114 protein-coding genes, 1 tRNA gene and 1 pseudogene (1 of these 116 running past the window's edge) are annotated in these 111,782 nt (G+C 74.9%); 61 read left to right on the forward strand and 55 right to left on the reverse strand.

Annotated elements, in window-relative coordinates:
- The first annotated feature begins 340 nt into the window (after window positions 1–340).
- The 3 genes from ACR9E3_RS11650 to ACR9E3_RS11660 are packed head-to-tail and all read left to right on the forward strand — an operon-like array spanning window position 341 to window position 3,781.
- Window positions 341–1,645, forward strand: a complete 1,305-nt coding sequence (locus tag ACR9E3_RS11650; protein ID WP_460380429.1) for an MFS transporter — start codon at window positions 341–343, stop codon at window positions 1,643–1,645.
- A gap of 16 nt (window positions 1,646–1,661) precedes the next feature.
- Window positions 1,662–3,023: an LLM class flavin-dependent oxidoreductase gene (locus ACR9E3_RS11655; protein ID WP_460380431.1), complete on the forward strand. Its 1,362-nt coding sequence runs from the start codon at window positions 1,662–1,664 to the stop codon at window positions 3,021–3,023.
- A gap of 41 nt (window positions 3,024–3,064) precedes the next feature.
- Complete coding sequence (locus ACR9E3_RS11660; protein WP_460380432.1) at window positions 3,065–3,781, forward strand: 2OG-Fe(II) oxygenase; 717 nt, start codon at window positions 3,065–3,067, stop codon at window positions 3,779–3,781.
- On the opposite strand, the gene ACR9E3_RS11665 is transcribed toward ACR9E3_RS11660, so the two are convergent.
- Entirely contained in the window at window positions 3,691–5,082 is a 1,392-nt protein-coding gene (locus ACR9E3_RS11665) for an MFS transporter (RefSeq protein ID WP_460380433.1), read from the reverse strand. The two genes, ACR9E3_RS11660 and ACR9E3_RS11665, sit on opposite strands and share 91 nt — an antisense overlap.
- Window positions 5,083–5,154: 72 nt before the next feature.
- Here ACR9E3_RS11665 and ACR9E3_RS11670 point away from each other — a divergent pair, with 72 nt between their 5' ends.
- Both ACR9E3_RS11670 and ACR9E3_RS11675 read left to right on the forward strand, forming a co-directional pair.
- On the forward strand, window positions 5,155–6,057 hold the full coding sequence (locus tag ACR9E3_RS11670; protein WP_460380435.1) for a LysR family transcriptional regulator: 903 nt from the start codon (window positions 5,155–5,157) through the stop codon (window positions 6,055–6,057).
- 41 nt (window positions 6,058–6,098) lie between these two features.
- The gene (locus ACR9E3_RS11675; protein ID WP_460380437.1) at window positions 6,099–7,211 is read left to right on the forward strand and encodes a mandelate racemase/muconate lactonizing enzyme family protein; all 1,113 of its coding nucleotides are present in this window, start codon (window positions 6,099–6,101) and stop codon (window positions 7,209–7,211) included.
- A 5-nt stretch (window positions 7,212–7,216) separates the two neighbouring features.
- Here the strand turns inward: ACR9E3_RS11675 and ACR9E3_RS11680 are convergent, their stop codons facing one another.
- A complete protein-coding gene (locus tag ACR9E3_RS11680) occupies window positions 7,217–7,543 on the reverse strand; it encodes a hypothetical protein (protein WP_460380439.1) in 327 nt (108 codons plus the stop codon).
- A gap of 70 nt (window positions 7,544–7,613) precedes the next feature.
- Here ACR9E3_RS11680 and ACR9E3_RS11685 point away from each other — a divergent pair, with 70 nt between their 5' ends.
- Window positions 7,614–9,764, forward strand: coding sequence for an HNH endonuclease signature motif containing protein (locus tag ACR9E3_RS11685; protein ID WP_460380441.1), 2,151 nt, complete (start codon window positions 7,614–7,616; stop codon window positions 9,762–9,764).
- Between the two features lie 87 nt (window positions 9,765–9,851).
- Here ACR9E3_RS11685 and ACR9E3_RS11690 read toward each other — a convergent pair whose 3' ends face one another.
- Entirely contained in the window at window positions 9,852–10,778 is a 927-nt protein-coding gene (locus ACR9E3_RS11690; protein ID WP_460380442.1) for a LysR family transcriptional regulator, read from the reverse strand.
- Window positions 10,779–10,966: 188 nt separating this feature from the next.
- On the opposite strand from ACR9E3_RS11690, the gene solA reads away from it, so the two are divergent.
- The 8 genes from solA (at window position 10,967) to ACR9E3_RS11730 (ending at window position 20,829) form a co-directional block, all read left to right on the forward strand.
- Entirely contained in the window at window positions 10,967–12,160 is a 1,194-nt protein-coding gene (solA, locus tag ACR9E3_RS11695; RefSeq protein WP_460380444.1) for an N-methyl-L-tryptophan oxidase, read from the forward strand.
- A complete protein-coding gene (locus tag ACR9E3_RS11700) occupies window positions 12,153–13,451 on the forward strand; it encodes an aromatic ring-hydroxylating oxygenase subunit alpha (RefSeq protein WP_460380445.1) in 1,299 nt (432 codons plus the stop codon). The genes solA and ACR9E3_RS11700 overlap by 8 nt, the downstream gene beginning before the upstream one ends.
- Window positions 13,448–14,872 (forward strand): aldehyde dehydrogenase family protein, encoded by a 1,425-nt coding sequence (locus tag ACR9E3_RS11705; RefSeq protein WP_460380447.1) that lies wholly within the window; start codon window positions 13,448–13,450, stop codon window positions 14,870–14,872. The genes ACR9E3_RS11700 and ACR9E3_RS11705 overlap by 4 nt, the downstream gene beginning before the upstream one ends.
- Window positions 14,863–15,798, forward strand: coding sequence for a PDR/VanB family oxidoreductase (locus ACR9E3_RS11710; RefSeq protein WP_460380448.1), 936 nt, complete (start codon window positions 14,863–14,865; stop codon window positions 15,796–15,798). Before ACR9E3_RS11705 ends, ACR9E3_RS11710 begins: the two co-directional genes overlap by 10 nt.
- Complete coding sequence (locus tag ACR9E3_RS11715; protein ID WP_460380450.1) at window positions 15,795–16,976, forward strand: M24 family metallopeptidase; 1,182 nt, start codon at window positions 15,795–15,797, stop codon at window positions 16,974–16,976. Before ACR9E3_RS11710 ends, ACR9E3_RS11715 begins: the two co-directional genes overlap by 4 nt.
- A gap of 156 nt (window positions 16,977–17,132) precedes the next feature.
- On the forward strand, window positions 17,133–18,110 hold the full coding sequence (locus ACR9E3_RS11720) for an NAD-dependent epimerase/dehydratase family protein (RefSeq protein WP_460380451.1): 978 nt from the start codon (window positions 17,133–17,135) through the stop codon (window positions 18,108–18,110).
- Window positions 18,111–18,147: 37 nt separating this feature from the next.
- Window positions 18,148–20,391, forward strand: coding sequence for a maltose alpha-D-glucosyltransferase (gene treS, locus ACR9E3_RS11725; protein ID WP_460380453.1), 2,244 nt, complete (start codon window positions 18,148–18,150; stop codon window positions 20,389–20,391).
- Window positions 20,392–20,433: 42 nt separating this feature from the next.
- Entirely contained in the window at window positions 20,434–20,829 is a 396-nt protein-coding gene (locus tag ACR9E3_RS11730) for a VOC family protein (protein ID WP_460380455.1), read from the forward strand.
- Here ACR9E3_RS11730 and ACR9E3_RS11735 read toward each other — a convergent pair.
- Genes ACR9E3_RS11735 through ACR9E3_RS11745 form a run of 3 tightly spaced genes read right to left on the reverse strand, consistent with a single transcriptional unit; the run spans window position 20,826 to window position 23,907 of the window.
- Window positions 20,826–22,172 carry an alkaline phosphatase family protein gene (locus ACR9E3_RS11735; RefSeq protein WP_460380457.1) on the reverse strand — a complete coding sequence of 449 codons (1,347 nt, stop codon included), beginning with the start codon at window positions 22,170–22,172 and terminating at the stop codon, window positions 20,826–20,828. The two genes, ACR9E3_RS11730 and ACR9E3_RS11735, sit on opposite strands and share 4 nt — an antisense overlap.
- Window positions 22,169–22,684: an adenylyltransferase/cytidyltransferase family protein gene (locus ACR9E3_RS11740; protein ID WP_460380459.1), complete on the reverse strand. Its 516-nt coding sequence runs from the start codon at window positions 22,682–22,684 to the stop codon at window positions 22,169–22,171. The genes ACR9E3_RS11735 and ACR9E3_RS11740 overlap by 4 nt, the downstream gene beginning before the upstream one ends.
- Window positions 22,681–23,907 (reverse strand): acyl-CoA dehydrogenase family protein, encoded by a 1,227-nt coding sequence (locus tag ACR9E3_RS11745; RefSeq protein WP_460380460.1) that lies wholly within the window; start codon window positions 23,905–23,907, stop codon window positions 22,681–22,683. The genes ACR9E3_RS11740 and ACR9E3_RS11745 overlap by 4 nt, the downstream gene beginning before the upstream one ends.
- A 64-nt stretch (window positions 23,908–23,971) precedes the next feature.
- On the opposite strand from ACR9E3_RS11745, the gene ACR9E3_RS11750 reads away from it, so the two are divergent.
- The 3 genes from ACR9E3_RS11750 to ACR9E3_RS11760 are packed head-to-tail and all read left to right on the forward strand — an operon-like array spanning window position 23,972 to window position 25,356.
- On the forward strand, window positions 23,972–24,487 hold the full coding sequence (locus ACR9E3_RS11750) for an isochorismatase family protein (protein WP_460380462.1): 516 nt from the start codon (window positions 23,972–23,974) through the stop codon (window positions 24,485–24,487).
- A gap of 52 nt (window positions 24,488–24,539) precedes the next feature.
- Window positions 24,540–24,887, forward strand: coding sequence for an ArsR/SmtB family transcription factor (locus ACR9E3_RS11755; RefSeq protein ID WP_460380464.1), 348 nt, complete (start codon window positions 24,540–24,542; stop codon window positions 24,885–24,887).
- Window positions 24,862–25,356, forward strand: coding sequence for an SRPBCC domain-containing protein (locus tag ACR9E3_RS11760; RefSeq protein ID WP_460380466.1), 495 nt, complete (start codon window positions 24,862–24,864; stop codon window positions 25,354–25,356). The genes ACR9E3_RS11755 and ACR9E3_RS11760 overlap by 26 nt, the downstream gene beginning before the upstream one ends.
- On the opposite strand, the gene dmpG is transcribed toward ACR9E3_RS11760, so the two are convergent.
- From dmpG to ACR9E3_RS11780, 4 genes are all read right to left on the reverse strand, one after another.
- On the reverse strand, window positions 25,357–26,382 hold the full coding sequence (dmpG, locus tag ACR9E3_RS11765) for a 4-hydroxy-2-oxovalerate aldolase (protein ID WP_460380468.1): 1,026 nt from the start codon (window positions 26,380–26,382) through the stop codon (window positions 25,357–25,359).
- Window positions 26,379–27,341, reverse strand: coding sequence for an acetaldehyde dehydrogenase (acetylating) (locus ACR9E3_RS11770; protein WP_460380470.1), 963 nt, complete (start codon window positions 27,339–27,341; stop codon window positions 26,379–26,381). The genes dmpG and ACR9E3_RS11770 overlap by 4 nt, the downstream gene beginning before the upstream one ends.
- Complete coding sequence (locus ACR9E3_RS11775) at window positions 27,338–28,135, reverse strand: 2-keto-4-pentenoate hydratase (protein WP_460380472.1); 798 nt, start codon at window positions 28,133–28,135, stop codon at window positions 27,338–27,340. The genes ACR9E3_RS11770 and ACR9E3_RS11775 overlap by 4 nt, the downstream gene beginning before the upstream one ends.
- Before the next feature lie 116 nt (window positions 28,136–28,251).
- Window positions 28,252–29,025, reverse strand: coding sequence for an IclR family transcriptional regulator (locus tag ACR9E3_RS11780; RefSeq protein ID WP_460380474.1), 774 nt, complete (start codon window positions 29,023–29,025; stop codon window positions 28,252–28,254).
- A gap of 77 nt (window positions 29,026–29,102) precedes the next feature.
- Here ACR9E3_RS11780 and ACR9E3_RS11785 point away from each other — a divergent pair, with 77 nt between their 5' ends.
- On the forward strand, window positions 29,103–29,834 hold the full coding sequence (locus tag ACR9E3_RS11785) for a TetR/AcrR family transcriptional regulator (protein WP_460380476.1): 732 nt from the start codon (window positions 29,103–29,105) through the stop codon (window positions 29,832–29,834).
- Between the two features lie 66 nt (window positions 29,835–29,900).
- Here ACR9E3_RS11785 and ACR9E3_RS11790 read toward each other — a convergent pair whose 3' ends face one another.
- On the reverse strand, window positions 29,901–31,244 hold the full coding sequence (locus tag ACR9E3_RS11790) for an MFS transporter (protein ID WP_460380477.1): 1,344 nt from the start codon (window positions 31,242–31,244) through the stop codon (window positions 29,901–29,903).
- Between the two features lie 270 nt (window positions 31,245–31,514).
- Here ACR9E3_RS11790 and ACR9E3_RS11795 point away from each other — a divergent pair, with 270 nt between their 5' ends.
- The 14 genes from ACR9E3_RS11795 to ACR9E3_RS11860 all read left to right on the forward strand — a co-directional run bounded on the left by ACR9E3_RS11795 (window position 31,515) and on the right by ACR9E3_RS11860 (window position 47,250).
- Window positions 31,515–32,495 (forward strand): PDR/VanB family oxidoreductase, encoded by a 981-nt coding sequence (locus ACR9E3_RS11795; protein WP_460380478.1) that lies wholly within the window; start codon window positions 31,515–31,517, stop codon window positions 32,493–32,495.
- Window positions 32,496–32,522: 27 nt separating this feature from the next.
- Complete coding sequence (locus tag ACR9E3_RS11800) at window positions 32,523–33,749, forward strand: Rieske 2Fe-2S domain-containing protein (protein WP_460380479.1); 1,227 nt, start codon at window positions 32,523–32,525, stop codon at window positions 33,747–33,749.
- Window positions 33,739–34,539, forward strand: coding sequence for an alpha/beta fold hydrolase (locus ACR9E3_RS11805; RefSeq protein ID WP_460380480.1), 801 nt, complete (start codon window positions 33,739–33,741; stop codon window positions 34,537–34,539). The genes ACR9E3_RS11800 and ACR9E3_RS11805 overlap by 11 nt, the downstream gene beginning before the upstream one ends.
- Entirely contained in the window at window positions 34,536–34,658 is a 123-nt protein-coding gene (locus ACR9E3_RS11810; protein WP_460380481.1) for a hypothetical protein, read from the forward strand. The genes ACR9E3_RS11805 and ACR9E3_RS11810 overlap by 4 nt, the downstream gene beginning before the upstream one ends.
- On the forward strand, window positions 34,655–35,989 hold the full coding sequence (locus ACR9E3_RS11815) for a peptidase dimerization domain-containing protein (protein ID WP_460380482.1): 1,335 nt from the start codon (window positions 34,655–34,657) through the stop codon (window positions 35,987–35,989). The genes ACR9E3_RS11810 and ACR9E3_RS11815 overlap by 4 nt, the downstream gene beginning before the upstream one ends.
- Complete coding sequence (locus ACR9E3_RS11820; protein ID WP_460380483.1) at window positions 35,986–36,978, forward strand: DODA-type extradiol aromatic ring-opening family dioxygenase; 993 nt, start codon at window positions 35,986–35,988, stop codon at window positions 36,976–36,978. The genes ACR9E3_RS11815 and ACR9E3_RS11820 overlap by 4 nt, the downstream gene beginning before the upstream one ends.
- Window positions 36,975–37,817 (forward strand): alpha/beta fold hydrolase, encoded by an 843-nt coding sequence (locus tag ACR9E3_RS11825; RefSeq protein ID WP_460380484.1) that lies wholly within the window; start codon window positions 36,975–36,977, stop codon window positions 37,815–37,817. The genes ACR9E3_RS11820 and ACR9E3_RS11825 overlap by 4 nt, the downstream gene beginning before the upstream one ends.
- A complete protein-coding gene (locus tag ACR9E3_RS11830; RefSeq protein WP_460380731.1) occupies window positions 37,817–38,824 on the forward strand; it encodes an LLM class flavin-dependent oxidoreductase in 1,008 nt (335 codons plus the stop codon). Before ACR9E3_RS11825 ends, ACR9E3_RS11830 begins: the two co-directional genes overlap by 1 nt.
- Window positions 38,821–40,080: an MmgE/PrpD family protein gene (locus tag ACR9E3_RS11835; RefSeq protein ID WP_460380485.1), complete on the forward strand. Its 1,260-nt coding sequence runs from the start codon at window positions 38,821–38,823 to the stop codon at window positions 40,078–40,080. Before ACR9E3_RS11830 ends, ACR9E3_RS11835 begins: the two co-directional genes overlap by 4 nt.
- 67 nt (window positions 40,081–40,147) lie before the next feature.
- A complete protein-coding gene (locus tag ACR9E3_RS11840) occupies window positions 40,148–41,623 on the forward strand; it encodes a GMC family oxidoreductase (RefSeq protein ID WP_460380486.1) in 1,476 nt (491 codons plus the stop codon).
- 65 nt (window positions 41,624–41,688) lie between these two features.
- Complete coding sequence (locus ACR9E3_RS11845; protein WP_460380487.1) at window positions 41,689–42,147, forward strand: (2Fe-2S)-binding protein; 459 nt, start codon at window positions 41,689–41,691, stop codon at window positions 42,145–42,147.
- Entirely contained in the window at window positions 42,144–45,578 is a 3,435-nt protein-coding gene (locus ACR9E3_RS11850) for a molybdopterin cofactor-binding domain-containing protein (protein ID WP_460380488.1), read from the forward strand. The genes ACR9E3_RS11845 and ACR9E3_RS11850 overlap by 4 nt, the downstream gene beginning before the upstream one ends.
- A 105-nt stretch (window positions 45,579–45,683) precedes the next feature.
- Window positions 45,684–46,463, forward strand: coding sequence for a hypothetical protein (locus ACR9E3_RS11855; RefSeq protein ID WP_460380489.1), 780 nt, complete (start codon window positions 45,684–45,686; stop codon window positions 46,461–46,463).
- A 16-nt stretch (window positions 46,464–46,479) separates the two neighbouring features.
- The gene (locus tag ACR9E3_RS11860) at window positions 46,480–47,250 is read left to right on the forward strand and encodes a crotonase/enoyl-CoA hydratase family protein (RefSeq protein ID WP_460380490.1); all 771 of its coding nucleotides are present in this window, start codon (window positions 46,480–46,482) and stop codon (window positions 47,248–47,250) included.
- A 169-nt stretch (window positions 47,251–47,419) separates the two neighbouring features.
- Here the strand turns inward: ACR9E3_RS11860 and ACR9E3_RS11865 are convergent.
- Window positions 47,420–47,854, reverse strand: a pseudogene (locus tag ACR9E3_RS11865) (SAM-dependent methyltransferase); the annotation flags it as partial.
- 50 nt (window positions 47,855–47,904) lie between these two features.
- On the opposite strand from ACR9E3_RS11865, the gene ACR9E3_RS11870 reads away from it, so the two are divergent.
- The 5 genes from ACR9E3_RS11870 (at window position 47,905) to ACR9E3_RS11890 (ending at window position 50,849) form a co-directional block, all read left to right on the forward strand.
- Window positions 47,905–48,366: a DUF1707 SHOCT-like domain-containing protein gene (locus ACR9E3_RS11870; protein WP_460380491.1), complete on the forward strand. Its 462-nt coding sequence runs from the start codon at window positions 47,905–47,907 to the stop codon at window positions 48,364–48,366.
- A 113-nt stretch (window positions 48,367–48,479) separates the two neighbouring features.
- Window positions 48,480–48,953, forward strand: coding sequence for a hypothetical protein (locus ACR9E3_RS11875; protein ID WP_460380492.1), 474 nt, complete (start codon window positions 48,480–48,482; stop codon window positions 48,951–48,953).
- Window positions 48,954–48,981: 28 nt separating this feature from the next.
- Entirely contained in the window at window positions 48,982–49,641 is a 660-nt protein-coding gene (locus ACR9E3_RS11880; RefSeq protein WP_460380493.1) for a Dph6-related ATP pyrophosphatase, read from the forward strand.
- Between the two features lie 27 nt (window positions 49,642–49,668).
- Window positions 49,669–50,340 (forward strand): MBL fold metallo-hydrolase, encoded by a 672-nt coding sequence (locus tag ACR9E3_RS11885; RefSeq protein WP_460380494.1) that lies wholly within the window; start codon window positions 49,669–49,671, stop codon window positions 50,338–50,340.
- A gap of 38 nt (window positions 50,341–50,378) precedes the next feature.
- Entirely contained in the window at window positions 50,379–50,849 is a 471-nt protein-coding gene (locus ACR9E3_RS11890; protein WP_460380495.1) for a hypothetical protein, read from the forward strand.
- 22 nt (window positions 50,850–50,871) lie between these two features.
- Here the strand turns inward: ACR9E3_RS11890 and ACR9E3_RS11895 are convergent, their stop codons facing one another.
- The 6 genes from ACR9E3_RS11895 to ACR9E3_RS11920 form a co-directional block, all read right to left on the reverse strand.
- Complete coding sequence (locus ACR9E3_RS11895) at window positions 50,872–51,324, reverse strand: VOC family protein (RefSeq protein WP_460380496.1); 453 nt, start codon at window positions 51,322–51,324, stop codon at window positions 50,872–50,874.
- Window positions 51,317–52,879 (reverse strand): CoA-acylating methylmalonate-semialdehyde dehydrogenase, encoded by a 1,563-nt coding sequence (locus ACR9E3_RS11900; RefSeq protein WP_460380497.1) that lies wholly within the window; start codon window positions 52,877–52,879, stop codon window positions 51,317–51,319. The genes ACR9E3_RS11895 and ACR9E3_RS11900 overlap by 8 nt, the downstream gene beginning before the upstream one ends.
- Window positions 52,880–52,896: 17 nt before the next feature.
- Window positions 52,897–53,682, reverse strand: coding sequence for a hypothetical protein (locus ACR9E3_RS11905; RefSeq protein WP_460380498.1), 786 nt, complete (start codon window positions 53,680–53,682; stop codon window positions 52,897–52,899).
- A 156-nt stretch (window positions 53,683–53,838) separates the two neighbouring features.
- Window positions 53,839–54,036, reverse strand: coding sequence for a hypothetical protein (locus ACR9E3_RS11910; RefSeq protein WP_285655413.1), 198 nt, complete (start codon window positions 54,034–54,036; stop codon window positions 53,839–53,841).
- Between the two features lie 79 nt (window positions 54,037–54,115).
- The gene (locus tag ACR9E3_RS11915) at window positions 54,116–54,655 is read right to left on the reverse strand and encodes a TetR/AcrR family transcriptional regulator (protein WP_460380499.1); all 540 of its coding nucleotides are present in this window, start codon (window positions 54,653–54,655) and stop codon (window positions 54,116–54,118) included.
- A 23-nt stretch (window positions 54,656–54,678) separates the two neighbouring features.
- Window positions 54,679–55,005: a DMT family transporter gene (locus tag ACR9E3_RS11920; protein ID WP_460380500.1), complete on the reverse strand. Its 327-nt coding sequence runs from the start codon at window positions 55,003–55,005 to the stop codon at window positions 54,679–54,681.
- Between the two features lie 145 nt (window positions 55,006–55,150).
- On the opposite strand from ACR9E3_RS11920, the gene ACR9E3_RS11925 reads away from it, so the two are divergent.
- On the forward strand, window positions 55,151–56,128 hold the full coding sequence (locus tag ACR9E3_RS11925; RefSeq protein WP_460380501.1) for a helix-turn-helix domain-containing protein: 978 nt from the start codon (window positions 55,151–55,153) through the stop codon (window positions 56,126–56,128).
- A gap of 11 nt (window positions 56,129–56,139) precedes the next feature.
- Here the strand turns inward: ACR9E3_RS11925 and ACR9E3_RS11930 are convergent, their stop codons facing one another.
- The 3 genes from ACR9E3_RS11930 to ACR9E3_RS11940 all read right to left on the reverse strand — a co-directional run bounded on the left by ACR9E3_RS11930 (window position 56,140) and on the right by ACR9E3_RS11940 (window position 58,858).
- Window positions 56,140–56,955, reverse strand: coding sequence for an adenylate/guanylate cyclase domain-containing protein (locus tag ACR9E3_RS11930; protein ID WP_460380502.1), 816 nt, complete (start codon window positions 56,953–56,955; stop codon window positions 56,140–56,142).
- Window positions 56,956–56,979: 24 nt separating this feature from the next.
- Entirely contained in the window at window positions 56,980–57,834 is an 855-nt protein-coding gene (locus tag ACR9E3_RS11935; RefSeq protein WP_460380503.1) for a GAF and ANTAR domain-containing protein, read from the reverse strand.
- A gap of 97 nt (window positions 57,835–57,931) precedes the next feature.
- Window positions 57,932–58,858: a pseudouridine-5'-phosphate glycosidase gene (locus tag ACR9E3_RS11940; RefSeq protein ID WP_460380504.1), complete on the reverse strand. Its 927-nt coding sequence runs from the start codon at window positions 58,856–58,858 to the stop codon at window positions 57,932–57,934.
- A 19-nt stretch (window positions 58,859–58,877) separates the two neighbouring features.
- On the opposite strand from ACR9E3_RS11940, the gene ACR9E3_RS11945 reads away from it, so the two are divergent.
- Entirely contained in the window at window positions 58,878–60,566 is a 1,689-nt protein-coding gene (locus tag ACR9E3_RS11945; protein WP_460380505.1) for an alpha-keto acid decarboxylase family protein, read from the forward strand.
- Here the strand turns inward: ACR9E3_RS11945 and ACR9E3_RS11950 are convergent.
- The 3 genes from ACR9E3_RS11950 to ACR9E3_RS11960 are packed head-to-tail and all read right to left on the reverse strand — an operon-like array spanning window position 60,532 to window position 62,295.
- Window positions 60,532–61,320 (reverse strand): cytochrome c oxidase assembly protein, encoded by a 789-nt coding sequence (locus ACR9E3_RS11950; RefSeq protein WP_460380506.1) that lies wholly within the window; start codon window positions 61,318–61,320, stop codon window positions 60,532–60,534. The genes ACR9E3_RS11945 and ACR9E3_RS11950 overlap by 35 nt on opposite strands.
- 5 nt (window positions 61,321–61,325) lie before the next feature.
- The gene (locus ACR9E3_RS11955; RefSeq protein ID WP_460380507.1) at window positions 61,326–61,778 is read right to left on the reverse strand and encodes a DUF2243 domain-containing protein; all 453 of its coding nucleotides are present in this window, start codon (window positions 61,776–61,778) and stop codon (window positions 61,326–61,328) included.
- Between the two features lie 37 nt (window positions 61,779–61,815).
- Window positions 61,816–62,295 (reverse strand): MarR family winged helix-turn-helix transcriptional regulator, encoded by a 480-nt coding sequence (locus ACR9E3_RS11960; RefSeq protein ID WP_460380508.1) that lies wholly within the window; start codon window positions 62,293–62,295, stop codon window positions 61,816–61,818.
- An 86-nt stretch (window positions 62,296–62,381) separates the two neighbouring features.
- Here ACR9E3_RS11960 and ACR9E3_RS11965 point away from each other — a divergent pair, with 86 nt between their 5' ends.
- The gene (locus ACR9E3_RS11965; protein WP_460380509.1) at window positions 62,382–63,329 is read left to right on the forward strand and encodes a hypothetical protein; all 948 of its coding nucleotides are present in this window, start codon (window positions 62,382–62,384) and stop codon (window positions 63,327–63,329) included.
- Window positions 63,330–63,383: 54 nt separating this feature from the next.
- Here the strand turns inward: ACR9E3_RS11965 and ACR9E3_RS11970 are convergent, their stop codons facing one another.
- From ACR9E3_RS11970 to ACR9E3_RS11980, 3 genes are all read right to left on the reverse strand, one after another.
- Window positions 63,384–64,922 carry a flavin-containing monooxygenase gene (locus ACR9E3_RS11970; protein WP_460380510.1) on the reverse strand — a complete coding sequence of 513 codons (1,539 nt, stop codon included), beginning with the start codon at window positions 64,920–64,922 and terminating at the stop codon, window positions 63,384–63,386.
- Window positions 64,919–65,407 carry a cupin domain-containing protein gene (locus ACR9E3_RS11975; protein ID WP_460380511.1) on the reverse strand — a complete coding sequence of 163 codons (489 nt, stop codon included), beginning with the start codon at window positions 65,405–65,407 and terminating at the stop codon, window positions 64,919–64,921. The genes ACR9E3_RS11970 and ACR9E3_RS11975 overlap by 4 nt, the downstream gene beginning before the upstream one ends.
- Window positions 65,408–65,492: 85 nt before the next feature.
- The gene (locus ACR9E3_RS11980; protein ID WP_460380512.1) at window positions 65,493–66,290 is read right to left on the reverse strand and encodes an IclR family transcriptional regulator; all 798 of its coding nucleotides are present in this window, start codon (window positions 66,288–66,290) and stop codon (window positions 65,493–65,495) included.
- 80 nt (window positions 66,291–66,370) lie between these two features.
- On the opposite strand from ACR9E3_RS11980, the gene ACR9E3_RS11985 reads away from it, so the two are divergent.
- The 4 genes from ACR9E3_RS11985 to ACR9E3_RS12000 are packed head-to-tail and all read left to right on the forward strand — an operon-like array spanning window position 66,371 to window position 69,430.
- A complete protein-coding gene (locus tag ACR9E3_RS11985; protein ID WP_460380732.1) occupies window positions 66,371–67,132 on the forward strand; it encodes an SDR family oxidoreductase in 762 nt (253 codons plus the stop codon).
- A complete protein-coding gene (locus tag ACR9E3_RS11990) occupies window positions 67,129–67,635 on the forward strand; it encodes a cupin domain-containing protein (protein WP_460380513.1) in 507 nt (168 codons plus the stop codon). The genes ACR9E3_RS11985 and ACR9E3_RS11990 overlap by 4 nt, the downstream gene beginning before the upstream one ends.
- A complete protein-coding gene (locus tag ACR9E3_RS11995) occupies window positions 67,632–68,501 on the forward strand; it encodes an alpha/beta fold hydrolase (RefSeq protein ID WP_460380514.1) in 870 nt (289 codons plus the stop codon). The genes ACR9E3_RS11990 and ACR9E3_RS11995 overlap by 4 nt, the downstream gene beginning before the upstream one ends.
- Window positions 68,498–69,430 (forward strand): DODA-type extradiol aromatic ring-opening family dioxygenase, encoded by a 933-nt coding sequence (locus ACR9E3_RS12000; RefSeq protein ID WP_460380515.1) that lies wholly within the window; start codon window positions 68,498–68,500, stop codon window positions 69,428–69,430. The genes ACR9E3_RS11995 and ACR9E3_RS12000 overlap by 4 nt, the downstream gene beginning before the upstream one ends.
- On the opposite strand, the gene ACR9E3_RS12005 is transcribed toward ACR9E3_RS12000, so the two are convergent.
- Window positions 69,423–70,370 carry an endonuclease/exonuclease/phosphatase family protein gene (locus tag ACR9E3_RS12005; RefSeq protein ID WP_460380516.1) on the reverse strand — a complete coding sequence of 316 codons (948 nt, stop codon included), beginning with the start codon at window positions 70,368–70,370 and terminating at the stop codon, window positions 69,423–69,425. The genes ACR9E3_RS12000 and ACR9E3_RS12005 overlap by 8 nt on opposite strands.
- A gap of 96 nt (window positions 70,371–70,466) precedes the next feature.
- Between ACR9E3_RS12005 and ACR9E3_RS12010 the strand changes: the two genes are divergently transcribed.
- Window positions 70,467–70,874 (forward strand): SRPBCC family protein, encoded by a 408-nt coding sequence (locus tag ACR9E3_RS12010; protein ID WP_460380517.1) that lies wholly within the window; start codon window positions 70,467–70,469, stop codon window positions 70,872–70,874.
- A 56-nt stretch (window positions 70,875–70,930) separates the two neighbouring features.
- Window positions 70,931–72,430: a glucose-6-phosphate dehydrogenase gene (zwf, locus tag ACR9E3_RS12015; protein WP_460380518.1), complete on the forward strand. Its 1,500-nt coding sequence runs from the start codon at window positions 70,931–70,933 to the stop codon at window positions 72,428–72,430.
- Window positions 72,431–72,433: 3 nt separating this feature from the next.
- Here zwf and ACR9E3_RS12020 read toward each other — a convergent pair whose 3' ends face one another.
- The gene (locus ACR9E3_RS12020; protein WP_460380519.1) at window positions 72,434–72,964 is read right to left on the reverse strand and encodes a VOC family protein; all 531 of its coding nucleotides are present in this window, start codon (window positions 72,962–72,964) and stop codon (window positions 72,434–72,436) included.
- A gap of 41 nt (window positions 72,965–73,005) precedes the next feature.
- On the reverse strand, window positions 73,006–74,217 hold the full coding sequence (gene dinB, locus ACR9E3_RS12025; RefSeq protein WP_460380520.1) for a DNA polymerase IV: 1,212 nt from the start codon (window positions 74,215–74,217) through the stop codon (window positions 73,006–73,008).
- Between the two features lie 131 nt (window positions 74,218–74,348).
- On the opposite strand from dinB, the gene ACR9E3_RS12030 reads away from it, so the two are divergent.
- Window positions 74,349–74,807, forward strand: coding sequence for an Hsp20/alpha crystallin family protein (locus tag ACR9E3_RS12030; protein ID WP_460380521.1), 459 nt, complete (start codon window positions 74,349–74,351; stop codon window positions 74,805–74,807).
- A 112-nt stretch (window positions 74,808–74,919) separates the two neighbouring features.
- Window positions 74,920–75,303, forward strand: coding sequence for a MerR family transcriptional regulator (locus tag ACR9E3_RS12035; protein WP_460380522.1), 384 nt, complete (start codon window positions 74,920–74,922; stop codon window positions 75,301–75,303).
- Between the two features lie 7 nt (window positions 75,304–75,310).
- Here ACR9E3_RS12035 and ACR9E3_RS12040 read toward each other — a convergent pair whose 3' ends face one another.
- On the reverse strand, window positions 75,311–75,724 hold the full coding sequence (locus ACR9E3_RS12040) for a PPOX class F420-dependent oxidoreductase (protein ID WP_460380523.1): 414 nt from the start codon (window positions 75,722–75,724) through the stop codon (window positions 75,311–75,313).
- Between the two features lie 14 nt (window positions 75,725–75,738).
- Here ACR9E3_RS12040 and ACR9E3_RS12045 point away from each other — a divergent pair, with 14 nt between their 5' ends.
- On the forward strand, window positions 75,739–76,827 hold the full coding sequence (locus ACR9E3_RS12045) for a patatin-like phospholipase family protein (protein ID WP_460380524.1): 1,089 nt from the start codon (window positions 75,739–75,741) through the stop codon (window positions 76,825–76,827).
- Here the strand turns inward: ACR9E3_RS12045 and ACR9E3_RS12050 are convergent.
- A complete protein-coding gene (locus ACR9E3_RS12050) occupies window positions 76,811–77,557 on the reverse strand; it encodes a M24 family metallopeptidase (protein WP_460380525.1) in 747 nt (248 codons plus the stop codon). The two genes, ACR9E3_RS12045 and ACR9E3_RS12050, sit on opposite strands and share 17 nt — an antisense overlap.
- Window positions 77,558–77,595: 38 nt before the next feature.
- Here ACR9E3_RS12050 and ACR9E3_RS12055 point away from each other — a divergent pair, with 38 nt between their 5' ends.
- The 3 genes from ACR9E3_RS12055 (at window position 77,596) to ACR9E3_RS12065 (ending at window position 80,125) form a co-directional block, all read left to right on the forward strand.
- Window positions 77,596–79,191 carry an IucA/IucC family protein gene (locus tag ACR9E3_RS12055; protein ID WP_460380526.1) on the forward strand — a complete coding sequence of 532 codons (1,596 nt, stop codon included), beginning with the start codon at window positions 77,596–77,598 and terminating at the stop codon, window positions 79,189–79,191.
- On the forward strand, window positions 79,188–79,631 hold the full coding sequence (locus tag ACR9E3_RS12060; protein ID WP_460380527.1) for a universal stress protein: 444 nt from the start codon (window positions 79,188–79,190) through the stop codon (window positions 79,629–79,631). Before ACR9E3_RS12055 ends, ACR9E3_RS12060 begins: the two co-directional genes overlap by 4 nt.
- Before the next feature lie 83 nt (window positions 79,632–79,714).
- Complete coding sequence (locus ACR9E3_RS12065) at window positions 79,715–80,125, forward strand: hypothetical protein (protein WP_460380528.1); 411 nt, start codon at window positions 79,715–79,717, stop codon at window positions 80,123–80,125.
- Between the two features lie 60 nt (window positions 80,126–80,185).
- Here the strand turns inward: ACR9E3_RS12065 and budC are convergent, their stop codons facing one another.
- Complete coding sequence (gene budC, locus ACR9E3_RS12070; RefSeq protein ID WP_460380529.1) at window positions 80,186–80,959, reverse strand: meso-2,3-butanediol dehydrogenase; 774 nt, start codon at window positions 80,957–80,959, stop codon at window positions 80,186–80,188.
- 124 nt (window positions 80,960–81,083) lie between these two features.
- Between budC and ACR9E3_RS12075 the strand changes: the two genes are divergently transcribed.
- Complete coding sequence (locus ACR9E3_RS12075; protein ID WP_460380530.1) at window positions 81,084–81,647, forward strand: PadR family transcriptional regulator; 564 nt, start codon at window positions 81,084–81,086, stop codon at window positions 81,645–81,647.
- The gene (locus ACR9E3_RS12080) at window positions 81,644–82,885 is read left to right on the forward strand and encodes a cytochrome P450 (protein WP_460380531.1); all 1,242 of its coding nucleotides are present in this window, start codon (window positions 81,644–81,646) and stop codon (window positions 82,883–82,885) included. Before ACR9E3_RS12075 ends, ACR9E3_RS12080 begins: the two co-directional genes overlap by 4 nt.
- 5 nt (window positions 82,886–82,890) lie before the next feature.
- On the opposite strand, the gene ACR9E3_RS12085 is transcribed toward ACR9E3_RS12080, so the two are convergent.
- The 4 genes from ACR9E3_RS12085 to ACR9E3_RS12100 form a co-directional block, all read right to left on the reverse strand.
- The gene (locus tag ACR9E3_RS12085) at window positions 82,891–83,646 is read right to left on the reverse strand and encodes an ANTAR domain-containing protein (protein WP_460380532.1); all 756 of its coding nucleotides are present in this window, start codon (window positions 83,644–83,646) and stop codon (window positions 82,891–82,893) included.
- Between the two features lie 102 nt (window positions 83,647–83,748).
- On the reverse strand, window positions 83,749–85,410 hold the full coding sequence (locus ACR9E3_RS12090; RefSeq protein WP_460380533.1) for an acetolactate synthase large subunit: 1,662 nt from the start codon (window positions 85,408–85,410) through the stop codon (window positions 83,749–83,751).
- Window positions 85,411–85,492: 82 nt separating this feature from the next.
- Window positions 85,493–89,014 (reverse strand): GH12 family glycosyl hydrolase domain-containing protein, encoded by a 3,522-nt coding sequence (locus ACR9E3_RS12095; protein WP_460380534.1) that lies wholly within the window; start codon window positions 89,012–89,014, stop codon window positions 85,493–85,495.
- 200 nt (window positions 89,015–89,214) lie between these two features.
- A complete protein-coding gene (locus tag ACR9E3_RS12100) occupies window positions 89,215–91,317 on the reverse strand; it encodes a prolyl oligopeptidase family serine peptidase (RefSeq protein WP_460380535.1) in 2,103 nt (700 codons plus the stop codon).
- 70 nt (window positions 91,318–91,387) lie between these two features.
- Between ACR9E3_RS12100 and ACR9E3_RS12105 the strand changes: the two genes are divergently transcribed.
- Window positions 91,388–92,416, forward strand: a complete 1,029-nt coding sequence (locus tag ACR9E3_RS12105) for a tryptophan--tRNA ligase (RefSeq protein ID WP_460380536.1) — start codon at window positions 91,388–91,390, stop codon at window positions 92,414–92,416.
- Between the two features lie 9 nt (window positions 92,417–92,425).
- Here ACR9E3_RS12105 and ACR9E3_RS12110 read toward each other — a convergent pair whose 3' ends face one another.
- Both ACR9E3_RS12110 and ACR9E3_RS12115 read right to left on the reverse strand, forming a co-directional pair.
- Window positions 92,426–92,725, reverse strand: a complete 300-nt coding sequence (locus tag ACR9E3_RS12110) for a hypothetical protein (RefSeq protein WP_460380537.1) — start codon at window positions 92,723–92,725, stop codon at window positions 92,426–92,428.
- Between the two features lie 220 nt (window positions 92,726–92,945).
- Window positions 92,946–93,392 (reverse strand): HIT family protein, encoded by a 447-nt coding sequence (locus ACR9E3_RS12115; RefSeq protein WP_460380538.1) that lies wholly within the window; start codon window positions 93,390–93,392, stop codon window positions 92,946–92,948.
- An 80-nt stretch (window positions 93,393–93,472) separates the two neighbouring features.
- Here ACR9E3_RS12115 and ACR9E3_RS12120 point away from each other — a divergent pair, with 80 nt between their 5' ends.
- Window positions 93,473–94,180 (forward strand): type 1 glutamine amidotransferase, encoded by a 708-nt coding sequence (locus ACR9E3_RS12120; protein WP_460380539.1) that lies wholly within the window; start codon window positions 93,473–93,475, stop codon window positions 94,178–94,180.
- On the forward strand, window positions 94,180–95,097 hold the full coding sequence (locus ACR9E3_RS12125; protein ID WP_460380540.1) for a TIGR03854 family LLM class F420-dependent oxidoreductase: 918 nt from the start codon (window positions 94,180–94,182) through the stop codon (window positions 95,095–95,097). Before ACR9E3_RS12120 ends, ACR9E3_RS12125 begins: the two co-directional genes overlap by 1 nt.
- On the opposite strand, the gene ACR9E3_RS12130 is transcribed toward ACR9E3_RS12125, so the two are convergent.
- Window positions 95,094–95,522, reverse strand: coding sequence for a pyridoxamine 5'-phosphate oxidase family protein (locus tag ACR9E3_RS12130; protein WP_460380541.1), 429 nt, complete (start codon window positions 95,520–95,522; stop codon window positions 95,094–95,096). The two genes, ACR9E3_RS12125 and ACR9E3_RS12130, sit on opposite strands and share 4 nt — an antisense overlap.
- Window positions 95,523–95,556: 34 nt before the next feature.
- On the reverse strand, window positions 95,557–97,578 hold the full coding sequence (locus ACR9E3_RS12135; RefSeq protein WP_460380542.1) for a hypothetical protein: 2,022 nt from the start codon (window positions 97,576–97,578) through the stop codon (window positions 95,557–95,559).
- Between the two features lie 221 nt (window positions 97,579–97,799).
- Here ACR9E3_RS12135 and ACR9E3_RS12140 point away from each other — a divergent pair, with 221 nt between their 5' ends.
- Complete coding sequence (locus tag ACR9E3_RS12140; protein ID WP_460380543.1) at window positions 97,800–98,954, forward strand: type III PLP-dependent enzyme; 1,155 nt, start codon at window positions 97,800–97,802, stop codon at window positions 98,952–98,954.
- Window positions 98,951–100,210 (forward strand): adenosylmethionine decarboxylase, encoded by a 1,260-nt coding sequence (speD, locus tag ACR9E3_RS12145; protein WP_460380544.1) that lies wholly within the window; start codon window positions 98,951–98,953, stop codon window positions 100,208–100,210. Before ACR9E3_RS12140 ends, speD begins: the two co-directional genes overlap by 4 nt.
- Window positions 100,211–100,265: 55 nt before the next feature.
- Here the strand turns inward: speD and ACR9E3_RS12150 are convergent, their stop codons facing one another.
- The 3 genes from ACR9E3_RS12150 to ACR9E3_RS12160 form a co-directional block, all read right to left on the reverse strand.
- Window positions 100,266–100,679, reverse strand: a complete 414-nt coding sequence (locus tag ACR9E3_RS12150; protein ID WP_460380545.1) for an acyl-CoA thioesterase — start codon at window positions 100,677–100,679, stop codon at window positions 100,266–100,268.
- Entirely contained in the window at window positions 100,676–102,397 is a 1,722-nt protein-coding gene (locus ACR9E3_RS12155) for an AMP-binding protein (protein WP_460380546.1), read from the reverse strand. The genes ACR9E3_RS12150 and ACR9E3_RS12155 overlap by 4 nt, the downstream gene beginning before the upstream one ends.
- Window positions 102,398–102,479: 82 nt before the next feature.
- Entirely contained in the window at window positions 102,480–102,701 is a 222-nt protein-coding gene (locus tag ACR9E3_RS12160) for a DUF3618 domain-containing protein (RefSeq protein ID WP_285655286.1), read from the reverse strand.
- 85 nt (window positions 102,702–102,786) lie between these two features.
- Here ACR9E3_RS12160 and bcp point away from each other — a divergent pair, with 85 nt between their 5' ends.
- On the forward strand, window positions 102,787–103,260 hold the full coding sequence (bcp, locus tag ACR9E3_RS12165) for a thioredoxin-dependent thiol peroxidase (RefSeq protein WP_460380547.1): 474 nt from the start codon (window positions 102,787–102,789) through the stop codon (window positions 103,258–103,260).
- 4 nt (window positions 103,261–103,264) lie between these two features.
- On the opposite strand, the gene ACR9E3_RS12170 is transcribed toward bcp, so the two are convergent.
- The 5 genes from ACR9E3_RS12170 to rph form a co-directional block, all read right to left on the reverse strand.
- Window positions 103,265–103,338, reverse strand: a tRNA-Leu gene (locus tag ACR9E3_RS12170).
- A gap of 94 nt (window positions 103,339–103,432) precedes the next feature.
- Window positions 103,433–104,263 carry an alpha/beta fold hydrolase gene (locus ACR9E3_RS12175; protein ID WP_460380548.1) on the reverse strand — a complete coding sequence of 277 codons (831 nt, stop codon included), beginning with the start codon at window positions 104,261–104,263 and terminating at the stop codon, window positions 103,433–103,435.
- Complete coding sequence (locus ACR9E3_RS12180; RefSeq protein ID WP_460380549.1) at window positions 104,260–104,844, reverse strand: class I SAM-dependent methyltransferase; 585 nt, start codon at window positions 104,842–104,844, stop codon at window positions 104,260–104,262. Before ACR9E3_RS12180 ends, ACR9E3_RS12175 begins: the two co-directional genes overlap by 4 nt.
- The gene (gene rdgB, locus ACR9E3_RS12185; protein WP_460380550.1) at window positions 104,841–105,470 is read right to left on the reverse strand and encodes an RdgB/HAM1 family non-canonical purine NTP pyrophosphatase; all 630 of its coding nucleotides are present in this window, start codon (window positions 105,468–105,470) and stop codon (window positions 104,841–104,843) included. Before rdgB ends, ACR9E3_RS12180 begins: the two co-directional genes overlap by 4 nt.
- A complete protein-coding gene (rph, locus tag ACR9E3_RS12190; RefSeq protein WP_460380551.1) occupies window positions 105,470–106,213 on the reverse strand; it encodes a ribonuclease PH in 744 nt (247 codons plus the stop codon). Before rph ends, rdgB begins: the two co-directional genes overlap by 1 nt.
- 26 nt (window positions 106,214–106,239) lie before the next feature.
- Between rph and ACR9E3_RS12195 the strand changes: the two genes are divergently transcribed.
- Window positions 106,240–107,658: a DHA2 family efflux MFS transporter permease subunit gene (locus ACR9E3_RS12195; RefSeq protein WP_460380552.1), complete on the forward strand. Its 1,419-nt coding sequence runs from the start codon at window positions 106,240–106,242 to the stop codon at window positions 107,656–107,658.
- A 6-nt stretch (window positions 107,659–107,664) separates the two neighbouring features.
- On the opposite strand, the gene ACR9E3_RS12200 is transcribed toward ACR9E3_RS12195, so the two are convergent.
- From ACR9E3_RS12200 to ACR9E3_RS12225, 6 genes are all read right to left on the reverse strand, one after another.
- A complete protein-coding gene (locus ACR9E3_RS12200; RefSeq protein ID WP_460380553.1) occupies window positions 107,665–108,654 on the reverse strand; it encodes a hypothetical protein in 990 nt (329 codons plus the stop codon).
- Between the two features lie 82 nt (window positions 108,655–108,736).
- Window positions 108,737–109,495, reverse strand: coding sequence for an MBL fold metallo-hydrolase (locus ACR9E3_RS12205; protein WP_460380554.1), 759 nt, complete (start codon window positions 109,493–109,495; stop codon window positions 108,737–108,739).
- A gap of 90 nt (window positions 109,496–109,585) precedes the next feature.
- Window positions 109,586–110,230 carry a rhomboid family intramembrane serine protease gene (locus tag ACR9E3_RS12210; RefSeq protein ID WP_460380555.1) on the reverse strand — a complete coding sequence of 215 codons (645 nt, stop codon included), beginning with the start codon at window positions 110,228–110,230 and terminating at the stop codon, window positions 109,586–109,588.
- A 68-nt stretch (window positions 110,231–110,298) separates the two neighbouring features.
- On the reverse strand, window positions 110,299–111,249 hold the full coding sequence (locus ACR9E3_RS12215; protein WP_460380556.1) for a PLP-dependent cysteine synthase family protein: 951 nt from the start codon (window positions 111,247–111,249) through the stop codon (window positions 110,299–110,301).
- Window positions 111,250–111,259: 10 nt separating this feature from the next.
- A complete protein-coding gene (locus ACR9E3_RS12220; protein ID WP_285655258.1) occupies window positions 111,260–111,535 on the reverse strand; it encodes a MoaD/ThiS family protein in 276 nt (91 codons plus the stop codon).
- Window positions 111,536–111,633: 98 nt separating this feature from the next.
- Window positions 111,634–111,782, reverse strand: partial view of a M67 family metallopeptidase gene (locus ACR9E3_RS12225; protein WP_460380557.1) — the 3' portion only. The gene runs 358 nt beyond the window's last position; only the last 149 of its 507 coding nucleotides appear in the window; its start codon lies off the right edge, out of view; its stop codon occupies window positions 111,634–111,636.

Raw genomic sequence — 111,782 nt, forward strand, 5'->3', positions numbered from 1 at the left:
GTTCGACCCCGGGCAGCGCGTCGACCAGCTCGGCGCTCGTCATGGCGGACGAGCGCGCGTCGACCTCGATGCCCCGGGCACGCAGGTTCTCCGCGGCGACCGGGTGGATGTTCTCCAGGAGCAGCGCCTTCACGCATCGAGGGTAGGCCCGCGGCGACCGGACGTGACGCGTCCCCCGAGCGGTTGACTCCTTCGTCACGGCGCACGAGGGTTCCCGCTCATGGGTGTGCGGAGGGTGCTGACGTGGCGACGCCACGTCGATCTGCTGCGCACGGCGAGCAGCGGCTGTCGCTGACGTCACACGTCAGCACCGTCCCGTCCGCCTCCCCGGGGAGCCCGCGTGTCCAGCACGTCCGAGATCACCACCGAGACCGTCCACACCCCGCGCCGCGTCGCCCTCGCCAGTGCCGTCGGCACGACGATCGAGTGGTACGACTTCTACCTCTACGCCACCGCCACGGCGCTGGTGTTCAACCAGCTGTTCTTCCCGTCCGTCGACCCCACGACGGGCACGCTCGCGGCGTTCGCCACCTACGCGGCGGGCTTCGGCGCCCGCCCGATCGGCGCGGTGATCTCCGGACACCTCGGCGACCGGCTCGGGCGCAAGGTCGTGCTGGTCGCCGCCCTCGTGATCATGGGTCTGGCCACGACCGCGATCGGCCTGCTGCCCACCTACGCCTCGATCGGCGTCGGGGCACCGATCCTGCTGGTGGTGCTGCGCATCGTGCAGGGCCTCGCGGTCGGCGGCGAGTGGGCCGGCGCCGCGATCCTCGGCGTCGAGCACGCCCCGGCCCGGCGGCGCGGCTTCTTCGGCAGCTTCACCCAGCTCGGGTCGCCCGCGGGCATGCTGCTGGCCACCGGCTCCCTGTTCCTGGTGCGCGTGATCGCCGGCAACGAGGCGTTCCTGGCGTGGGCGTGGCGCCTGCCGTTCCTCGGGAGCGTGGTGCTGGTCGGCGTCGGGCTGTTCATCCGGCTGCGCATCTCCGACGCGGCGGCGTTCCGGACCCTGCGCGAGGCCGGCGAGGTGGCGCGGCTGCCGATCGTCGAGGTGTTCCGCGAGGCCCCGCGCAACGTCCTGCTCACCACCGCCCTGCGGCTCTCGCAGATCGCGCTGTTCGTGCTGCTCACCACCTATGGGCTGACCTACATCGCCGGTGAGCTCGGGAAGGCGAACAGCGCGGGGCTCCTCGCCGTGGTGATCACCTCGGCGCTCGGGCTCGCGACGACACCGCTGTGGGCGATGCTCTCCGACCGCATCGGGCGGCGGACGCCGTACCTCGTCGGCTCGGTGGGCGGGACGATCGCGCTGGCGCTGTTCTTCCTCGCCGTCGGCACCGGGTCGACGGTGCTGATCGTCATCGCGATGATCATCGGCATCAACGTCACCCACGACGCGATGTACGGCCCGCAGGCCGCGTGGTTCGCCGAGCTGTTCTCGACGCGCCTGCGCTACAGCGGCGCCTCGCTCGGCTACGGCATCGGCTCGGTGGTCGCGGGCGGGTTCGCGCCGCTGGTCGCGGCCGCGCTCGTCGGCGGCACCGGGTCGTTCTGGCCCGTGGTGGCGTTCACCGCGGTGCTCTCGGTGCTGACCACGGTGGCCGCGGTGGCCGCCCGCGAGACCGCTTTCGACCCGCTCGCGGCCTGAGGGGAATCCTGTCGTCGTGTCACGCCGCATCCACCTCAACGCCTTCGCGATGAACTGCGCGGGCCACCAGTCCGCCGGGCTGTGGCGCCACCCGAGCGACGAGGGCTTCCGCTACACCGACGTCGAGCACTGGGTCGACCTGGCGCGCGTGCTCGAGGACGCGGGGTTCGACGCGCTGTTCCTCGCCGACGTCCTCGGGATCTACGACGTCTACGGCGGCTCCCGCGACGCCGCCCTGCGCGCGGGGACGCAGGTGCCGCTCGGGGACCCGATGCTGCCGGTGCCGGCGATGGCCGCGGCCACCTCGCGGCTCGGGTTCGGCATCACGGTCTCGGTGAGCTACGAGCACCCGTACGCGCTGGCCCGCCGGTTCACGACGCTCGACCACCTGACCAAGGGCCGGGTCGGCTGGAACGTCGTCACCGGCTACCTGGCCAGCGCCGCGGCGAACCTCGGGTTGGGCGACCAGCTGCCCCACGATCAGCGCTACGCGATGGCCGAGGAGTACCTCGAGGTCTGCTACAAGCTCTGGGAGGGCTCCTGGGAGGACGACGCGGTGGTGCGCGACGCCGAGCGCGGCGTCTACACCGACCCGGCCAAGGTGCACGACGTCGCCCACCACGGCACATGGTTCGACGTCCCCGGGCCCTTCCTGTGCGAGCCCTCCCCGCAGCGCACGCCGACGATCTTCCAGGCCGGGGCGTCCGCACGCGGACAGGCGTTCGCCGGGCGCCACGCCGAGGCGGTGTTCGTCTCCGGCCCGTCGACGACGGTGGTCGCGAAGTCGGTGGCGGGCATCCGCGCCGCGGCCGCCGAGGCCGGCCGCGACCCGGAGTCGGTGACGATCTTCGTGCAGCTGGCGCCGGTGGTGGCCCCGACGGCCGCCGAGGCGCGGGAGCGCTACGACGAGTACCTGGCCGTGGCGTCGCAGGAGGGCGCGCTCGCGCTGTTCGGCGGCTGGACTGGGCTGGATCTCAGTGGCGTTCCCGCGGACGAGCCCCTGCGGCACGTCGAGACCGACGCCGGGCGCTCGGCGCTCGCGTCGTTCACCACCGACGACCCCGACCGGGAGTGGACGCTCGCCGAGGTCACCGCCCACCTCGCCGTCGGCGGACGCGGGCCGGTCGCCGTCGGCTCCCCCACCGAGGTCGCCGACGCGATGGAGCACTGGGTCGACGAGACCGGCGCCGACGGCTTCAACCTCTCCTACGCCGTCACGCCCGGCACGTTCGTCGACGTCGCCCGGCTCGTCGTCCCCGAGCTGCGCCGGCGGGGTCGGATGCCGGCGACCCCGCCGGCCGGGACGTTGCGGGAGGTGCTGGGCGGGGCGGGCCCGCGCGTCGCGAAGGACCACCCCGCGGCGGCGTTCCGGCGTTGAGGCCCTGCCACGCGCCGGCCGGCACGGGTGTTCTCCCGGGCATGACGACGACGGCCGCCCTGGTGCCCGCCCTCGACGACCTGCGCTGGGAGGAGATCGGCGCGCGGCTCGACCGCGACGGCTTCGCGATGACCGGGCCGATCCTCGACCCCGAGCAGTGCCGGCAGATGATCGACGTGTTCGACGACGACGGGGCCTTCCGCTCCACCGTCGACATGGCCCGGCTCTCGTTCGGCGAGGGCCGCTACCGGTACTTCGCCGACCCGCTCCCGCCGTTGGTGACCGAACTGCGCACCCGGCTCTACCCGTCCATGGCGCAGATCGCGAACCGGTGGGCCGGGCTGCTGGGTGAGGAGCCGTTCCCGGAGACGCACGAGGGCCTCGTGGAGGCCTGCGCCGCCGCCGGGCAGCGCAAGCCCACGCCGCTGGTGCTGCGCTACGGACCCACGGGCTACAACTGCCTGCACCAGGACGTCTACGGCGACCTGACCTTCCCGCTGCAGGTGCTGATCATGCTCAACACCCCCGACGTCGACTTCACGGGCGGCGAGAGCGTGTTCGTCGAGCAGCGCCCGCGCCAGCAGTCCCGGCCCATGGTCGCGCGCCCCGGCCTCGGCCAGGCCGTGATCTTCCCCGTGCGGCACCGTCCGAAGCAGGGCGCCCGGGGTCACCACCGGGTGCAGATGCGCCACGGCGTGTCGGCCGTGCACACCGGGGACCGCCACGTGCTGGGCGTGATCTTCCACAATGCCCGCTGACCGCCGAAGCGACGACCCGCCCCGCTCCTCCGTCGCGGACCGGCCAGATCGCCGGCGGAGGGCGCGGTGACCACGTCGTTCGGCCGCTCGAGCCGTGCGGTCGGGGCGAGGACGGCCACGCCCAGGGCGAGGGCCAGGGCGGCGACGACCGACACCGTCGTCGTCAGCGGGACGAGCGCCGTCGCGACGCCGGCCACGAGCGTCGGCAGGCCGACCCCGACGTTGCAGGCGACGTGCACCGCGGCGGTGATGCCGCTGGCCCGGGCGGGCGGGGCGACCGCGGCCACCGTCGCGACGGCGCCTCCGTAGAGCAGTCCGTGGGCGAGGCCCGCGACGACGGCGGCCACGAGGACGACGGTCAGGGACCCCGCGCCGGCGGCCAGGATCGCGAGCGGGACGACGACGGCGACGAGCCCGACCACCTGGCTGCGCCGCGCGCCGAGGCGGCGCAGGACCGGCGGGGTCACCAGCGAGACCGCGACGACGCCGCCTGCCACCGCACCCGTGACGGCCGGGTCGCCCACCCCGAGCACGCGGTCCAGCATCGTGGGCACGAGCCCGAGGAAGAGCCCGACGACCGTCCACCCGAGGAAGCCGTTGGCGGTCGCGACGAGCACGGCGCGACGGGCCGCGGGCGACATCCGGGGCCGCCGGTCCCGGGTCGGCGTGTCGCGGGTCGTGTCGGGCTCCTGGGGTGGCTGGTGGACGGTGCGGAGTCCGACGAGCACGGCGGCGAGCAGGACGAGGTGCAGGGCGAACGGCAGGACCGTCGGCCACGGCGCGAACCGGGCGAGCAGGCCCGTCGCCGACGGGCCGACGGCCGAGCCCAGGAGGAACGCGAGCGCCCCGCTCGCCGCGCCGCGGCCGGGCCGCCCGGTGCGGGCGGCCAGCGCGACGCCCACCCCGGTGACCGCGCCGAGGGCGATCCCGTAGGCGACGCGGCCCGCGACCAGCCACCCGGTGCTCGTGGCCAGGGCGAGGCAGAGCGAGCCCGCCGCGGCGGCGAGCACCCCGCCGCGCAGGACCCAGCGCGGCGGGAGCCGGTCGCCGAGCGGCCCGATCAGCAGGAGCGCCGGCACCGTGACCAGCGCGTACACGGCGTAGACGGCCGTCAGCGTGAGGTCGTCGAAGCCGAACTGCTGCTGGTAGACGGGATAGAGCGGGCTGGGCATGTTGGCGCCGGCGGCGAGCAGGGTCAGCGTGGCGAGCAGCCACCGGTGTGCGGCGCGGGACGGCTCGGAGGGTGCGGCGGGGGTCGTCGGGGTGGGCACGGTCGTCGGGGTGAGCACGGACGTGGGCACACCGGCGACGGTGCCGCCATCGACCTTTCAGGACCAGCTCACGTTGCTGCAACTCGCGTGTAGCGTCGCTACATGATCGACCATCGGCTGCGCACGCTGCAGCTCGTCGCCCACCACGGGTCGGTGACGGCGGCCGCCGAGGTGCTGCACTTCACGCCGTCCGCGGTCTCCCAGCAGCTGCGCGGGCTGTCCGAGGAGCTCGGGGTCGCGCTCGTGACCCAGGTCGGACGCCGCATGGAGCCGACCGCCGCGGGCCGGATCCTGCTGCGGCACGCGGACGCGCTGCACGCCCGCGCGGAGAACGCGCGGGCCGAGGTCGCGGCCGTCGGCGAGGCGGCGGGACGCATCGGGCTGTGCGGCTTCTCCACCGCCATGACGCTGCTCGCCCCGACGGCCGCCGCGCTGCGCGCGAGCTTCCCGGACCTGGAGATCCAGATCCGTGAGGCCGAGCCGGCCCGGTGCGTCGACCTCCTGCTCTCCGGCGACGGCGACCTCGCGCTGCTCGTGGTGGACGACCGGGTGCCGCCGCTCACCGACACCCGCTTCGACCAACGCCCCCTGTTCGACGACCGCATCGACCTCGCCGTGCCCGCCGGCCACCGCCTGACCACGCGGTCACGGGTGAGCCTGCGGGACGCGGCGACGGAGTCGTGGATCGTCTCCACGCCCGAGAGCCCCTACTACCGCCTGCTCCTGAGCGCGTGCCAGGCGGCGGGCTTCCGCCCGGCGGTCGCGCACTACTCGGCGGAGTGGGACACGGGCGCCGCGCTCGTCGCCCACGGACTCGGGGTCTACCTGCTCCCCCGCCTCGCGCCGCTGCACCGCGACGACGTCGTCCGCATCCCGCTGACCGGGCCGTCGGCGCCGGTGCGGCACATCGCCGCGCTGACCCGGGCCGGCGCGGCCGCGCAGCCGACGATCGGCCACGCGCTGGCGACCATCGACGGTCTCGTCGCGGAGATCGTGTCGAGCTGAGCCTGGTGGACCGCGGGTGGCGGCGCCGAGACTCTCGCGGCGTGAGGATCACGCGCATCGCGCTGTACGACGTCGAGCTGCCCTACGCCGGCGGCGTCTACCACCTCTCGGGGGGACGGACCTACGCGTCCTTCGAGGCGTCGATCGTGCGCGTCACCTGTGACGACGGCACCGAGGGCTGGGGCGAGAGCACGCCGTTCGGGTCGACCTACATCGCGGCCCACCCGGCCGGGACCCGCGCCGCCCTCGGGCTGCTCGCCCCCGCCCTGCTGGGCGCCGACCCGCGGCGTACCGAGCGCATCGGCGACCTCATGGACCAGACCCTCACCGGCCACCAGGACGCCCGGACCGCGCTGGACGTCGCCTGCTGGGACGCGTTCGGCCGGTCGGTCGGCCTGCCGGTGTGCGAGCTGCTCGGCGGGTCCACCGACACCGCCCTACCGATGATGTCGTCGCTCGGCGCCGGGGACCCGGAGGCGATGCGCGCGCAGGTCGCCGCGTACCGCGCTCGGGGCTACCGCGCGCACTCGGTGAAGATCGGGGCGTCCGAGGCCGAGGGTGGCCCGGCGCTCGACGCGGAGCGAATCGCCGCGAGCCTCGCCGATCGACAGCCCGGCGAGTTCTTCCTCGTCGACGCCAACGGCGGGCTGGTCGTCGAGTCGGCGCTGCGCATGCTCGGGCTCCTGCCGCCCGGGCTCGACTTCGCGCTGGAGGCGCCGTGTGCGACGTGGCGCGAGACGGCCTCGCTGCGTCGGCGCTGCTCGTACCCGATCGTGGTCGACGAGCTCGCCGCGCTCGACGTTGACGTCGCCGACGCCGCCGACCGGGGCGCCGACGGGATCAACCTGAAGATCTCGAAAGCCGGTGGACTGACGCCGGGACGCCGCCACCGCGACCTCTGCCGGGCCTCCGGACTGACGATCACCGTTCAGGACACGGTCGGCTCGTCGCTGGCCCTGGCCGCGATCCTGCACCTCGGCGCGACGGTTCCCGCCCGCCTCCTGCGCGGGGTGCTGAACTGCGAGGACATGGTCACGCGCCGCGTGGCCGCCCTCGACACGATCCGCACGGACGACGGCATCCGGCTCGGCCCGGCCCCCGGACTCGGCGCGACGGTCGACGAGGACGTGCTCGGCGAGCCGGTGGCGGTCTAGGGTGACTAGCTCCGCGTGAGACGCCGGCGGTTGCCGACCACCGTGCGGTGCACGGGGGCGACGGCCGCACCGACGGCGACCGCCGTGTCCTTCGGCGGGGTGGTCACCGCGGCGACGGCCGCGCGACCGAAGGCGTCGGCCTTCTCCGTGACCATCCGGACCAGCTCGCGGCGCTCCCGGGCGGGCGGCGGCCAGCCGCCGAGCACGAGCCGCGTCGTGCGGTAGCCGATGACGACGGGCGCGGACACCGCGATCTCGGCGAGCTGCAGCCAGGGCCGCACCCACCCCGCGCCGGGGATCGACGGCCCACTGCCCGCGCTCGTCGTGGCCATCCCGTCGACGCTACGCGGGCCCTTTCTTGATCGACATCGGTTGTCGGGGGTCGGGTCTAGCGTCGGGTTCGTGAGCATCGACCAGGGTGTGCGGGTCGGCCGGGAGGCCGAGCCCGACGCGACGCTGGTCGCGGCCCTGGAGGACGTCTCGCCGGCGGCGCTGGCCGGGGAGGCTCTCGGGGCGTACGTGCGGGACTGCTGGCGGGCCCACAACCGGGCCACCGCGGTGCTGTTCGACGCGCTGCACCATCTCGGGCGTGCCGAGGCCGACACGTGTACGCGGCGTCCCGAGCTCGACGAGTTCTCCCGCGACGAGGTCTCGGCGCTGCTGGGCTGGTCGCCGACCATGGCCGCGCGGCGTCTGAACCTGGCCGACGACCTGCTCGTGCGCCTGCCCGAGGTCGGCGAGGCGCTGCACGCCGGCTGGTTGGACGAGACCAAGGCCCGCACCGTGAGCGAGTGGACCGCCGACCTCACCGATGACCACGCCCACGAGGTGTGCTCCGTGGTGCTGCCCGAGGCGCCGGAGCTGCCGGTGCGGGCCCTGCAGGAGCGCATCGAGTCGGTGATCGCGGCGCTGGACCCGGACTGGGCCGAGCGCCGCCGCAAGCGCGCCGAGTCCCGCGCGCAGGTGCTGCTCTCGGCGAACCCGTCGGGCACGGCGACGTTGTCGTTCGTCGACGCGCCTGCCCCGGAGGGGATCGCTTCGCAGGCGCGGATCGACGCGCTGGCCGCCGCGGTGCGCGCGCTCGGGGTGCTCACCCCGATCAGGCAGCTGCGCCTGCAGGTGGGGATGCGGCTGCTCGACGGGTCCACCGCCGGCGTGGACGACCGCGGCATCGCGATCCAGATGGCCGCCGAGTACCACGCCGCCAACAACCCCGACGACCCCGACGGCAGTCCCGACGACCCCGACGGCGGTGGACCCGGCGACGGCGGTTCCGGCGACGGCCGACCCGACATCGAGGACGAGTCCGAGGAAGAGCCCAGGGACGAGCCCGAGGACGAGCCCGAGGAAGAGCCAAGGGACGAGTCCGAGGACGAGTCCAGCGCGTCCGGCGACCCGGTCGATGCGGTCGACCCGGACAGCGATCTGGTCGACGATCCGACCCCGGCTCCGGCTCCGGACCCGACGGAGCGGGGTGGCAGCGGACCCTGCGAGGGCGGGATGGCCGGGCTGGTGGTCCCCGGGCCACGGACGGCCGCCGAGCAGGGCGTGCTCGATCTCCTCGGCCTACCGCCCCGACCCGGCTCGGAGCACCAACTGCTCGACCCGCCCGAGCCATCGGACCGCAGACCGGGACGGCTGCGGCAGGGCTCCGTCGAGCTCCGCATCCGGCTCAGCACCGCCCTCGGGCTCGACCAGCGCCCCGCCATCGTCCCCGGCTACGGCACCGTGCTGCCCCACGACGCCCTCGCCGTGCTCCACGCCCACCGCCACGGTGAATGGCGTGTCGTCCTCACCGATCACGACGGTCGGCTCGCACACGTCCTGCTCGCCCGCCGCCGCCCGCCGCCACCATCGACACGACATCCCCGCCCCCGCGGCCAGCACCGGGCGCGGGGGACACAGCGATCAGCCGGCATCGTCGAGCTCCAGGTCCCGACGACGCTGCTCGCTGCCCTCGACCCCGACCGACACCCCGGCTGGGCACCGCTGATCCGCGAGCTCCAGACCCGCGCCCACGACCTCGCCGCCACGTCCAGACCCGGGCGGCCACCCGACGCCGACGACGACCTCGACCAGTGGACGCGGCGGCGCCCGGGCGCCGAACTCGACCGCTGGATCCGCGTGCGCGACCGTTGCTGCGTCGTCCCGGGCTGTCGCCGTCCCGCCCACCGTGCCGAGATCGATCACACCCGCGACCACGCCTACGGTGGGCCCACCGCCTCGTGGAACCTGGGTGCCTGGTGCACCCATCACCACCGCGCCAAGCACCGCGCCGGCTGGTGCGTCACCCAACCCGCCGCCGGGCGCTTCGTCATCCGCACGCGCGCCGGCGTCACGCATGCCACCGCGCCGAAGCGGGTCACCGACCCCCTGCCCGACCCTCGGCCCGCTACCCGGCCGCGACCTCTCCCGCACGACGGCTGGCCCGACGACCTCACGGACGACGAGGACGACCAGCTCCACGGGGTCCCTGCCGCACGGCGCCGCACGACACCACCGCCGCCGGCGTCACCGACGCCGTCCCGCTACGACGGCCCGCCGCCCTTCTGAGAGACGGAGGCCGCACGACGGCACCGGCCGACCGACACCGGGCCCCGGCGTCCCGGCGTCCCGGCGTCCCGGCGTCCGGGCGTCCGGCTAGTCCTGTTCGAGGGCCGGCAGGTCGGTCGCCGCGACCCGCCGGAGGGCGTCGAGGCCCGCCGCGATCGTGGGCTGGAGACCGGAGCCCGCCCGCACGGCGGCGATGACGCGGCGCGTGGGCACGGGGTCGGTGGTGATCCGGAGGCGCCGGGTGTCGTGGTGGGCTGGAAGGTCGGCGAGCCGCGGCACGAGCGCGACCCCGAAGCCGCGCGCCACGAGGGCCGCGCCCGTGTCCCACTCGTCGGCGTAGTGCGCGATGTCGGGGGCGAAGCCGGCCGTGGTGCAGGCGAGCGTCACCAGCTGGTGGTACGCGCGCCCGGTGTTGCCGCAGATCCACGGCTCGGCCGCGAGATCGCCGAGGCCGACGACGTCGCGCCCCACCAGCGGGTGGTCGGGGCCGACGAGGATGTCGAGGGGCTCGTCGACGAGCTGGTGCTGGTCGAACGCGGCATCGGAGGCGGGCGGGATGCTCGGCGTCGCGACCACGACGGCGATGTCGGTGTCGTCGGCCGCGAGCAGGTCGAACGAGCGCGCCGGCTCGCTCTCGCGCAGGTGCACGCGCAGCGCGGGGTACTCGTCGCGGAGCAGGTCGAGGGCCCGCGGCACCACCACCGCAGCCGCGCTGGAGAACCCTGCGAAGCGCAGCGTGCCGCCGACGTCGCCGCTGCGGTGGGCGGCGAGGTCGGCCCGCGCGTGCTCCCACTGCGCGGTCAGCGTCTCCGCGTGGGAGATCAGGGTGTGGGCCGCCGGGGTGAGCCGGACCGTGCGCCCGACGGGCTCGAGCAGCACCACGTCGAGCTCGCGCGCGAGGGCCTGCATCTGGTGCGAGACCGCCGACGGCGTCAGACGGCAGACCTCCGCGGCGGCGGTCACGGTGCCGTGCCGCGCGATCGCCTGGAGGACCTGCAGACGCCGGTCGATCATGTACCGATCGTACAAGATCATAGGTCCGACGTTTCGATGGACGTGGACGATCCCGGGCGCTGACACTGCGTGGGCAGCACCACCCCAGCACCACCCTCAGCACCACCCGCACCACGGGCACCGTCGCCACCGGGTGCGCCCACCACCGTCCGCCGGGGCGATCCCCCGGCCGTCGCAGGAGTCAGTTGATGGCGGCTCACCGCGCAATCGTCGTCGGCCTCGGGGGCCTGGGCTCGGCAGCCCTCTACCGTCTCGCCGCCGAGATCGGGGCCGGCGACGGCTCCGTCCTGGGCCTCGAGCAGTTCGAGCTCGGGCACGTCCGCGGCGCGTCCCAGGACCACTCACGGATCATCCGGCTCGCCCAGCACCAGGAGGAGTACGCCGCCCTCGCGGGCCCGGCCTACAAGGCGTGGGACGAGGTCGAGGCCGAGTCCCGCCAGCAGATCGTCACCCGCACCGGCGGGCTGGTCATCGAGGACCGCGCGGCCCGCGCAGGGATCGCCACGGGCAACCGCAACATCGAGGGCTACACCGCGATGTTCGACCGCTACGGCGTGGGCTACGAGCGCCTCGACGCCGACGAGCTCGCCGCCCGCTGGCCCCAGTTCCGCGTCGGCGGCAGCGAGCAGGCGCTCTACCAGCCCGACTCGGGCATCGTCGACGCCGGGCGGGCCAACGCCGTGCACCGCGCCCTGGCCCGGGCGCACGGTGCCGAGATCCGCGCGAACACCCCGGTGCGCGGGATCCGGCCGGACGGCGAGGGCGTCGCCGTCGTGACCGACACCGAGACCCTGTCCGCCGACCGCGTCGTCGTCACGGCCGACGCCTGGACCAACCAGGTGCTCGCCGAGACCGGGCCGCAGCTGCCCCTGACCGTCCTGCGCGAGCAGGTCACCTACTACGCGACGCCGCACCTGGCGGAGTTCGCGCCGTCGCGCTTCCCGGTCTTCATGTGGCACGGCCACCACAACTTCTACGGCTTCCCGGTGTACGGGGAGGTCGCCACCAAGCTCGGCCAGCACATGGGCGGCGAGGAGACCACCGCCGACACCCGCACCTTCGAGCCGGACCCGGTACGCCGCGCGCGCTACGCCGACTTCCTGGAGCACCACGTCCCCCGCTTCGGCGGACCGGAGCTCTACTCGAAGACCTGCCTCTACACCGTCCCGCCGGACCAGAACTTCATCCTCGACACCCTGCCGGACCACCCGCAGATCACGGTCGCGAACGGCGCCGGTCACGCCTTCAAGTTCGCCGCCCTCATCGGGCGTCTGCTCGCCGACCTCGCCCTCGGACACGAGCCCTCGCACCCGATCGACGCCTTCTCGATCACCCGGCCCGCCCTGACCGACCCGAGCTTTCCGCGGAGCTTCCATGTCTGAGACGCGTGTGGACCCGTACACCACCCTGCCGGCGCGCCCCGTCGACCCGGCCCTCTTCACGCTGGAGAGCACCTACCGCAGTACGCGGCAGCCGGTGGAGCTCGCCTCGACGCTGCTGCCCGACGCCTACACCAGCCCGGAGTTCTTCGCCCTCGAGCAGGACCGGCTGTTCGCCGACAGCTGGGTCGCGGTCGGCATCACCAGCGACGTCGCGAAGCCCGGCGCCTGCATCGTCGTCGAGGTCGCCGGCCGGTCGATCTTCGTGACCCGCAACCGGCACGGGCAGCTGCGCGCCTTCCACAACCTGTGCCGCCACCGCGCGACGAAGCTGCTGGCCAACGACGCCCGCGAGGTCGGGCACCGCGGGCGCATCCGCTGCCCGTACCACAACTGGACCTACGACACCGACGGCACGTGCCTCGGCACCCCGCTCTTCGAGGACTCCGACGTCCCCGCCGGCGAGGAGGCCATCTTCGACACCTCGGTGGCGAAGAACTTCGACCGCGCGGACTACGGCCTCCTCGACGTCGCCGTCGAGAGCTGGGGCCTGTTCGTGTTCGTCAACCTCTCGCCCACCCCGCGGCCGCTGGCCGAGCAGCTCGGTGACCTGCCCGAGCGCTTCGCCGACTACCGCCTCGACGAGTGGGTCACCCAGCGCCGCCGGACCTACGACGTCGCCGCGAACTACAAGCTCATCGGCGAGAACTTCATGGAGTACTACCACCTGCCCTGGGTGCACCCGGAGCTCAACCTCGTCTCGAAGTTCTCCGACCACTACCGGTGGCAGGGCCCCGGCATGTACACGGGCATGTGCACCACCCCGGTGTCGCGCAACACCGACGCCGGCGGCTGGGACGGCCTCGCGGCCCTGAGCTCGCTCGGCCCCGAGGACGCGGACAGCGGACGCTTCGTGTGGTTCTTCCCCGGCACCGCGCTGGTGGTGCTGCCCAACCACGCCTTCGTGCTGTTCAACAAGCCGGTCGCCCCGAACCGCACCGTCGAGACCGCGGTCCTCCTGGCCCACCCCGAGTCGCTCGAGGGTCCGGACGCCGAGGAGGGCATCGAGCAGCTCGTGAAGTTCTGGGACCTCGTCAACACCCAGGACCTCGAGATCGTCGAGCGCGTGCAGGAGGGGCTCGAGAACCCCGCCTACCGCGGCGGGCGCATGTGCTTCCGGTTCGAGGAGCCGCTGCACCGCTTCCAGAACATGGTGATCGACAAGATGGTCGGCGTCGAGCGCGTCCCCGGGGGCGACGAGGACACCATGACGCGGATGTTCCCGGACCCGTGACCGCCACCCTGGTCGGTGCCGACACCCTCGCCGTCGAGGACCCCTCCACGGCGCGGACGATCACCCACGTCGCCCGCGGCGGCACCGCCGAGGTCGACGACGCCGTGGCGCGGGCGCGGACGACGGCCCGCCGGGTCCGGTGCACGACACCGGCCGACCGCGGGCGGCTGCTGCGGGCGCTCGCGGCCGCCGTCGACGCCGAGCGCGAGGAGCTCGCCCGGCTCGAGACGCTCGACACCGGCAAGCCGCTCTCGCTCGCGCGGTCCGAGGTGGCGGGCTGCGTCGCCTACCTCGACTACTACGCGGGCGCCGCCGACAAGCTGCACGGCGAGACCATCCCGCTCGGGCCCGGCTCGCTGGCCTGGACCGTGCGGGAGCCGGTCGGCGTCACCGCCCACATCGTGCCGTGGAACGCGCCGCTGTCGATGCTGTGCCGCAGCGTCGCGCCGGCGCTGGCCGCCGGGAACACCGCGGTGGTCAAGCCCGCGGAGCAGACGCCGCTGACCGCCCTGCGGTTCGCCGAGCTCGTCGACGATGCCGGCTACCCGGCCGGCACCGTCACCGTGGTCACCGGCCTCGGCGCGGAGGCCGGCCACGCCCTGGCCGCCCACCCGGGCGTCGGCTCGCTGACGTTCACCGGTTCGGTGACCACGGGGCGGGCGGTGCTGCGGGCGGCCGCCGAGCACATCACGCCGGTGGTCACCGAGCTCGGGGGCAAGTCCCCGCAGATCGTGTTCGCGGACGCCGACCTCGACGACGTCGCACGCCAGGTCGTCACCGGCTTCACCGCCAACACCGGCCAGTACTGCGACGCCGGCACGCGCCTGCTGGTGCAGCGCGCCGTGCAGGACGAGCTCGTCGCCCGGATCACCGAGCGCGCCGCGGCGCTGACCATCGGGCCGGGCGTCGACGACCCCGACCTCGGCCCGCTGGTCTCCGCCGAGCACCGCGCGCGCGTCACCGGCTACGTCGACCTCGGCGTCCGCGAGGGGGCAGCCATGGTCGGCAGCCCCGCCGCGCTGCCCGACGCGGGCCACTTCGTCGCCCCCGTCGTGTTCACCGACGTCACCCCGACCATGCGGATCGCCCAGGAGGAGATCTTCGGACCGGTCCTGGTCGTGCTGCCGTTCGACGGCGAGGAGGAGGCCCTCGAGCTCGCCGACGGCACCGACTACGGCCTGGGCACCGGGATCCACACGCGCGACCTCGACCGGGCCCTGCGCGTGGCCGACCGGGTCGACGCGGGCTACGTGATGATCAACGAGTACTTCGCCGGCAGCGTGGCGGTGCCCTTCGGCGGCACCAAGTTCAGCGGCACCGGCCGCGAGCGCGGGCTGATCGCGCTCGACAGCTACCTCCAGCAGAAGACCGTCGTCGCACGCGTCGGCCCCGGCCAGGAAGGACCCGCACCATGCGCATGATCGTCCACGAGCGCCGCGACGAGGCCGAGGGCGTCGTGTCCCTCACGCTGGGACGGGCCGACGGCGGCGAGCTGCCGGCCTGGGCCCCCGGGGCCCACGTCGACGTGCACCTCGCGGGAGGGCTCGTCCGCCAGTACTCGCTGTGCTCCGAGCCCGCCGACCGCGACCGCTGGCGGCTGGGCGTCCTGCGGGAACCGATGGGCCGCGGGGGCTCGGAGCACGTCCACGACAAGGTGCACGGCGGCGACATCGTCGAGGTCGGCGAGCCCCGCAACCACTTCGGGCTCGAGCCCGCGGCGCGCTACGTCTTCGTCGCCGGCGGCATCGGGATCACCCCGATCCTGCCCATGATCGCCGCCGCCGAGAGCGCCGGCGCCGCGTGGACGCTGCTCTACGGGGGCCGCACCCGCACCTCGATGGCGTTCCGCGACGAGCTCGTGAGCCACGGCGAGCGCGTCACCGTCGCCCCGCAGGACGAGGTCGGACTGCTCGACCTCACCGGCCTGCTCGCCATCCCGCAGCCGGGCACGCTCGTGTACGCCTGCGGTCCCGCGCCGATGCTCGACGCCGTCGAGGCACTGATGAGCGCCTGGCCCACGGGCAGCCTGCGCGTCGAGCGCTTCACGCCGAAGGAGCGCGAGGACACCGGCTCCGAGAGCTTCGACGTCGCGTTCACCGCCACCGGCATCACGGCCACGGTGGCGCCGGACCAGAGCATCCTCACCGTCGCCGAGGAGGCGGGGATCCCCGCGCTCTGGTCCTGCCGTGAGGGCACCTGCGGCACGTGCGAGACGCCCCTGCTCGCCGGGCGCGCCGAGCACCGCGACTCGCTGCTGACCGACGAGGAGAAGCAGGACCAGAACACGATCTTCATCTGCGTGTCCCGCGCCGAGCGGGGCTGCCCGCGCCTGGAGCTCGACCTGTGAGTGTCGAGGTGGGCCCCGACGTCCGGGCGCTCGGCGCCGGACGGCTCGCGCGGGCGCGCGCGGCCCTGCGGGACCAGGGGCTCGCGGCCGCGCTCCTGTTCGACCCCGCGAACGTCCGGTACGCGACGTGCGACGGGTCGTACCTCGTGGCGAACCTGCACTGCTCCTACCGCTGGGCGCTCGTGTTCGCCGAGCACGACCCGATCCTCTGGGAGCCGACCGAGTCGATCCCGCTCGCCCGCCGGCGGTTCGACGGCGAGATCCGCCCGACGACCACGTTCACGTTCTTCGGCTCCGGCGACCGCAGCGCCGGGCACGCGGTCGCCGCGATGGCGCAGGTCCGGGACGCGCTGCGGGAGCGCGGGCTGGAGGGCGCGCCGCTCGGGATCGACCGGGCGGAGGCCGTCGTGTTCCTCGCGCTGGCCGAGCTCGGTGTCCGCCTCGTCGACGCCGTCGGCGTGCTGGAGGTCGCGCGGTCGGTGAAGACCGACCTCGAGCTGGCGGTGCACCGGGAGAACGCCCGGCTCACCGACATCGCCGTGCGGCGCTTCCTCGAGCACCTCGAGCCCGGTCGCACCGAGCTCGAGCTGTGGGCGGACCTCATGCGGGAGGCCTTCGCGAGCGGCGCGCTGCACTCCGAGAGCCGCCTGCTCTCCTCGGGGCCGCGGACGAACCCGTGGATGCAGGAGGCGTCCGGTCGCGTCGTGCGGGACGGCGAGCCGGTCGCCTTCGACACCGACCTGGTCGGACCGCACGGCTACCTCACCGACATCTCGCGGACCTACGTGTGCGGCGACGCCGCCCCGTCCCGCGAGCTGCGCGACGCCTACCGCGCGGCGTACGGGTTCGTCCACGAAGCCATGCCCGAGTTCCGCGCCGGCCGCTCGTTCCGCGAGCTGGGCGAGCTGCTCGGCCCCCGGCTGCCCGCGGAGTACCGCGCCCAGCGCTACCCCTTCCTCGCCCACGGCTGCGGCGCCGCCGACGAGTACCCGGCGATCGTCGTCGACGGCCACCACGGCGGGGTGCTCGAGCCCGGCATGGTGATCAGCGTCGAGGCCTACACGGGCCGCGTGGGCGGCGCCGCCGGCGCGAAGTACGAGGACCAGATCGTGATCACCGACGGCGCGCCGGAGCTGCTGTCGTTCGCGCCGGCCGACGACCGTCTGCTGCACGGCTGACCATCGCCCGGGTGTTCGAGGAATGCGGCTTTCCTGGCCATTCAACACAGCACGCCGATGGGGCCAGGATCGCCACACGCTCGCCTCGGCGACACGCCGGCGCCCGTGGCCCGGCTCACCCGTCTGGGATCCGGGCGGCGCGGATACCCGGATCGGGTGACACCGCAGGCCGACCCCGCCGCCCCGGAGCCCGACGCCCTCCGGGGGCGGCCCGTGCTCGTCACCGGCGCGACCGGCTTCCTGGGCCGCCACCTGGTCCGGCGACTGCGCCACCTCGAGGCCGAGGTCCACGCCCTGACCCGCGGCGACGGCGAGCACGACCCCGACCTCCCGGGTACGTCCTGGCACCGCGGCGACGTCGCCGACCCCGACGAGCTGGGGCGCCTCGTGCGCGACGTCGCCCCCGCGGCGGTGTTCCACCTCGCCGGTCACGTGGCGGGCGACCGCGACAGTGATCTCGCGCTGTCGATGCTCGAGGCCAACACCCGCGCCGCCGTCGCCGTGATGACCGCCGCGCACGACCTCGGCGACTGCCGGGTCGTCCTCGCCGGCTCGCTCGAGGAACCCCGCGGCGACGAGCCGCCGAGCTCCCCGTACGCGGCCGCGAAGTCCGCGGCCACCGGCTACGCCCGCCTGTTCCACGCCCAGTGGGGCCTGCCCGTGACGGTGCTGCGGATCGCGATGGTCTACGGGCCCGACCAGCCCGACGACGAGAAGCTGGTGCCCTACGTCAGCCGGTGCCTGCTCGACGGCGCCGCGCCGGAGCTGTCGAGCGGGACCCGGCTCGTCGACTGGGTGTACGTCGACGACGTCGTCGACGCCCTGGTCCGGGCCGCGACGAGCGAGCGCGCCGGCCACGTCCTCGACATCGGCTCGGGCCGGACCGCGAGCATCGCCGACGTGGTCACCGAGCTCGCCGACCTCGCGGGCTACGACGGGCCGCTGGGCTTCGGCGACCGGGCCGACCGGCGTGGCGACCGCACCCTGATCGCGGACCCCGACCCGGCCGCCGAGCAGCTCGGATGGCGGGCGACCACCCCGCTGCGCGACGGCCTCGCCCGGACCCTGGCCTGGCACGCGGACCCCCCGGACGTGCCGCTCGCCCGGCGGCGAGTCGATCACGCGCCCGTGTGACCATGGTCCCTCCCCGGCTCGGAGAAGAGGTGCGTGGTTGGACGGCGAGGCCCGCGACGAGGTCACCGACGGGACCGGGGACGAGCTCCCGTGGGAGCCGGTCGGGGTCAGCTACGCCGAGCACTTCCACCCCGCGCGGCCGCGGGCCCTGCGCCACCGGCCGCGGGTGCGCCAGAGCGTCGTCCGCGACCCCGCCACCCGCGACGGCGACGCGGTGGGCACCAACCCGGCGTACGTGTCGTGGCTCGTCTCGGAGTCGATGCTGGCCGACGCGAACACCATCGCCCGCCAGTTCTCGGGCCAGGGCGCGATGTGGCAGAACCCCTACGCCGACCCCGACCCGCGCCTGGCCGTCGAGACCGCGTCGGTGTGGTTCACCGCCTACCCGCTGTCGCTGATCACGCGGCCCGGCCAGTCGTTCCTCGCCGCGCTGGGCGAGGAGGAGCTGTGGTCGGCGTTCGCCGACATCGGCATCGAGGCCCTGCACACCGGCCCGGTGAAGCGCGCGGGCGGCATCACCGGCTGGTCGAACACCCCGAGCGTCGACGGGCACTTCGACCGGATCTCGACGGTCATCGACCCGGCGTTCGGCTCCGAGCAGGAGTTCCGGGCGATGTGCGGGATGGCGACCTTCCACGGCGGCACGATCATCGACGACGTCGTGCCCGGGCACACCGGCAAGGGCGCCGACTTCCGCCTCGCCGAAGTGGCCCACGCCGACTACCCCGGCATCTACCACATGGTCGAGATCGAGCCGGACGACTGGCACCTGCTGCCGGAGGTCCCGCCCGGCCGTGACTCGGTGAACCTCGACGCCGTCGTCGAGGAGCAGCTGGAGAAGTCGGGCTACATCATCGGCCGCCTGCAGCGCGTCATCTTCTACGCGCCCGGGGTCAAGGAGACCAACTGGAGCGCGACCCGCGCGGTCGTCGGCGTCGACGGCGTCGAGCGCCGCTGGGTGTACCTGCACTACTTCAAGGAGGGCCAGCCCTCGATCAACTGGCTGGACCCGTCCTTCGCCGGCATGCGCCTGACCATCGGCGACGCCCTGCACTCGCTCGCCGACCTCGGCTCCGGGGCGCTGCGCCTCGACGCCAACGGTTTCCTCGGCGTCGAGAAGAGCGCCGCCGAGGGCAACCCCGCGTGGTCCGAGGGGCACCCGCTCTCCGAGGCGGCCAACCACCTCATCGCCAGCATGGTGCGCAAGGTCGGCGGGTTCACGTTCCAGGAACTGAACCTGACGATGGACGACATCCGCCAGGTCGGCGAGGCCGGCGCGGACCTGTCCTACGACTTCGTCACCCGGCCCGGGTACCACCACGCCCTGGCCACCGGGGACGCCGAGTTCCTGCGCCTGTGCCTGCGCACCTGCCGCGACACCGGCGTCGACCCGGCCTCGCTCGTGCACGCGCTGCAGAACCACGACGAGATGACCTACGAGCTCGTCCACTGGTCGACCGGGCACCGCGACGACGTCTTCACCTTCCGCGGCGCGCCCGCGACCGGCGCCGAGATCGGCGACACCGTGCGCCAGGAGCTGGCCGCGTGCCTCGCGGGCGAGCGCGCCCCCTACAACCTGGTGTTCACCACCAACGGCATCGCCTGCACCACCGCGACCGTCATCGCCGCCGCGCTCGGGATCACCGACCTCGAGGCGATCACCGACGACGACGTCGACGCGATCCGGCAGATCCACCTGCTGCTGGCCATGTTCAACGCCATGCAGCCGGGCGTCTTCGCGCTGTCGGGCTGGGACATCACCGGGATGCTCACCCTGCGACCCGAGCAGGTCGGGAGCCTGCTCTCCGAGGGCGACACCCGCTGGATCCACCGGGCGGCGCACGACCTCATGGGGCTCGACCCGGCGGCGTCGCGGTCGGCGGAGGGCATGCCGCGCGGGCGCAGCCTCTACGGCAGCATCCCCGAGCAGCTCGCCGACGAGACGAGCTTCCTGCGCCAACTCTCGGCGATCCTCGGCGTGCGCAAGCACTACGGCATCGCCACGAGCCGCCAGGTCGAGATCCCGGACGTCTCGCACACCGGGCTCCTCGTCCTGGTCCACGTGCTCGACGACGGGCGGCACGCCCTGACGGTGCTGAACTTCGCCGCTGAGCCGGTGACCGCCACGGTGCGCGCCGAGGCCCTCCCGCCCGGCGGCACGGTGATCGACATGTTCACCCAGGAGACCGTCGCCGGCGTCGACGACCTGCGCTCCTTCGCGGTCGACCTCAACGCCCACCAGGGCCACGCCCTGCTCGTGGAGGCGCCGGCCGGCGCCTGAGGGCCTGGAACCGCACGGCCCGGCGGAGGACCATCACTGCGCATGGCCACGGTGAGCGTGCGGTACATCGTCGACGACGTCGATGCCGCGATCTCCTTCTACTGCGGGCGGCTGGGCTTCCACGAGGACATGCACCCCGCCCCGACGTTCGCGATGCTGAGCAGGGGCGACCTGCGCCTGGTCCTGTCGGCCCCCGGCGGGGGCGGGGGCGGCGGGCAGGCGATGCCGGACGGGACGGTGCCGCGCCCCGGCGGGTGGAACCGCTTCACCCTCGAGGTCGCCGACCTCGAGAGCCTCGTCGGGGAGCTGCGCAGCGCCGGCACGCGGTTCCGCAACGACGTCGTCACCGGCGTGGGCGGCAAGCAGATCCTGCTCGAGGACCCGTCCGGCAACCCCGTCGAGCTCTTCGAGCCCACCCGCGCGGAGGCCCGCCTCTAACCCGGGTCCGGCATCGCCGGCGGGTCGTCGGGCAGGGCGAGGGTGCGCCGCGGGGTCGGCCGGTGACCCAGGAACGCCGGCCGGTTCGCGTGACCCAGCAACAGCGGGAGCAGGTCGCGGGCGGCGAGGGCCCCGTACCAGCCCGCGTGCGCCGGGGCCTCGCCGAACGCGGTCACCGCGTCGGGGCGCACGCCGGGACCGGCGACGACGAGCGGGGTGGGGTCGCCGGTGTGCAGCACACCGCCGGTCGACGGCGTCGCGTGGTCGCCGGTGACCGCGACGACCGCGTCGTCGGCGAGGTCGAGCAGGCCCGCCAGACCGGCGTCGGCGGCCTCGAGCGCCTCGAGCTTGGCACGCGGGCGCTTGGTGTGGCCGGCGTCGTCGGTGGCCTTGGTGTGCACGTGCACGAACGCCGCGCCCCCGTCCAGCAGGGCGCGGCAGGCGTCGAGCCGCGCCGCCAGGTCCGCGGCGAGGTCGGGCACCGGGGCGAGGTCTCGGGTCCGCAGGCCGAGCAGGGCCGCCAGGCCGCGGTAGAGCCGGGTGCTGGTCACCGCGGCCCCGGGGACACCGACCTGCTCGACGAACGTCGGCACCGGGCCCAGCGCGCCCGACCACTTCGTGGTCACCACGTCGAGGGCCGGCGCGTCCCGCGCGCGGCGGGCGGCGTTGACGGGGTGGTCGCGCAGCGCCGCCCGGACCGCGCCGAGCAGCCGCACCAGGGCGTCGGCGGTCGGCTCCGCGCCCGCCGCGCCCTCGACCGGGAGCACCCGCAACCACGGGTGGCGGTCCTCGAAGAAGGGGTCGGAGTCGGTGACGCCCCCGTCGGCGTGGCCGGGCATGAGCAGCACCGCCTCGCCACGATCCAGCGGCACGAGCCGGTGCCCGTGGTCCGCGGCGAGATCCGCGACGTCGGCGAGCAGCACCACGGCGTCCTCGGCATCGTCCCGGCCGGCCCGTCCCGTGATCCACACCCGGCCGTCCGCGCCGGTCGACGACGTGCGCAGCGCCGCGTGCGTGACGGCCACGCCGGCCGGGACGTCGACGCCCGCCCCGAGCGCCTCGAGCACCGCGCGACCCGGGAACGGCACGTCCGCGAACCCGAACATCGCCCAGTGCGCGAGCTCCGACGAGGGCGCCCGGCCCCAGCCGAACGGCAGGTGCCAGCCCGAGGCGCCGCGGGCGGCGAGCGCGTCGAGCACGGGCGTGCGGGCGGCCTCGGCGGGCGTGCGGTCGCCGAGCTCGGGCACCGGCCGGTCGCCGAGGCCGTCGAGGACGACCAGCACCACCGGGCGGCGGTCGTCGTCGAGCCGGGGCTGGGTCTCGCCGTGGCCGGGTGCCCTCATCCCAGCAGCTCCGCGAGGACGGGCACGGTCGCCGCGGGGACGAGGTCGCGCCAGGTGCCGTCGGCGAAGTGCGCGCGGATGCCGGTGGCGTCGAGCTTCGCGGCGGGGTCGCCGTCGAGGACCACGACCCGGTAGCCGCCGTCGGCGAGACGGCTCGCCTTGTCGGACTCCCACGCCGAGTACGCCCGCACGTAGTGCACGGCGTCGCGGGGGACGTACTCGGTCCAGACCCCGGGACGGGTGAGGTCGAACGGTACGACCATCGAACGGTCGGCCATTCCCGCACCGGTCAGCGCGGCGGCGAGCAGGCGTGCGCGCTCGTAGTAGGTGAAGGGATTCGCCGCGTCGGTGTGCCGGTGCGACGACGTGGGCTCGGCGTGGCGCGCCCCCGTGTCGGGATTGGTCACGGCGACGACGAGACGGTCGTGCTCGGCGAGGGCGAGCGCGAACAGCTCGAGGTGCTGGGCGTGGACGGGCTGGAAGCGCCCGGTGACGGCGGCGAGCGTCGTCATCGCTTCCCGCGGAGCAGGCCGCGGGCGATCGCGTTGCGCTGGATCTCCACCGTGCCGGCCGGGATCTTGAGGTTCCGGGCGAGCCGGTAGAGCTTCTCCTCGGGCGAGCCCTTGCGCAGCCCGGTGCCGCCGTGGACCTGCAGGGCGCGGTCGGCGACGCGCAGGAACGCCTCGTCGTTGATCACCTTCACGAGGCTCATGAGCCGCGGGGCGTCCGGGTGCAGCGGCATGCCGAAGGCGCCGCCGGGCAGCGCGTCGAGCTCGGCCTGCGCCCGCAGCGACGCCGCCCGCGCCGCGTACACGTCGGCGTCGATGTCGGCGAGCATGTGCTGCACCGCCTGCAGGTCGGCGATCGGCGCGCCCCCGGAGGTGCGCTGCCGCGCGCGGTCGAGGGCCCGGTCGAGCAGCCACGAGCCCCAGCCCGCGCACATCCCGCCGCGGCACAGGCGCCGCCAGTTGATCCACGCCATCGCCAGTGCGAAGCCGTCGCCGGGCTCGCCGACGACGTCCTCGGCCGGCACCCGCACCCCGTCGAGGTGCAGCTCTCCGGTGAGCCCGTCGTCGAGCATGGTCGGGATGTCGCGGCCGCGGGTGAAGCCGGGGCTGGTGGCGTCGACGAGGAACATCGACAGCGAGCGGGTGCCGGCGCCGGGGTCGGTGACCGCGGTGATCTGGACGACGTCGCAGAAGTGGGCGTTGGTGATCCACGCCTTGGTGCCGTCGAGGATCCAGTCGCTGCCGTCGCGGCGCGCCCGGGTCTCCATGGCGAGCACGTCGGTCCCCACGGCGATCTCGGTGTTGGCGAACGCCGCGGTGATCTCCCCGGCCATCAGCGGCGCGAGCCACCGCTCGCGGGCCGCGTCGGAGCAGTGCTCGATCGCGGGGTTCGGGCCCTCGGTCCAGGCCAGCGCCGCGAGGCCCAGGCCGAGTCCGGCGTGCCGGTAGACGTACTCCTCGACGTGCTGCATCTCGGCGCGGGTGAAGTCCAGCCCGGAGCTGACGTGGGGGCTGTAGAGCCCGGCGGCCGCCGAGCGGCGCTGGGCCTCGCGGCGCGCCTCCCACACCACCGGGTGCATCCGCCCGGCCTCGTCGAGGCGGGGGTTCCACGGGGTGCCGACGTCCTGCGCGGCCAGCTCGGCCTCGAGCGGGGCGGTGTCGGAGGCGAGGAACGCCCCGAAGCGCTGCGTGTAGTCGGCGACGCGGTCGGTCAGGCCACTGGTCACCCGCATGCCCTACGACCCGGAGGGTGCTCGCGTCAACTGCTCGGACGTCCTACGGTCACGTCCCGTGCCGGTGCTGCGTGCGGATGCCTCGCTCCTGCTCGTCGTCGACCTGCAGGAACGCCTCATGCCCGCCATCGCGGGGGCGCCGGCGGTCCTGGAGAACGCGAGCCGGCTCGTGCACGGCGCCACCCGGCTCGGCGTCGGGGTCCACGCCACCGAGCAGAACCCGCGCGGCCTCGGGCCCACGGTGTCCGCCGTCGCGGGCCTGCTCCCGTCGCCGGCCGCCCCGAAGACCGCGTTCGCCGCCGACGTGCCGGACCACCCGGGCCCGGTCGTCGTCGCCGGGTGCGAGGCCCACGTGTGCGTGCTGCAGACCGTCCTCGGCCTGCGGGCGGCGGGCCGCGACGTTGCGGTGGTCGCCGACGCGGTCGGCAGCCGCAGCGAGGCGAACCGCGACCGGGCGGTGGAGCGGATGCGCGACCACGGCGTCGACGTCGTCACCACCGAGATGGTGCTCTTCGAGTGGCTGCACGACAGCGACCACGAAGCCTTCCGCGAGGTGCAGAAGCTGATCAGGTGACAGCTCGGTACGCGTGCGCTAACGTTCGTCGCCACTGACCGTGGAGGACGCCGTGACCGACGACGACCCGGAAGGTGTCGCACTGCGGGCGCTGGTCGAGCCCCGCCGCCGCGCGATCCTGCGCCTGGTCGCCCAGGACGAGCTCTCCGCCGGGGAGATCGCGGCGACGTTCGAGGTCACCCGACCCGCGGTCAGCCAGCACCTCACGGTGCTCAAGGACGCCGGTCTGCTCACCGAGCGACGGGAGGGCACCCGCCGGCTCTACCGGGCCCGCCCCGAGGGCCTCGACGGCCTGCGCGGGTTCCTGGAGGACATGTGGGGCTCGTCGCTGGACACCGCCCGCCGTCTCGTGGAAGCCGACCGAGGGATCGCCGATGACGAGCACCACGCCGCAGGCTGACGTCACTCCCCTGCACCGTCCGCCCATCCGGCAGGCGACGACGGTCCGCAGCGGCCGCGCGCACACCTTCGACGTGTTCGTCGCGACGATCGGGCAGTGGTGGCCGCTGCAGCCCTACTCGGCCGGCAAGGACCGGGTCCGCGAGGTGCTCGTGGAGCAGCGCGTCGACGGGCGGGTGTACGAGCGCTGGGACGACGGCACCGAGGTCGACTGGGGCCGGCTGCTCGCGTGGTCGCCGCCCGAGCGGTTCGTCATGACCTGGAACATCACCCCGCTCCCGACCGAGGTCGAGCTGACGTTCACCGCGCTCGGCCCCTCGCTGACGCGCGTCGCCGTCGAGCACCGCGGCTGGGAGGCCCTCTCCGAGGCCCAGCTCGGCGAGGACTGCGCCCGCCCCGGCGGCTACCGCGGCGGCGCGTTCGTCCGCGGGTGGGAGGAGATCCTCGGCGCGTTCGCCGCGGCCGTCTGATCAGGCGGCCCCGCGGGCGGCGACGAGGTCGAGCGCCACGTCGACGATCATGTCCTCCTGGCCGCCGACGAGCCCGCGACGCCCGATCTCGACGAGGAGCTCGCGGGTGTCCACGCCGTACTGCAGGGCGGCGTTCTCGGCGTGGCGCAGGAAGCTGCCGTAGACCCCGGCGTAGCCCAGGGTCAGCGTCTCGCGGTCGACGCGCACGGGGCGGTCCTGCAGCGGGCGTACGAGGTCGTCGGCGGCGTCCTGCAGGGCGAAGAGGTCGCAGGCGTGGGTCCAGCCGTAGGTGTTCGCGACGGCGACGAACGCCTCGATCGGCGTGTTCCCCGCCCCGGCGCCCTGCCCGGCCAGCGAGGCGTCGACCCGGACGGCACCGTGCTCGACCGCCACGACGGAGTTCGCCACCGACAGCGAGAGGTTCTCGTGGGCGTGGATGCCGATCTGGGTCTCAGGACGCAGCACCTCGCGGTAGGCGTCCAGGCGCGCCGCGACGTCGGGCATGGTCAGGCGGCCGCCGGAGTCGGTGACGTAGACGCAGTGGGCGCCGTAGCCCTCCATGAGCTTCGCCTGGCGCGCGAGCTCGGCGGGCGGGGCCATGTGGCTCATCATGAGGAAGCCGGAGACGTCCATGCCGAGCTCGCGGGCGGTCGCGATGTGCTGGGCGGCGACGTCGGCCTCGGTGCAGTGCGTGGCGACGCGCACGGAGCGGACGCCGAGGTCGTGGGCCTTCGTCAGCTCGGCGATGGTGCCGATGCCCGGCAGCAGCAGGGTGGTCAGGACCGGGGTGTTCGCCGACGCCTCGATGGCCTCGGCCGCCGCGGCGATCCACTCCCAGTCGGTGTTGGAGCCCGGCCCGTAGGTGAGGCTGGCGCCGGCGAGGCCGTCGCCGTGGGAGACCTCGACGGCGTCGACGCCGGCGTCGGCGAGCGCGCGGGTGATCGTGCCGACCGCGTCCGGCGCGAGGCGGTGCCGGATGGCGTGCATGCCGTCCCGCAGGGTCACGTCCTGGATGTAGAGGCTCATCGAGTGCTCCGGGAGGCTGCGTGTCCGGCCAGTTCCTCGCCGACGCGCAGGGCGGCCGAGGTCATGATGTCGAGGTTGCCGGCGTACGCCGGGAGGTAGTGCGCGGCGCCCTCGACCTCGAGGAACACCGACACCTGGTGGGTGGGCCGTGCCCCGTCACCGACGAGCGTGTGCAGCGGCTGGTCGTCGGGGATCGCCCGGACCTGCACGGCCTGCTTGAGGCGGTAGCCCGGCACGTACTCGGCGACGGTCTTGACCATCGCCTCGACCGCGGCCGTGATCTCGGCCCGCAGCGTCGGCTCGTCGCGCGGCTCGGCGGCGTCGCCGACGAGGCAGAGCACGGTGTCGCGCATGATCAGCGGCGGCTCGGCGGGGTTGAGCACGATGATCGCCTTGCCGCGGCCGGCCCCGCCGACCTGCTCGATCGCCGCGGCGGTGGTCTCGGTGAACTCGTCGATGTTGGCGCGCGTGCCGGGGCCCGCCGACATCGACGCGATCGACGCGACGATCTCCGCGTAGGGCACCGGGGCCACGGACGCGACGGCGGCGACGATCGGGATGGTGGCCTGGCCGCCGCAGGTGACCATGTTGACGTCGCTGACGTCGCCGAGCTGCTCGAGGTTCACGGGCGGCACGACGTACGGGCCGATCGCGGCCGGCGTGAGGTCGACCAGCCGCTTGCCGTAGGGGCGCAGGACCTCGGCGTTCGCGACGTGGGCCTTCGCCGAGGTGGCGTCGAAGACGATGTCGATGTCGGCGAACCCGTCGAGCTCGGTCAGACCTTTCGCCCCGGTGTCGACGGCGGCGATGCCGAGGCGGCGGGCGCGGGCGAGCCCGTCGGAGTCGGGGTCGATGCCGACCATCGCGGCGACCTCGAGCGTCTCCGACAGCCGCACGATCTTGAGCATGAGGTCGGAGCCGATGTTGCCCGACCCGATGATGGCGACCTTGGTCTTCATCGGTCTCCCTCGAAGGTGACGGCGACCTCGCCGAGGCCGGTGATGTGGGCGGAGTACGTGTCGCCGGGCGCCACGGGGACCATCGGGCCGAGCGCGCCGGAGAGGATGACCTCGCCGGCGCGCAGCGGGTCGCCGAGGTCGCGGGCGGTGCGGGCCAGCCAGGCCAGCGCGGCCAGCGGGTCGCCGAGGCAGGCGGCGCCGGTGCCGGTGGAGACCTGCTCCCCGCCGCGGCGGAGGGTCATGGTGACGTCGACGGGGTTCACCCGGTCCAGTCCGACCTGCTCCGGGCCGAGGACGTACAGGCCGCTCGAGCCGTTGTCGGCGACGGTGTCGCCGAACGTGATGTCCCAGCCGGCGATCCGGCTGTCGACGATCTCCAGCGCGGCCCGCTGGTGGTCGACGGCGGCGCGGACGTCGGCGTCGCTCAGGTCGGTGCCGTCGAGGTCGGCACCGAGCACGAACGCCACCTCGGCCTCGATCCGCGGCTGCAGCAGCCGGCCCGCGGCGACCGTGGCGCCGTGCTCGACGGGCATGTCGTCGAACAGCACGCCGAAGTCGGGGCTGGCGACGCCGAGCTGCGCCTGCACCGCCGGATTGGTCAGACCGATCTTGCGGCCGACCGTCCGGGCACCGTGGCCGAGGCGGTGCGCGGCGAGGCGGCGCTGCACGGCGTACGCGGCGTCGACGTCGTCGGCGCCGATGAGATCGCGGACCGGGGCGCACGGCGTCCCGGTGGCGGCGGCGTCGAGGAGGCGCTCGGTGGCGTGGTCGACGCCGGCGGTCGTGGTGGGCACGCGGAGCACGGTGCCGGTCCCGGGCCGCAGGAGACCAGCACCGAGTTCCGGTGAGCTGAACTCCGGTGCGCTGCGCGCATGTGAGCACTTCGGAGTGCTGGGGCACTCCGAAGTGCTCACATGCCCGGAGGGCACCCGCGGGCGAGCATCGCGGCGATGCCCCCGGCGGCGGCGCGGACGGCGTCGACGTGGCGTTCGGGGCGGAAGCGGTGCACGGGGCCCGTGACGCTGACGGCCGCCCGCACCCCCACGCCGGGCTCGGGCACCGGGGCGGCGACGCAGGTGATGCCGACCGCCGACTCCTCGTGCTCGAACGCCACGCCGCGCCCGAGGATCTCGTCGAGCTGGGCGCGGAGCACCGGGACGTGGGTGATCGTGCGCGGCGCCCGGCGGTCGAGCACCCCGCCCAGCACCGCCGTGCGCACCTCCGGCGGCGCGTGGGCCAGCAGCACCTTGCCGATCGCCGTGGCGTGCAGCGGCATCCGCCCGCCGAGGCGCGAGGGTGAGCGCGCCTGGCGGTGCCCGCCCATCTTCGCGACGTAGACGACCTCGTGGCCCTCGCGCACGCCGAGGTGCACCGTCTCGTGGGTCAGCTCGTAGAGGTCCTCGAGGAACGGCGTCGCGACCTCCAGGAGCCCGCGCCCGACCGACGCGCGCATGCCCAGCTCGAAGACCAGCCCGGACAGGCGGTAGCGACCCTCGACGCGCTCCAGCAGCCCGTGCTCGACGAGCTCGCCGAGGGTGCGGTGCACGGTGCTGCGGGCCATGCCGGTACGGCGGTGGATCTCGGCGAACCCGAGGGCGGCGTCCTCGGCGGTGAACGCCCGCAGGACGGCCAGCGCCTTGCCCAGCACCGTGACCGGCACCCCGGGTGTCGGCGCGGACGTCATGGGCCCCTCCTCGATACACTGGACCGTACGGCGTTCGCCCGTGCGTGCGCGCTGGCCCGTTCCCTCGAGGAGGACCCGTGCCCCCACGTCGCCGCCGGGAGAGCAGCAAGGACAGCGGCAAGGACAGCCGGGCGAGCACCGCGTCCGGGCTCTCCGCCGAGCGGATCATCGACGCGGCCCTCGTCATCGCCGACGAGGAGGCCGACCTCGACCGCCTGACGGTCCGCCGCCTCGCCGCCGACCTCGACGTCGGCGTCATGACGCTCTACGGCTACTTCCGCAACAAGGACGAGATCCTCGACGCGATGGGCGACCGCATCCTCGGGTCGATGACGCTGCCCGAGCAGGCCGCCACCGAGCCGGCGGCGGCGCTCCGGGACCTCGGGCACGCGTTCCTGGCGATGATGCGCGACCACCCGAGCGTCGTCCGCCTGCTCGCCACCCGCGTCACCGACAGCCCGGGCGCGCTGGTCAACGCCATGGAGGGCGTGCTCGAACGGCTCGCCGTCGCCGGCATCACGGGCCCGCGCGCGGTGCGCGCCTACGGCTTCCTCATCACCTACGCGCTCGGCTTCTCCGCCTACGAGGCCCCCCGTGCCTGGGGTCGGGCCCAGGACGCCGCCGCCGCCACCGAGGCCCGCCGCCAGCGCACCCACTTCTACGCGGGCCTGTCGCGCGAGCGCTTCCCCCACACCGTCGACCTCGCCGACGACCTGCCGACCCTGCCCACCGACGAGCAGTTCGCCGACGGGCTGGAGATCTGGATCGCGGGGTTCGTCGCGACCGTCCCGGCGACCACCGGCGCCTGAACGCGGCAGGACGCCGGACCCGTCACGTCGACGGGTCCGGCGTCCTGGCGGCACAGCCGGAGGAGATCAGCTCCCGCCGGCCGGCACCGCCTTCGGCTCCGCCGCGGCCGTCCCCACCGGCGCGGAGGGCATCGTCGCGTCCGTCGAGGGCGGCATCCGCAGCGCGAGCCCGGCGAGCAGGGAGACGACGGCGCCGACCGCCATGTAGACGGCGATGCCGACCCAGCCGCCGGACTCCTGCAGCGACGCGGCGATCGCCGGCGCGAACCCGTTGCCGAGGATCGTGCCGATCGTGAAGCCGATGCCCATGCCGCTGAAGCGCAGCGCGGCCGGGAAGACGCCCGAGAAGTACGCGGGGAAGACCGCGTAGTTCGCCGAGTAGGCCAGGAACACGATCACGAAGCCGAGCAGCATCAGCCCGTAGTTCCGGGTGTTGAGCAGGGCGAACCAGATGAAGGGGGTGACGACGAGCGCGGCGCCGCCGGCGAGGAACACCGCGCGGACGCCGAAGCGGTCGGCCAGCCGGCCCGCGACCGGGATGGCGATGAGCAGCACGACGGCCGCGGGCAGCAGCACCCCGAGCATCGCCGGGCTCGACAGGCCCAGGGCGGTCCTGCCGTAGGAGATCGAGAAGACGGTCGTCAGCGTGAAGACCATGCCGGCCGAGATCGTGGCCAGGGCGACGAGGACGACCGCGCGCCCGCTGCCGCGCAGCACCTCGACCAGCGGCATCCGCCGGACGGCGCCGGCCTGCTGGATCGCGAGGAAGTCGGGGCTCTCCTCGAGCGTGAGGCGCACGACGAGCCCGACGACCACGAGCACGGCGCTGACCAGGAACGGGATGCGCCAGCCCCACGACATCAGGGCGGGCTCGGGCAGGGTCAGCACGGCGAGGAAGACGAGGTTCGACAGGATCATGCCGGCCGAGGTGCCGGTGTTGACCAGCGCGCCGCGCAGGCCGCGCCGGGACTCCTCGGAGTGCTCGACGGTCATGAGCACGGCGCCGCTGTACTCCCCGCCGACCGAGACGCCCTGCAGCACGCGCAGCAGGACCAGCAGGATCGGCGCGGCGATCCCGATGCTCGCGTAGGTCGGCAGCAGGCCGATGAGGAACGTCGAGCCGCCCATCATCAGCAGCGTGATCACGAGGATGGTCCGCCGCCCGATGCGGTCACCGAAGTGCCCGAAGACGAGGGCGCCGAGGGGACGCGCGACGTAGCCGACGCCGAACGTCGACAGCGCGATCAGCGTGCCGGCGAGCGGGTTGAACGTCGGGAAGAAGAGCTTCGCGAAGACCAGCGAGGACGCCAGGCCGTAGATCGCGAAGTCGTAGTACTCGATAGTGGTGCCGATCCAGCTGGCGACCACGGCCTTCGCCGGACTGCGGCGAGGTCCGGTGGTGACGGACATGCGGGACTCCCGGGGGGAGGGGCGGAGAAGTCGCCGGCCGGCGCCGGGAGCTTCGCGGATACCCGACGTCGCCGTGTGCGACCTCGCTGGTGAGCACAGCGCCCGTTCGGGTGTTCGTACTTTGTACGGTGCGGCGCCCGGCCGTCAAGGACCGGTTCCCTGATCGCGGTGCGTCGTCACCCAACGGAAACAGAAGCCCGCGTGACATCCGCGGAGCGATGTGCGATGTTTCGTACCGTACTAAGTACGGCGCCGGCGGACGGAGGCTCGATGGACGACGCGGTGATGGACCTCGAGGTCGTCGGACTCCGCCGCGAGGCGGACGGCGTCCTCTCGGTGGAGCTGCGCGACCACCGGGACCGCCTGCTGCCCTCCTGGGCCCCTGGCGCGCACATCGACCTCGCGGTCGGCGAGCACGTGCGGCAGTACTCGCTGTGCGGCGATCCCGCCGACCGCCGGCGCTACCGCGTCGCGGTGCTGCGCGAGCCCGACTCCCGCGGCGGGTCGGCTCACGTCCACGAGCGGCTGCGCCCCGGCGACGAGGTCGAGGTCGGCGGGCCCCGCAACCACTTCCCGCTCGCCGACGCCGAGCGTCACGTGCTCGTCGCGGGCGGTATCGGCATCACGCCGGTGATGACGATGGCCGCGGCGCTCGCCGCCCGGGGCGCCGACTGGCGGCTGGTCTACCTCGGCCGGTCGCGGCGCAGCATGGCCTTCCTCGACGACCTCGCGACGCTGGACCGCGGCACGAAGCGCAGCGGAGCTGCCGCGCCGGAGGCGCACGCAGCCCGCGTGACCGTCCACGCCGACGACGTCGACGGCGTCCCGGACCTCGCGCGGCTCCTGGAGGATCTCGACGCCGGCACCGCGGTCGCCGTCTGCGGGCCGGCCGGGCTCATCGCCGCGGTCGAGGCGCACTGCGCCGGGAACGACCTCCCCGCACCCCGCGCCGAGCGGTTCGCCGCGGCCGCGCGCGACGACGACGAGGAGCTGACCCCCTTCGACGTCGTCGTCGCCAGCACCGGGCGCCGGATCGCCGTCCCGGCCGGGCGCTCGGCACTCGAGGCCCTCGACGACGCCGGCCACGCGCTGCCCAACGCCTGCCGCGACGGCGTGTGCGGCAGCTGTCTCGTCGGCGTCGTCGCGGGCGAGCCGCACCACCGCGACGCCCTCACCGAGCCCGACCGCACCGACGTCATGGCCCCGTGCGTGTCCCGCGCGCGGTCGGCCGAGCTCGTGCTGGACCTCTGAGCGTCCCGACCACCACAGGAGATCCCCGTGACCACCGAAGCCGCGCCCGACGAGGTCGCCCCCCGCCGTCCGCGCCTCTCGCGCCGCTACGTCGAGCGCGTCGTCGAGCCTGGCCCGCCGGTGCAGGCCGGGTCCGACTGGTCGAACTGGAGCACCTACGACCGTGCCGAGCTGGGGTTCCGCGACCACTGGTACCCGGCGGTGTGGGCGCACGAGGTCGGCCGCAAGCCGGTGCCGGTGACGATCTGCGGCGAGAAGGTCGTGCTCGTCCGCGACGACCGGACCGGCGCGATCAAGGGCCTGCACGACCGCTGCCCCCACCGCGGGGTGCCGCTGTCGCTGGGCCGCCGACAGTTCCCCGGGACGATCTCCTGCCCGTACCACGGCTGGACGTACGACCTCGAGGACGGCCGGCTCGCCGCCGTCATCACCGACGGCCCCGACTCCCCCATCTGCGGCAAGGTCGCGGTCGCGACCTACCCCGTGCGGGAGCGCCTGGGGCTCGTGTTCGTCTACATCGGCGAGCTCCGCGAGGACGGCACCCCGCCGCCGGTCGAGGACGACATCCCGGCCGAGCTGACGCAGAACACGCTCGTGCTCGGCGGCCGCAACGAGATCCGCGACGGCAACTGGCGCTTCGCCGCCGAGAACGGCTTCGACGAGGGCCACGCCAAGTACCTGCACAACACGGCGCTGTGGCGGCTGTTCAAGGTCATGCCGACCTGGAACAGGACACGCATCGTCGAACGCGACGGCTGGCTCATCCGCGTGCAGGACGAGGTCCACTGGGAGGCGGAGTTCCCCGGCGTCGGGCGGTTCAGCAACCAGCGCTGGTGGAAGCGCATGCCGCTGCCCGACCGTCCCGGCAAGAACGGCGACGCCAACCCCGTGATCGCCGCGCTGGACCTGCCGGGGTTCGTCAGCATCCGCCTGCCCGGCATCCTGCGCGTCGCGTACCCCCGGTTCATCCACTACGAGTGGTACGTCCCGATGGACGCCGACCACGTGCGCTACGTGCAGCTGATGGTCCGCTTCGAGACGGGCTGGAAGGCCGCGGCGTTCAAGGCGAAGTACCTCGCCGCGATCCGGTGGCTCTTCCACGGGCAGTTCACCGCGCAGGACGCGTGGATGGTCGACGTCATGGACTCGCCGCCCGAGCGGCTCTACCGCCCCGACCTCTCCCTCACCGCCTGGCGCAAGCACGTCGAGGACAGCGACGTCGTGGTGCAGACGGTGGCGCGCCGTGGGCACTAGGACGGCCGGACAGGTGCAGCTCTCCCACGGCCGGCGCGGTGCCGTGGGCGGGCCGGCGACGGTCGTCCTGCACGGCGGCGGGCCCGGGTGTCACGCCGCGAGCGACTTCGGCGCCGTCATGGCGGCCCGACCGGACCGCGCCTGGCTGTGGGCCGACCTCCCGGGGTACGGGCGGTCCCCCGCCGCCCCCGGCCCCCGTCTCGCCGCCGCCGCGCGGGCGCTCGTCGACCTGCTCGACGCGCTCGGCGTCGAGCGGGCCGACGTGCTCGCGCAGTCGTACGGCGGGTCGGTCGCGCTGCTCGCCGCGAGCGGGGCACCGGAGCGCTTCGGGCGGCTGGTGCTGATCGGCAGCACCCCGACGCCCGCACCCGGAGGCGTCGGCGGCCTGGTCGATCCCGGGCTGGGCGCGCGGCTCCGCGCGGCGTACGCCGGCGACGGTCGTCCCGATGCGGCGCGGATGCGGCAGTTGATCGGTCAGGCCGAATGGGACGACGCGTCTCGTGTCCCGGAGGCGCTGGTCGACGATCGCTTCCGGTCCGACCAGAACGCCGCTGGCGCCGAGGGCGCCCCCGAGGACCTCGGCGACCTGCTCGCGCACGTCGCCGCGCCCGTCCACCTCGTCTGGGGCCGCCACGACCCCTTCGCCGGGCCGGCCTACGCCGCCGCGCTCGCCGACGCCCTCCCCCGCGCCGACCTCACCGTCCTGCACGCCACCGCCCACCACCCGCAGTCCGAGCGACCCGACGCGGTCGCCGCGATCGTGGACGCCCACCTGAGGAGCTCCTCGTGATCCGCTCGACCGCCGCCGTCCTGGGCGTCGTCACCGCCGGCGTGATCGCCGCCCGCACCGGAGTGCTCGCCCGGCTGGGCCGGCGCACCACCGTCCGCACCGTGCACCCGGTCCGATGAGCGCCCCGCCGCTGATCGCGGCCCTCACCGCGCAGCAACGCACCTGGGTCGACGACGCCTGCGCCCGCCTCGACGCCACACGCCTCACCGAGCTGGTCGTCGGCATGGTCGACATCCCCAGCCCGACCGGCGAGGAGGGCCCGCTCGCGGGGTGGCTCGCCGGGCAGCTCGACGCCGCCGGACTGGCCGGGCGCGTCCAGCCCCTCGACGACCGGCAGGCCAACGCCCACGGCCGCCTCGCCGGCGACGGCACCGGCGAGAGCCTGCTGCTCTACGCACCCATCGACACGTTCACGGTCGGCGACCCGGCCGAGGACGTCCCGTGGATCGGCCCGGAGCTGCGCGCCGACATGCAGCCCCGCGCGCAGGTCCACGGCGACCACGTCCTGGGTCTCGGCGCGAGCAACCCCAAGGGCCACGGCGCCGCGGTGATCGCGGCCGCCGAGGCGATCGCGGCCGCCGGCGTCCGGCTGCGCGGCGACCTGCTCGTCGGGCTCGGCGCCGGCGGGATGCCGACCAACGGCCGCGACACCCGCGGGCTCACCCGCCGCAACACCGGCCAGGGCGTCGGCGCCTCGTTCCTGCTCGAGCAGGGCGTGTGGGCCGACCACGCGGTGATCGCGAAGCCGGGGTGGGCGGTGGCGTGGGAGGAGGTCGGGCTCTGCTGGTTCGAGGTGCGCGTGCACGGGGCGTTCTCCTACGTCGGCTCACGGCACCGCATGCCCTACCGCAACGCGATCGGCCACGCCGCGACGGTGATCGACGCGCTCGAGCGCTGGTTCCCGCAGTACTCGGCGCGGCACACCGACGGCCTGGTGGCGCCGCAGGGCGTCGTCGCCTCGATCGAGGGCGGGTGGCCGCGGCTCGCCTCCGCGACCCCGGCCCTGTGCCGGTTCACCGTCGACCTGCGCACCAGCCCGCGCTCGGCCCCGGCCGACGTGCGCTGCGAGTTCGCCGCCGCCGTCGCCGCGATCGTCGCCGAGCACCCGGAGCTCGACGTCGACTGGGACATGGTGCTCGCGATCCCGGGGACGTCGACGCCGCCGGACGCCCCGGTCGTCGCCGCCGCGATCGCCGCGTGGGAGGGCCTCGAGGGCCGCCCGCACGCCCCGATCGTCGCCAACAGCGGCGCCACCGACGCCAACATCCTGCGGGCCCGCGGGCTGCCCACCGCGCGCATCGGCATGGACCGCATCGGGCCGGACGCCCCGATCCCGCTGGACTTCCCGGCCGGGATGAACGTCGTCGACATCCGGGAGGCCCTGCGGCTGGCCCGGCACCTCGTGCACACCGCCGTGTCCCTGTGCACGCGAGAGAGGACTCCGTCGTGAGCGACATCGTGCTCGGCCTGGGCGCCTCGCACAGCACGCTGATGAACACCCACTGGGACGAGGTCGACCACCTGCCCGAGGCCCACCGCTTCCGCGACGGCCTGGCCGCCGCCCGCGGCGCCCTCGCGGCCGCCCGGCCCGACGCCGTCGTGGTCGTCGGGTCCAACCACTTCCGCGGCATGTTCCTCGACCTCATGCCGGCGGTGACGGTGGGCGTCGGCGAGGTCCTCGGCGCGGGCGAGGCCGGCACGCCGGGCGGCCCGCTGCCCGTCGACACCGACCTCGCCCGGCGCCTCGTCGACGGCATGGTCGCCGACGGCTTCGACCCGGCGTTCTCGCTGCGCCTGACCGTCGACCACGGCATCACGCACTCGCTGCAGCACCTGGTCCCGGATCTCGACGTGCCGATCGTGCCGGTCGTGGTGAACATGTTCGCGCCGCCACTGCCGCCGCTGGCCCGCGTGCACCGGCTCGGGGCGACGATCGGGCGGGTGCTGCGGGAGGACGGCGTCGACCGCCGCGTCGCGCTCATCGCCTCGGGCGGGCTGTCGCACCGGCTGCCGTGGCCGAAGTGGTTCGCGACGCTGTCGGACGACGACCGGTTCCTCGTCGAGGCCTGGCTCAACGGCCGGGACAACTGGTCGGAGTACGAGGTCCGCCGCCGGCAGATCATCCGGGCGGCCGAGCCGGACATCAACAGCGAGTTCGACGCCCGCTTCCTGCGGATCCTCGAGGACGGCGACGTCTCGCCCGTCCTCGCGATGACCGACGACGAGCTGGAGCGGGAGGCCGGCAACGGCGCCCACGAGCTGCGGTCCTGGCTCGCCGTGCACGCCGCCCTCACCGGGCCCGACGGGCCCCCGCACGCGACGACCGCGGCCTACGCCGCCGTCGGTCCCTGGCTCACCGGCATGGGGGTCAGCATCATGACCCCCGCCGGACCGACTCCCACCACGTCCACCACCGGCACCCTGGAGGCCGCCCGATGACCCTCTGGACCGACCTCGCCGAGGTCGACTTCGCGATCACGCACGAGACCGTCGGCGGCGCACGCACCCGGGTGCTGCGCGCCGGTTCCGGTGACGACCACGTCGTCATGCTCCACGGCACCAGCGGGCACCTCGAGGCCTTCGTCCGCAACATCCCCGCGTTCTCGCGCCGCTTCACCGTGCACGCGCTCGACATGCTCGGCCACGGCTACACCGAGAACCCCGGCGGCGACCTGCGCATCCCGCGCTACGTCGACCACGTCCTGGCCTACCTCGAGGGCCACGGCATCGAGCGCGCGCACTTCGTCGGCGAGTCCCTCGGCGGCTGGGTGTCCGCGCGCCTGGCCGCCGACCACCCCGATCGGGTCGGGCGCCTCGTCCTCGTCGCGCCGGGCGGCACCGTCGCCAACCCGGAGGTCATGGAGCGCATCCGCACCAGCACCCGGCGCGCGGTCGAGACCGACGACCGGGCGTTGACCCGCAGCCGCCTCGAGCTGCTCATGCACGACCCGGCGAACGTCACCGACGAGCTCGTCGACGTCCGGCACGCGATCTACCACCGCCCCGCGTTCGTCGCCGGCATCGACCACCTGCTCTGCCTGCAGGAGATGGAGAACCGCACCGAGGACCTGCTCACGCCCGAGCAGATGGCCCGCATCCAGGCCCCGACGCTGATCGTGTGGGGCGCGCAGAACCCGTTCGGCGACGTCCCCGAGGCCCACCGCATGCAGGAGTCGATCCCCGGCGCCAAGCTGGAGATCCTCGGCGAGTGCGGGCACTGGCCCCAGCACGAGCACAGCGCGCGGTTCGACGACCTCGCGCTGACGTTCCTCGCGTGATGCGGGTCGGTCTGCGGATCCCGCCGTGCGCGCCGGTGCCCGACCTCGTCGCCTTCGCGCGCGAGGCCGAGGCGGCGGGACTCGACCAGCTGTGGTTCCCGGACTCCCAGCTGCTGTGGCGCGACGTCTTCGCCGTCACCGCGGCGGTCGCGGCCGGGACGGAGCGGGTCGGCATCGGCACCGCCGTCACCAACGTCGCCACCCGCCACCCCGCCGTGGTCGCGTCGGCCGCCCGGACCGTCGGGGAGATCGCGCCCGGCCGGTTCGTGCTCGGGCTGGGCGTCGGCAACAGCTCGGTCGGCCCGGTCGGGATGTCCCCGTCGACGGGCCGCGCGCTGCGCGAGGGGATGGCGACGATCCGGTCGCTGCTGGCCGGCGAGGACGTCGACTTCCACGGCGTGACGTCGCGCCTGCGCGACCCGGTGGACGTGCCGCTGCACCTGGCCGCGAGCGGGCCCCGCAACCTGCGCCTCGCCGGCGAGGCGGCCGACGGCGCGATCCTGCTCTCCGGGGTCGCGCCGGGGCCGCTGGCGTTCGCGACGGCGCGGGTCGCCGAGGGGGCGCAGGCGGCCGGGCGGACGGCACCGCCGATCACGGTGTCGGCGTTCTGCCGGGTCACCGACGACGTCGAGCGCGACGCCCGCGAGCTCAAGCCGGTCTGCGTGGAGATCGCGCGCAACGGCGGGGGCGCGGCTCTCGCCGCCGCCGGCGTGGACGTCACCGCGCCGGAGCGCGTCGAGGGCGTCTACCCCGACCTCGTGCACGCCGAGGACTGGGACGCCGCGGTGCGGTTCTGCGACGCGTACGTGGGCGACGAGGCCGTGGTGCGCTTCGCCCGTGAGTTCTGCCTGGTCGGGAGCGCCACGGAGATCGACGCGCGCCTCACCGAGCTCGCCGGGGCCGGGGTGGACGGCGTGTTCCTGCAGCACGTCGGGTCGTACGACCTCCCGCACCGGCTGCTCGCCGACGTCGCACGCGACGTGCTGCCGGCGGTCCGGGCCCGGTGACGGTCCTGGGCGAGCTCGCGGCGCGGTCGCGGGCGGCGGCGCGCGACGCCGGGCCGGAGACGCGCCGGCTCGCCGCCCGCCAGGTCGTCGACGTCCTCGGCTGCGTCGCGTCCGGCGCGGGTCACCCCGTCGCCCGGACGTGGCTGCCGCTGGTGCCCCCCGATCCCGCGGGCGTCACCGTGCCCGGCCTGCCGTCGACCTACCGGCTGGACGACGCCGTCGCGGTGGGGGCGACGCTCGCGCACCTCGACGAGCTGGATCCGCTGCACGGCCGCGCGGCGTTCGCGGCGGGCGCGGTGGTGGTCCCGACCGCCCTCGCGCTGGCGACCGCGCGCGGGGCGGGCGGGGAGCTGCTGGCCCGCGCGGTCGTCGCCGGGCACGAGGCCGGCATCGAGGCGAGCCTGCGCCACGGGGGTCCCGCGCTCTACGCCCGCGGGCTCTGGCCGACCGCGGTCTTCGGCCCGCTCGCGGCCGCCGCGACGGCCGCCGTGCTGCTCGGCCTCGACGACGCGGCCACCACCGCCGCGCTCGCGCTCGCGTCGGCCGGGCTCGGCGGCTTCCTGTCCGCCGACGTCCTCGGCCACGGCCACTACCTGCTGAGCGGCGCCGCCGCGCGGGCCGGGCTGGCGGCCGCCCTCGGGGCGCGGGCCGGGCTGTCGGTGTCGACGACGCTGCTCGACGGCCCGGCCCCGGCGCTGCTCGGCGACGCCCCGGCACCGCCCTCCCCGTCCGGGGCGCCCCACCTCGCCGAGGTGGCCACGAAGACCTGGCCCTGCGCCCGCCCGCTGCAGGCGGCACTGGCCGCGCTCGACGGGACGGCGCTGCGCGACGGCGACACCGTCGTCGTCGCCCTGCCCACCGCGGCCGGCCACTTCGTCACCGACGACCCGACACCGGCGGACCCGACCGCCGCCGCGGCGAGCGCCGTCGTCGCGGTGCGCGGCCACGCGGCCGGGCGGGCCGCCGAGCCGGGCTGGTACCGGGAGGTCGCGGCCGGCGCCGTCACCGCGCCGGACATCACGGTGCGGCGGGAGTCCGCGGCCGACCTCGACGCGGCGTTCCCGGCGCGGTGGGGTGCGCACGTCCGCGTCGAGCGCGGCGGCCGGACGGTCGCGACGGCGTCGTGCCTGGCCCCGGAGCCCCTGGACGACGCCGCGCTGCTCGCCCGCGCGTCCCGGCTCGCCGGGCGGGACCTCACGCCGTGGTGCGACCTCGACGCCCTCCCCGGGACCCGCCGTCACAGGACTGTTGCTTGACGGCGACCCGGCGCTCGTTCACCGTCCCGTACACAGTACGAACAGCCACCACCCCGCGGAGGCCCCGATGACCACTCCCCGCTCGGCCGACTACGTCGTGGTCGGTGCCGGCACCGCCGGCTGTGTCGTCGCCCGCCGCCTGCTCGAGCGCACGGGCGCGACGGTCGTGGTCGTCGAGGCCGGCGGCCCGCCCGACGGGATCGCGTCCTCGGGCGACCCGGCCCGCTGGGTGGAGAACATCGGCGCCCCGCACGACTGGGCGTACTCCTACGGGCCGGAGGAGCACCTCGACGGGCGCACGCTCTTCCTCTCCCGGGGCAAGGTGCTCGGCGGCTCCGGCAGCACGAACGCCCTGGTCTGGGTGCACGGCCACCGCGCCGACTACGACGGGTGGGCCGCCGCGGGCAACACCGGCTGGAGCCACGACGAGGTCCTGCCGTACTTCCGGCGCGCGGAGGAGATCGGCGTCGAGCGGGCCACCGACCTGCACCCCGTGGCGCAGGCCCTCGTCGAGGCCGGCGTCAGCTACGGCATGCCCGCCCTCGAGGACATCAACGTCGCGGAGCCCCTCGGCGCCGGCCCGATCACGATGGACGTCCGGGCCGGCGAGCGCACGAGCACGTGGACCGGCCACCTGCGCCCCGTGCTCGACGACGAGCGCCTCACGCTCGTGACGGGCGAGGTGACCGGGCTGTCGCTGCGGGCCGGGCGGTGCACGGGCGTCACCGTCCGGACCGCCGACGGGGAGGCGGAGATCCGCGCCGAGCGCGAGGTCGTCCTGTGCGCGGGGTCGATCAACACCCCGCGCCTGCTGCTCGGATCGGGGATCGGGCCCGCCGGCCACCTCCGGGACGTCGGGATCACGCCGGTGCTCGACCTGCCGGGGGTCGGCGAGAACCTCCAGGAGCACCCGATCATCGCCGGCCTGTGCTTCGAGGCCGCGGAGCCGCTGCCCGCGCCGACCCACAACCTCGAGGGCTCGATGGCCTTCTGGCGCAGCGCCGCCGACGTGACCGTGCCCGACCTGACCTACGTGTCGGTGCAGATCCCCTACGTGTCCGCCGAGGTCGCCGCCGAGCACCCCGTACCGGCGAACGCGTTCGTGCTCGCCCCCGGCCTCATGAGCGTGCGCAGCCGCGGGCGCCTGCGGCTCACGGCGGGCGGCGGGCTCGACATCCGCGCGAACATGCTGGCCGACCCGGCCGACGTCGAGGCCGCCGTCGCGGGCGTCGAGATCGGCCTCGAGCTCGCCGACCAGCCGGCGTTCCGCAAGCTCGTCGCCCGCCGGGTCGCCCCGGGCACCGCGACCGATCGACGGTCGCTCACGCGGTTCGTCCGGCAGGCGGCCATGCCGTACTTCCACCCCGTCGGCACCTGCGCCATGGGCACCGGCGACGACGCCGTCGTCGACCCGCAGCTCCGGGTCCGCGGGATCGAGGGGCTGCGTGTCGCGGACGCCTCGGTGATGCCGACCATCACCTCGGCCAACACCAACGCCCCGACCGCGATGATCGCGGAGAAGGCCGCCGACCTCGTCGCCTGAGCTCTCACCGGGAGAGGCCCACCACCATGCCCCCATCCCCCACGTCGCAGCCCCACACGCTCGTCGTGAACGGCGAGACCGTCGAGGTCGACGTCGCCGGCCTGCCCCTGCTCGCCGACGTGCTGCGCGGCCGGCTGCGCCGCACCGGCACGAAGGTGGCGTGCGGACGGGGCGAGTGCGGCGCCTGCACGGTCCTCGTCGGGGGCCGCCCCACGATGGCCTGCATCACCCCGGCCGTGCTCGTGCGCGAGCCGGTGGAGACCGTCGAGGGGCTCGCGGCGGAGAGCGCCGACCTGCGCGCCGCGTTCGCCGACACCGGCGCGTTCCAGTGCGGCTTCTGCACCCCGGGGCAGGTGGTGGCCGCGACGGCGATGCTGCGCGACGGGCTCCCGGCGGACGACGAGGACCGGCGGGCACACGTGCGCCACGAGCTCTCGGGCAACGTCTGCCGCTGCACCGGCTACCAGGCGATCGTGGACTCGGTCTGCGCCGTCGCCGCCGCCCGCGACGGGGTGTCGTCGTGACGTGGGTCGGCCGTCGCGTCCGCCCGCTCGACTGGGACGACCGCAGCGCGGGACGGACGCTGTTCACCGCGGACCTGGGCGGCGAGCACCTCGTCGGGCGCGTGCTGCGCTCGCCGCACCACCACGCCGAGATCGTCGCGATCGACACCGCGCGCGCCTGCCGGATGCCGGGCGTGCACGCCGTCATCACGGCCGCCGACTTCGCGCCCGACGCGCTCTACGTCCACCGCGGCGGGCCGCTCTCGGACCGCCCGCCGCTCGCGCGCGGCGTCGTGCGCCACGTCGGCCAGGAGGTCGCCGCCGTCGCCGCGGAGACGGCGGCGCAGGCCGAGGCCGCGCTCCGCGCGATCCGCGTGCGCTACCGGCCGCGGCCCGCACCGCTGACGCCGGCCGCGGCCCGCGCGGCCGGCGCACCGACGCTGCACGAGCGGACCACCGACGAGCCCAACGTCGCGATGCTCCTCGACATGACCTGGGGCGACCCCGACGCCGGGCGGGCCGCGGCGGCCGTGACCGTGGAGGGCTCGTTCGCGTACCCGAGCGTGTCGCACGCGGCCATGGAGCCGAACACGACGCTCGCCGCGTGGGACGCCGAGCACGGGCGCGTCGAGCTGTGGACGTCCACGCAGGCGCCGTGGTTCATCGCCAAGGAGGTCAGCCAGCTGCTCGGCCTCGACCACGACGACGTCGTCGTGCGCGAGGTCGCGACCGGCGGCGGGTTCGGCAGCAAGTCGAAGGCCTCCGAGCACGAGGTCCTCGCCGCCGCCCTGGCCCGGGCGGCCCGCCGGCCGGTGCTGCTCGCGCTCTCCCGCGAGGAGGAGTTCGGGTCGAACAAACCGCGGCACCGCTTCGAGACCCACCTGCGCACGCACGCCGACACCGACGGGGTGCTGCGCGCGCTCGACGCCGAGATCGACGTCGACAACGGCTCCTACAACCACATGGGCAGCTCGGTGATGCGCGTCGGCGTCATCACCCTGGGCTCGATGTACCGGCCGGACGGGGTCCGGTTCGTCTCCCGCCTCGTCGACACCGCGACCCAGCCCGGCGGGCAGTTCCGCGGCTACGGCACCCCGCAGGTGTCGCTCGCGATGGAGTCGCAGGTCGACGAGATCGCCGCCCGCCTGGGCATCGACCCGATCGACCTGCGGCTGCGCAACCTCGCGCCGGAGCACGTCGAGACCCTGTGCGGCTACCGGGTGGGCACCAACCGGCTCGGCGACTGCCTCGTGGCCGTGCGCGACGGGCTGGACTGGGACGCCGCGCGCGCCGTGCCGCGGTCGTCCGGCGCGGTGCGGCGGGGCTGGGGCGTGGCCGCCGGCTCGCACGGCAGCGGCGCCTACGCCTACGAGCAGGCCAACCGCAGCGACGCCGCGGTCGACCTGTTCGCCGACGGGCGGGTGCGGGTGCGTCACGGGGGCTCCGACGCCGGGACCGGCCAGAACACGATCCTGGCGCAGATCGCCGCCGACGAGCTGGGCGTGGACCTGGCCGACGTCGCGGTGCTGTCGATGGACTCCGACCGCACCCCGTTCGAGCTCGGGGCGTGGTCGTCACGCGGGACGCACATGACGGGGTCGTCCGTGGGGCAGGCGAGCCGCGAGCTCGCCGACCGGCTGCGCCGGCTCGCGGCGGACAAGCTCGGCACCTCGGCCGATGCCGTGACGCTGAGCGGCGGCCGGGCACGCTCGGACGCCGGCGACGTGGAGCTGGGCGACCTCGTCGACCTCTCCGGCGAGGCCGTCGACGGCGTGCTGAGCCAGGAGACGAGCTATCTCCTCGAGGGCACCGAGATGCTCGCGCCCGGCAAGGACCGCGCGAACCTCTCCCCCAGCTACGCCTTCGCCGCGCACGGCGCCGTCGTCGACGTCGACACCCGCACAGGCCAGGTCCGGGTCGCGGACTACCTCGCCGCCCACGACGTCGGGCGCGCGATCAACCCCACCGCCGTCGAGGGCCAGATCGTCGGCGGCGCGGTGATGGGGCTCGGCGCGGCGCTCGGCGAGGACCTCGTGCGCGAGGGCGGGCGCGTCGTCAACCCGACCTACCTGCACTACGCGCTGCCCCGCAACGCCGACGTCCCGTCGGTGCGCGCGCACGTGGTCGCGGGCCACGAGGCGGCGGGCCCGTACGGCGCGAAGTCGGTCGGCGAGATGTCGATCGTCCCCCCGGGCGCGGCGGTCGCGAACGCCGTCGCCGACGCCGTGGGCGTGCGGATCCGGGAGCTGCCGATCACGCCGGACAAGGTGATCACCGCGCTCGCCGAGCAGGAGGGCCGCCGGCGCCGGCACGGGATCTGGCGGCGGCCCTCGCGGTGGTGGATCGCGGCGATCCGCGCGCTCTACCCGCTCGGGCTGCACCACGTCCTCGACCGCTGGGGCACGCGGTTCGGGGGCGCCCGACGGGCCCGGCGCCACGCCCCCGCGCCGCCGCCGGTGGTGCGGGTGCCGGGCGATCTGACCGAGGCGCTGTCCCTGCTGGGGTCGGCGGAGGCGGCGGCGCTGGGCGGCGGCACCGACCAGCTGCCCGACCGGCCCCGACAGGCCCGGCCGGCGCCCGTGCTCGTCGCCGTGGGCACGCTGCCCGAGCTGCGCCGGATCGAGGTCCGCGACGGGCGCCTGCACGTCGGCGGGGCCGTGACGCTGGCCGAGCTCGCCCGCCACCCCGCCGCCCCGACGGCGCTCGCCGAGGCGGTGCGCGGCATCGCGTCGCCCCAGATCCGCAACACCGCAACCGTCGCGGGCAACCTCGTGCAGGCCAAGCGCTGCTGGTTCTTCCGCAACGGGTTCGACTGCTACAAGCGCAACGGCGCCACCAGCCCCTGCTACGCGATCCTCGGCGACCACCGCTTCCAGCACGCCGCCGTCGACGGCCACCGCTGCCAGGCCGTGACGCCCTCGGACCTCGGGAACGTCCTGCCCGCCCTCGACGCCGTACTGACGCTGGCGGGCGGGGACGGCCGCCGCCGCGAGGTCGCCGCGTCGGCGTTCTACTCCGGCCCCGGCGAGACGGTGCTGCGCGACGACGAGATCGTCGTGGCCGTCGACGTCCCGCTGCCCGCCCGGCGGCGCAGCGCCTACACGAAGCTCGGCCTCTACACCGGCGACTTCGCGACGGCGGCGGCCGCGCTGAGCGTCGTGGTCGGCGACGACGGGCGCTGGCACGACGTGCGGCTGGTGCTCGGTGCCCTCGCCCCGACCCCGTGGCGGCTCACCGAGGTCGAGGACGCCCTGCGGGGGACGCGGCCGACGGTGGCCGGGGTGCGCCGGCTCACCGACCGCGTCCTCGACGCGCACGCCCATCCGCTGCCCCGCAACGGGTGGAAGCTCGACGCCGCCGCCGGACTCGTCGAGCAGGCCGTCGAGGAGATCGTCGCCGGCTCCGCGGCCGCGTCGCCGCCGCGGACCGCGGTGGCACCGGCGGGGGTCTGACCACCCCCGCTGCGAGCGACGACGCCGCGATGAGGCACCGTGCGGGGCCGTCATCGACGCGGTATCGGCGCCCGGCGAAGCGTCGTGAAATCGAGGTGAGACAGCATGTCCGGCACCGACGAGTCCGGCGGCACGACGCGGGACGACGCCGCGGCGCAGGACCACGCGGCCGAGGACGGCGAGCGCGCGGGCACGGCGGTGGGCGTCGCCGACCGCGGCGAGTTCTCCGGGACGCCGAGCACGTCGGAGGACTCGGCGACGGACTCCACGACCGACTCCACGACCGACTCCACGACCGACTCCACGACCGACTCGGAGTCCGATGCCGCGACGGACTCCACGAGCGACTCCACGAGCGACTCGACGAGCGTGGACGAGGACGCCACGACGACCGTGACGGCGTCCGGCGCGTCGGGTGACGACGACGACGTCGACGACACCCACGACGAGGACGCCGACGACGAGGAGCGCGCGCCCCGTCCGTGGCTGACGATCGCGCTCGGCGCGGTCGCGGCCGCCGCGATCATCGCCCTGGCGGTCACCTCGCTGATCATCCCGGGGTGGGCGGTCAAGCCGGGGTCGCCGGACTCGGTCGCGGAGCGCGTCACGACGGCGCTCGCCACGAAGAACCCGTCCGAGCTCGAGGCCGTCTCCTGCCACAACCAGCAGGGCCAGGCGACCAACCCGTTCCCGCCCGACGCCCTGCAGATCATCCAGTCGGCGCGCCCGGCGGGGCCGCCGCGCATGGAGCTCGACACCCAGGCCGTGGCCCCGATGGACCTCACGCTGTCCGCGCAGGGCCAGACGCAGGACCTGCCCGCCGACATCGTCCTCGCGGTGACCGACGGCGACTGGTGCATGGCGGGTGTCTCGCAGCGCCAGTGAGCGCGAGGATCACGGCGTGGACGAAGAGAGCGTCGTGGTCGAGCGCCGGGGTGCCGTCACCGTCGTCACCCTGAACCGGCCGGACAAGCGCAACGCCGTCGACCGCGCGACCGCGGAACGCCTCGCCGAGGCGTTCCGCGGGTTCGACGCCGACGACGACGCGGCGGTCGCGATCCTGCGCGGCGCCGGGCCGTCCTTCTGCGCGGGCGCCGACCTCGCGGCGGTCAGCCGCGGCGATCTGAACCGCGTGGAGCCCGACGGCGACGGGCCGATGGGGCCGACGCGGCTGCGTCTGTCCAAGCCGGTGATCGCGGCGGTGCACGGCCACGCCGTGGCGGGCGGGCTCGAGCTCGCGCTCTGGGCCGACCTGCGGGTCGCTGACGAGACCGCGGTGTTCGGGGTGTTCTGCCGGCGGTGGGGCGTCCCGCTGATCGACGGCGGCACCGTGCGCCTGCCGCGGCTCATCGGGCGCAGCCAGGCGCTGGACCTCGTCCTCACCGGCCGGCCCGTCGCCGCCGACGAGGCGCTGCGGATGGGCCTCGCCAACCGCGTCGTCCCCGCCGGCACCGCCCTCGACGCGAGCCTCGAGCTCGCCGAGCAGCTCGCCGCGTTCCCGCAGACCTGCCTGCGCGAGGACCGCGCGTCGCTGCTCGACGGGGAGTCGCTCGACGAGGACGCCGCCCTGCGCCGCGAGTTCGCCCACGGCCAGGTGTCCCTGCGCGCCGACACGGTCGCCGGCGCCACCCGCTTCGCCTCCGGCGCCGGCCGCCACGGCTCCTTCTCCTGATCCACCGGCGGGTCCGACGCACCCGACGAATGCCGCACACGGGGTGTGCGAGCAATGCGGCTTTCCTGGCGTGTGACGCCAGGATCGCCACATCCTCGGTGCGCCGACACGCCGGCGCGTGTCAGCCTGGCGGCCACGCTCACGTTCAACGTCAGGAAACCCACCACGATCACGGGCGGGGCAGGGGCACCTCCCGGCCGTCGACGACGAGCCGCCCGCCCGGCCGCAGCACCGCGGCAACACGCTCGAGAGCCCGGCGCTCCCGCGCGGGGTGGCGACCGTCGAGCACGCCGACGCGCACGGCGAAGGCGAGGTGGAAGGGCTCCTCGCCGGGCTCGAGCACGAGGTCCTCGACCGCCGCCCGCCGCACGCTCAGCAGTCCCGCCGCGATCTCCTCAGCGCAGCCCTCGCTCGCCTGGCGGACCGCCGTCGCCGATCGGTCGACGGCGAGGACGTGACCCGGAGCGACCCGCGCGGCGACGGCCCGCGCCGCGGCGCCCGGCCCGCACCCGATCTCCAGCACGCGCATTCCGGGCGCCAGGGACAGACCGTCCACGATCGCCGCGAGCCGGGGCGACAGGGCGGGCGTCACGACCGTGACCGTAGACGCCCACGACGCCCGCGAGCTGCCATGATGCCTGGCATGGTGACGCCGTGACCCAGCCCGAGCCGCGCCCCTCCCCCCGCATCGGGACGGCCGAGCGGGAGGCGGCGATGAAGGCCCTCGACGCCCACCTCGAAGCCGGCCGCCTCGACCCGGAGGAGTACGGCGAGCGCAGCGCGAAGGTCACCGAGGCCCGTACCGCCGAGGACCTCGAGCCCCTCTTCGTCGACCTCCCCGAACCCCACCCGCTGTCCGCGCCTGGCGCCGTCGCCGCCCGCGACGACCGCCGTCCCGCCGCAGCCGCCCCGCCGGGGGCTCCCGCGCGACGGGAACCGAGCGCCCTCGCCCGCTACGGGCCCGCGGTCAGCGCCGCGTTGCCGATCATCGCGCTGATCCTGTTCTTCACGGTGCCGATCGCGAACTCCTGGATCTTCTTCCTGCTCATCCCCCTCGGCGGCGCGCTGTTCGCGCGCTCCCGCCAGGAGCAGCAGGGGAACGACCGGGACTCCTGACCCCACCTCGTTCGTTCCGTGGCCATCGGCCGCCCTGCCGTGGGACCATGCCCGCCCCTGCCGTCGCGCCGGCAGGGCCGGTGACCCGAGCGTCGAGAGCAGGGGTGACGGCGATGTCGTCGACGGCAGGACCGTACGGCCCGAGCGACGGCCCCACGGTGCGGATCGACCGCGGCGGGACGGCCTCGCGCTCCACGATGCTCTGGCAGGCGCTGAGCGCACTGTCGCTGCTCGCGATGGGCGGCATCCACCTCTATCTCGCCCTGACCAGCACCGGCGGCATCCTCGGGACCCTCTTCATCCTCAACGGGATCGGGGGCGCGGTCCTCGCGATCGCCGTGCTCGTGACGCGGGGGCGCCTGCTCGCCGTCGCGACGGTGCTCGCGCTGCTCTTCCTCGCCGGCACCCTGCTCTGCCTCGTCCTCGCCCTGACCGTCGGCCTCTTCGGCATCGAGTCGAGCCTCGACTACGAGCTCGCGCCGACCACGCTCGTCGTGGAGTCGGTCGGCACGGTCATCCTGCTGATCACCACGGTGCTCGTGCTGCGCCGCCCCGCGCCGACGGCCACCGCCGCCCACCGCCGGTAGCCGCGGGGTCGCGCTACCGTCGGCGACGGTGGGCACGCGGGCGTGGATGAGCTGGTCGGGCGGCAAGGACGGCGCGTTCGCGCTCGCCACGGCCCGGCGGACACCGGGGACGGAGGTCGCCGGTCTGCACACGACGGTGCTGACGACCGGCGAGGTCGCGGCGAGCTTCGTCCCCCGCCGGTTCGTGGAGGCCCAGGCCGCGGCGCTCGGGATGCCGCTCGAGACCGTCGAGCTACCCTCGCCGTGCCCGAACGACGTCTACGAGCAGCGCACCCGCGCGTCGTGGGCCCGGTTGCGTGACGCCGGTGCCACCGCGGTCCTGTACGGCGACCTCTTCCTCGCCGACATCCGGGCCTACCGTGAGCGGGCGCTCGCCGGCACGGGGCTCGACGCCCACTTCCCGCTGTTCGGGCGACCCACCGGACCGCTCGCCCACGCCGTGCTCGACCACGGCGTCCGGGCGATCGTCGTCTGCGCCGACCCGGCGCGGGTGCCCGCGGAGATCGTCGGCCGGGTGTGGGACGCCGCGCTGATCCGCGAGCTCGGCGACGGCGTCGACCCGTGCGGGGAGAACGGCGAGTTCCACACGCTCGTCACCGACGGGCCGGGGTTCGCCCGTCCGGTCGCCGCGCGGGTGACCGGGACGGCCGAACGCGAGGGCCTCGTGACGGCGATGCTCGACGGCTGAGCCGCGACCACGGCAGGCTCTGCGGCCATGGCGCTCCGGACGGTCGCCGACGGGGTCCGGCTCGGCGCCCTCGTCCCCGGCGAACTGCTCAACACCGTCGTGCTGACGGGTCCCGACGGCGACGTCGTGGTCGACGCCGGGCTGCCCTGGTCGGGGCGCCGGCTTGCCGCCCTCCTGCGCGGCCGCGACGTCGTCGAGCACGCCGTCACCCACGCCCACGGCGACCACGTCGGCGCGAGCGCCTGGCTCTGCCGGCAGACCGGGGCGCCCCTGGCCATGGGCACGGCCGACGCCGACCTGTTCGAGGGCGGGCGCCTCGACACGCACGCCGGCGCCCTGGGGCGCGCCGTCCTCGCCCCGCTGGCCCGCGAGCGCCGGCGCGTGGACCGGCGCCTCGTCGAGGGCGACCGTGTCGCCGGCTTCGAGGTCCTCGCCGTCCCCGGCCACAGCCCCGGGACCCTCGCGCTGTGGCGAGACGAGGACCGCGTCCTCGTCGTCGGCGACGGCCCCGTCAACGTCTCCTCCGACCCGGCCGCGCCGCGATGGCTCCCGTTGCCCCGGGGTCTCCACGACGACCCGGCGGGCGCGGACGCCTCACGCCGCCGGCTCGCCGGACTCCGACCGTCGCTGGTGGTCGGTCTGCACGGCCGACCGGTCGCTGCGCCGGACGCCTGGGCGCGCGCCGTCGGCGCCCGCTGAGCCTCCCCGTCCGCACCCGGCGGGCGTAACGTCGCACGATGGCGAAGGAGCAGAAGGACAAGAGATCGCAGCACGACGACGATCCGGTCGCCACCGCCCTGACGACCCCGGACGCGCCGATCTCGTCGAACGGAGGAGCGGCGTCCGCCGGCTCCCGGCGGGCGACGCCGAAGGCGGCGCCCCGCATGACGCCGAGTCCTGCGTCGAGCGCGACGACGGCGGCGCTCCGCACGGCGCCGGGCACGCCGGCGGCCGCCGAGCGGAGGGTCGACGCCCCCGCCGAGAAGGCCCCCGTCGGCACCGTGCACGGCCTCGCCGACTCCGCGGTGTCGGCCGTCGAGGGCACCGCCCGGGCGATCACGCGGGTGCTGCCCCACCGCGGACCCGTCTACCTGGGCGGCGCCGCGCTGCTCGTCCTCGGCGTCGTCGACCTCCCCGTCGCGCTCGGCGGCGCGCTGGCCTACGAAGCGCTGCGACGCTGGGAACCGGCCCGCCCGACCCCGGCCTGAGCCCCCGGGCCGGTCGGTGGCGTCAGTGGCCGTCGTCCGGTCCACCCGGCGCGACGAACACGCAGAACGGGTGTCCCGCCGGGTCGGCGTAGACGTGCAGCGGCTCGTGGGCGTCGCCGGAGCGGTCGAGCAGGTGCCGCGCGCCGAGCGCGGCGGCGCGCTCGTGCTGGCGCCACAGGTCGTCGACGGTCGGCACGGTCAGGTCGAGGTGCAGCATCTGCGGGTGCTCACCGTCCGGCCACGTCACCGGCGGCAACGACGCGACGGGCTGGAACGCGAGAACCGGCAGGCCGGAGACGTCCCGCAACGCGAGCCACTCCCGTGCCTGCCGGTCGTCCCCGTCGTCGGCGGGCGGTTCGTCCCCGACCCGGTAGCGGAGGCCCAGGAACCGGCGGTAGAACCCCGCCAGCCCCCGGGCGTCGGTGGTGTCGAGGACGGTCTGACGCAGGATCGGGTGGGGATGGGGGTCATTCATTGCGCGGGAAGCCGAGATCGAGCGCACCGGCAGTGTCCGGCCTCCGGCTCGGCAGCTCCGCTGCGCTTCGTGCCGACGGGCTTCGGCGGGCGGGGTCGATCCAGCGGGACGTGACGACCTTGCCGCGGGTGAAGAAGTGCACGCCCTCGGTGCCGTGGGCGTGGGTGTCGCCGAACAGCGAGTTCTTCCAGCCGCCGAAGCTGTAGTAGGCCATCGGCACCGGGACCGGGACGTTGATGCCGATCATCCCGACCTCGACCTCGTGCTGGAACCGGCGCGCGGCGCCCCCGTCGTGGGTGAACAGCGCCGTGCCGTTGCCGTACGGGTTGGCGTTGATCAGCGCGACCGCCTCGTCGTAGGTGTCCACCCGCAGCACCGAGAGCACTGGACCGAAGATCTCGTCGGTGTAGATCGACATGTCGGTGCCGACGTGGTCGAACAGCGTCGGGCCGACGAAGAACCCGCTCGTCCCGTCTTCGTGGCGATCCGCGTCCGGGGTCACGCCGCGCCCGTCGACCACCAGCGACGCACCGGCGGCCTCGCCGGCGTCGACGTAGCCCGACACCTTCTCCTGCGCCGCGCGGGTCACCAGCGGACCCATGTCCGACCCGCGGCGACCGTCGCCGGTGACCAGCCCGCGGGCCCGCGACGCGATCCGGTCGACCAGCTCGTCGCCGCACGATCCCACGGCCACGACCGCCGAGATCGCCATGCAGCGCTCCCCCGCGGACCCGAATCCCGCGTTGACGGCCTGGTCGGCGGCCAGATCCAGGTCGGCGTCGGGCAGCACCACCATGTGGTTCTTCGCCCCGCCCAGGGCCTGCACCCGCTTGCCCGCCGCGGTGGCGGTCTCGTAGACGTACCGGGCGATCGGCGTCGAGCCGACGAAGCTGATGCTCTTGACGTCCGGGTGGTGCAGCAGCCCGTCCACGGCGGTCCTGTCGCCGTGCAGGACGTTGAACACCCCGTCGGGCAGCCCGGCCTCGCGCCAGAGCTCGGCGAGCCACTGCGCGGCCGAGGGCACCTTCTCGCTCGGCTTGAGCACCACGGTGTTGCCGGCGGCGATGGCGATCGGGAAGAACCACATCGGCACCATGGCCGGGAAGTTGAACGGGCTGATGATCCCGACGACCCCGAGGGGCTGGCGGATCGAGGACACGTCGATCCCGGTGGAGGCGTTCTCGGTGGCCGAGCCCTTGAGCAGGTGCGGCATGCCGCACGCGAACTCGACGACCTCCTGACCGCGGGCGACCTCGCCGGCGGCGTCGGAGAGGACCTTGCCGTGCTCGGCGGTGATGATCTCCGCGAGCTCGTCGGCGCGGGCGTTGAGCAGCTCCCGGAACGCGAAGAGGATGCGGGTGCGCTCCGTCAGCGAGGTCTCGCGCCACGCCGGCCACGCGTCGCGTGCCGATCCCACGACCGCCGCCACGTCGGCGTCCGTCGCGAACGCGACCTGCCGGCTCACCTCCCCGGTGGCCGGGTCGGTGACGTCACCGCGCTGGTCGCCGGTCGACTTCAGGGCCGCACCGCCCGCCCAGTGCTGCAGGGTCTCCATCAGGGGCTCCTCATCCTCTAGCGAACTCCCGCCAGCAGCTCGTCGGCCCACACGGCGGTCTTGGTGCGCTGGCTCTCCGCGGCGGTCAGCCGGTGCGCGGCGAGCAGGTACGCCGACGCGCGCGCGACCTCCGGGGCCTCGGCGGGCAGGCACCGGGCGGAGAACTCCTCGAGCACCCGCCCGCCGGGGAACCGGCAGCGCTCGTGGCGGGCGTGCGGGAGCCGGCAGCGGGGACGCGGCACCGAGGCGCGCTCGACACGCAGCGGGCCGTGCGCCCACAGCTCGCCGTCGAGGTCCGGCACCCCGTGGGCCAGGAGCGCCGCCTGCGGGCCGGTGAGCAGCTCCCGGGGGTCGAGGACGCCGTCCCGCAGCGCGATCGCGAGCCCGGCGGGCACGCGCTCCCGCACCTCCGAGCTGTGGAAGACCGCGCCGGGCAGCACGTCGAGCTCGACCCGGCCGCCCGCGGGGCGCGGCAGGTCCGGCACCGCGCCGGTGCCGGACCCGCGCAGCCGCACGGTGAGGTCCCAGCGGTCGCGGCCACGGTCACGCAGGCGCAGGTGGACCCCCGCACGGGCGAGTGCGAGGTCGTCGGTGTCGAGCAGGTGCAGCCGGCGGTGCCGCACACGGACCGCGTGCGTCCCCGAGAGCAGCGTCGCGGTGTCGACGCCGGGCGTGAGGAGAATCTTGATCTCGACGCTGTCGGCGCCGCTCCCGGCGATCGCGTCCCACTGCCGGTCGCCGACGGGCGGGAACCCGAGGGCCTCGGCGAGGTCGCCGGGGAACGGCGGGGCGTGGTCGAGCATGCGCGCTCCCTGCGCGACGGCCGCGTCGCGGGTTCGGGGGCCTCGGATCCGCGGCGGGCTGCTCGACCGCGGCGTGGCGACCGTACCCGCCGCGACCAGGCGCGACGACCCGATCGAGGGAACGCATGATCGGTCAGGTCGAGCAGCCCTGGGCCATCAGGAGGTCTTCTTTCCCTCCCACAGCTCACCGCCCGTGAGCACATAGACGAACGGCACGATCGGCACCAGGGCGAGGACGGCCCAGACGATCTTCGCGGTGCCGCTGAGCTCGGGGCGGACGACGAGGTTGAGCCAGACGAGGATCACCGCGACGGGGTGCAGGAAGCAGACCAGGAGCTCCGCCAGCTTCTTCATCGGACGTCCTCCCCTGGCGGTTGATCTCCGGAGGAGACCGTAGCGGGGTCCGCGCGACCGGCACCAGAGCGATCGCAGGTCAGGCGGGCAGCAGGGCGCGCAGCACGGTCTCCACGTCGCTCGCCCGCCAGGGGACGGGATCGCACCAGCAGCGCAGGAACAGGCCGTCGACGGCGGCCCCGACCCCGGAGCGCCGGGCCGGTTCGGGCACCAGGGGGGCCAGCAGGGCGTCCAGGGCGCCGGTCCAGCGCGACCACTCGGCGCGCAGCGCCGGGCGCCGGCCCGCCTGCAGGAACAGCTCGTACTCCGCGTCGACGGTGTACCCGCGTGCGGGGCCACCGGGCTGCGCGACGAGCGCGGCGAGGGCGGGCACCGGGTCGGCGTCCCGGGCGCACCGCTCGAGCGCGGCGACGTAGGCGTCGTTGACCGCGGCGAGCGTCGCCGAGAGCAGGGCGTCGACGGTCGGGAAGTGGTAGCTCACGAGGCTCGGCGTGAGCCCGGCCTCGGCGGCGACCGCGCGCTGGGTGACCGCCGCGATCCCGCCGCGGGCGATGACCCGCATCGTCGCCTCGCGCAGCTCCCGGCGGCGTTCGTCGCCCTTGCGGCGCCGGCCGTCCACCGCCGGCGACCTCGCGGACCGCGTCACGCCGTCCGCCCCCCGAGCTCGAGGGCGAGGACGCCGGCGATGACGAGGCCGATACCGCCGACCTGCACCCACGTCAGCGACTCGCCGAGCAGGACGGTGCCGGCGATCGCGACGAGGGCGACGCCCGCCGCCGCCCACAGCCCATAGGCGACACCGATGCCCAGGCCCCGGGTGAGGGCCTGCGAGAGGAGGGCGAACGCCGCCAGGTACCCGACGACGACCACCACCGATGGCACGAGCCGCGTGAAACCCGCCGAGAGCTTGAGCGAGACGGTCGCCGCGACCTCGCAGACGATCGCGAGAGCGAGAAGGGCGTACGCCAAACGTCAGCCTGCCTTCTGATCAATCCGGAAAACTGGTCGGCTGCCCTAGATTATAGCCTCGTCCGCGACAATCGTGCCTTTCTCGGGGTGGCGACTCCGATCAATTGGGCGATACTCAGTCGCGCACAACCGGGAGGAGGACGGCATGGCAGGCGTCGGGGCGACGGAGCCGGTGGAGCGGTACCGCTGGTCGAGCACCGATCCGGAGGAGGCGACCGAGTACCTCCGGGCGACCTACACCGACTTCCGGCCGCCCCGCATCCCGGACGAGGGCTTCACTTTCTGGACCCAGCACGCCGCGTCCGGCCCCCTCGCGGTCAGCCGCCTCCGCCACTCGGGGCCGTTCCAGAGCTGCGTCGAGCCCCCGACCTCGCTCCTGGTCGTGCAGACGCTGACCGGCGGGCCGTACCACCTCCTCGACGGCGGTCGCGAGGTGAGCGGCCCGCTGAAGCTCTCCCCCACCTGGTCGTCGTACGACACGGGCTGGGAGGACGTCAGCGTCCAGGTGGTGTCGCTCGACCTCGACGAGGTCGCCCGGATCGGCGCCGAGCTCTCCGGCCTCGAGCCCTCGGCGGTGTCGTTCACCTCCGCCGCGCCGGTCTCCTCCGCCCTCGCCGGCTACTGGTGCCGGCTGAGCACCCACGTCCACGACGAGGTCCTCGACTCCGACGCGCTGATGGGCGAACCGCTCGTGCGCGCCAACACCCTGCGCGGGCTGGCCGTGGCCCTGCTCGCGACGTTCCCCAACACCGCCCTCGACGTCCTGTCCGAGCCCGGGGGCGCCGGCGACGCCGCCGAGCCGGCCACCGTGCGGCGCGCGGTGGAGTTCATGGACGCCCACGCCCACGAGGACATCGGCCTCACCGAGATCGCGGACGCCGCCCGGATCGGGGCACGGTCCCTGCAGCTCGCGTTCCGGCGGCACCGGGACACGACGCCGCTGGAGTACCTGCGCCGCGTGCGTCTCGAGGGCGCCCACCGCGACCTGCTCGACGCCGACCCGACCCGCGGGGACCGCGTCGAGAGCATCGCCGCCCGCTGGGGGTTCGCCCACCCCGGGCGCTTCTCGGTGATCTACCGCGAGCACTTCGGCCAGTCCCCCAGCGCCACCCTGCGCCGGTAGGGGACGGCACCTCACGCAGGCCGGTCGACCGCGAAGATCTGGAGGTCCTCGGGGGTGCCCTTGAGGCGGGTGTGCCAGCGCTTGCGGCGCACCCGCAGGGCCGCCTCGTCGAGGCGCGCGAGCACCTCCCCGCTCACGAGGATCTCGTCGGGCCCGGCCCGGTCGCCGAGACGGGCCGCGGTGTTGACGGCGACGCCGAGGTAGTCGCCGCCCACGCGACGCGGCTGCCCGAGGTGCAGGCCCGCGCGCATCCGCGGCGTCCACCCGGTCGCCGACACCCCGGCGAGGCGTGTCCGGGCCTCGAGCACGGCCTCGAGCGCCTCCCCCGGATCGGCGAACGCCGCCATCATCCCGTCGCCGAGCCGCTTGACCACCGTGCCCGCGTGGTCGGTCACCGGCTTCTCCCACGCCTCGCTGACCTCGCGCAGGACGCGCTGGACCTCGGCGTCGCCGGCCGCCAGCGCCCACCGCGAGAACTCGACGAGATCGGTGAACACGAGGACGACCTCGCGGTCGCCGGTCCCGCCGCCGAACCGCTCGAGCACCGCCTGCCAGAGCTGCAGGCCGCCGAGCCCCACCTCGCGCGTCACGCCGGGGCGGTCGCCGGTCAGCTCGACGACCGCGCGGCCGGCGAACTCCGCGTGCCGCGCCCCGCCCAGCGAGAGCGGGTCGCCGAAGTGCGCGTCGCCGGGCAGCGCCCGCCGGACCCGCTGGACCGCCGCGCGCAGACCCTCGGACCGGTCCAGCTCGCGGAACCGGCGCCCGGCCCCGGCCACCGCCGCGCGGGCCCGCTGCGCCCGGCTCTCCGCCTCGTCCTCCGTCCCCATGCGGTGATCGTCCCGCACGCCGGCTCAGAGGTCGGCGCGGCGCTCGGCGAGGGTCGCGGCGACGTCGCGCAGCTTGACGTTGAGGTCCTGCGAGGCACGGCGCAGCACGTCGAAGGCCTGGTCGGCGGGCAGGCCCCGCCGCTCCATGAGAATGCCCTTGGCCTGGCCGATGATGTCCCGGGACTCGAGGGCGGTGGTGAACTGCACGTCGCGCAGCTCGGCGGCCTCGGTGACCGACACGTAGGCCAGTGCGGTGGACACGTGCGCCGCGAGCAGCACCGCCGCCTCGCGGTCGGCGTGCGAGAAGCCGCCCGCGGGGTACCGGTAGAAGTTCAGGGCCCCGCGCAGCGGCCGCTTCTCGCCGACCGGGAAGAGCCCGACGGCGAACACGCTGTGCACGCCGAGCGCGGCGGCGGCGGGCCCGAAGCGCGGGAAGCCCTCGTCGCGGCCCAGCTCGTCGCTCTGCGCGACGCCCAGGCCGCCCGCCTCGAGGGCCCGGACGCACGGTCCTTCCTCGTGGTCGTACTGCACCGCGTCGAGCCGGACCGCCAGGGGGTCCGAGTGCGCCGGGGTGGCGTAGCCCTCGTGGTCGCCGCGGCGCAGGGTCACGCTGACGACGTCGGCGTCGGCGATCACGCGGGTCGCGACGTCGACGACGCGCTCGAGCACGCCGTTCACCCCGCCGGGGCCGGTCTCGGCGAGCAGGGTCTGCGAGAGGTCGCCGACGACCTCCGCGAGCAGGCCGATGCGCGGACCGCCGTTCGGCGCCGTCCCCCGAGCGGGATAGCCGTCGCTGCCGTGCGCGCGCGCCGTCGCGTCCTCGGCCACGAAGGCGGAACGCTCGGCGTTCCAGTCCACCTCGCTGTCCTGGCTGGTCACCGCGTCTCCCCTCTCTGCGCCGGCCGGGTCCCCCGTCCATGCTCATCCTGCCCGGCAAGTGCTCGCCGGATGACGCGTACCCACCCGAGGGGACGAGCTATCCGGCGAGCGCCGCCGCCACCCGCCCCGCGAGCGTGACGTTGCCGCGGTAGACGGCGACGTTGACGGTCAGGCTGCGCCCCTCGGTGGCGCGCCGGACGTGGTCGAGCAGGAACGGCGTCGTGTCGTGCCCCGTCACCCCGTGGTCGGCGGCCTCCGCCAGCGCGGCGTCGAGGACCGCGCGGTGCTCGTCGACGTCGAGCTGGTCCGCCGCCGCGACCGGGTTGGCGACCAGCACCGCCGACCGCAGCCCCAGCGCGTCCCGTGCGGCCGCGACGGCCGCCGCCTCCTCGGGGCTGTCGACCCGCGCCGGCACCGGCACCCCGGCGTCGCGGACGTAGAAGCCCGGGAACGCGTCGGTGCCGTAGCCGAGCACCGTCACGCCCAGCGTCTCGAGCCGTTCGAGGGTGGCCGGCACGTCGAGGATCGACTTGACCCCCGCCGACACCACGAGGATCGGGACAGCGGCCAGAGCCACGAGGTCGGCGGACTCGTCGAAGGTCGCCGCCGCGCCCCGGTGGACGCCGCCGAGGCCACCGGTCGCGAACACGCCGATCCCGGCCCGGTGCGCGAGCAGCGCGGTCGCCGCGACCGTGGTGCCGCCGTGGTCGCCGCGGGCCAGCGCCACCGGCAGGTCGCGGACGCTGACCTTCTCGACGGCGTCGTCGGTCGCGAGCCGGTCGAGCTCCGCGCCGGTGAGGCCGACGACCGGCCGCCCCGCGACGACGCCGACGGTCGCCGGGACGACGCCCGCGGCGCGGAGCAGGGCCTCGGCCTCCGTGGCGACCGCGAGGTTCTCCGGACGCGGCAGGCCGTGCGTCACGATCGTGGTCTCGAGCGCGACCACCGGCCGGCCGTCGGCGACCGCGTCGCGGACCTCCTCGGCCACCGACACGGCGGGTGACGGGAACGACAGGGGCGACACAGCTCCCTACCCTCGCACCGTGAGCGACTACACGGTGGCCGACCACCTCGTCGACCGGTTGGCCGAGCTGGGCGTGGACCGGATCTTCGGTGTCCCCGGGGACTACAGCCTCGCGATGCTCGACCACGTCACGCACCACCCGACGGTGCGGTGGACCGGGTGCACCAACGAGCTCAACGCGGGCTACGCCGCCGACGGGTACGGCCGGCTGCGCGGGATCGCGGCGCTCTGCACGACCTTCGGCGTCGGCGAGCTCAGCGCGATCAACGCGATCGCCGGCGCCTACGCCGAGCACGTCCCCGTGGTGCACGTGGTCGGCGCCCCGGCGCTCAGCGCGCAGGCCCAGCGCCGGCCGGTGCACCACACCCTGGGCGACGGGGTCTTCGGCCACTTCACCGCGATGCACACCGACATCACCGTCGCCCGCGCGTCGCTGACGTTCGACGACGCCGTCGCCGAGATCGACCGGGTGCTGCGCGAGGTCCGCGACCGCCGCCTGCCCGGCTACCTCGTCGTCCCCGCCGACGTCGCGGCCGCGCCGGCCGAGCGCGCCACCACGGCGCTGCCCGCCCCCGTCGACACCACCGACCCCGAGGCGCTGGCGGGGTTCGTGGAGACCGCCCGCCGGCTGCTGGAGTCCGCGTCGTCGCCCGACGACGTCGCCGTGCTCGCCGGGCTCTCCGTGCACCGGCTCGGGGCGGCGGGCACCCTCGCCGGCCTGGTCGCCGCCGGTCCGCTGCCGCACGCGACCACGCCGTGGGCGAAGAGCCTCGTCGACGAGAGCGCGCCCCGGTTCGCCGGCACCTACACCGGCGCCGCGAGCCCGCCCGCGACACGCGCCGCCGTCGAGGACGCGGCGGTGCTGATCGTCGCGGGCGTGACGTTCACCGACCTCGACAGCGGCATGTTCACCCAGCACATCACCCGCGGCCGCACCATCGACGTCGGCCCGCGCGCGGCGAGCGTCGGCGCCGCGTCCTTCGCGCCGGTGGAGCTGCCGACCGCGCTCGCCGCGCTGCAGGGCCTCGTGGCCGAGGTCGCCGAGCGCCGCGAGGGACCCGCGCCCTCGGAGCCCCTGGCCGCGCCGACCCCGGCCGCGGACGCCGCCCCGGACGACGAGCCGCTCGGGCAGGACGGCCTGTGGCGCGAGGTCGGCGCGTTCCTGCGCAGCGGCGACATCGTCCTCGCCGACCAGGGCACGAGCTTCTACGGCATGGCCCCGCACCGCCTGCCCCACGGCGTGACGTTCGTCGGCCAGCCGCTGTGGGCGTCGATCGGCTACACGCTGCCCGCGCTGCTCGGCACGTGCACCGCGAAGCCGGGGCAGCGCGGGGTGCTGCTCATCGGCGACGGCGCCGCGCAGATGACCGCCACCGAGCTCGCGACCGTCCTGCGCGAGCGCATCCCGGCGGTGATCGTCGTCGTCGACAACGACGGCTACACCGTCGAGCGCGCGATCCACGGGCCCGCCGAGCCCTACAACGACATCACGCCGTGGGACTGGCCGCTCCTGGCGCGCGCGATGGGCGGGGGTGACCACGTGGTGGCGTCGCGCGTGGACACCGTCGGCGCCCTGCGCGCCGCGCTGGCGGACGCCGACGCGCACCCCGAGCGCGTCACGGTCGTGCAGGCGGTCGTCCCCCGCGACGACGTCCCCGAGCTGCTCGCCGCGCTCACCCGACAGCTGGGGACGGCGCCGGCGCGCTGAGCTCGCGCCGCTGGTCTCGGCGCAGTGCCCGCCCGCCGCGGGCGTACCAGCCCGCCATGAGCACGACGGCGGTCGCGGCCTCGACGGCCGAGCCGCCGTAGTACATGACCTGGGCGCCGCCGCGGATCGCCGCGGGGTCCCCGGCGGGCAGGACGCGCACGTACATCAGCTTGGCGAGCACGTCGTGACCCGCCGCGGCGACGAGCAGCGTCAGGAGCGCGCCGACGAGTCCCGGGCGGTGGGGCAGCGGGTCGCGCCCGACGAGGACGACGGCGAGCAGGACGCCGGCCAGGATCATGTGCAGGTCGACCACGGCCATGACCAGCGGGTCCGCGTGGGCGATCGCGAAGAGGCCGGTGAGGTAGAACGCGGCCATCCCGCCGAGGTCGAGGGCCAGGACGACCGGCGGCCACGTCAGTGCACGGACCACGCCGCTGCGCAGGACGGCGAGCAGGCGTCGCCGTCCCGCGACCGGCAGCGCCCGCAGGGCCAGCGTGACCGGCGCCGCGAGCGCGACGCCGAGCGGCGCGACCATCGCCAGGAGCAGGTGGCCGGCCACGTGGACCGCGAACGCCGCGGCGTGCGCGAGCGGCAGCGCCACCACCAGCGCCGCGAGGGCTCCCGCCGCCGCCAGCGACCGGGTGGGCGGCCAGCGGTCGCCGCGACGGTGCAGCCGCCGGACCCCGGCGAGGTACGCGCCGGCGAGCGCGAGCAGCGGGACCAGCGCCCACCAGGGGGTCGGCGGGGCGTGCATTCCGCTCACGGTGCCGCCCGCTCGCCGACACCCCGCGCCGTCCCCGTGAGCAGGACCGCGCCGACCACGGCGCCGAGCGCGCCGGAGAGGTTCCACGCCAGGTCGTAGGGCAGCAGGTCGACGGCGTAGCGGATCTGGTGCAGGCCCAGCACCTTGTGCTGGAACAGCCCGTCGTAGACCTGGAACACGCCCCACCCGAGCAGGCCGCCCGCCCACACCCGCTTCGGCACGGTGACGCGCCGGCGCTGGAGGTCGGCGAACAGGAACAGGCCGGCGACGATCGCGATCCAGCCGCCGGCGTGGAAGACGCCGTCGGAGACCAGCCCCGCGTCCAGGGTCGACCCGTCGTAGAAGTGGTGCCAGTGCAGCAGCTGGTGGAACACGGTCTCGTCGAGGAAGGCGGCGACGCCGACCCCGATGAGGACCCCGGCGAGGACGGACCGTCCGGTGCTGGACATGCGGCGTGGTGCCCGCCCGGGTGACGGCCCCACACCCTCAGGTCGGCGGCAGGTTCCGGTAGCCGGGGTGCACGCCGGGGCGCAGGCCCTGGTCGGCGGCGACCTTGGCGAGCAGGTCCCGCAGGGTCGCGCGCTCGTCGGCGTCGAGGGCGGCGAGCACCGCGTCGTCGTGCTCGCGGGCGACCCGGCCGATGTCGGCCATCAGCGCCGTGCCCGCCGCGGTGAGGTGCACGGCGTACAGGCGCCGGTCGGTGGGGTTGCGGCGCCGCTCGACGAGCCCGCGCGCCTCGAGGCCGTCGACGAGGGCCACCAGCCGCGTCGCCGGGGTGCCCAGCTGCTCGGCGAGCGCCTGCTGGCTGCTGCCCGGCGTCGCCGCGACGGCCCGCAGCAGCCCCGTCTGGGGCGGCGTCAGGTCCAGCGCGGCGATCCGGCCGGCGAAGGCCTGGGCGGCGTGTGTCCCGAGCTGCGTGAGCAGGAAGGCGCCGCCCGCCGGCGGTACTGCTCCCGTCGAAGTCACGACCCGGACGATAGCCCTTGACGAACCGTGGCACCACGGCAACCATGACAACTTGTAACGATTTCCGGGCCGCCCGAGGGGGAGCCGTGGCCGTCGCCGACGCCCGCCCGATCCCGCGCACCCTCGACTGGCCGCGGGTGCTCTGGCTCGCGGGCGGACTGCTGCTCGTGGTCATGGTCGGCCACCTCGTCGCCCTGGTGCTGCTCGGCGGGCCGGTCAGCGGCCCGGTGTCGCTGCGCAAGCCCGCGACGTTCGCCGAGACCGGCTGGCTGCTGTGCTGGTCGGTCGCCGTCGTCCTGCCGCGGCTGCGCACCCGCCCCTGGCAGCGTCACGTCGTCGGCGCCACCGTGCTCGCCTTCGCGCTCGGCGAGACCACGATCATCGGGATCGAGGCCTGGCGCGGCGTGCCCAGCCACTACAACTTCGCGACCCCGCTCGACACCGCCCTCATGCGCGGGGGCGCGGCGGGCACCGCGGCGGTGTTCGTGGCCGGCGCGCTCGTCCTGCTCGTGACGGCGCTGCGCTCGCGCGACACGGCGCCCGAGCTGCGCCTCGGCGTCACCGCGGGCGTGCTCGTCCTCCTCACCGGGTGCGCCGTCGGCATGATCATGATCTCGACCAACAGCGGGGTCTACCGCGGCGGGATCGGCAGTGGGTTCGGTCGCAGCGGCGCGTACTTCGGCCCCGACGCCGCGACCGTCGGCCCCGACCTCGCCGGCTTCCGCCCGGCCACCGCCGGCGGGGACCTCGTGCTGCCCCACGCGATCGGCGTCCACGGCCTGCTGCTGCTCGCCGTCCCCGCCGTCCTGCTCGCCGGGACGGCGCTGCGGCACCGGGTCGCCGTGGCGGCGACCCTGGCCGGCGCCGTGCTCCTCGCGCTCGCGGTCCTGCTGGTGCACGCGTTCCGGATGCTGCCGCTCGACGCCCTGAGCGCCCCGACCCTGCTCGTGCTCGCCGGGTGCGCCGCCGCCTACCTGGGCGCGCTGGTGACCGTGCTCCGGGCCGCGTGGCTCACGAGATCGCGATCCCGGTGACGAACCCACTCACATCTGCGCGGGATCGTCACCAGGACGGCGATCGTGGTCGGGTCAGGCCCGCTCCACCGCCCGCTCGCCGGCCTCGGCCGGAGCGCGTGGGGTGACGACCTCGACGTCCGGGCCCGCGGTCCCGAGCCGCTCCACCAGCCGCCGGGTGACGCCGGCGTAGGCGGCGGGGTCGACGGGGTTCAGCCACTGCTTGAACCGCGCGCCGCGGGAGATGTCGAGGTCGACGTCGCCCAGCACCTCGTCGACGTTGTGCAGCGAGAACGGGATGATCTTCGTACCCCGGCAGTGGTGGCCGTCGGTGGCGGCGTCCATGAACGCCAGCTGGGCGTCGACCTCCCCGCGCAGCTCGTCCCGGTCGGGCAGGTCGAGGCGCCCGGCGAGCAGCGACGCGATCCAGACGGCCGCCATCTCCGCGTTGAGCGGGCTGAAGAACGAGGAGTTGTAGCCGGCGAACGTGAGGTCGTCGACGGCGACCGGGAGGATCTGGCGGTAGAGCAGGAAGTTGCCGCGCTCGTCGACCAGGCGCTCGGCGACGTCGGCGGGCAGGAACGGCACGCCCTGACGGAAGCCGGTGGCGCACACCAGCAGGTCGGCCGGCAGGACGCTCCCGTCGTCGAGCTCGACGTGCGGGGCGCCGTCCTTCTCGAGCAGGCGGGTGATCGTGCGGTCGCGACGGACCGTGACGTCCCCCGCGTCCACGGCCTCGTAGAAGCCGTCGGTGGTCAGGCCGATGGCGCCGCGGACGATGTCCTCGAAGCGCCCGCGCGGCACGAGGTCGAGCTTCGCGAGCCCGAACTGGCGCGTGGTGACCGGGCCGAGCGAGTCGAGCATCCGGCGGCGTAGCGGGTTCGCGGGACCGTGCAGGACGTTCTCGACGCCGCGCAGGTAGCGGTAGCGGAAGAGCGACTCGCCGAGGCGGGTCAGCAGCAGGTGCTTGAAGTTGAGCACCCCGCCCACCCAGCGCGGCACCTTCCACACCAGCTGGCGCGCGACGACCGTGGTCGACGCGGCGGTCCCGGAGACGGCGACGGCGACGTCGCACGCGGTCTTGCCGTAGCCGAGGACGACCGTGTGCCGCCCGCGGGTCTGCTCGGCGTCGTGCAGGTCGGTCGCCGGCATGACCGTGCCGTCGGCGGCGGTGAACTCCGCGAGCCCGGGCAGCTCGGGCATCGCCGGCGCGCAGAACACGCCGTTCGCGACGACGAGGTGGTCGACGGTGTCCGTCCCGCCCGACGTCGTGAGCACCCAGCCCGGACCGTCGTCACGGGGCACGGCCGAGGTCACCTCGGTCTCCAGCCGCAGCAGCCGGTCGACACCGGTGTGCTCGGCGTACGCCGCGAGGTAGGCCTGGACCTGCTCGCCCGAGGGCCACTCGGGGTGGTCGGCGGGCATCGGGAAGTCGGAGAAGACGTAGGTGTCGCGCGGGCTCTGCGTCGACAGGCCCGGGTAGCGCCGCGTCGCGCTCCAGACGCCGCCGACGTCGGGCGTGCGGTCGTAGACGACGACGTCGTGCCCGACCTCGGTGAGCACCTTCGCGGTGACGAGCCCGGCGACGCCGGCCCCGATGATCCCGACCCTCACGACGGGGTCCCCGCACCCGGCGCCGCGGCGCCCTCGGGCAGCCGTAGCTCGATGCCGAAGTCCGCCATGATCGCCTTCATCACCGAGATGTCCTTCGGCCCGGGCGGCAGGTCGGCGAGCGCCTGGTAGTACGCCTCGAGCCCGGCCGGCGAGACCACGGAGATCACGCGCGCCTCGTCGTCGTACGGGTTGCGGAAGGTGTGCACGACGTCGCGGGGCAGCAGCAGGTAGTCGCCGTGGCCGATGGTGAGGTCCTCGCCGCCGAGCATCACGTCGAGCTTCCCGGCGAGGCAGATGAACGACTCGTCCTCACGGGTGTGCACGTGCGGCGGCGGGCCGCTGACCCCGCCGGGGATGGCGTACTCGAACAGCGAGTAGGCGTCCCCGGTGTTCTCGCCCGTGGCCTTCGCCGTGATGTTCAGCCCGATCGCCGGGATCTGCCGGCCCTCCCGGGACGAGAGCATGTATCCGCCGCCCAACGACATCGGTGCCTCCTCATGTGGGTGGGGTCACAGAGTCAGCCGAGGCCTCGACGGCACCAACATCGCGTCCCGCTCACCGGGACCGCGCTCAGCGGCGGGCGCTGTACGCCCGGGACGCGGCCGCGGCCGCGAGCTGCACCGGCGGGCCCGCGCGCTCGGAGCGCACCGCCGCCGACGGGCCGGTGACCGAGAGCGCGGCGACGACCTCACCCAGCGGCCCGAAGATCGGCGCGGCGACGCAGGAGACGCCGATGTTGCCCTCCTCGCGCTCGACGGCCCAGCCGCGGTCGGGGATCGCGGCGAGCTCGCGGCGCACGGCGTCGGGTCCGGTCAGGGTGCGGGGCGTGCGCGCCGGCAGCGGGCCGGACAGGGCGACGTCGACGGCGTCGGCGGGCGACCACGCGAGGATCGCCCGGCCCAGCGCCGAGCAGTACGCGGGGATCGTGCCGCCCACCTGCGAGAGCATCGGCATCGGCCGGTGCCCGGTGATCTTCTCGACCACGAGGACCTCGGTCCCGTGCAGCACGCCGAGCTGTACGGCCACCTTCACCGCGGCGTGCAGGTCGTGCAGGAACGGCAGCACCGCCTCGCGCAGCTCGTGGCGGATCGGCACCAGGCCCGAGAGCTCGAAGAGCCGCTGGCCGATGCGGTAGCGGTCGGCGGGCTTGTCGAGCCAGCCCAGGCGCAGCATCCGGTCGGCCGTGCGGTGGGTGGTCGAGCGCGGCAGCCCGCACCGGCGCACCAGCGAGGCGAGGGTCAGCTCGCGGTGCGTCGCGTCGAACGCGTCGAGGATCGCCGCCGCCCGGTCGAGGCCGCCGGCCGCCGCGGCTCCGCCGTCGAGGACACCGACCTCGTCCCGGACGTCCCGTTGAGTGGGACTGACCATCGCTGTCTCCTCCCGGCGCCCGTCACGCTGCTCGGTGTCCGGCAGCATCCAGGGAGGGCGTCATCAAGGCAACCACGGCTCTGGTCGGCGGCGGCGCGAGCGGGATCGGGCGCGCCACCGCCGAGCGGCTCGCGCGCGACGGGCTCGACGTCGTCCTCGTCGGCCGCACCGAGGACCGGCTCCGCCGGGCCGCGGCCGGGATCACCGACGCCACCGGGCGCGCCGTGCACCACGCCGTCGCCGACCTCGCCGACCCGGCCGCGGCGGGCCCCCTGGTGGCCGACGTCGAGAGCCGGGTCGGCGAGCTGGGCGTCGTCGTCCTCAACGCCGGCGGCCCGCCGCCCGCCCGGATCCTCGACGTCGAGGACGACGCCTGGCGCCGCGGCGCGGAGCTCCTGCTGCTCGGCCCGCTGGCGTTGGTCCGGGCCGTCCTGCCCGGGATGCGCGGGCGCGGGTTCGGGCGGCTGGTGCTGGTCACGAGCACGTCGGTGCGCCAGCCGATGGCCGAGCTCGCCGTCTCGACGGTGCTGCGCTCCGGGGCGACGGCGGCGATGAAGCTCCTGGCGGGCGAGGTGGCTGCCGACGGGGTCACCGTCAACTGCGTGGCGCCCGGGCCCGTCGCGACGGAGCGCCGCGCGCAGATCCTCGCCACCCGCGCGTCGGCGACGGGAGCGAGCGCGGAGCAGGCCGACGCCGACGACCTCGCGGTCGTCCCGGCCGGCCGTTCCGGCGAGCCCGACGAGATCGCCGCGGCGATCGCCTTCCTCGCCTCACCCGCGGCGGGCTACGTGACCGGGACGGTGCTGACCGTGGACGGCGGACGGACGGAGACGACGTGGTGAGTTCCTTCGACATGGCGGCCTTCCTCGCCGGCCTCAACCCGGAGGTGCCGCCGAGCGGCGCCCGCCCGCTCGTCGTGCACCCCGACGAGCTCCAGCCCCTGCCCGCCGGCGAGGTCCACAACCCGACGTCGCTGTCGGTCGTCGGGAACCTCCCGACGGCGACGTTCGAGCTGTTCCGCCAGACGATCCCGCCGTCGGCGAGCTCGGACATGCAGCGCCACCACCACGAGACCGTCCACTTCGTGATCTCGGGCGACGGTCGCTCGGAGATCGAGGACGAGACCGTGGAGTGGACGACCGGCAGCTTCGTCTACACCCCGCCGTGGACCTGGCACCGGCACTACAACGCCTCGACCGAGCAGCCGGTCGAGTTCCTCACGATCGAGAACTCGCGGCTGCTCGGCGCGCTCGGGGTCAACCGGCGGCAGAGCGCCGGGCTGGTCACCGTCGCCGAGGCCCGCGCCAGCCACAAGGACGATACGGCCAAGGGAGATCCGTCATGAGCGACCACGTCAGCATCTGGGCCGAGCTCGCCGACGTCGACCACGAGCTGCGGCACGTGGACGTGGGGGGTGTCCGCACGCGCGTGCTGCGCGCCGGCGCGGGCCCCGATCTCGTCCTGCTGCACGGGACCGGCGGGCACCTCGAGGCCTACGCCCGCGACATCGCCGGGCTCGCGCGGACCTTCCGCGTCACCGCCTACGACATGGTCGGCCACGGCTGGTCCGACCTGCCCGACGTGCCCTACACCGTCGACGTCCTCTCCGACCACCTGCTCGGGGTGATGGACGCCCTCGGCATCGAGCGCGCGCACGTGTCCGGTGAGTCCCTCGGCGGATGGGTCGTGGCGTGGACCGCCGCGCACCACCCCGAGCGCGTCGACCGCATCGTGCTCAACACGCCGGGCAACATCGCCAACAAGCCCGAGGTGATGAAACGCCTGGTGGCCAGCACGACCGCCGCGGTGGAGGATCCCTCCGACGCGACGGTCCGCGCCCGCGTCGCGTGGCTGTTCCACGACAAGAGCATGGTCACCGACGAGCTGGTGGACCTGCGCCGAGCCGTGTACACCCGCGACGGCTTCCGCCGCGCCGTCGACAACATCCTCGTGCTGCAGGACCCCGCGACGCGCGCCCGTTTCAGCTGGGACCCGTCGTGGGTCGGGCGGATCACCGCGCCCACCCTGCTGCTCTGGACCGACCACGACCCCACCGGCGGGCTCGACGAGGCGCAGATGCTGCTCGACTGGCTGCCCGACGCCGGGCTGCACGTGATCACCGGCGCCGGGCACTGGCCGCAGTGGGAGAAGCCGGGCGAGTTCGTCGAGCAGCACGAGGCCTTCCTGCTCTCGACCGTGGTGCTGGCATGAGCGAGATCGTCGGCTTCGTCGGGATGTCGCACTCGCCGTTCGCGACGCTCCTGCCGCCCGCGGGTCCGGACGACCCGGGCGCGCCCTTCCTCGCGGACGCCGCCCGGGTGCGTGACGCCGTCGTGCGTCTGGCGCCGGACGCCGTCGTCGTCGTGGGCCCCGACCACTTCCACGGCAACTTCTACGACGTCATGCCCCCGTTCGTGCTCGGGGTCGAGGAGGCCGTCGGGTTCGGCGACTACGGCAGCACCTCCGGGCCGCTGCCGGTGGCCGGCGACCTGGCGTGGTCGGTGTACGACGGGCTCTCCGACGCCGGGTTCGACCTCGCGCTGTCGTACGCGCTGACCGTCGATCACGGCATCGTGCAGGGCTACGAGATGGTCACCGGCGGGACGACGATCCCGCTCGTCCCGCTCGTGGTGAACACCGCCGCCCCGCCGCTGCCGACGCTCGCGCGCTGCGTGGCGCTCGGGGAGGCGCTCGGCAAGGCGCTCGCCGCGGGGCCGGTGGGCCGCGTGCTGGTGGTCGCCAGCGGCGGGCTGTCGCACTGGCTGCCGTCGAACGACCCGCGGGACCCGTCGGTGGTGGGCGAGAAGCGCGCGTCGCTCATCCATGGGCGACAGGACGCCCAGGCGTTCGCCGCCGCGCGCGAGCCCAAGGTGCGCGCGATGGGCGGCGACCCGGACGCGCGGGTGAACGACGCCTGGGACCGGTGGTTCCTCGACCGCCTCACCGCGGGCGACCTCGACGCGATCGCCGCGCTCGGGCACGAGGGTCTGGAGGAGGTCGCGGGCACCGGGGGCCACGAGATCCGCACGTGGCTGATCGGCGCGGCCGCGGTGGCGACGCCGCTGGCGTGGACCAGCTACGAGCCGGTGCCGGAGTGGATCACGGGGATGGGGAGCGGGGCGACGTTCCCCGTCAGCTGAGGTCCGCGAGCACCGCGCGGTGGTCGCTGCCGGGCAGGTCGAGCACCCGCGTCCGCCGGACCGCGATCCCGCCGCCGGCCAGGACGTGGTCGATGCGGAACCCGAGCCGGCGTGGCCAGCGCGACGGCCACGTCGGCGGCCCGCCCGGCACGCGTCCGTCCCCGAGCGGGGCGATCCCGCGGTGCTCGGCGGTGGTGTTGAGGTCGCCGGCGATCACGGTCGGACCGCCGCCCGCGGCGCGCCACGCGGCCGCGAGGTCGAGCTCGGCGGCCCAGCGGGCGGTCAGGCGCGGGACCGGGGCCACGGGGTGCGCCGCGAGCACCCGCACGTCGCCCAGCGCGCCGCCGCGCACCTCGAGCCAGCCGTAGGACGCGCCGGTGACCGCCGGGGCGACGTCCACGGCGCCGAGCCGCTCGGCGGTGAGCACCGTGGTCCACGGGCCGTCGGGGTCGTCCGGGACGTGCCGGTCGGGACGCGGCGGCGGGGCCGTGACGGCCCGGAGGCCGGCGGGCAGCTCGGCCTCGAGCCGGACCAGGAACGGCTTCCCCGCCTCGGGGAGGACGACGAGGTCGGGGCGGTGGGTGCGCACGATCGCCGCCAGCGCGGCCGGGTCGGCGCGGCCCTGCCAGACGTTGGCGACGAGGACGGTGAGGCGGACCGGGCCGGGCGCGGGCCGACGCGGGCGCCCGCTCCGGCGCCGCGGGTCCGCGAGCACCGCCCCGGCGACGGCCGCCGCGCCGAGGGCGGCGGGACGGGCGCGCGGGAGGACGGCCGCCAGCGCGCCGGCCGCGACGGCGACACCGCCGGCGAGCGCCGGGCGCGCGGCGAGCAGCACCGGCCACGGGAAGGAGCGCTCGCGGCCGACGGTCTCGGGGACGAGCAGCGCCGTCGCCGCACCGGCCCCCGCCACGGCGCCGAGCACCGCGCCTCCCCTGGTCACGGCGCGATCATGTCGGGCCGGGCGTGACCGCGCCGTGCGGCCCGGTGTCCGATCCGTTCACGACCGCGCCCGCGCCGGGGCGCCAGGATCACCGTCATGACGACGCAGACCCGGTTGGTGAGCACGGTGATCGCGCGGCCGTGGAAGGACGTGTACACCTACGCGGCCGACCCCCGGCACCTCGTCGACTGGGCGGGCGGGCTGGCCAGCGCCCGCGTCGAGGCCACCGACCGGCCCGACACCTGGATCATGGACTCGCCCCTCGGCCGGGTCGAGGTGACGTTCACGCCGGAGAACGAGTTCGGCGTGCTCGACCACGTCGTCCGGCTGGCCTCGGGCGTGGAGATGGAGAACCCGCTGCGCGTCGTCCCGAACGGCGACGGCGCCGAGGTCGTGTTCCACGTGCGCCGCCGGGACGGCATGAGCGCCGAGGACTTCGCCGCCGACGCCGCGGCCGTCGCCGCGGACCTCGAGAAGCTGCGGACGATCCTCGAGAGCGGCTGACCCGGTTCCGCGCGCGGACCCACGGACGTCACTTCCGGGGTCTACCGTCACCTCACATGACCGAACGCGAGGTGGAATCCGTGGCGTATCCCGGCCCGGGCTCGCGCCCCTTCCGGCGCGACCTCGAGCCGATCGCCCCGCACGTGATCGTCTTGTTCGGCTGCACCGGCGACCTCGCCAAGCGCAAGCTCCTCCCGGGGCTGGCGTACCTCGCCGAGTCGGAGCTCGCCCCGGCCATCCGGATCGTGGGCACCGCCATGGAGGACCTCGACACCGAGGCGTTCCGGGAGCTCGCCCACGACGCCGTCCAGAACTACGGGATGCACCGTCTCGCCGAGGACGACTGGGCCGACTTCGCCGAGCGGCTGACCTACGTCCCGCAGGGCGCCGGGCCGGAGGGCCTCACGACCGCGGTGAAGGAGGCCCAGTCGAAGCTCGGCGACGACGCGCGGCTCCTGCACTACCTCTCGGTGCCCCCGAAGGCCGCGCAGGCCGTGGTCGAGATGCTGCGCGACGCCGACCTCGTCGGCGGCTCCCGTGTGATCATGGAGAAGCCGTTCGGGCACGACTTCGAGAGCGCGGTGAAGCTCAACGACTTCGTCCACAAGGTCTTCGACGAGTCGCAGGTCTTCCGCATCGACCACTTCCTGGGCAAGGAGGCCGCGCAGAACGTCCTGGCGTTCCGCTTCGCCAACGGTCTCTTCGAGCCGATCTGGAACCGGAACTTCATCGACCACGTCCAGATCGACATCCCCGAGGAGCTGGGGCTGGACACGCGCGCCTCGTTCTACGAGGCGACCGGCGCGTACAAGGACATGGTCGTCACCCACCTCATGCAGGTGATGGCGTTCGTGGCCATGGAGCCGCCGACCGCCCTCGAGCCGCGCGCCATCAGCGAGGAGAAGAACAAGGTCTTCCGCTCGCTGCTCCCGATCCATCCCGGCGACGTGGTCCGGGGACAGTTCGGTGGCTACCGCGACCACGACGACGTCGCGAACGACTCCGACACCGAGACCTTCATCGCCCTGCGGGTCGGGCTGGACAACTGGCGCTGGGCGGGCGTGCCGTTCTACCTGCGCACCGGCAAGCGCCTCGCCGAGGGTCAGCGGATCATCTCGATCGCGTTCAAGGAGGCCCCGCGGACGATGTTCCCGCAGGGCTCGGGCGTCGGCACCCAGGGTCCGGACCACCTGACCTTCGACCTCGCCGACAACTCCAAGGTGTCGCTGTCGTTCTACGGCAAGCGCCCCGGCCCGGGCATGCGCCTGCAGAAGCTGTCGATGCAGTTCTCCACCCAGGAGACCGGCGAGGCCGCCGACGTCCTCGAGGCCTACGAGCGCCTCATCCTCGACGCGATGCGCGGCGACCACACGCTCTTCACGACCTCCGAGGGCATCGAGTCGCTGTGGGAGCGCTCCATCCCGCTGCTGGCCGACCCCCCGCCGGTCAAGCCCTACCCCGTCGGCTCGTGGGGCCCGAACGCCATCCACCAGCTCATCGCGCCCAACGCCTGGCGTCTGCCCTTCGAACGCGCCTGGCGGGAGAAGAACACCTAGCGGTCAGCGCGGTGGGGTCAGTCCCGTCAGGGCCGCGTCGACGGTGCGGTGGACGTAGCTCGGGGGCGCGCCCGGATCGGGGCGCCACGACGGCAGCACGTCGGGCGCCTCGGACGGCGCGGTGCTCGCCGGCCCGTACTCGAACAGCCACCACAGCGTCGACCACGCGTCGAGGACGCGGGCGAGGCGCTGGCCGCCGTGGAAAGGGGTCGGCTCGGTGACGATCTCGGCGCCGGCCCGCCGGGCGCGCGCCACGACCTCGTCGGCGTCGCGCACGTAGACCTGCAGCAGGGCGGGGGTGAACGCCCAGTGCGGCTTGGCGTCGCACAGCATGACCGTGGAGTCGCCGATCCGGACCTCGGCGTGGATCAGCAGGCCGTCGGCGTCGACGGTGTGGGCCGCGCGGGTCTCGCGGCCACCGAGGACCTCGGCGACGAACCCGAGGAAACCCTCCGCGCCGCCGGGCCCGCGCACGGCGAGGAAGGGGTTGACGGTGCCGTAGCCGGGCGGGAGCGCGTCGCCGGTGAGAACCATGCCCGCAGCATCGCGCCCGACGCGGACAGTTCCCGTCCGCCTCAGTCCGGCAGCATCGGCATCTCGAGGCCCTGGTCGCGCCCGAGCAGGGTGCCGCGGGTGACGGCGGAGAGGCCGTAGCGCTCGCGGACCTCGTCGACCGCGGCGTCGAGCGCCAGCGGGTGCGCCCAGGAATCGTCACCGCCGGCGAAGGGCAGCTCGAGCTGCGCTCCGCCGGAGTCGTCGAGATTGCCGACGGCCACGCCGAGCATGGTCAGCCCCCGCTCGAAGATCAGCTGTGCGGCGGCGTCGGCGAGCAGGCGGATCGCGGCGAGGATCGCGTCGGTCTCGGCGGTGGGCACGGCGAGGGTGTGCGAGCGGGTGGCACGGCTGAAGTCGGCGAACCGCAGGCGCAGGGTGACGGTGCGCCCCGTCCGCCCGGCCCGGCGCATCCGCCGCGTCACGCGGTCGACCAGGCCCATGAGCACGGCGTCGACGCGCTCCGGCGGCATCGGCTGGCGCCCGAGCGCGCGCTGCGCCCCGATCGACCGGCGCCGGCGCCCGACCTGGACGCGGCGCGGGTCGCGCCCGTGGGCGAGCGCGTCGAGATGGCGCCCGGCGCCCTTGCCCAACAGCGACTCGAGGCCCGGACCGCCCATGGCGGCGAGCTCGCCGACCGTCGTGACCCCTTGGCCGCGCAGCTTGCGGGAGGTCACGTCGCCGACGCCCCAGAGCACCTCGATCGGCAGGGGGTGCAGGAACGAGAGCTCGCCGCCGACGGGCACCACCAGCAGGCCGTCGGGCTTGGCGACGCGGCTGGCGACCTTGGCCAGGAACTTCGTGCTCGCCACGCCGACCGTGATGGGCAGGCCGACGTCGTCGGCGACCGCGCGCCGCAGCTGCGCGGCGACCTCGGCCGGCGGACCCGCGATGCGGCGCAGGCCGGTGACGTCGAGGAACGCCTCGTCGATGGAGATCGGCTCCACCAGCGGCGTCACCGAGGAGAAGACCGAGAACACGGCACGGCTCGCGCCGCTGTAGGCCTCCATGCGCGGCGGGACGACGATCGCGTCCGGGCACAGGGCGCGCGCCATCCGCCCGCCCATCGCCGTGCGCACCCCCCGCGCCTTGGCCTCGTAGCTGCAGGCGAGCACCACGCCGCCGCCGACGATCACCGGCCGGCCGCGCAACGCCGGGTCGTCGCGCTGCTCGACCGAGGCGCAGAAGGCGTCGAGATCCGCGTGCAGGATCGTCGGCTCGCCGGACACGAACACACGTTCGCATGCGGGACCGACGGGGGACAGGACTTCACGAATCCGCTTGCACAAACCTGTAGCTCCAGCTATAACTATGTGCGTCAAGGCCAGCAAGAACGCAGTGCGGCAACGGAAGGAGATGACCGATCGTGCTGCTGAACTACGACCCCTTCGACACGTTCCGAGCCCTCGACCGGCTGACCAGCGGCGCCCGCCAGCAGGCGGTGAGCGGCATGCCGATGGACGTGTACCGGGCCGGCGACCACTTCGTCGCCTCGTTCGACCTCCCCGGCGTCGACCCCGGCTCGATCGACGTCTCGGTCGAGGGGAACGCGCTCACCGTGACCGCCGCGCGGACGGCGCCGAGCAGCGAGGGCGACTACCTGGTGGCCGAGCGGCCCCGCGGGCGCTACAGCCGCCAGCTGATGCTCGGGCGCGACCTCGACACCGAGCGGCTCCACGCCTCCTACACCGACGGGGTGCTGACGCTGACGATCCCCGTGGTCGAGAAGGCCAGGCCCCGGCGCATCGAGATCGAGCACAGCGCCGGCACCCACAGCATCGAGGGCGGTCACCCGCACGACACCGAGGAGGCGCCGACGTCCTGACATCCCACGACAGCACGACCTCAGCGACCATCATCGGAACGTGAGCACCCCGCCGGGGACGGCCCCGGCGGGTGCTCACGCATGCGCGCGTCGCGGCCGGGAGGAGGCCTGGATGGGCACGGAACGCCTCGACGACCACGACTACCCGTCGCTGACCATCGGGCAGGCCGCCGAGCTGATCGGCGTCGCGCCCGCCTTCCTGCGCAGCCTCGACGCCGCGGGCCTGGTGCACCCCCACCGGTCCGGGGGCGGGCAGCGGCGGTACTCGCGGCGCCAGGTGGACTTCGCCGCGCGCCTCCGCGCCCTGTCCGACGAGGGCCACACCATCGCGGGGGCCGCCTCCATCCTGACCTTGCGAGGAGATCTCGCCGACGCCCAGCGCGACCTCGAGACCGTGCGGGCCGAGCGCGACGAAGCCCGCGCGCAGCGCGACGAAGCCCGCGCGCAGCGCGACGAAGCCCGCGCCGACCGGTCGGGCCGCGACGCGCCGGGCTGACGACCGCTCAGTCGCGCAGTCGCAGGATGATCCGCTCGCCCGGGTCGCGGCCGACGAGCTTCGTCACCTTCCCCGCCAGCGCCATGAGGTCCACCAGGCGGAACTGCAGACCGTACTTCGCCGCGAGCGCCCGGCGGGGGTCCTCCTGCGCTGCGGGCTCGGCGACGATCTCGGCCCGTCCGTGGGCGGTCGGCGCATCGGGGGCGACGGTGCCGCGGCGGGTGCACGGGCGCGCGAGGACCCGCGGGTCGCGGCGTACCCGCCTGACCTTCCCGCTGCCCGCGGCGGTGATGACGACGAGCGCGTCGCCGTCGCGGGCCACCCACACCGGCGTCGCGACCTCCTCGCCGCTGCGCCGGTAGGTCGTCAGGGAGACGAACTCCTCGTCGCCCAGGGCGGACAGATCCGTGGTCGCGCTCACCGAATCACCCCACCATGATCGCGGTGGACCTGCGCGGCGGGGGGAACATGGTGCTCATGGCCAGGCGCACCACACGGCCGGCGGACCTCGTCCTCGAGGGCGGCGGGGTCAAGGGCATCGGGCTCGCGGGCGCCGTCGCCGCGATGACCGACCGCGGCTGGGTCCCGCACCGCATCTCCGGTACCTCCGCCGGCGCGCTCGTCGGCGCGATGGCCGCCGCCGGGGCGACCGGCGAGCAGCTGGGCGAGATCACGTCCCGGCTCGACTTCCGCGAGGTCGCCGACCGCCGCGGCATCGGGCACCTCCCGCTGGTCGGGCCGGCGCTCGCGTTCCTCGGCGGCCAGGGCGTCTACCAGGGCGAATGGCTGCACACGTGGGTCGACAAGGAGCTCGCCGCGCTCGGCGTGCACACGTTCGGCGACCTGCGCATCGACGACCCCTCGCTGCCGCCCGCGCAGCGCTACCGGCTGGTCGTGACGTGCTCGGACCTCACGCTCGGCCAGCTCGTCCGGTTGCCCTGGGACTACCGGGCCGTCTACGGCCTGGACCCGGACACCCAGCCGGTGGCCGACGCGGTCCGCGCCTCGATGGCGATCCCGTTCCTGTTCAAGCCCGCCACGCTGACGAACCCGCGCACCGGGGTCACCTCGACCCTCGTCGACGGCGGGCTCCTGTCGAACTTCCCCATCGACTCGCTCGACCGCACGGACGGGCGGGAGCCCGCGTTCCCGACGTTCGGGGTCACGATCACGACGGCCCCGAAGCCGGGCATCGGCGACCGGGTGGCGCTGTTCCACTCGCGCTGGTTCGACATCCCCCAGCCCGCGCCGCTGCGCCTGCTCGAGCAGCTGATCACGACGATGATCCTCGGCCGCGACCAGGCGGTGCTCAACAAGCCGTGGGTCGCCGCCCGCACGATCCACGTCGACGCCGGCGCGGTCGGGCTCCTCGACTTCGGGATCACCCCGGAGAAGGCCCGGGCCCTCTACGACGCGGGCTACACGTCGGCCACCGCGTTCCTCGACCAGTTCAACTGGCAGGCCTACAAGCGCCGCTTCCGCCGCGAGGCGTCCGTCGAGGGAGCCGTCAGCGGCGCAGGCTGAGCAGCTGCTCGGTGAACCCGCCGAAGCCGCGCTCGGCGTCGACGAGGTGCACCTCCAGGATCCAGTGCGCCGTGCGACCGGAGGGGTCGACGGTGCGCATCGGCCGGTCGTTGCCCTCGGTGATGTAGCTGTGCCGGCGCTCGTCGTCGATGAGCTCGTGGGGGAACTCGCCGACCAGGTGCCCGGAGTGCGGGCCCCCGAAGGTCCACCCCCGGGCGCGGGCCAGCGCGCAGACGTGCGCGTAGAGCTGGGCGCCGGTGATGTCCGGGTGGGCCTCGAAGTGGTCCCGACCCTCGGCCCAGACGGCGTCGAGGTCCTCGCGCAACCGGTGCTTGACCGGGTCGTCGCCGAGCACGTACGTGCGGCCGACGTCGGCCTCCCAGTCGGCCCCGTGGGTCGAGCTCCGCTTCGCTGCGTCTCCCGCGAAGATCGGCCCGAAGTCGAGGAAGACGATGTCGTCCTCGGTGATCACGCGGTCCGGGGGGTTCTCCGTGTACGGCTGGAGCGTGTTGCTGCCGGCCCGCACGACGCGCTTGTGCCAGTGCTTGTCGGTGCCGAACAGCTCGGCACCGAGGTCGCGGACCTCGTCGGAGACCTGCTTCTCCCCCTTGCCGGGCGCGACGAGCCCGCGGCGCAGCACCTCGTCGAAGAGCCGGACCGCCTTCTCCTCCGCCGCGATCAGCTCGTGCGCGCGCCGGTCCTCGTCGATCCCCGCTGACGTCGTGCCCATGGCCGCCATCCTGCGCGTCGGCGGGCAGACTGGCCAGGATGAGCAGCACCGGCCCCCGGGCCCGCGCGGAGTGCGCCGCGCGGGAGCGCCTGGTCGCCTCGCTGCTGCGTGAGACGGATCCGCCGGTGGCCCGCGACGGCGACCTGCTCCGCATCACCCTGCCCGCCGGGGTCCTCGGCGTGCAGGCGCGCGTCGTCTCACCGACCGGGCACCACCGGTTCGGCCCGGCGGTGACGCTGGACGACCGCGTCGCCGACCACGACGCGGTCGTCGCCGCGGTGCTCGACGCCGTCGGGGCGCCGCCGGAGCACGCGTCGCTGGTCGCCGACAGCGTCCGCCGCACCGCGCGCTACCTCGCCGCACCCCCGCGCCACGAGCCCGACCCGACGCGTGCCGCGGAACAGGCCCTGCGCCTCGGGCACCCGTTCCACCCGACGCCGAAGAGCGCGGAGGGGCTGGGCGACGACGACCTCGCGGCCTGGGCGCCCGAGCTGGGCGCGTCGTTCGTGCTGCACCACCTCGCCCTGGACCCGCGCGTGGTCGTCACCGGCGGCGCCCCCGCAGCACCGCCGCCCGCAGTCGCCGCGCACCTGCCCGACGGCTGGACCGCCCTGCCCGTGCACCCGTTCCAGGCCCGCGTGCTCGCCGGCGACCCGACGCTCGCGCTGCTCGAGGCCGAGGGCAGCGCGCGCTGGCTGGGGCCGCTCGGCGACCCGGTCTGGCCCACGTCGTCGGTGCGCACGGTGGTCGACACGGTCACGGGCGCGGCGTGGAAGCTGCCGCTGCGGGCGCGGCTGACCCACTTCGTCCGGACGACGCCGGTCGAGCAGGCTCGTCGCGCCGTGGACGCCGGGATCGTGGTCGACGGGCTCGGCGCGTTGCCGGCGGGCTTCGGGGTCATCACCGACCGCGGGTTCGCGACCCTCGACCCGGCCGTCGGCGGCGAGCGGCTGGCCGCCGACCTGACCGTCATGACCCGCGCGCCGTTCCCGCCCGGCGGCCCCCGGGTGCTCGCGGCCCTGCTCGAGGACGGACCGGGCGGCGAGGAGCCGCCGCTGGTGGCCGACGTCCGCGCGGCCGGCGACGTCCACGCGTGGCTGCGGCGCTGGCTCGCGGTCTCGCTGCTGCCCCTGCTGCGGCTCTTCGGCGCGGCCGGCATCGGGTTCGAGGCCCACCCCCAGAACACGCTCGTGGTGACCGACGCGTCCGGGTGGCCGACGGCGTGCTGGGTGCGCGACCTCGAGGGCGCCCACGTGCGCCGCGACCGGATGCCGCCGGGGCTGGCCGCCGACTCGCCGCTGGTCTACCCGCCCGAGGAGGCGTGGCAGCGGCTGCGCTACCACGCCGTGGTCAACCACCTCGCGCTGCTCGTCGCGGTGCTGGGCCGGTGCACGGTCGGCGAGGACGCGCTCTGGGACACGGTCGCGGCGACGCTCGCCGCCGTCGACGACCCCGACGCCGCGCCGTGGGCCGCCGACCTGCTGACGAGCCCCACGCTGCCCGCGAAGGCGCACCTGCGCAGCTGGGCCGCGGGCCGGGGCGAGGACCCGATCTACCTCGACCTGCCCAACCCCGTCGCCGCCGCCGCCGCGCGGTGCAGGGCGGGAGCGCAGAGAGCAAGATCGGGGCCATGACGGGCTTCGAGCTCGGGACCGACGGCCCCGGCACCATCCTCACCGCGGTCGACGGGTCGATCACCTCGCTGCGGGCGGGCGCCTACGCCGCGGGGCTGGCCCGCCGCCAGCACGCCCACCTGCTCGTGGTGACGGTGGCGACGACGTCGTCGCTCGCGGCCATGGCGCCCGGGGCGCTCGCCGTGCTCAGCGACACCGCCGAGCAGCTCGCGGCCGAGGTGCAGGGCGAGGCCAAGCGCTACCTCGACCAGCTCTCGCTCACCGGCGAGCTGATCCGGGTGCAGGGCGACCCGTACACCGAGATCGTCCGGCTCGCCGACGAGCGCAAGGTCGACGGCGTCGTCGTCGGGGCCTCGGCGAAGGCCGGCCACCGGATCGTCGGATCCCTCGCGACACGCCTCGTGCGCGCCGGCAAGTGGCCGGTCACGGTCGTCCCCTAGCGCATTCACCCGTCCGTACCAGTGACGCGCACCACGTTTGACCTACAGTGAGGGATTCCTGTCCCTGCCCCTCGAGGTCGCCCGTGAGCACGCATCTCACGCCCGCCAGTCCCGTCCACCTCGCTCCGTCGTACGCGACGCCGGCCTGGTTGATGCGGGGGCTGACGAACGAGCCCGGTGTCCTGAGCCTCTACGCCGGTCGGTTGCGGCTGGTCACCGGCACGGGCGTGGTGTTCGACGCCCCGCTCGGCGCCGTGGAGCGGCTCTCGTTCCCCTGGTACCAGGGTGCCGCCGGGCTGCGTGTGGCCATCGGCGGGCACCGCTACCGCATCGCGCTGGGACGCCCGCACGGCGCCGGCCTGCCGCCGGCACGCCTCCTCGACGCCAGTGGCCCGGACCGCGCGGGCGCCGAGAGCCCGGGCGCGGTGACCGTGCACTCGGTGCTCGAGGGCCGGCGCGCGGGCCGGGTCTGGCGCACGCTCCTCGGCGCCTAGATCCTGGTGCAGCGAACGGGTATCTCGCTGCTTCTATGCGCCGGAAGTCCCCGTTGATCATCAGCTCATGTTCGGCTGACCGTTCGAGGCGCCGAGACCGCCGTCGACCGGGATGTGCGCGCCGTTGACGAAGCGCGCGTCGTGGCTCGCGAGGAACGCGATGACGTCCGCGACCTCCGCCGGCTCGGCCGGCCGTCCCATCGGGATGCGCGCCCGGAACGCGGCCATGGTGTCGTCGTCCGAGCGGATGCCGGCGGACATGTCGGTGACCGTCAGGCTCGGGTGCACGGCGTTGACGCGCACACCCTGCCCGCCGTGGTCGAGCGCCATGGCGTTGGTCAGGTTCGTGACCGCGCCCTTCGCGGCGTTGTAGGCCGCCATCGACCAGTCGCCGCCGAGCCCGGACACCGAGCCGACGTTGACGATGCTGCCGCCGGCCTCGCGCAGGTGGGGCAGCGCGGCGCGCGACGCGTAGAAGACGCCGTCGACGTCCGTGGCCATCACTCGGCGCCACGCGTCGGCGTCGAGGTCGTCCACGGTGCCGGGCTCGGCGACGGCAGCGTTGTTGACCAGCGTGTCGAGCCGTCCGTGCTCGGCGACGACGTCGGCGACGAGCCGGCCGACCGCCTGCTCGTCCGAGGTGTCCGCGACGCGCGCGACGACCGTCGAGCCGGCCGAGGCGTCAGCGACGACCTTGTCGAGCTTCTCCTGCGTCCGCCCGGTGATCACGACCGTCGCGCCCTCGGCGCCGAAGCGGTGCGCCGTCGCGGCGCCGATGCCCGATCCCCCGCCGGTGACGATGACGACCTTGCCGGTGCTGCGGCCCTCGGCCACGGCGACCTCCTGATGGTTGAAGCGTTGATCGTCGGGGGCTACCCGCCCCTCGGCCCGTCACCCCTGGTGTCGACAGGCTCACGTCGAGTGGCGCATCACGCTGACCTAGGTCACGCTGACCTATGTGTGGGTGGACGTCCTGTTGCTGAGCCAGCTCGCGGCCCGGCCGTCGCACGGCTACGAGCTGCGCCGTCGGGTCGAGGCCGCCACCGGGATCAAGCTGCACAACAACTCGCTCTACCCCGCCCTGCGCCGCTTCGGCGAGGCCGGCGCGGTGACGCGCACGCTGGAGCCGCAGGAGGGCCGGCCCCCGCGGCACGTCTACACGCTGACCGACGTGGGCCGGGAGCTGCTGCACGACCAGCTCGCCGACCTGCCCGAGGAGCTCGCGGGTGACGAGGCCGAGTTCCTGGCGCGTCTCGCCGGCTTCGCGCGGCTCACCCCGGCCGAGCGCCACGGCGTGCTCGACGCCCGGCGCCACGTGCTGGCCGAGCGCCGTGCCCGGCTCGCGGGGCTCGCCGAGGCCGCCGGCTCCGCGGGGCCCGACGCGCCCGGGGATCCCTGGGCCGCGCTCGTGCTCGACGAGGTCCTGCGCCGGATCCGCGAGGAGCAGTCCTGGCTCGACCGTCTCGCGCTGCGGGCCGACGAGCCCACCACCGTCGCCGACACCACCGAGGAGAAGCCGTGACGACCATCGCCACCTCGACCGCCCACGACGACGCGCCGGACCTGCCGCAGCTGCCGTTCCCCCGCGAGGGCGTCCTGACGATCTCCCCGCTCTACGCGCGGCTGCGCGAGGCCGGGCCGGTGACGCGGGTGCGCACGCCCGCCGGCGACGTGGCGTGGCTCGCGACGCGCTACGAGGAGGCCAAGGCGCTGTTCGCCGACCGGCGCCTCGGCCGCTCGCACCCGCAGCCCGACCAGGCCGCCCGCGTCTCCGACGCCGGGGTGATGGCCGGGCCGAGCGGGGACCACGAGCACGAGGACGCCGACCACTCCGCGATGCGCAAGCTGCTGACGCCGGCGTTCTCGGCGAAGCGCATGCGGCGGCTGCACGACCGCGTCGCCGAGCTCGCCGAGGGCCTCGTCGACGACCTGCAGCCGTCCCGGGACGGCGCCGTCGACCTGCACGCCGCTTTCTCCGTCCCGCTGCCGATCTTCGTCATCTGCGAGCTGCTCGGGGTGCCGGTGGAGGACCGCGCCTACTTCAAGGGGCTCTCCGAGCGCATGGCCACCCTGACCGGGGACGACCCGCGGGTCGCCCGCGCCGAGTTCGAGCGCTACACCGCCGGGCTCGCCGAGGCCAAGCGCGCCGAGCCGGGCGAGGACGTCATCTCCGACCTCGTCGCCGCCCAGGAGCACGACCCGCGCCTGACCGACACCCGCGTCGCCGAGCTGTCCGCGGGGCTGCTGTTCGCCGGGCACGAGACGACGGTCAACCGGCTCTCGCTCGGTGTCGTGCTGCTGCTCGTGAACCCCGACGTGCGCGACCGGTTCGTCGCCGACCCCGCGGGCACCGTCGACGCCGTGGTCGAGGAGGTGCTGCGGCTCGCGGAGCCCGGCGGCATGGGGCTGCTGCGCTACGCCCACGAGGACGTCACCGTCGGCGAGGGGGACGAGGCGGTGACCATCCCGCGCGGCGACGCCGTCATGATCGTCACCAGCGCCGCCAACCGCGACACCGGGGCGTTCGGGTCGGCCGACGCCTTCGACCCGGACCGCTCCCCCAACCCGCACCTGTCGTTCGGGCACGGGCCGCACTTCTGCATCGGCGCGAGCCTCGCCCGCACCGAGCTGCGCGTCGGCCTGACGACGCTGTTCACCCGCCTGCCCGGGCTGCGCCTGGCCGTCGACCCCGAGTCGCTCACCCTGCACACCGAGCGCCTCACCGGCGGCCTGGACCGCCTGCCGGTGCGGGTGGGCTGACGCGCCTAGAGCTCCTCGCGGCGCGTCACCAGGGTCTCGGCGACCTCGCGGAGCTTGACGTTGAGGTCCTGCGACGTGCGACGGAGCACGTCGAAGGCCTCGTCGGCGCTGAGCCCGCGGCGTTCCATCAGCACGCCCTTGGCCTGCCCGATGACGTCGCGGCTCTGCAGCGCCTCGCGCAGCTGGGACTCGCGCAGCTCGGCGGCCGTGCGGCCCTGGACGGCGGCGATCGCGATGGCGGCGTGCGCGGCGAGCACGAGCGCGTGGTCGCGGTCGGCGGCGTCGAGGCCCTCGGCCGTCCACGAGTAGAAGTTCAGCGCGCCGAAGCGCGGCGGTGCGCCGCCGGGGAACATGCCGGTCGAGAGCACGGCGCCGAGCTGCAGGTCCTCCGAGGCCCGCACGCCGAACGCCGGCCACGGGGCGTCCGGGCCGAGCATGTGGTCCATCGAGGCGCCGACACCCGTGCTGTGCATCGCCGTGTGGCTGGGGCCCTCGCCCACCTCGTCCTGCAGGGCGTCGGCCAGCTGGGCGGTGGGGTGGCTGGATGCCACCGTGTCGAGCCTGCCGTCGGGACCGCGCAGCACCACCGAGACGATGTCGGCCCCGGGCACCACCCGGTGCGCCGCGTCCATCACCCGCTCCACGACGGCGACGACGCCCCCCTCGAGGGGGGCGTTGAACAGCGCGTCGGCCAGGTCGACGAACGCGTCGGCGAGACCGCGGTCGATCTCGTCGGGCTCCGACGTGCGGTCGAGGGTCATCGTGGGACACCTTCACGGGCGAGCGGGGGAACGAACCGGCCGGGAAAGTATCCGTGACGCCGCAAGGCCCGCGCGGACCAGGTGGGCGTCAGGCGACCGAGGTCACCGGGCGATCAGCTGACCGAGGCGCTTGGTGAGCTTGACGTTCTCCCGGTAGTCGACGGGCACGACGATCACCGAGGGCTTGTCGCGGCGGTCGAACGCCTCCTTGAGCGCGGGCCGGAACTCGTCGGCCGACTCGATGCGCCGGGCGTGGCAGCCGAGGCCCTGGGACACGGCGACGAGGTCGGGCGTCGTGAACTCGGTGCCGAAGTGGTGCCCGAACTCCACCTCCTGCTTCCAGGAGATCAGCCCGTAGTCGTTGTCCTCCCAGACGACGTTGACCGGCGCGACGCCGAGCCGCGTGGCCGTGGCGAGCTCGGCCATGTTCATCATGAAGCCGCCGTCGCCGGAGAGCGCCACCACGCGGCGGTCGGGCTCCACCAGGGCCGCCGACACCCCGCCCGGCACCGCGATCCCCATCGAGCAGAAGCCGTTGGAGATGATGCAGGAGTTCGGCGAGTACGTCGGATAGTGCCGCGCGACCCACATCTTGTGGGCACCGACGTCCGAGATCAAGATGTCCTCGTCGTCCATCTCGGCGCGCAGCTCGGCCAGGATGCGCTGGGGCTTCATCGGGAAGTCGCCGGTCTCGGCCTCGGCACCCGCGCCGGCCTCGGTGATCTCCTCGGTGAGCGACTCGCGCACCCGGTGGTGCAGGTGGATGTCGGGGTAGCGGTGCTCCTCGGTGAGCCCCTCGTTGATCGCCCAGAGCGTCGCGGCGACGTCGCCGACGATCTCCACCGTCGGGCGGTAGGCGTCGTCGACCTCGGCGGGGTCGAAGTCGATGTGCAGGAGCCGCTTGGTGCGCCCGATGTTCCAGCGTGCCGGCGGCCACTCGACCATGTCGTAGCCGACGGCGATGACCAGGTCGGCGGCCTCGAACACCTCGGTGACGTAGTCGCGCGACCCGAGGCCCACGGCGTAGAGGCTGCGCTCGTGGCGGTCGGACAGCGCGCCCTTGCCCATGAACGTCATGCCCGCGTAGATGCCGGTCGACTCGACGAACCGCTGCAGCTGACGGCTCACGCGGGTGCGGACGCAGCCCTGGCCGACCAGCAGCACCGGGCGCTCGGCGCGCGCGATGAGGTCGAGCGCGGCACCGATCGACTTGTCGTCGGGCACCGGGCGGCGCACCTTCTCCGGCGGCACGATCGGCGCGGCGTCGACCTCGTGCTTGGCGATGTCCTCGGGCAGCTCGACGTGCGTCGCGCCCGGCTTCTCGGCCCCCGCCAGCTTGAACGCCTTGCGCAGGACCTCGGGGATCGTGGTCTCGTCACGCAGCGAGGTCGTCCACTTGGTGATCGGCGAGAACATGTTGACCACGTTCATCGCCTGGTGCGACTCCTTGTGCAGCCGCGTCGTCGCGCCCTGCCCGGTGATCGCCACGACCGGGGAGTTGTCCATGTTCGCGTTGGCCACGCCGGTGACGAGGTTCGCCGCCCCCGGGCCCAGCGTCGACAGGCACACCCCGGGATGGCCGGTGAGCCGCCCGTAGACGTCGGCCATGAACGCGGCGCCGGCCTCGTGGTGGGTGGGCACGAAGCGCACCGAGGACTCGCGCATGGACATGAGGAGGTCGGCGTTCTCCTCGCCGGGGACCCCGAAGACGTACTCGACGCCCTCGGCCTCGAGACAACGCAGGAACAGGTCGCTGGCCCTCATGTTTTCGGTCCCACTCCCGGAGGTCGGCGCACGTCGGACCACCGTCTGATGCCCAGGTGACGGGTCCGGCACACACCCTCGGTCAGGGCGCCTGCCCGGTGCCCTGCTCGGTGACCGAGAACTCACGGATCGCGAGACCCGGCCCGCCCTGCCAGGGCTCGAACCCCGCCTGGACGTTGGTGAGGAACCACTCCGGCCGCGCGGCGCCCTGCCGCACGGCGTCCTGCACGAACTCGGTGATCGGCAGGTCCCGCGCTGCGTCGACGTACCCCCGGCGCACGTACGAGATCACGTTCACGCCGCCGTTGTCGCCGCGCCACACGTCCCAGGTCGTCCCCCCGATCGTCGCCGTGCCCTCCTGCTGCCCGATCGGGGCGATGCCGCCGTTCTCCTTCAGCCAGATCATCAGCTCGGTGCCGGTGTTCTGGCCGTCGCGGCGCGGGGTCGGGTCGGCCCAGATGTCGTAGGCGAGGTTGTAGCGCCCGGTCGGCGTCGTCGTCGCGGCGATGCTCGACGTGATGGCGCCGAGCCCGTCGATCCGGGCGGGGAGCGTCGTGCCCTCGGTGCAGGTCCGCATCCAGCAGCCGGCCATCACCGACGGGTACGCGGCGGGGCCGTCGGGCCGGTCGTGGTCGCCGGACGAGATGCCGAACCCCGTGCCGCTGGGCTGGATGCACTGCCCGTCGTCGGCACCCCACTCGTTGTTCTGGACGAGCAGCCGCCCGCCCGCCACCGCGGTCGAGCCGAACTTCTCGCAGATCGGCCCACCGACGGCCTGGACGGGGCTGGTGGTGCCGCCTCCGGTGCCGCCTCCGGTGCCGCCTCCGGTGCCGCCTCCGGTGCCGCCTCCGGTGCCGCCTCCGGTGTCGTCTCCGGTGTCGTCTCCGGTGTCGTCTCCGGTGCTCGTCGTCGTCGTGCTCGCCGGGCGGGCGGTGGCACTCGGCGTCCGGGTGCGGCTGCTCGTGCCCGTCCCCGCGCCGGTGTTGGACGCGTCGGTGCCGCCGCCCCCCGCGGCGCGGCCGGAGCCCTCGCCCGGACCGGCGGCGCTCGCCCCGTCGCCCTCCTCGGTGGCCGTCCCGCTCGCCCCGGCGAGCCCGGACACGGACGCGAGGCTCTCGCCGATCTTGAGGTCGTTGAGGAAGAGGCTCGCGGGGCGGGCGTCGCCGCCCGGGTCGCGGTAGACGCCGGTCTTCAGGTAGTCGAAGTCGTCGATCATCGTGCCGCGGGGTGGCCGGAAGTCGGCCAGCACCTGCTGGCCCTCGCGGTACACCGAGACGGACCCGCCGCCGACCTCGAAGCGGATGTCGAGCTGCACGGCGAGGTTCCGGCCGGCCTGCACCGGGCCGAGGTCGCGCACGCGGTCGCCGACGTTGGCGAGCCACAGGTGCCCCTCGACGATCTCCAGCGCCACGGGCGGCGACGTGTTCGTCCCGCCGTCGTGGAGCTGCCAGACGACCTGCCAGGAGTTCGTGTCGACGGGGAAGTCGGCCGGCAGGAACGCGCTGTAGCCGAAGAACAGGCGCTGACCGGCGCGGATGTCCTGGGCCTCCTCGGGGCGGACCTCCGAGCGCTTGGCGCCCTGGGGCACCTCGAGCTTGACCACCCGGCGGCCGGACACGTTCGGGCTCTCGACCTCCTCGGGGTTCTGCCCGCCGTCCTCGACGTTGCCGCCGTTGGAGTCCTGGAAGCCCGCGAGTCCGGACGTGAGCGACCACAGCGCGTCCGTGGCCTGACCTGCGCTCCCCGCGCTCCCGGAGCTGCCGGAGCCGCCGGCGTTCCCGCCGGACCCCTCGCCGCCCGCCGAGCCGGCCGATCCGCCGTCCCGCCCCGAGCCGCCGCCCTGACCCGTGACGTCACCCTGATCGGAGGCGTCGGCGTCACCCGTGGGCGTCGCGCGGGGCGCCGTCGTCGAGCCGGTGGTGCTGCGGGTCGTGCTGCCGGCGGAGCCGCCGCCCGATCCCCCGCTGCCCGATCCCCCGCTGCCCGTTCCCCCACTGCCCGTTCCCCCACTGCCCGATCCCCCACTGCCCGATCCCCCACTGCCCGACCCCCCGCTGCCGCCGCGGCCCGTGGCCGGCGCCTCACCGGGCGGCGTGGTCGGGCGCGGGGACGACTCGGTCGCCCTCCCCGTGCCCCCCGTGGAACCCGTGGACCCCGCGGACCCGCCGGCGTCGGGCGCCGTCGTGGGGGTCGCCGCCCCGCCGGAGCCCGGTGCCGTCGTCGCCGGTGCTGTCGTCGCCGCCGCGCCGCCCGATCCGTCACCGGCGCCACCCGAGCCCGTGTCGTACCCGCCCCCGGCCCCACCCGTGCCGGCGCCGCCGGCACCCGGCGACGTCGTCGCCGTCGCGCCTCCCGTGTCCCCTCCGGTGCCCGTGTCGTACCCGCCCCCGGCCCCACCCGTGCCGGCACCGCCGGCACCCGGCGAGGTCGTCGCCGTGGCGCCTCCCGCACCCGCGCCGCCCGTGGTGCCCGCGTCGTCGGAGTAGGCCCCGCCGTCGTCCGCCGCGGCACCGCCTCCCGGCGCCGTCGTCCCGGGTGCCGTCGTCCCGGGTGCCGTCGTCCCGGGTGCCGTCGTCCCCGGCGCCGTCGTCCCCGGTGCCGTCGTCCCCGGTGCCGTCGTCCCCGGTGCCGTCGTCCCCGGTGCCGTCGTGCCGGGCGCCGCGGTGCCGGCGCCGGGCAGGCCACCCGCGCCGGGGGTCGTCGTGGCCCCGGGAGCGCCGGTCGGGCCCGCGCCGCCCGGCGCCGTGCTCGACGCCGCGGCCCCCGGCTGGGCGGCACCGGACGCCGGGAGGGATGTGATGAGGCGACCCAGAGAGTCCGATGCCCAGCGGGTCGCCGGGGTGCTCGGGGCCAGCTCGAGCTGCGGGTAGTCGATGTGGGCAGGCGCCGCGACGGCCTGCTCGAGCGGCGGCGCGGCCGACCCGGCCGGCGTGGCGCACACCGGGTCCTGCGGCGCGCAGATCTCGATCGTGCGCGCCCGCAGCGTGCCGAAGCCGCCCGGCCGCGCCGGGAGCACGCCCTGACCCGTCACGCCGTCGGGGACGGTGCGCGCGGTCGCGTCGCGGGCGGGGTCGCCGAAGAGCCCGACCGCGACGACGCGGTCGGCGGGCACCCGGGCCTCCTGGCCGTTGCCGACCCGACCGGCGAGGTCGCCGGCGACGTGCGCGCCCTGGGAGTAGCCGAACAGCATGATCCGGCTGTCCGGGCACGCCGCGACCTGCGCGGCGACCTGGTCGCCCAGCGCCGTGACGGCCTGCTGCTCGCCCGCGGAGTAGGACGCGCCGGCCTCGGGCCCCGGGACCGCCACCACGGCGAGCCGCGGGCCGACGCGCTGCACCAGCGGGTCGGTGATCGCCGCGAGGGTGTCGCCGCCCGCCGCGCCGCCGCCGTTGACCGCGAAGAGGGTGACGTCGCGGCACTCCACCGGCGCCGTCGGGGCGGCGAGGTCGACCACGCCCGTGCTCACCGCTCCGGCCGCGCCGACCACGAGGGACGTCAGCAGGGCGGCGCCCGCGGCGAGCGCGCCCCAGGGCCGGCGCGGGCCGGAGGACCGTCGGCGATCCGTCGCCGCCCACGCGTCGCCGCCGGACGATGACCGCCGCATCCCTCGCCCTCCGCCGGCGCGCCCGGCCGCACGGCCGGGACGGGGCGGGGACCGCGGCTGTCCCGATCGACCCCGATCCGGCACGGCGCGGCTCGCCCTCGCCCGGTCAGCGTCGGCGACCGCGGCGGGCCGTGGGTGCCGTTTCGCGGAATCCGGACAAGAGTTCGCGATCGCAAAGCGGATCGCTGCTCCGGCCGGACCTAGCCGAGGGCGTCGTGCAGGAACTCGACCTGGAGCAGGAGGAGGTTCTCGGCCACGACCTCCTGCGGCGTCATGTGCGTGACGCCGGAGAGCGGCAGGACGGTGTGGGGGTGGCCCGCCGCGAGGAGCGACGACGAGAGCTGCAGCGTGTGCGCCGCGACGACGTTGTCGTCGGCGAGCCCGTGGATCAGCATCAACGGTCGCACGGGCGCGGCCGTGCCCGGGTCGGCGAGCAGGGAGGTCCGCGCGTAGGCGTCCGGCTCCTCGTCGGGGTGACCAAGGTAGCGCTCGGTGTAGTGGGTGTCGTAGAGGCGCCAGTCGGTCACCGGCGCCCCCGCGACCGCCGCGTGGAAGACGTCGGGCCTGCGCAGCACCGCGAGGGCGGCGAGGTACCCGCCGAACGACCAGCCGCGGATGCCGACGCGGTCGAGGTCGAGGTCCCCGACCTGTTCGGCGGCGGCGTGCAGCGCCGTGACCTGGTCGTCGAGCACCGGGCCGGCGACGTCGCCGCGCACGGCCCGCTCGTAGGCCGAGCCGCGGCCGGGCGTCCCGCGCCCGTCGGCGACCACGACCGCGAAACCCTGGTCGGCGAACCACTGGCTGGTCAGGAACGCGCCCCGGGCCGCCAGGACGCGTTGCGAGTGCGGCCCGCCGTACGGGTCGAGCAGCACGGGCAGCGTCCGCGAGCCCGGGACGTGGCCCCGGGGCAGCAGCACGGCCACCGAGGGCCCGCCCGGCCCGGTCGCGACGCGGCGGACCGCGGGCTCGAGGTCCGGGGACAGCGCGTTCGACACCACCGCGACCGTGCCGCCGTCGGCGCGGAGGATCTCGGTGCGGGTGCCGTCGGTGTCGAGGTCGCCACCCGCGAGCACGGTGGTCCCGCCCGCCCGGCGCCCCGACCAGACGCCGTACTGCGGCCCGACCCGCCGCGCGCCGTCGTCGCGGGACCACGTCCACACCGTGACGTCCTCGGGCCGCTCCGAGGCCGTGAAGAGGACGGTCGCGCCGTCGACGTCCGCGACGCCGCGCACCTGCAGACCCGGCGGGGTGACGGGCTCGCCGTCGACCAGGAGCCGGCGCGTGTCGTCCCGGTCGGCGCAGCGCACGAGGGCGCCGTCGGGCAGGTGCGCGGGCACCCCGGGCACCAGGTCGACCCAGGCGTCGTCGACCTCGCCGACGACGGGGTCGACGGCCCCGGTGTCGGGGTCGACGCTCAGCAGGTCGATGCGTCGCTGGTCGCGGGTGGAGACGGTGGCGAGCAGGTCGTGGGTGTCCCAGGTGACGTCGGCGAGGTACTCGGTGCCCGCCGGCAGCTCGACCGGCGTGCGGGTGCCGTCGAGGTCGACCAGGTGCAGCGACACCGCGGCGTTGGGCGTGCCCGCGGCCGGGTAGGGCATCTCGGTCGGCCGGCGCTCCGGGTGCGCGGGGTCCGCGATCCACCAGCGCGTCACCGGCGCGTCGTCGACGCGCGCGACGGCCAGCTGCGACCCGTCGGGCGACCACCAGAACCCTCGGTAGCGGTTCATCTCCTCGGCGGCCACGAACTCCGCGAGCCCCCACGTGACACCCGGTGCGTCGCCCTCCTCCGGCGCGGCGAGGACGTGGGTGGTGCCGGTGGAGCGCTCGTGCACGTGCAGCGCGCCGCCGCGCACGAAGGCGACGCGGGCGCCGGTCGGGTCGGGGCGCGGGTCGACCACCGGCCCGTCGACGGGCAGCGGCTCGGGGCGCGCACCGGGGGCGAGCTCGACGGTGAACGCCCGGCCCGAGAGCACGAAGACGGCCAGGCGCGCGGCGGCGTCGAGGGCGTACTCCACGACGCCGCCCGACTGCTCCCGCACCCGCTCGCGGCGGGCCCGCTCCTCGGGCGGGAGGTCCTCCTCGCCGGGGACGTCGAGCTCGCGGGGATCGACGAGCAGGTGCTCCTCACCGCTCGCGACGTCGAGCAACCACAGGCACGTCACCGGGTCGTCGCCGCCCCGGCTGCGCAGCAGCACCACCCGCCCGCCGTCGGGCGAGACCGTGGGCCTGCGGGGCGCCCCGAGCGTGAACCGGCGCGTCGCGGCCTGGCGGCGCGGGAAGCTTGCGGTGGGGTCGACGGGCACGGCCCGCAGTCTGCCCTCCGCGGCGCGCCGAGGCCCGAACCCGGTCGCCCGCGCCCGATAGGCTCGCGGCGTGGCGGAGACGGAACGGCACAAGATCGCCCTGACCGGGATCAAGCCCAGCGGGGAGCCGCATCTGGGCAACTACGTCGGCGCGATCCGGCCGGCCCTCGAGCTCGCGCGCACCGCGGACTTCGACTCCCGGTACTTCATCGCCGACCACCACGCCCTGACGGGGACGCCCGCCGCCGGCGACATCGCCGCGTGGACCCGGTCGGTCGCCGCGACGTGGATCGCCGCGGGTCTCGATCCCGAGCGCACGGTGTTCTACAAGCAGTCCGACGTCCCCGAGACGTTCGAGCTGACCTGGATCCTCTCCTGCGTCACCGGCAAGGGACTGATGAACCGGGCGCACGCCTACAAGGCGGCCCGCGACCGCAACGTCGAGGCCGGGGACGACCCGGACGCCGGGATCAACATGGGGCTCTACGAGTACCCCGTGCTCATGGCGGCCGACATCCTGATCATGGAGTCGGACCTCGTGCCGGTGGGACGCGACCAGCTCCAGCACGTCGAGATCGCCGCCGACGTGGCGGGCAGCTTCAACCACCGGTACGGCGAGGGCTACCGCCTGCGGATCCCCGAGGCGGTCGTGCCCCCCGAGACGACGGGTCACACGCTGCCCGGGCTCGACGGCCGCAAGATGAGCAAGTCCTACGACAACTACATCCCGCTCTTCCTGCCCGCGCCCCAGCTCAAGAAGCTGGTGCGGCGCATCCCGACCGACTCCACGCCGGTCGAGGCGCCGAAGGACCCGGACTCGTCGGCGGTGTTCCAGATCCTCGCGCAGTTCGCCGAGCCCGACGTGCTGGCCGACACCCGCAAGCGCCTCGAGGCTGGCGGCGTGGGCTGGGGCGACCTCAAGAACCAGCTCGCCGAGGTGCTCGAGCAGACGCTGGGCCCCCTGCGGGAGCGCTACGCGGAGCTCGTCGCCCCGGGCAGCGAGCTCGACGCGATCCTCGCCCGCGGCGGGGAGATCGCCCGCGAGCAGGCGACCCGGACGCTGCGCGGGGTGCGCCGCGCGGTCGGGGTCGAGGCGTAGCGAGGCCCGTCAGCCGATCGCCGTCGTGCGGTCGGCACTCTCCGTGTGGGGGCGCGGAGCGGGCAGACCGGCGACGAGCCCGTCCCAGCCGCCGCGGCGGCCCATCTCCTCGGGAGTGGCCGGGACCTCGGGCAGGTCGCCGAGCCAGAGCCGCAGCGGTCCGGTGTCGAGCGGTCGCAGCGCGCCCTCGGGGTCGGTCGCCTCGGCGCGGCGACGCAGCCACGTGCCCAGCGCCAGCGCGGTGCCGACGGAGGCGACGCACCAGCCGACCACCAGGACGGCGACCCACATGAGGACCGGCACGAGCACCTCCGAACGTCGACGGGGAAGCGAGGTGACCCAGCGTGCTCGACGGACCACCGCGTGCGTTCTCGCTGAGGATGACATCCCGAGCCGACCGGCGGGTAGGGCCTCACTCGATCGGATGCCGACGATCCGACCGTCGGACGTCCGTCACGGACCGTTCACGGTCGACGTCGCCCGTTCGTCGACCGAGACGGCCCCCTCGTCGCGCTCTCGACCGCTGCGCTCAACCAGCTGACCGGTCGGCGTCCAGCGCCGCCGCGATACTCCGCGCGACGGCGGCCGACTCGTCCGAGGAGCCGTACGGGTGGCGGGGCCCGAGGAAGAATCGCAGACCGTCCTTGGGACGCCGCGGGATCACGTGCAGGTGCAGGTGCGGCACGGACTGACTGACGACGTTGTTGACGAGGATCAGCGACCCCGTGGCGTCCATCGCGGCCTCGACCGCGCGCTCCAGGCGTTGCGCCAGCGCCGTGAAGTGCGGCAGCTGGTCGCCCGGCAGGTCGGCGAGGGTCTGGACGTGCGTGCGCGGCACCAGCAGCACGTGCCCGTGGAACACCGGGGTCTTGTCGAGGAACGCCACCGTGGACCCGTCGCTGTGCACGACGTCCGCCGACGCCTCGCCGGCGACGATCGCGCAGAAGGCACAGGGCTTGCTCGGCCGCGGACTCATGCGCCGGAGCGTGGCAGGTGCCACGGACCGGGACGCATCGGCCCGGTCCGTGCGTTGCACCGATCATGGGAGCGCCGAGGATGCTGGTGATCGGGCACGAGCCCCCCGCCGAGAGCGTGGTCGTGGCCGCGGGCACGCTGCCGGGCTGGGCCGCCGACCGCGGGATCGAGGTCGTGCCGGGCGTGGCCGGCGAGCCGCTGCCCGATCCCGCGACGATCGACGCGATCGCGGTGCTGGGGTCGGTGCAGGGGGCCTGGGACGACGCGGTGCCGTGGCTCGCCGACGAGATCGCCTACCTGCGGGCCGCGATCGCCGCCGGTGTCCCGGTGCTCGGCATCTGCTTCGGCGGCCAGCTGCTGGCCCGCGTGCTCGGCGGTACCGCGCACCCCGCGGACGGCCGGCACGAGAACGGCTGGCGGGGTATCACCACGCACGCCCCGGACGTCGTCGCGCCCGGTCCGTGGATGGAGTTCCACTTCGACACCTTCACCGCGCCGCCGGAGGCCGAGGTGCTGGCCGTCTCGCAGCGGTGCACGCAGGCGTTCCGGACCGGGCCGCACGTCGGCGTGCAGTTCCACCCCGAGATCACGCCGGCCGAGCTCGGGACCTGGATGGCGCGCTGGGCCGGCACGCCGCTCGAGGCGCGCCTGCCCGAGCTGGGTGTCGACCAGGACGCGCTGCGCGAGGAGACCGCCGCGCGCGCCGAGGAGTCCCGGGCGGCCAGCTGGGTGCTGTTCGACGCGTTCGCCGAGCGGGCGGGCCTCACCCGCGATGTCATGGTGCGGTGATGACGTCTCCGCCGGAGATGAAGGTCCGCATCGGGATCGGCGCCGGACCCTCGCGCCACGACCCGGCCGCCGCGACCCTCGAGCTGGTCGACGGCTGCGAGCAGCGCGGCATCGACTCGGTCTGGTTCCCCGACCGCATGGCCGCCCCGGCCGTCGAGCCGCTCGTGGCGATGGGCTGGGCCGTGGGTCGCACGAGCGCGCTCAAGGTCGGCAGCGGCGTCATCGTCCTGCCCGGCCGCAACCCCGCCGTGGTCGCCGCCCAGCTGTCGTCGCTGGCCGCGCTCGCCCCGCGCCGGATCCTCCCGGTGTTCGGGCTGCGCCCGGCGACGGCGGCCGAACGCACCGCGTACCCCGTGCCCGGCCCGCGCGCCGCGGTGTTCGAGGAGGCCCTGACCGTCGTGCGGCGGCTGCTCACCGAGGAGTCGGTGACGTTCCACGGCGAGTTCCTCACCCTCGACGACGCCGTCGTGGAGCCGCGCCCCGCCCGCCCGCTCGACCTGTGGCTCGGGGGTCTCGTGCCGGCGGCGCTGGACCGCGTCGGGCGTCTCGGTGACGGGTGGCTCGCCTCGTTCGTCACCCCGGCCGAGGCCGGCGCCGCCCGCGCGGCCATCGCCGCGGCGGCCGCCCGCGCCGACCGGGAGGTCGAGGAGGACCACTACGGCACCAACCTGCTCGTCGTGCCGCCGGGCAGCTCGCCGGAGGACGTCGACCGGGCGCGGGCGGCGTCGGCCCACCGCCGTCCCGAGCTCGATCCCGCCGATCTCCTCGCCGACGAGTGGGACCACGCGCGCCGGCAGGTGCAGCGGTTCGTCGACGAGGGCATCACCAAGTTCGTGGTGCGCCCCGCCGTCGCGCCGCCGTCGTGGCCGGGGTTCCTCGACGAGCTCGCCGAGCACCTGGTCCCGCTCGAGACCTAGAGTCCGCGGCTGCCGAGCACGCGCGTCAGCGCGATCTCCAGGATGACGCGGGCGGGGTTCACGCGCGGGGGCTGGTAGCGGCGGGCGTAGCGCGCCTCGGCGTCGGCCACCACCGCCGGGTCGTCACGCACCACGGCCAGACCCTCGAGGGTCGACCAGCGCCGGCGCTCGACCTGGTTCACCGCCACGCGGGCGCCGCCCTCCCCCGCGGCCCGCACGTGGCGCGCCTTCGCGCTGTGGCCCGAGGTGAGGACGCGCACGATCGCGGTGTCGAGATCGAGCACGGCGTTCACGGGCACGAGGTGCGGCGACCCGTCCCGGCGCAGCGTGGTGATCGTGCAGAGGTGGCGCTCGGTCCAGAACTGCGCGAACTCCTCGCCCCGCGCGCGCAGGTCGGCCGGGGTGACGGTCGGCGTCGTGGGCACCGCCCGATGGTGCCGTCCGGTGGGCCGGCCCCGATCACCCGGTCGGCGTGCGCGTGACCGTGCCGGTGAGCCACGCCCAGAACCGCGGGTCCATCGGCGACGTCGTCGGGATCACCATCTGCGGCTCGACCCGGGCGGCGCTGGTGGCGTCGCCGGAGTCGTCGCTGCTGCTGCCCGAGTCGCTCTCGCCGGTGGCCACGGTGCGCCGCGAGGTCGGGCCGCCGGTGGAGGACGCGTCGTCGCTGCTCGCGTCGTCGCTCGCCGCGTCGGCGGACCCGGTGTCATCGGACCCCGTGTCGTCGCTGCTCGTCTCGTCGGAGGCCGTCGGGCGGACGCTCGGGTCGGACGACGAGTCGGAGGACGACTCGGAGGACGACTCGGAGGTGGTGCGCGAGCGGCTGGAGGTGCCGGTCCGGTCGCCCCCGGCCGTCGCGGTGGCGCCCCCCGCCGACGCGGTGGCCGACCCGTTGCCCGCCGAGGCGGAGGCCGACCCGGCGCGGGCCGAGGTCGACGTGGCGTCCCCGGAGTCCCCGGAGTCGCCGGTGTCTCCGGACTCCTCGCCGCGCCCGGCGGTCGTGGTCGGGTCGGCCGACCCGGTGTCGCCGTCGTCCGACCCGGACGCCGTCGTGCCCGGTGAGCCGGTGCGGCTGCGGGCCTCCGGCTCGGACCGCGTGGTCAGCGATGCCCCGGTGGTCGGGTCGACCGTCGTGGTGGTGCCGGCGGCCGGGTCGCGGGTGGTCGTGACGCCCGTGGACGGGTCGGTGGTCGTGACCGGGCCCTGGGCGGGCTGGTCGTCCGCGCCACCGGTCCGGCCCGCCGCGCCGCCGTCCTCGCCGCCGCTGCCGGGGACGCTCGTGGCGTCGCTGGGCAGGGGCCAGCCCTCCGGGGTGGACACGGGCACCGAGCGCTCGGCCGAGCCGCTCCCGGTCCCGCCGCCCTGGCCGGGCTCGCCGTAGGTCGGCCAGCCCTCGGGCGTCGACGCCGGGCCCGCGGAGCCGGTGGGCAGCTCCAGCGTCGGTGCACCGCCGGTGGTCGTGACCCCTCCCGCCGGCGTGCCGCCGCCACCCGGGCGGCGCTGCGCCGGGGTGTCCGCCGGGGTGTCGGCCGTGGTGTCGGCCGGGGTCTCGGCAGGGGTACGCGCGGGGGTGTCCGCGGGGGACGGCTCGCCGCGGCGGTCGTTCCCGCCACCGCGCTCCTCGCGATCCCCGCCGCCGTTCCCGCCTCCGTTCCCACCGCCGTTCCCGCCTCCGTTCCCGCCGCCGTTCCCGCCGCCGTTCCCACCGCCGTTCCCGGGCAGCGCGTCGGCGAGGTCGGGCAGGAGGCCCCCACCGCGGTCGTCGTCGCCGGCACCGCCGCCACCGCCGCCGTCACCGTCGCGGCCACTGCCGGCGCCGTTCCCACCACCGTTCCCACCACCGTTCCCACCACCGTTCCCACCACCGTTCCCACCACCGTTCCCACCACCGCGGCCCTCACGGGAGCCGGTGGGCTCATCGCGCGTGGGGTCGGGCAGCAACGGCAGGTCCAGCACCGGGCCGGGGTCGTCATCGGTCGCCCGCGGCCCCGTCCGCGGCGGCTGCGTGGGCCCCGCGCCGCCGGTGTCCGGCGCCGCGGTGGGGCCGGGTGAGCTGCCGGCACCGGGCAGCGGCACCGGGAGGAGGTCGGGTGTCAGCTGGTCGAACCCCGGGGGCGGGGTCACCGGCTGCTCGCCGCCCGGGTACGACGGCTCCCCCGGCGCGGCCCGCGGGGTGTCGAGCGGGCGGGAGCCGGGCAGCGGGATGGGCGTCAGCGGCGGGGCCACGTCGTCGGGGAGGGCGCCGTCGGGGAGGGCCTGCGCGGTGTCGGGGGCGTCGACGGAGGGGGTGGAGGTCTCGCCGGAGGGGACGCCGGAGCCGAACTCGCCGTCGGAGGAACCGTCGACGTCGGCCGAGGTGGTCGGCGCGTCGGTGGTCGAGCCCGTGAGGCCCGTGGCGTCGTCCCGAGGTCCCGGCACGACCGCGCTGCCGACACCGACCATCGCGGCGACGAGCGCCACGGTGAACAGGCCGGTGATCACGATGTTGCGCGGCGTCCGGAACGGCCACGGTCGCGGACGCGGTGCCGGGTTCCAGCCTCGGGACGAGGTGGACGGCATTCGACCCCCTTCGAACCAGCCCGCCCCCGACAGCGGTCCTCGGCCCCCTCGGCCGCGGAGATCCACGACGGTACGCCGCCGGTGTGTCCCCGGTCAGCCGTTTCGAGGTTGAAGGGGAGATTTCCGCGGGCACCATGGAGCACGTGGGTGTGGAGCCCGGGCTGCGTGCTGCCGCGCGCCCGTCGACCGGCGACCGGGCGACCCCGCACCTCGATCTGGATCTCGCCCGTGTGCGCGACGCCTGTCGCGCGATGCGCATCGCCCTGCCCGGCGTCGAGCTCTGCTACGCGGTGAAGGCCAACCCGCACCCCGAGGTGCTCGCCCTCCTCGCCACCGAGGGCGCGTCGTTCGACCTCGCCAGCGTCGGCGAGCTCGACCTCTGCCTGCTCGCCGGAGCGGCGCCGGGCGCGCTGTCGTGGGGCAACCCGGTGAAGAAGGCCGCCGACGTGCGCGCCGCCCGCGCGGCCGGCGTCACCCGCTTCACCACGGACGCGCCGGCCGACGTCGACCTCCTCGCCCGCGAGGCGCCCGGCGCCCGGGTCGGGGTGCGGCTCGCGGTCGGCGACGACGGCGCCGCGACACCGTTCGCGGGCAAGTTCGGGGCGACCGAGGACGAGGCCGTGGCGCTGCTGGAACGCGCCCGCGCCGGCGGGCTCACCGCGGCCGGCGTCGGCTTCCACGTCGGCTCCCAGCAGCGGGACCCGGCGGCGTGGGCCCGGGCGATCGACGCCGCCGCCCGCGTCGCCGCCCGGCTCGGCGAGCACGCCCCGACCGAGCTCAACCTGGGCGGCGGCTTCCCCACCACCCACGCCGACGGGCCCGCACCCGACCTCGAGGCCTGCGGCGCGGCGATCCGCACGGCCCTCGCCCGGCACGCGGAGTGGTGGCGCCCCCGCCTCGTGGCCGAGCCCGGGCGCGCGCTCGTCGCCGACGCCGGTGTCCTGCGGGCGGAGGTCGTGCTCGTCGCCGAGCGCGGCGGGCGGCGCTGGGTGTACCTCGACGTCGGCCGCTACCAGGGCCTCGCGGAGACCGAGGCCGAGATGATCGTGTACCGGCTCCGGACACCCGGGCACCCCGGGGCGACCGGCCCGGTCGTCCTGGCCGGGCCGACGTGCGACGGCGACGACGTCCTCTACCGCCACGCGGACGTCCGCCTGCCGCTCGACCTCGCTCCCGGTGACGTCGTCGAGTTCCTCGGCGCCGGCGCCTACACCTCGAGCTACGCCTCGGTGGGCTTCAACGGCCTGCCGCCCCTGCCCACGTACGTCCACGACAGCACGAAGGAAGGTGGGAGTTGACCCTCAGCGCCCCGTCCACGACCGATCCCGCGACGTTCGCCGGCCGCCACGTGCTCGCCGAGCTCCGGGGCGTCGACGCCGTCACCCTCGCCGACGAGCAGGGCGTCGCGGACGCCCTGCGCCGCGCGCTCGACGCCGGCGGCGCGACGGTGCTCGACGTCGTCGCCCACCGCTTCGAGCCGCAGGGCACGACCGTCATGGCGCTGCTGGCGGAGTCGCACGCCTCCGTGCACGCCTATCCCGAGGCGGCCGCGGCGTTCGTGGACGTGTTCACCTGCGGCACGCAGGCCGACCCCGAGCACGTCGTCGACGCCCTGGGCCGCGAGCTGGGGGCGACCGAGGTGCGCGCGCAGGTGGTGGCGCGCGGCGCCGGCCTCGCGCCGGGGGCGGGTGGTCGCGAGGTCGACGAGCCCCTGGCCGCGGGGATGCGTCGCCGCTGGCGGCTCGACGAGGTGATCTGGCGGGGTCGCACCGCGTGGCAGGACATGATGGTGGCGCGGACCGCCCAGGGCGTGTCGCTCTTCTGCGACGGCGAGCGCCAGTCCACCGAGGACAGCCAGCTCGTCTATCACGAGGCGCTCGCCGTGCCCGCGATGCTGCTGGCCGACGAGCTGCGCTCCGTGCTCGTCGTCGGGTCCTCCGAGGGCGTCGTCTCCCAGCTCGCGGTCGCCGCCGGCGCGAGCCGCGTCGACCACGTCGACATCGACACCGAGTGCGTCCGGCGCTGTGCCGAGCTGCTGCCCTACGGCTACACGCCCGAGGAGCTGGCCGCGGCCGAGCGCGGCGACGGCACGGTGCGGATGCACTACGGGGACGGCTGGCAGTTCCTCGCCGACGCCGCGGCGCGCGGCGACCGCTGGGACGTCGTGATCGTCGACCTGCCCGACGAGCCCGTCGAGATCACCGATCCCGCCCAGCACGCCCGTCTCTACGGCGCGGAGTTCCTGCGCCGGTGCGCCGACGTCCTCGCGCCCGGCGGCGTCGTCTGCTCCCAGGCCGGCTGTCCGACGCTCTGGCGCCACGACACGCTCGCGCGGATGACCGGCCGGTTCGACGACGTCTTCGCGACGGTGCTGCCGTACTGCTCCGACGAGCACGAGTGGGCCTACCTCACGGGCCGCCCCGACCCCGTCGACGACCCCGTCTCCCTCGCGATCTCGCGCCTCGACCGCTTCCCGGAGCTGACGTCGATCGACGCCGACGCCCTGCGCCGCGGCGCGATCCTGCCGTTCGCGCTCCGCGCCGCGTCGTCCTGAGGCACCGTCGGCCCGGGGACGCCGCAGCTCCAGGCCGACGTGGGCCGGGGATGCTCTACGACGCGGACAAGGCCGCGGCGAGCTTCTCGGGGATGCCCGGGGCCTTGGACCAGGCTTTCGTCTCCGGGTCCTGGACCACGACGACGTAGACGTTGCGGCCCGTGACGGCGACCTCGTCGGCGGAGCGGTAGACCGCGAACGCGAGCGTGAAGCTCGTCGTGCCCTGCCTCTCGCAGGACACCTCGACCCGCGCGTCGTCACGCCAGCGCACCGACCCGCCGTAGTCGAGCTCGGAGTGCACGACCATGACGTCGACACCGGACGCGATGAGGTCCGGGTACGCCAGCCCGACGTGCTCGAGGAAGCCGGTGAAGGCCTCGTCGAACCACGTCAGGTAGTGCCCGTTGAACACGACACCCTGCTGGTCGATCTCGGCGTAGCGCGGGACGACGGGGAAGCTGTACGTCACTGACGGAGCTCCGGGAAGTCCTCGTCCCGGAACTCGCCCTCGGGCTGCGTGTCCGCGGTCGGGCGCAGCTCGGTCTCGCGGCCGCGCAGCTCGACCCGGCGGATCTTCCCGGAGATCGTCTTGGGCAGCTCGTAGAACTCGAGGCGCCGCACGCGCTTGTAGGCCGGCAGGTTCTCGCGGGCGTGCCGCAGGATCGCCAGCGCCGTGTCCCGGTTGGCCTCGTACCGGGCCGAGAGCACGACGTAGGCCTTCGGCACGGCCAGGCGCAGCGGGTCGGGCGACGGGACGACCGCGGCCTCCGCGACGGCATCGTGCTCGATGAGCACGCTCTCCAGCTCGAACGGGCTGATCCGGTAGTCCGACGCCTTGAACACGTCGTCGGAGCGGCCGACGTAGGTGATGTAGCCGTCCGCGTCGCGGGATCCCACGTCACCCGTGTGGTACACGCCGCCGGCGAAGACCTCGTCGTTGCGCTCGTCGTCGTCCTTGTAGCCGACCATCAGACCCACGGGTCGGTCGGCGAGGTCGATGCAGATCTCGCCCTCGTCGGCCCGCTCGCCCGACACCGGGTCGACCAGCACGATCGGGTAGCCCGGCAGCGGGCGGCCCATCGAGCCGTCCTTCACCGGCTGCCCGGGCGGGTTGCCGATCTGCAGCGTCGACTCGGTCTGCCCGAAGCCGTCGCGGATCGTCATGCCCCACGCCGCCCGGACCTGCTCGATGACCTCGGGGTTCAGCGGCTCGCCGGCCCCGACGAGCTCGCGCACCGGCACCTGCACGCGGGTGAGGTCGGCCTGGATGAGCATGCGCCACACCGTCGGCGGCGCGCAGAAGGTGCTCACGCCCTTCTCGACGATGACGTCGAGCAGCTTGTCGGCGTCGAACTTCGTGTAGTTGTATATGAAGATCGTCGCCTCGGCGACCCACGGCGCGAAGACGTTCGACCACGCGTGCTTGGCCCAGCCGGGCGAGGCGACGTTGAGGTGCACGTCGCCGGGCTGCAGGCCGATCCAGTACATCGTCGAGAGGTGCCCGACGGGGTAGCTCGTGTGCGTGTGCTCGACGAGCTTCGGCTTCGACGTCGTGCCGCTGGTGAAGTAGAGCAGCAGCGTCTCGTCGCCCCGGGTCGGCGCGTCCGGGGTGAACTCCGCGGGCGCGTCGTAGGCGGCGGCGAAGTCCAGCCAGGGCTCGGTGATGCGGTCCCCGACGGCGATCTTCGTGTAGTCGCCGGGCACGTCGTCGAACTTGTCGACGTCGGCGTCACGGACGACGACGTGCTTCGCGTTGCCGCGGTCGATGCGGTCGCGCAGGTCGGCGGGCCCGAGCATCGGCGTCGACGGGATGAGGATCGCGCCGAGCTTCATCGCGGCGAGGATCGTCTCCCACAGCTCGACCTGGTTGGCGAGCATGAGGATGATCCGGTCGCCGCGCCGCACCCCCTGGGCGCGCAGCCAGTTCGCGACGCGGTTGGAGCGCTCGCGCATGTCGGCGAACGAGAACTTCGCCTCGCTGCCGTCCTCCTCGACGATCCACAGCGCCGGGCGCTGGGCCGTGCCCGGGTCGGTGCCGATGGCGTCGAAGTGCTCGAGGGCCCAGTTGAACTCGTCGAGCCGCGGCCACGTGAAGTCGCGGAGGGCGGCGTCGAGGTCCTCGCGCCGCTCCAGCAGCAGATCCCGCGCCCGGCGGAACTCGGTCGCCGCCTTGCTGAGCTCGGACACGAAGAGGATCCCTCCCTGAGACGCCGGTGGCCGAGGCGGTTCTACCACCTCGGCCACGGCGTCAGGGAGACGAAGCGCCCCGCTACTTGATCAGCTTGCGCAGGATGAGGAGCCCCACGAGCGCGCCGGCGGCGTAGACGGCGTACTTGATCTTCGGGTCGGCCCACTTCTGCGCGGCCATCTCCTTGCCCTGCTCGGAGAGCCGCTGCGGGTTCGCCCGCTCCGACAGCTCGTCGAGGGCGCCGGCCAACGCCTCGCGCGCCTGCGTGATCTCCTTCTCGATGGCGTCCGTGTCGCGTGCCACGGCACCTCCCCTTCCCGTCGGTCGCCCGGACGGTCCCTCACTGCGGAGGCGACCGGCGTGTGGTCGGCGGCTATCCTGCCCGCCCGTGACCGCCGATACCCGCCTGGCCCCCGGTCAACCCGCGCCCGACTTCTCGTTGACCTCCGATCGGGGCGAGACGGTGTCGCTCGCGGACCTCCGTGGGCACCGCGTCCTCGTCTACTTCTACCCCGCCGCCATGACCCCGGGCTGCACCAAGGAGGCGTGCGACTTCCGGGACAACCTGGCGACCTTCAACGATGCCGACGTCACCGTGCTCGGCATCTCCCCGGACAAGCCGGAGAAGCTCGCGAAGTTCCGCGACAAGGAGGAGCTGACCTTCCAGCTCCTCTCCGACCCGGACAAGTCCGTCATGCAGGCGTGGGGCGCCTGGGGCGAGAAGACGATGTACGGCAAGACCACGACCGGCGTCATCCGCTCGACCTTCCTCCTCGACGCCGACGGGAAGATCGAGGAGGCGCAGTACGGGGTGAAGGCCACCGGTCACGTGGGCCGTCTCCTGCGCGATCTGAAGCTGTAGGGGGTGCCGGCGGCGGGATTCGAACCCGCACTGGCGCGGACCTAAACCGCGTGCCTCCTGCCTTTGGGCTACGCCGGCCCGCCGTTCGGACGAACATCCGCGCGGTGGCTGCCTCGACGATACGAGGCCTGTCGTCGAGGGCGCGAGCAGGGCAACCATGATCGCTCCAGCTCTACAGGAACGCCCGGACCGCCGCCGCGACCTCGTTCGCCGCTTCCAGGGGCACGAAGTGCCCGACGTCCTCCAGGTGCGCGACGCCGCGGAGGTCGGTGAACGCCTCCGCGAGCCCCTCGGCCAACCGGGGCGGGAAGAGCGGGTCGCGGTCGCCCCAGAGCACCGAGGTCGGCACGGTCACCGGCGGCACCGGCCCCTGTCCGCGGGCGGCGAGTGCGATGGCCAGGGTCGCCGACCCGGAGCGGTACCAGTTCAGCGAGGTCGTGAACGCCCCCGGCCGGGCGTAGGCCGCCACCAGCTCGTCGGTCACGGCGGCGATCCCCCGGTGCCCCCAGTGCGACCAGAAGTGGGCGAGATAGGTCCGCACCGCGTCCGCCGACCCGTCCACGAGGTCGGCCGCGAGCGCCAGCTGGTGGAAGTCCTGGTACCAGAACTCGGCGCGGTGGTCGTCGTCGAGCGCGGCCCGCGCCGACCCGGGGTGGATCGCGTTGCCGAGCACGAGCGCCCGGACACGCTCAGGGGACGTCCGCGCCAGGTGCGACGCCGTCGTCGACCCGACGTCGTAGCCGACGAGGATCGCGTCGTCGAAGCCCAGGTGGTCCATCAGCTCGAGCACCGCGGCGCCCTGGGCGTCGCGGCCGAAGTCGAACGGCGGCCGGTCGACGTCGTCGGCCCGGAACGAGGCCCCGAAGCCGAGCAGATCGGGCACCACGACCTGGGCATCGCGCTCGAGCAGCGGGAGCAGGGCGCGGTAGTCCGAGGCGGCCCCGGGCCAGCCGTGCAGGCAGATCACCGGGACCCCGTTGCCCTCGTGCGCGTACGCGATCACGTGATGCCGAGTACCCGGAATCCCGCGTGCGACGACAGCCGCGTCGCCGGGTGGCCCTGCTCGCCGAGCCAGCGGGCCAGCGAGTCCGAGCCGAGGTTCTTGCTGACGACCAGGTACGACGCCCCGTCGACGCGCGGCAGCCACCGCAGCAGCAGCTCGTGCAGCGCGGCCTTGCCCGAGCGGATCGGCGGGTTCGACCACATCTCCGCGAAGCGGTGGTCCGCCGGCACCTCGTCGGGCCGGCAGGCGCGCACGTTGGGCACCTTCGCGGCCGCGGCGTTGGCCCGCACCAGGTCCAGCGCGCGGTCGTTGACGTCGACAGCCCACACCGTCGACGACGGACGCTGCACCGCGAGCCACAGGGCGATGGGTCCGTAGCCGCAGCCGAGGTCGAGCAGGTCACCGGTCCCGGCCGGCTCGGGGGCGTTCGCGAGCAGCACCCGCGTGCCCTTGTCCAGCCGCCCCCGCGAGAAGACGCCGGAGTCGGTGGTGAGGTCCAGCGCGACGCCGCCGACCTCGAGCCGGAACGGGACCGGGTCGGACGGCGAGGTCGGCTGCTCGGAGAAGTACTGGTCGGTCACGACACCTCGGAGAGCCTCGGGATCAGCGCGCGGAGGGCCTTCGACCGATGCGAGACCGCGTCCTTCTCCTCCGGAGCCATCTCCGCCGACGTGCGCGACTCGCCCTCCGGGACGAAGGCGGGGTCGTAGCCGAAGCCGTTGGTGCCACGCGGCAGCCGGATGAGGCTGCCGGGCCAGCGCTCGACGAGGACGATCTCGCGGCCGTCGGGGTGTGCGGCGGCCGCGGCGCAGACGAACGCGGCGCCCCGGCGGTCCTCGGGGACGTCGGCCATCTGGTCGAGCACGAGGGCGAGGTTGGCGTGGTCGCGCTCGACGCGGGACCCGCCGCGGCCCGACCAGCGGGCGGACAGCACCCCCGGCATGCCGTTCAGCGCGTCGACGGCGAGGCCGGAGTCGTCGGCGACGGCCACGAGCCCGGTCGCCGCGGCGGCGTCGCGCGCCTTGGCCAGGGCGTTCTCCTCGAACGTCGCGCCGGTCTCGGGGGCCTCGGGGAACTCGGGGACGTCGCCGAGGCCGAGCACCTCGAGGCCGCCGGTCAGCCGGCGCAGCTCGGCGAGCTTGGCGTCGTTCCTGGTGGCCAACAAGATCTTCACGGGCGGAGACGCAGCGGAGCGGAGCTCGACCATCAGGACAGCTCCCCGGGGTAGGGCTCGGCGAGCGCGGCGGCCTGGAGCTCGGTGAGCGACGCGCACCCGGCCAGCGCCGAGTCCAGCATCGCGTCGAGCGTCGCGCGCGTGTAGGTGGCGCCCTCGCCGGTGCCCTGGACCTCGACGAGCGTGCCGGTGTCGGTGGCGACGACGTTCATGTCGACCTCGGCGCGCGAGTCCTCCTCGTAGGGCAGGTCGAGCCGGACGCGGCCGTCGACGACGCCCACCGACACCGCGGCGATCGAGCAGGACAGCGGCTGCGGGTCGGCGAGGCGCTTGTGGGCGCGCAGCCAGGTCACGGCGTCGGCGAGCGCCACGTACGCACCGGTGATCGCCGCGGTCCGCGTGCCGCCGTCGGCCTGCAGGACGTCGCAGTCGAGCTGGATGGTGTTCTCGCCGAGCGCGCGCAGGTCGATCGCCGCGCGCAGGGAGCGTCCGACCAGCCTGCTGATCTCGTGGGTGCGGCCGCCGACCCGACCCTTGACCGACTCGCGGTCGCTGCGCGTGTGGGTCGCCGACGGCAGCATCGCGTACTCCGCGGTGAGCCAGCCGAGCCCGCTGCCCTGGCGCCAGCGCGGGACGCCCTCGGTGACGCTGGCCGCGCACAGCACCGTCGTCTGCCCGAACGAGACCAGCACCGATCCCGCCGGGTGCTGCTGGAACCCGCGGGTGATGCTGACCTCGCGGAGCTCGTCGTCCGCCCTGCCGTCGCTGCGTGCCACGGGCGACCACCCTAGGCTGGCGTCACGTGACCACCGTCGGCCGGACCGGGCTCGTGCTGCTCGCGAGCTGCCTCGCCCAGTTCATGGTCGTCCTCGACGTATCGATCGTGAACGTCGCGATCCCGTCGATCCGCACCGCGCTCGGGTTCGACGCCGAGGGACTGGCGTGGGTGGTCAACGCCTACACGCTCGCGTTCGCGGGCTTCCTGCTGCTCGGCGGGCGCGCCGCGGATCTCTTCGGGCGCCGCCGGGTGTTCCTCGTCGGCCTCGGGCTCTTCGGCCTGGCGAGCCTCATCGGCGGGCTCGCGAACGACCCGTCGCTGCTGCTGGCCGCCCGCGCCGTCCAGGGCCTCGGCGGGGCCGTGCTCTCCCCCGCCTCCCTGGTGATCCTCCAGACCACGTACGCCGAGGGGGCGGCCCGCGCCCGGGCGTTCGGCTGGTGGTCGGCGATGGGCGGGATCGGCGGCGCGACCGGCGGCCTCGCGGGCGGCGTGCTCGTCGGGCTGCTGAGCTGGCGCTGGATCTTCCTGGTCAACGTGCCGGTGGTGATCGTCACCGCGGTGCTCGCGCTCGCCGTCGTCCGCGAGACGCGCGCCGAGGAGCGGCCGGGGCTCGACGTGACCGGCGCCGTGCTCGTGACCGGCGGACTGGTCGCCCTGGTCTACGGGGTGGTCTCGCTGGAGTCCGCGCCGTGGACCTCGGTGCGCGTGCTCGGCGGCCTGGTCCTGGCCGCCGTGCTGCTCACCGCGTTCGTGCTGGTCCAGCGCCGCAGCCGCCACCCGCTCGTGCCGCTGTCGGTGTTCCGCATCCGGTCGGTGAGCACCGCCAACGTCGTCATCCTGCTGATCTCGTCGGCCATGTTCTCGATGTGGTTCTTCGTCTCGCTGCACATGCAGGGCGTGCTCGGGTTCGACGCCCTCACCGCGGGGCTCGCGTTCCTGCCGCAGTCGGCGTCGGTGGTGCTCGGCTCGCAGCTCTCCTCCCGCCTGCTCCCCCGCCTCGGCGCGCGTCCCCTGCTCGTCGGCGGGGCCACGCTCACCGCCGCGGGCTTCGCCTGGTTCGCGTTCCTCACCCCCACCACCGGTTGGGCGGCGGGGATCCTCGGGCCCGGCATCGCGGTGTCGCTGGGGATGGGGATCGTCTTCCCTGCGGTGACGACCGCGGCCACGACGGGCGTGGGACCGGGTCTCGCCGGCCTGGTCAGCGGCCTGGTGACCACCTCACGGCAGATCGGGGGCGCGGTCGGCCTGTCGGTGCTCTCCACGCTCGCCGCCTCCCACGCGGCCGCGCTCACCGCGGCCGGCGCCGCCGCGCCGGTGGCGCAGACGGCCGGGACGACGCGGGCCTTCGCGGTCGCGGCGGTCGTCGTCGCGGCCTCGGCGCTGGTGGCCCTGCTCGTGCCGATGCCGCGGCCGACGGCGGCCCCGGAGCCGGCCCGGGTCTGACCTCCCTCAGGCGGGCACGGGCTCGAGGCGGCGGTCCAGGAGCGCGAGCAGCCCGACCGTGACGAGGGCGATCACGACGAGGCCGGCGACGTCCACGGCCGACCGTGCCCAGAACACGGTCCCGACCAGCGTGTGCGCGAGCAGCATGCCCCCGACCAGCAGCAGCGCGTGCCGGTCGCTCCACGCCGCCCGCGCCGACCACCGGGCGACGGCGATCCCGGACACCACCACGAGCACCAGCCCCGCCAGCATCGGCACGAGCACCCACAGCCCGTGGGTGCCGGCCGGCTGGCCCTGCGCGTGCGGCGGCCACATCAGCCACAGGACGACGCCGGTCACGAGCAGGGACGCGACGCCGAGCGCCCACGGCGCGGGGACGGGTCCCGGCTGCGGCGCGGTGTCGGCGCGGGGCGGCAGCACGCGCAGCGCCACCACGGCGAGCAGGCCCGCGACGACCGCGCTCGTCACCGGCGCGGCGAGCGGCGCGAGGTAGCCGGGGTCCTGGAACGGCGGCACCGCCACCCGCAACAGGGCCACGCCGAGCACGGCGACGGCGCCGGTCACCACCAGACCCGGCGTGCGCAGGTAGGGGCGGCCGCGGTGGGACGGGAACGCGAGGTGGGTCAGCGCGATCGGGACGAGCACCGAGAACAGGGCGTGGTAGACCGCGTTGGCCTCCCAGTACGTGACGTTGAACCCCAGCACCCGGACGCCCCACTCGCCGGCGCGGTACAGCGACGGGCTCGTCAGCGCCTGCAGCCCGATCCCGTCCTCGACCAGTTCGTAGGCCAGCCCGAGCGGCACCAGCGCGACCCACGTCCGCCGGGAGCGGACCCACGCCTCGCGGATCAGCAGCACGCCGGCGCCGTAGACGGGCATCCACACCAGCGTCAGCCAGGCCATGCTCATCGGGGTGCTGCCCCAGGCCAGCTCGGCGACGACCGGAGTGAGCACGACCAGCGTCCAGGCCGCGCGACGGTTCGGTCCGGTGATCATGTCCGGGACGGTAGGGCGGCCCCGGCACGGCCGTCGTCGATCCGCGGCATCGAGCCGCTCCGACGAAAGTCGGTGGTCGGCGTCAGATGGTGTAGTGCCCGTCGGGGACGACGAGCTCCGTGGGGCCGCGGAACTCCTCGCGCGCCTCGGCCAGCAGCGCCGGCCCGTCGGCCCATGCCGGGACGTGGGTCAGGAGCAGGCGGGCGACGCCGGCCTCGCGGGCCGTGCGCCCGGCCTGCCGGCCGGAGAGGTGCACGCCCGGCGGGCGCTCGGGGCCGTCGCTCCAGGTGGACTCGCAGAGCAGGACGTCGGCGTCGCGCGCGAGCTCGGTGAGCTCGCGGCACGGCCCGGTGTCGCCGGAGTAGACCAGCGAGCGGCCCTCGTACTCCAGCCGGATGCCGTAGGCCTCGCAGGGGTGGTCGACGGGCGCGCTGGTCAGCGCGACCGGCCCGATCGCGCCGGGGCCGAGGGCGAAGGGGCGGTGGGTGAAGACGTCGGTGAGGTCGGTGGCGACGCGCTCGTCGGAGGAGGGCGCGTAGGCCACGGCGAGGCGGACCTCGGACTCCGTCGGCCCGTGCAGCGGCACGACCTTGCCGGGACCGTCGGGGTGGTAGCGGCGGTGGACGATCAGCCCGGACACGTCGGCGCAGTGGTCGGGGTGGAGGTGCGACAGGACCAGGGCGTCGAGGTCGAACGGGTCCATGTGCCGCTGGAGGGCCCCGAACGCCCCGTTGCCGAGATCCAGCACCAGGGATGTGTCGCCGGCCCGCACGAGATAGCTCGAGGCCGGGGAGTACGGACCGGCGCCGCTGCCGGAGCACCCCAGGACGATCAGTTCCACGGGCGCACCCTACGGGCCCGACCTGCCCGAACGCACAGGCCCACGAGGACTACTCCGGTCACGGATCGGGCACGGACCGTGGGAGGTCGCTCAGGTGACGGCCGGTGCGTCCGGTGCACCGGGCCCGGCGCGGCGCCGGTCGGCGACGACGGTGAGCCGCGCGGCCAGCACGCCGCCGATCGCGCCGCAGAGGTGGGCCTGCCAGGAGATCCCGGGGGTGCTGGGCAGCACGCCGAACAGGAGCCCGCCGTAGATCAGGAACAGGACCACGGCGACCGCGATCTGCCCGAACGAGCGCGCGAAGAACCCGCGGACCAGCAGGAACGCGAACCAGCCGAAGATGATCCCGGACGCGCCGATCGTCGAGCCGGGGCTGCCGATGAGCCACACCCCGACGCCGCTGACGAGCCAGATGACGGCGGTGACGGCGAGGAGCTGCCCGAGCCCGCCGGCGAGCACGAGGAACCCGAACACCAGCAGCGGGATCGTGTTGCTCGCCAGGTGCTCGAAGCCGCCGTGCAGCAGCGGCGCCCACAGGATGCCGCCGAGCCCGTCGACCGTGCGCGGCACGATGCCGTCGTCGTCGAGGCCCTGGGGCGGGTCGAGCGAGACGAAGACCGTCCGGTCGGCCAGCTCGATGAGCCAGAGCACCGCGACGATCCCGACCATGAGGATCGCGGCCCGCACCGGGTGCGTCGGCCAGATGCGGGGCGTGGGGCGCGCCGGGCTCGTCACGGCCTCGACACTACGACCGGACCTGCCGGATCCGTGTGGGCCGCGACCCTGACCTTTCCCGGGGTCGCCTAGGCCCAGAGCTGGCCCTCGAGGGCCTCCGCGGCCTCCTCGAGCGTGCCGCTGTACGCGCCGGTCGACAGGTACTTCCACCCGCCGTCGCAGACCACCATGACGATGTCGGCCTCGTCGTCCGCCCCGGCGGCCTTCTCCGCCTGCGCGAGCGCGGCGTGGAGGATGCCGCCGGTCGAGATGCCGGCGAAGATCCCCTCCTGCTCGACGAGCTGGCGGGTGCGGCGCAGCGCGTCGTACGCCCCGACCGAGTAGCGCCCGGTGAGGACGTCGGGGTCGTAGAGCTCGGGCACGAAGCCCTCGGCGATGTTGCGCAACCCGTAGACGAGCTCGCCGTAGCGGGGCTCGGCCGCGATGATCTGGCAGTCCGGCTTGTGCTCGCGCAGGTAGCGCCCGGTGCCGACGAGCGTGCCGGTGGTGCCCAGTCCCGCCACGAAGTGCGTGATGGTGGGCATGTCCCGCAGGATCTCCGGGCCGGTGCCCTCGTAGTGCGCGAGCGCGTTGGCCGGGTTGCCGTACTGGTAGAGCATCACCCAGTCCGGGTGCTGGGCGGCGATCTCCTTGGCGGTCGCGACCGCCTGGTTGGACCCGCCCGCGGCCGGCGAGAAGATGATTTTCGCGCCGTACATCTCGAGGAGCTGGCGCCGCTCGGCCGAGGTGTTCTCGGGCATGACGCACACGAGCTCGTAGCCCTTGAGCTTGGCCGCCATCGCCAGCGAGATGCCGGTGTTGCCCGAGGTCGGCTCGAGGATGGTGCAGCCGGCGGTCAGCCGGCCGTCCTCCTCGGCCGCCTCGATCATCCGCAGGGCCGGCCGGTCCTTGATCGAGCCCGTCGGGTTGCGGTCCTCGAGCTTCGCCCACAGCCGCACGTGCGGCGCCGGGGAGAAGGACGGCAGGCCCACCATGGGCGTGTCGCCCAGGGCGTGGATCAGGGAGTCGTACCGGGCCACGGTCGGTGTCTCAGCGCCCGCCGGCCACGGCCGGGAGGATGGTCACGGTGCCGCCCTCGGGCACCTGCGCGTCCAGGCCGCCGGCGAAGCGGACGTCCTCGTCGTTGACGTAGACGTTGACGAACCGGTGGAGCGCCCCGTCGGTCACCAGGCGGTCCTTGATGCCCGGGTGGTTGGCCTCGAGGTCGGTGATGACCTCCTGCAGCGTCGAGCCGTCGGCCTTGACCTGCTTCTCCCCACCGGTGTGGGTGCGCAGGATGGTCGGGATCGAGACGGTGGCGGACACGGATTCCCTCCGGTTCGTGGTGAACGGTCTTCTGCGATGGACAGCGTCGCACGGTGACGCGACATTCCGTGACCCTGCGATGACGCAGGCCGGGCGCGTCAGGACCGGGCGCCAGGATCCGGGACGTCGTCGCTGCCGGTGTGGGCGAACATGTAGTTCTCGACGACCGCGACCTCGTCCTCGACGACGCCGCCCTCCTCGTCCAGCAGGAACGAGCGCAGGTCGGTCTCCGACTCCGGTCCGGTCA

This window comes from Actinomycetospora sp. C-140, assembly GCF_054796175.1.

Excerpts from the sequence above, each read along its gene's own strand:
- ACR9E3_RS11660 (WP_460380432.1), top strand. The coding sequence starts at position 3,065 with ATGACGACGACGGCCGCCCTGGTGCCCGCCCTCGACGACCTGCGCTGG.
- ACR9E3_RS11670 (WP_460380435.1), top strand. The coding sequence starts at position 5,155 with ATGATCGACCATCGGCTGCGCACGCTGCAGCTCGTCGCCCACCACGGG.
- ACR9E3_RS11680 (WP_460380439.1), bottom strand. The coding sequence starts at position 7,543 with ATGGCCACGACGAGCGCGGGCAGTGGGCCGTCGATCCCCGGCGCGGGG.
- ACR9E3_RS11690 (WP_460380442.1), bottom strand. The coding sequence starts at position 10,778 with ATGATCGACCGGCGTCTGCAGGTCCTCCAGGCGATCGCGCGGCACGGC.
- solA (WP_460380444.1), top strand. The coding sequence starts at position 10,967 with ATGGCGGCTCACCGCGCAATCGTCGTCGGCCTCGGGGGCCTGGGCTCG.
- ACR9E3_RS11700 (WP_460380445.1), top strand. The coding sequence starts at position 12,153 with ATGTCTGAGACGCGTGTGGACCCGTACACCACCCTGCCGGCGCGCCCC.
- ACR9E3_RS11710 (WP_460380448.1), top strand. The coding sequence starts at position 14,863 with ATGCGCATGATCGTCCACGAGCGCCGCGACGAGGCCGAGGGCGTCGTG.
- ACR9E3_RS11730 (WP_460380455.1), top strand. The coding sequence starts at position 20,434 with ATGGCCACGGTGAGCGTGCGGTACATCGTCGACGACGTCGATGCCGCG.
- ACR9E3_RS11735 (WP_460380457.1), bottom strand. The coding sequence starts at position 22,172 with ATGAGGGCACCCGGCCACGGCGAGACCCAGCCCCGGCTCGACGACGAC.
- ACR9E3_RS11740 (WP_460380459.1), bottom strand. The coding sequence starts at position 22,684 with ATGACGACGCTCGCCGCCGTCACCGGGCGCTTCCAGCCCGTCCACGCC.
- ACR9E3_RS11760 (WP_460380466.1), top strand. The coding sequence starts at position 24,862 with ATGACGAGCACCACGCCGCAGGCTGACGTCACTCCCCTGCACCGTCCG.
- dmpG (WP_460380468.1), bottom strand. The coding sequence starts at position 26,382 with ATGAGCCTCTACATCCAGGACGTGACCCTGCGGGACGGCATGCACGCC.
- ACR9E3_RS11770 (WP_460380470.1), bottom strand. The coding sequence starts at position 27,341 with ATGAAGACCAAGGTCGCCATCATCGGGTCGGGCAACATCGGCTCCGAC.
- ACR9E3_RS11780 (WP_460380474.1), bottom strand. The coding sequence starts at position 29,025 with ATGACGTCCGCGCCGACACCCGGGGTGCCGGTCACGGTGCTGGGCAAG.
- ACR9E3_RS11790 (WP_460380477.1), bottom strand. The coding sequence starts at position 31,244 with ATGTCCGTCACCACCGGACCTCGCCGCAGTCCGGCGAAGGCCGTGGTC.
- ACR9E3_RS11795 (WP_460380478.1), top strand. The coding sequence starts at position 31,515 with ATGGACGACGCGGTGATGGACCTCGAGGTCGTCGGACTCCGCCGCGAG.
- ACR9E3_RS11815 (WP_460380482.1), top strand. The coding sequence starts at position 34,655 with ATGAGCGCCCCGCCGCTGATCGCGGCCCTCACCGCGCAGCAACGCACC.
- ACR9E3_RS11825 (WP_460380484.1), top strand. The coding sequence starts at position 36,975 with ATGACCCTCTGGACCGACCTCGCCGAGGTCGACTTCGCGATCACGCAC.
- ACR9E3_RS11830 (WP_460380731.1), top strand. The coding sequence starts at position 37,817 with ATGCGGGTCGGTCTGCGGATCCCGCCGTGCGCGCCGGTGCCCGACCTC.
- ACR9E3_RS11840 (WP_460380486.1), top strand. The coding sequence starts at position 40,148 with ATGACCACTCCCCGCTCGGCCGACTACGTCGTGGTCGGTGCCGGCACC.
- ACR9E3_RS11855 (WP_460380489.1), top strand. The coding sequence starts at position 45,684 with ATGTCCGGCACCGACGAGTCCGGCGGCACGACGCGGGACGACGCCGCG.
- ACR9E3_RS11875 (WP_460380492.1), top strand. The coding sequence starts at position 48,480 with ATGTCGTCGACGGCAGGACCGTACGGCCCGAGCGACGGCCCCACGGTG.
- ACR9E3_RS11885 (WP_460380494.1), top strand. The coding sequence starts at position 49,669 with ATGGCGCTCCGGACGGTCGCCGACGGGGTCCGGCTCGGCGCCCTCGTC.
- ACR9E3_RS11890 (WP_460380495.1), top strand. The coding sequence starts at position 50,379 with ATGGCGAAGGAGCAGAAGGACAAGAGATCGCAGCACGACGACGATCCG.
- ACR9E3_RS11895 (WP_460380496.1), bottom strand. The coding sequence starts at position 51,324 with ATGAATGACCCCCATCCCCACCCGATCCTGCGTCAGACCGTCCTCGAC.
- ACR9E3_RS11900 (WP_460380497.1), bottom strand. The coding sequence starts at position 52,879 with ATGGAGACCCTGCAGCACTGGGCGGGCGGTGCGGCCCTGAAGTCGACC.
- ACR9E3_RS11905 (WP_460380498.1), bottom strand. The coding sequence starts at position 53,682 with ATGCTCGACCACGCCCCGCCGTTCCCCGGCGACCTCGCCGAGGCCCTC.
- ACR9E3_RS11910 (WP_285655413.1), bottom strand. The coding sequence starts at position 54,036 with ATGAAGAAGCTGGCGGAGCTCCTGGTCTGCTTCCTGCACCCCGTCGCG.
- ACR9E3_RS11925 (WP_460380501.1), top strand. The coding sequence starts at position 55,151 with ATGGCAGGCGTCGGGGCGACGGAGCCGGTGGAGCGGTACCGCTGGTCG.
- ACR9E3_RS11930 (WP_460380502.1), bottom strand. The coding sequence starts at position 56,955 with ATGGGGACGGAGGACGAGGCGGAGAGCCGGGCGCAGCGGGCCCGCGCG.
- ACR9E3_RS11950 (WP_460380506.1), bottom strand. The coding sequence starts at position 61,320 with ATGCACGCCCCGCCGACCCCCTGGTGGGCGCTGGTCCCGCTGCTCGCG.
- ACR9E3_RS11955 (WP_460380507.1), bottom strand. The coding sequence starts at position 61,778 with ATGTCCAGCACCGGACGGTCCGTCCTCGCCGGGGTCCTCATCGGGGTC.
- ACR9E3_RS11975 (WP_460380511.1), bottom strand. The coding sequence starts at position 65,407 with ATGTCGTTGGGCGGCGGATACATGCTCTCGTCCCGGGAGGGCCGGCAG.
- ACR9E3_RS11980 (WP_460380512.1), bottom strand. The coding sequence starts at position 66,290 with ATGGTCAGTCCCACTCAACGGGACGTCCGGGACGAGGTCGGTGTCCTC.
- ACR9E3_RS11995 (WP_460380514.1), top strand. The coding sequence starts at position 67,632 with ATGAGCGACCACGTCAGCATCTGGGCCGAGCTCGCCGACGTCGACCAC.
- ACR9E3_RS12000 (WP_460380515.1), top strand. The coding sequence starts at position 68,498 with ATGAGCGAGATCGTCGGCTTCGTCGGGATGTCGCACTCGCCGTTCGCG.
- ACR9E3_RS12010 (WP_460380517.1), top strand. The coding sequence starts at position 70,467 with ATGACGACGCAGACCCGGTTGGTGAGCACGGTGATCGCGCGGCCGTGG.
- zwf (WP_460380518.1), top strand. The coding sequence starts at position 70,931 with ATGACCGAACGCGAGGTGGAATCCGTGGCGTATCCCGGCCCGGGCTCG.
- ACR9E3_RS12020 (WP_460380519.1), bottom strand. The coding sequence starts at position 72,964 with ATGGTTCTCACCGGCGACGCGCTCCCGCCCGGCTACGGCACCGTCAAC.
- ACR9E3_RS12035 (WP_460380522.1), top strand. The coding sequence starts at position 74,920 with ATGGGCACGGAACGCCTCGACGACCACGACTACCCGTCGCTGACCATC.
- ACR9E3_RS12045 (WP_460380524.1), top strand. The coding sequence starts at position 75,739 with ATGATCGCGGTGGACCTGCGCGGCGGGGGGAACATGGTGCTCATGGCC.
- ACR9E3_RS12050 (WP_460380525.1), bottom strand. The coding sequence starts at position 77,557 with ATGGGCACGACGTCAGCGGGGATCGACGAGGACCGGCGCGCGCACGAG.
- ACR9E3_RS12055 (WP_460380526.1), top strand. The coding sequence starts at position 77,596 with ATGAGCAGCACCGGCCCCCGGGCCCGCGCGGAGTGCGCCGCGCGGGAG.
- ACR9E3_RS12060 (WP_460380527.1), top strand. The coding sequence starts at position 79,188 with ATGACGGGCTTCGAGCTCGGGACCGACGGCCCCGGCACCATCCTCACC.
- ACR9E3_RS12085 (WP_460380532.1), bottom strand. The coding sequence starts at position 83,646 with ATGACCCTCGACCGCACGTCGGAGCCCGACGAGATCGACCGCGGTCTC.
- ACR9E3_RS12090 (WP_460380533.1), bottom strand. The coding sequence starts at position 85,410 with ATGAGGGCCAGCGACCTGTTCCTGCGTTGTCTCGAGGCCGAGGGCGTC.
- ACR9E3_RS12095 (WP_460380534.1), bottom strand. The coding sequence starts at position 89,014 with ATGCGGCGGTCATCGTCCGGCGGCGACGCGTGGGCGGCGACGGATCGC.
- ACR9E3_RS12115 (WP_460380538.1), bottom strand. The coding sequence starts at position 93,392 with ATGAGTCCGCGGCCGAGCAAGCCCTGTGCCTTCTGCGCGATCGTCGCC.
- ACR9E3_RS12120 (WP_460380539.1), top strand. The coding sequence starts at position 93,473 with ATGCTGGTGATCGGGCACGAGCCCCCCGCCGAGAGCGTGGTCGTGGCC.
- ACR9E3_RS12125 (WP_460380540.1), top strand. The coding sequence starts at position 94,180 with ATGACGTCTCCGCCGGAGATGAAGGTCCGCATCGGGATCGGCGCCGGA.
- rdgB (WP_460380550.1), bottom strand. The coding sequence starts at position 105,470 with ATGGTCGAGCTCCGCTCCGCTGCGTCTCCGCCCGTGAAGATCTTGTTG.
- ACR9E3_RS12200 (WP_460380553.1), bottom strand. The coding sequence starts at position 108,654 with ATGATCACCGGACCGAACCGTCGCGCGGCCTGGACGCTGGTCGTGCTC.